The sequence below is a fragment of the Streptomyces olivochromogenes genome (assembly GCF_001514115.1).
Classification (GTDB): Bacteria; Actinomycetota; Actinomycetes; order Streptomycetales; family Streptomycetaceae; genus Streptomyces; species Streptomyces olivochromogenes.
Window position 1 is genome coordinate 59500 of sequence record NZ_KQ948457.1, and the last position, 115343, is coordinate 174842.

Annotated in this window: 86 protein-coding genes, 1 tRNA gene, 2 pseudogenes and 2 riboswitches (2 of these 91 only partly in view); of the genes and pseudogenes, 62 read left to right on the top strand and 27 right to left on the bottom strand. The window is 71.2% G+C overall.

Annotation, left to right across the window (positions count from 1 at the left end; genetic code table 11):
• The 8 genes from AQJ27_RS20340 to trpC all read left to right on the top strand — a co-directional run.
• Positions 1-344 carry the 3' end of a beta-ketoacyl synthase N-terminal-like domain-containing protein gene (locus tag AQJ27_RS20340; protein ID WP_067370787.1) on the top strand. Its footprint begins 763 nt before the window's first position, so only the last 344 of its 1107 coding nucleotides appear in the window; its start codon lies beyond the left edge, outside the window; the stop codon is at positions 342-344.
• Complete coding sequence (gene fabG / locus AQJ27_RS20345; RefSeq protein WP_067370788.1) at positions 341-1099, top strand: 3-oxoacyl-[acyl-carrier-protein] reductase; 759 nt, start codon at positions 341-343, stop codon at positions 1097-1099. Before AQJ27_RS20340 ends, fabG begins: the two co-directional genes overlap by 4 nt.
• Before the next feature lie 55 nt (positions 1100-1154).
• Positions 1155-1859, top strand: a complete 705-nt coding sequence (locus tag AQJ27_RS20350; protein ID WP_067370790.1) for a 2-hydroxychromene-2-carboxylate isomerase — start codon at positions 1155-1157, stop codon at positions 1857-1859.
• A 117-nt stretch (positions 1860-1976) separates the two neighbouring features.
• A complete protein-coding gene (locus tag AQJ27_RS20355) occupies positions 1977-13157 on the top strand; it encodes an amino acid adenylation domain-containing protein (protein ID WP_067370791.1) in 11181 nt (3726 codons plus the stop codon).
• Positions 13154-14011: an ABC transporter permease gene (locus AQJ27_RS20360; RefSeq protein ID WP_079065111.1), complete on the top strand. Its 858-nt coding sequence runs from the start codon at positions 13154-13156 to the stop codon at positions 14009-14011. Before AQJ27_RS20355 ends, AQJ27_RS20360 begins: the two co-directional genes overlap by 4 nt.
• A 52-nt stretch (positions 14012-14063) precedes the next feature.
• Positions 14064-15323 carry a cytochrome P450 gene (locus tag AQJ27_RS20365; RefSeq protein ID WP_067370793.1) on the top strand — a complete coding sequence of 420 codons (1260 nt, stop codon included), beginning with the start codon at positions 14064-14066 and terminating at the stop codon, positions 15321-15323.
• A 1-nt stretch (position 15324) separates the two neighbouring features.
• Positions 15325-16275, top strand: coding sequence for a TauD/TfdA family dioxygenase (locus AQJ27_RS20370; protein ID WP_067370795.1), 951 nt, complete (start codon positions 15325-15327; stop codon positions 16273-16275).
• Between the two features lie 88 nt (positions 16276-16363).
• The gene (gene trpC, locus AQJ27_RS20375; protein ID WP_067370797.1) at positions 16364-17188 is read left to right on the top strand and encodes an indole-3-glycerol phosphate synthase TrpC; all 825 of its coding nucleotides are present in this window, start codon (positions 16364-16366) and stop codon (positions 17186-17188) included.
• An 84-nt stretch (positions 17189-17272) separates the two neighbouring features.
• Here the strand turns inward: trpC and trpD are convergent, their stop codons facing one another.
• Positions 17273-18346, bottom strand: coding sequence for an anthranilate phosphoribosyltransferase (gene trpD / locus AQJ27_RS20380; RefSeq protein ID WP_235613550.1), 1074 nt, complete (start codon positions 18344-18346; stop codon positions 17273-17275).
• A gap of 144 nt (positions 18347-18490) precedes the next feature.
• Between trpD and pdxR the strand changes: the two are divergent.
• Positions 18491-19843: pseudogene (gene pdxR, locus AQJ27_RS20385) on the top strand (MocR-like pyridoxine biosynthesis transcription factor PdxR); the annotation flags it as partial.
• 25 nt (positions 19844-19868) lie between these two features.
• Here the strand turns inward: pdxR and AQJ27_RS58710 are convergent.
• On the bottom strand, positions 19869-20516 hold the full coding sequence (locus AQJ27_RS58710) for an anthranilate synthase component II (RefSeq protein ID WP_079065113.1): 648 nt from the start codon (positions 20514-20516) through the stop codon (positions 19869-19871).
• Positions 20513-22078, bottom strand: a complete 1566-nt coding sequence (locus tag AQJ27_RS20395) for an anthranilate synthase component I family protein (RefSeq protein ID WP_235613549.1) — start codon at positions 22076-22078, stop codon at positions 20513-20515. Before AQJ27_RS20395 ends, AQJ27_RS58710 begins: the two co-directional genes overlap by 4 nt.
• A gap of 186 nt (positions 22079-22264) precedes the next feature.
• Here AQJ27_RS20395 and AQJ27_RS20400 point away from each other — a divergent pair, with 186 nt between their 5' ends.
• Positions 22265-23620 carry a class II 3-deoxy-7-phosphoheptulonate synthase gene (locus AQJ27_RS20400; protein WP_067370803.1) on the top strand — a complete coding sequence of 452 codons (1356 nt, stop codon included), beginning with the start codon at positions 22265-22267 and terminating at the stop codon, positions 23618-23620.
• On the opposite strand, the gene AQJ27_RS20405 is transcribed toward AQJ27_RS20400, so the two are convergent.
• Entirely contained in the window at positions 23547-24338 is a 792-nt protein-coding gene (locus AQJ27_RS20405) for a thioesterase II family protein (protein ID WP_067370805.1), read from the bottom strand. The two genes, AQJ27_RS20400 and AQJ27_RS20405, sit on opposite strands and share 74 nt — an antisense overlap.
• 205 nt (positions 24339-24543) lie before the next feature.
• Between AQJ27_RS20405 and AQJ27_RS20410 the strand changes: the two genes are divergently transcribed.
• The 10 genes from AQJ27_RS20410 (at position 24544) to AQJ27_RS20455 (ending at position 39036) form a co-directional block, all read left to right on the top strand.
• Complete coding sequence (locus AQJ27_RS20410; protein ID WP_079065114.1) at positions 24544-25620, top strand: cysteine synthase family protein; 1077 nt, start codon at positions 24544-24546, stop codon at positions 25618-25620.
• Positions 25617-27080, top strand: coding sequence for an argininosuccinate lyase (gene argH, locus AQJ27_RS20415; protein ID WP_067370807.1), 1464 nt, complete (start codon positions 25617-25619; stop codon positions 27078-27080). The genes AQJ27_RS20410 and argH overlap by 4 nt, the downstream gene beginning before the upstream one ends.
• Entirely contained in the window at positions 27077-28348 is a 1272-nt protein-coding gene (locus AQJ27_RS20420; RefSeq protein WP_067370809.1) for an ATP-grasp domain-containing protein, read from the top strand. The genes argH and AQJ27_RS20420 overlap by 4 nt, the downstream gene beginning before the upstream one ends.
• Positions 28345-31608 carry a non-ribosomal peptide synthetase gene (locus tag AQJ27_RS20425; protein WP_067370812.1) on the top strand — a complete coding sequence of 1088 codons (3264 nt, stop codon included), beginning with the start codon at positions 28345-28347 and terminating at the stop codon, positions 31606-31608. Before AQJ27_RS20420 ends, AQJ27_RS20425 begins: the two co-directional genes overlap by 4 nt.
• Complete coding sequence (locus AQJ27_RS20430) at positions 31605-32543, top strand: GHMP family kinase ATP-binding protein (protein ID WP_235613548.1); 939 nt, start codon at positions 31605-31607, stop codon at positions 32541-32543. The genes AQJ27_RS20425 and AQJ27_RS20430 overlap by 4 nt, the downstream gene beginning before the upstream one ends.
• Positions 32544-32747: 204 nt before the next feature.
• A complete protein-coding gene (locus tag AQJ27_RS20435; RefSeq protein WP_067370814.1) occupies positions 32748-34961 on the top strand; it encodes an MMPL family transporter in 2214 nt (737 codons plus the stop codon).
• A 4-nt stretch (positions 34962-34965) separates the two neighbouring features.
• Positions 34966-36216 (top strand): sensor histidine kinase, encoded by a 1251-nt coding sequence (locus AQJ27_RS20440; protein WP_067370816.1) that lies wholly within the window; start codon positions 34966-34968, stop codon positions 36214-36216.
• Between the two features lies 1 nt (position 36217).
• Positions 36218-36898: a response regulator gene (locus AQJ27_RS20445; RefSeq protein ID WP_067370818.1), complete on the top strand. Its 681-nt coding sequence runs from the start codon at positions 36218-36220 to the stop codon at positions 36896-36898.
• Positions 36899-37048: 150 nt separating this feature from the next.
• Complete coding sequence (locus AQJ27_RS20450; protein ID WP_067370820.1) at positions 37049-38284, top strand: sensor histidine kinase; 1236 nt, start codon at positions 37049-37051, stop codon at positions 38282-38284.
• A 143-nt stretch (positions 38285-38427) separates the two neighbouring features.
• Positions 38428-39036: a response regulator transcription factor gene (locus tag AQJ27_RS20455; RefSeq protein WP_067370822.1), complete on the top strand. Its 609-nt coding sequence runs from the start codon at positions 38428-38430 to the stop codon at positions 39034-39036.
• Positions 39037-39063: 27 nt separating this feature from the next.
• Here AQJ27_RS20455 and AQJ27_RS20460 read toward each other — a convergent pair whose 3' ends face one another.
• Positions 39064-39711: a hypothetical protein gene (locus AQJ27_RS20460; RefSeq protein ID WP_067370825.1), complete on the bottom strand. Its 648-nt coding sequence runs from the start codon at positions 39709-39711 to the stop codon at positions 39064-39066.
• Positions 39712-39763: 52 nt separating this feature from the next.
• Positions 39764-40573, bottom strand: coding sequence for an AfsR/SARP family transcriptional regulator (locus AQJ27_RS20465; protein ID WP_079065115.1), 810 nt, complete (start codon positions 40571-40573; stop codon positions 39764-39766).
• A gap of 1130 nt (positions 40574-41703) precedes the next feature.
• Between AQJ27_RS20465 and AQJ27_RS56415 the strand changes: the two genes are divergently transcribed.
• Positions 41704-41765: transfer RNA gene (locus tag AQJ27_RS56415), tRNA-Ser, on the top strand.
• A 174-nt stretch (positions 41766-41939) separates the two neighbouring features.
• A pseudogene (locus AQJ27_RS20470) lies at positions 41940-42580 on the top strand (IS256 family transposase); the annotation flags it as partial.
• A 109-nt stretch (positions 42581-42689) separates the two neighbouring features.
• On the opposite strand, the gene AQJ27_RS20475 reads toward AQJ27_RS20470, so the two are convergent.
• The 5 genes from AQJ27_RS20475 to AQJ27_RS20495 all read right to left on the bottom strand — a co-directional run bounded on the left by AQJ27_RS20475 (position 42690) and on the right by AQJ27_RS20495 (position 47777).
• A complete protein-coding gene (locus AQJ27_RS20475) occupies positions 42690-42980 on the bottom strand; it encodes a hypothetical protein (RefSeq protein WP_067370827.1) in 291 nt (96 codons plus the stop codon).
• Between the two features lie 741 nt (positions 42981-43721).
• Positions 43722-44030 carry a hypothetical protein gene (locus AQJ27_RS20480; protein ID WP_096239909.1) on the bottom strand — a complete coding sequence of 103 codons (309 nt, stop codon included), beginning with the start codon at positions 44028-44030 and terminating at the stop codon, positions 43722-43724.
• Between the two features lie 649 nt (positions 44031-44679).
• Positions 44680-44952 carry a glutaredoxin domain-containing protein gene (locus AQJ27_RS20485; protein WP_067370829.1) on the bottom strand — a complete coding sequence of 91 codons (273 nt, stop codon included), beginning with the start codon at positions 44950-44952 and terminating at the stop codon, positions 44680-44682.
• A 49-nt stretch (positions 44953-45001) separates the two neighbouring features.
• A complete protein-coding gene (locus tag AQJ27_RS20490) occupies positions 45002-46360 on the bottom strand; it encodes an SMI1/KNR4 family protein (protein WP_067370831.1) in 1359 nt (452 codons plus the stop codon).
• Between the two features lie 106 nt (positions 46361-46466).
• Positions 46467-47777, bottom strand: a complete 1311-nt coding sequence (locus tag AQJ27_RS20495) for a beta propeller repeat protein (protein WP_067370833.1) — start codon at positions 47775-47777, stop codon at positions 46467-46469.
• A 45-nt stretch (positions 47778-47822) separates the two neighbouring features.
• Between AQJ27_RS20495 and AQJ27_RS20500 the strand changes: the two genes are divergently transcribed.
• Positions 47823-48728: a hypothetical protein gene (locus AQJ27_RS20500; RefSeq protein ID WP_067370834.1), complete on the top strand. Its 906-nt coding sequence runs from the start codon at positions 47823-47825 to the stop codon at positions 48726-48728.
• Positions 48729-48864: 136 nt separating this feature from the next.
• Here AQJ27_RS20500 and AQJ27_RS20505 read toward each other — a convergent pair whose 3' ends face one another.
• From AQJ27_RS20505 to gcvT, 4 genes are all read right to left on the bottom strand, one after another.
• Positions 48865-50232, bottom strand: a complete 1368-nt coding sequence (locus AQJ27_RS20505) for an L-serine ammonia-lyase (protein ID WP_067370836.1) — start codon at positions 50230-50232, stop codon at positions 48865-48867.
• 188 nt (positions 50233-50420) lie between these two features.
• Positions 50421-51698 (bottom strand): serine hydroxymethyltransferase, encoded by a 1278-nt coding sequence (gene glyA, locus AQJ27_RS20510; protein ID WP_067370838.1) that lies wholly within the window; start codon positions 51696-51698, stop codon positions 50421-50423.
• Positions 51699-51711: 13 nt separating this feature from the next.
• On the bottom strand, positions 51712-52089 hold the full coding sequence (gene gcvH / locus AQJ27_RS20515; protein WP_067370840.1) for a glycine cleavage system protein GcvH: 378 nt from the start codon (positions 52087-52089) through the stop codon (positions 51712-51714).
• 128 nt (positions 52090-52217) lie between these two features.
• Entirely contained in the window at positions 52218-53336 is a 1119-nt protein-coding gene (gcvT, locus tag AQJ27_RS20520) for a glycine cleavage system aminomethyltransferase GcvT (RefSeq protein WP_067370842.1), read from the bottom strand.
• Between the two features lie 34 nt (positions 53337-53370).
• Positions 53371-53482, bottom strand: a riboswitch (glycine riboswitch).
• Positions 53483-53583: riboswitch (glycine riboswitch) on the bottom strand.
• 168 nt (positions 53584-53751) lie between these two features.
• Between gcvT and AQJ27_RS20525 the strand changes: the two genes are divergently transcribed.
• The 8 genes from AQJ27_RS20525 to AQJ27_RS20560 all read left to right on the top strand — a co-directional run bounded on the left by AQJ27_RS20525 (position 53752) and on the right by AQJ27_RS20560 (position 63200).
• Positions 53752-54432, top strand: a complete 681-nt coding sequence (locus AQJ27_RS20525) for an AAA family ATPase (RefSeq protein WP_067371345.1) — start codon at positions 53752-53754, stop codon at positions 54430-54432.
• A gap of 156 nt (positions 54433-54588) precedes the next feature.
• On the top strand, positions 54589-55392 hold the full coding sequence (locus AQJ27_RS20530) for an enhanced serine sensitivity protein SseB (RefSeq protein WP_067370844.1): 804 nt from the start codon (positions 54589-54591) through the stop codon (positions 55390-55392).
• 198 nt (positions 55393-55590) lie between these two features.
• Positions 55591-56391, top strand: a complete 801-nt coding sequence (locus tag AQJ27_RS20535) for an enhanced serine sensitivity protein SseB C-terminal domain-containing protein (protein ID WP_067371347.1) — start codon at positions 55591-55593, stop codon at positions 56389-56391.
• Positions 56392-56734: 343 nt separating this feature from the next.
• Entirely contained in the window at positions 56735-57742 is a 1008-nt protein-coding gene (locus tag AQJ27_RS20540; protein WP_067370846.1) for an ABC transporter permease, read from the top strand.
• A 69-nt stretch (positions 57743-57811) separates the two neighbouring features.
• On the top strand, positions 57812-59611 hold the full coding sequence (locus tag AQJ27_RS20545; RefSeq protein ID WP_067370848.1) for an ABC transporter substrate-binding protein: 1800 nt from the start codon (positions 57812-57814) through the stop codon (positions 59609-59611).
• A 111-nt stretch (positions 59612-59722) separates the two neighbouring features.
• Entirely contained in the window at positions 59723-60721 is a 999-nt protein-coding gene (locus AQJ27_RS20550) for an ABC transporter permease (protein ID WP_067370850.1), read from the top strand.
• Complete coding sequence (locus tag AQJ27_RS20555; protein ID WP_067370852.1) at positions 60718-61812, top strand: ABC transporter ATP-binding protein; 1095 nt, start codon at positions 60718-60720, stop codon at positions 61810-61812. Before AQJ27_RS20550 ends, AQJ27_RS20555 begins: the two co-directional genes overlap by 4 nt.
• Before the next feature lie 23 nt (positions 61813-61835).
• Entirely contained in the window at positions 61836-63200 is a 1365-nt protein-coding gene (locus tag AQJ27_RS20560; protein WP_162489342.1) for an ABC transporter ATP-binding protein, read from the top strand.
• 94 nt (positions 63201-63294) lie between these two features.
• Here AQJ27_RS20560 and AQJ27_RS20565 read toward each other — a convergent pair whose 3' ends face one another.
• Positions 63295-63816 (bottom strand): hypothetical protein, encoded by a 522-nt coding sequence (locus tag AQJ27_RS20565; RefSeq protein WP_079065117.1) that lies wholly within the window; start codon positions 63814-63816, stop codon positions 63295-63297.
• A gap of 347 nt (positions 63817-64163) precedes the next feature.
• Between AQJ27_RS20565 and AQJ27_RS20570 the strand changes: the two genes are divergently transcribed.
• Together AQJ27_RS20570 and AQJ27_RS20575 are read left to right on the top strand one after the other, a co-directional pair.
• Positions 64164-65555, top strand: coding sequence for a M1 family metallopeptidase (locus tag AQJ27_RS20570; RefSeq protein WP_067370857.1), 1392 nt, complete (start codon positions 64164-64166; stop codon positions 65553-65555).
• A gap of 47 nt (positions 65556-65602) precedes the next feature.
• Positions 65603-66268 (top strand): trimeric intracellular cation channel family protein, encoded by a 666-nt coding sequence (locus tag AQJ27_RS20575; protein WP_060896611.1) that lies wholly within the window; start codon positions 65603-65605, stop codon positions 66266-66268.
• On the opposite strand, the gene AQJ27_RS20580 is transcribed toward AQJ27_RS20575, so the two are convergent.
• Complete coding sequence (locus tag AQJ27_RS20580) at positions 66168-67397, bottom strand: alpha/beta hydrolase (protein ID WP_067370859.1); 1230 nt, start codon at positions 67395-67397, stop codon at positions 66168-66170. The two genes, AQJ27_RS20575 and AQJ27_RS20580, sit on opposite strands and share 101 nt — an antisense overlap.
• A gap of 215 nt (positions 67398-67612) precedes the next feature.
• Here AQJ27_RS20580 and AQJ27_RS20585 point away from each other — a divergent pair, with 215 nt between their 5' ends.
• Positions 67613-68473 (top strand): thioesterase family protein, encoded by an 861-nt coding sequence (locus tag AQJ27_RS20585; protein WP_067370861.1) that lies wholly within the window; start codon positions 67613-67615, stop codon positions 68471-68473.
• Here AQJ27_RS20585 and AQJ27_RS20590 read toward each other — a convergent pair.
• Positions 68466-69047 carry a TIGR03086 family metal-binding protein gene (locus AQJ27_RS20590; protein WP_067370863.1) on the bottom strand — a complete coding sequence of 194 codons (582 nt, stop codon included), beginning with the start codon at positions 69045-69047 and terminating at the stop codon, positions 68466-68468. The two genes, AQJ27_RS20585 and AQJ27_RS20590, sit on opposite strands and share 8 nt — an antisense overlap.
• A 222-nt stretch (positions 69048-69269) precedes the next feature.
• On the opposite strand from AQJ27_RS20590, the gene AQJ27_RS20595 reads away from it, so the two are divergent.
• Together AQJ27_RS20595 and AQJ27_RS52270 are read left to right on the top strand one after the other, a co-directional pair.
• Entirely contained in the window at positions 69270-70253 is a 984-nt protein-coding gene (locus AQJ27_RS20595; RefSeq protein ID WP_067371351.1) for a helix-turn-helix transcriptional regulator, read from the top strand.
• Positions 70254-70378: 125 nt separating this feature from the next.
• Positions 70379-70753, top strand: a complete 375-nt coding sequence (locus tag AQJ27_RS52270) for a hypothetical protein (protein WP_079065118.1) — start codon at positions 70379-70381, stop codon at positions 70751-70753.
• A gap of 47 nt (positions 70754-70800) precedes the next feature.
• On the opposite strand, the gene AQJ27_RS20600 is transcribed toward AQJ27_RS52270, so the two are convergent.
• Positions 70801-71427 (bottom strand): TetR family transcriptional regulator, encoded by a 627-nt coding sequence (locus AQJ27_RS20600; RefSeq protein WP_067370865.1) that lies wholly within the window; start codon positions 71425-71427, stop codon positions 70801-70803.
• A gap of 144 nt (positions 71428-71571) precedes the next feature.
• On the opposite strand from AQJ27_RS20600, the gene AQJ27_RS57370 reads away from it, so the two are divergent.
• From AQJ27_RS57370 to AQJ27_RS20610, 3 genes are all read left to right on the top strand, one after another.
• Positions 71572-71739 carry a hypothetical protein gene (locus AQJ27_RS57370; RefSeq protein ID WP_096239905.1) on the top strand — a complete coding sequence of 56 codons (168 nt, stop codon included), beginning with the start codon at positions 71572-71574 and terminating at the stop codon, positions 71737-71739.
• Between the two features lie 22 nt (positions 71740-71761).
• Positions 71762-72091, top strand: coding sequence for a DUF4190 domain-containing protein (locus AQJ27_RS58715; protein WP_235613547.1), 330 nt, complete (start codon positions 71762-71764; stop codon positions 72089-72091).
• Between the two features lie 109 nt (positions 72092-72200).
• Positions 72201-73370: a cysteine desulfurase family protein gene (locus AQJ27_RS20610; RefSeq protein ID WP_067370867.1), complete on the top strand. Its 1170-nt coding sequence runs from the start codon at positions 72201-72203 to the stop codon at positions 73368-73370.
• 37 nt (positions 73371-73407) lie between these two features.
• Here the strand turns inward: AQJ27_RS20610 and AQJ27_RS20615 are convergent, their stop codons facing one another.
• Both AQJ27_RS20615 and AQJ27_RS20620 read right to left on the bottom strand, forming a co-directional pair.
• Positions 73408-74901, bottom strand: coding sequence for a multicopper oxidase family protein (locus AQJ27_RS20615; RefSeq protein ID WP_079065119.1), 1494 nt, complete (start codon positions 74899-74901; stop codon positions 73408-73410).
• A gap of 261 nt (positions 74902-75162) precedes the next feature.
• A complete protein-coding gene (locus tag AQJ27_RS20620; RefSeq protein ID WP_067371356.1) occupies positions 75163-75861 on the bottom strand; it encodes an N-acetylmuramoyl-L-alanine amidase in 699 nt (232 codons plus the stop codon).
• Between the two features lie 321 nt (positions 75862-76182).
• Between AQJ27_RS20620 and mnmA the strand changes: the two genes are divergently transcribed.
• A complete protein-coding gene (mnmA, locus tag AQJ27_RS20625; protein WP_067370870.1) occupies positions 76183-77310 on the top strand; it encodes a tRNA 2-thiouridine(34) synthase MnmA in 1128 nt (375 codons plus the stop codon).
• Positions 77311-77399: 89 nt separating this feature from the next.
• Here mnmA and AQJ27_RS20630 read toward each other — a convergent pair whose 3' ends face one another.
• Complete coding sequence (locus AQJ27_RS20630) at positions 77400-77723, bottom strand: DUF427 domain-containing protein (protein ID WP_067370872.1); 324 nt, start codon at positions 77721-77723, stop codon at positions 77400-77402.
• A 50-nt stretch (positions 77724-77773) separates the two neighbouring features.
• Between AQJ27_RS20630 and AQJ27_RS20635 the strand changes: the two genes are divergently transcribed.
• From AQJ27_RS20635 to AQJ27_RS20705, 15 genes are all read left to right on the top strand, one after another.
• Complete coding sequence (locus tag AQJ27_RS20635; RefSeq protein WP_067370874.1) at positions 77774-78313, top strand: LOG family protein; 540 nt, start codon at positions 77774-77776, stop codon at positions 78311-78313.
• 7 nt (positions 78314-78320) lie between these two features.
• Entirely contained in the window at positions 78321-79019 is a 699-nt protein-coding gene (locus tag AQJ27_RS20640; protein ID WP_067370876.1) for an SDR family oxidoreductase, read from the top strand.
• Positions 79016-80011 (top strand): methionine synthase, encoded by a 996-nt coding sequence (locus AQJ27_RS20645; protein ID WP_067370878.1) that lies wholly within the window; start codon positions 79016-79018, stop codon positions 80009-80011. Before AQJ27_RS20640 ends, AQJ27_RS20645 begins: the two co-directional genes overlap by 4 nt.
• Before the next feature lie 15 nt (positions 80012-80026).
• Positions 80027-82222, top strand: coding sequence for an NAD-dependent DNA ligase LigA (ligA, locus tag AQJ27_RS20650; RefSeq protein ID WP_067370880.1), 2196 nt, complete (start codon positions 80027-80029; stop codon positions 82220-82222).
• A 260-nt stretch (positions 82223-82482) separates the two neighbouring features.
• A complete protein-coding gene (locus tag AQJ27_RS20655; protein WP_067370882.1) occupies positions 82483-84729 on the top strand; it encodes a putative bifunctional diguanylate cyclase/phosphodiesterase in 2247 nt (748 codons plus the stop codon).
• A 194-nt stretch (positions 84730-84923) separates the two neighbouring features.
• Positions 84924-85220, top strand: coding sequence for an Asp-tRNA(Asn)/Glu-tRNA(Gln) amidotransferase subunit GatC (gatC, locus tag AQJ27_RS20660; protein WP_067370884.1), 297 nt, complete (start codon positions 84924-84926; stop codon positions 85218-85220).
• Between the two features lie 5 nt (positions 85221-85225).
• Positions 85226-86731: an Asp-tRNA(Asn)/Glu-tRNA(Gln) amidotransferase subunit GatA gene (gene gatA, locus AQJ27_RS20665; protein WP_067370885.1), complete on the top strand. Its 1506-nt coding sequence runs from the start codon at positions 85226-85228 to the stop codon at positions 86729-86731.
• Complete coding sequence (locus AQJ27_RS20670; RefSeq protein WP_054234587.1) at positions 86728-86970, top strand: hypothetical protein; 243 nt, start codon at positions 86728-86730, stop codon at positions 86968-86970. Before gatA ends, AQJ27_RS20670 begins: the two co-directional genes overlap by 4 nt.
• Positions 86971-86986: 16 nt before the next feature.
• A complete protein-coding gene (gatB, locus tag AQJ27_RS20675; protein WP_067370887.1) occupies positions 86987-88504 on the top strand; it encodes an Asp-tRNA(Asn)/Glu-tRNA(Gln) amidotransferase subunit GatB in 1518 nt (505 codons plus the stop codon).
• A 245-nt stretch (positions 88505-88749) separates the two neighbouring features.
• On the top strand, positions 88750-91005 hold the full coding sequence (locus AQJ27_RS20680; protein WP_067370889.1) for an MMPL family transporter: 2256 nt from the start codon (positions 88750-88752) through the stop codon (positions 91003-91005).
• The gene (locus AQJ27_RS20685; RefSeq protein WP_067370891.1) at positions 90983-91549 is read left to right on the top strand and encodes a GNAT family N-acetyltransferase; all 567 of its coding nucleotides are present in this window, start codon (positions 90983-90985) and stop codon (positions 91547-91549) included. Before AQJ27_RS20680 ends, AQJ27_RS20685 begins: the two co-directional genes overlap by 23 nt.
• A gap of 64 nt (positions 91550-91613) precedes the next feature.
• A complete protein-coding gene (locus tag AQJ27_RS20690; RefSeq protein ID WP_067370893.1) occupies positions 91614-92219 on the top strand; it encodes a hypothetical protein in 606 nt (201 codons plus the stop codon).
• A 186-nt stretch (positions 92220-92405) separates the two neighbouring features.
• Positions 92406-92603, top strand: a complete 198-nt coding sequence (locus AQJ27_RS20695; protein WP_067370894.1) for a hypothetical protein — start codon at positions 92406-92408, stop codon at positions 92601-92603.
• 104 nt (positions 92604-92707) lie between these two features.
• Positions 92708-95791: a helix-turn-helix transcriptional regulator gene (locus tag AQJ27_RS20700; RefSeq protein WP_067370896.1), complete on the top strand. Its 3084-nt coding sequence runs from the start codon at positions 92708-92710 to the stop codon at positions 95789-95791.
• A gap of 33 nt (positions 95792-95824) precedes the next feature.
• On the top strand, positions 95825-96085 hold the full coding sequence (locus AQJ27_RS20705; protein ID WP_079065150.1) for a type II toxin-antitoxin system RelE family toxin: 261 nt from the start codon (positions 95825-95827) through the stop codon (positions 96083-96085).
• A gap of 10 nt (positions 96086-96095) precedes the next feature.
• Here the strand turns inward: AQJ27_RS20705 and AQJ27_RS20710 are convergent, their stop codons facing one another.
• Together AQJ27_RS20710 and AQJ27_RS20715 are read right to left on the bottom strand one after the other, a co-directional pair.
• On the bottom strand, positions 96096-97247 hold the full coding sequence (locus AQJ27_RS20710) for a PQQ-dependent sugar dehydrogenase (RefSeq protein ID WP_201264317.1): 1152 nt from the start codon (positions 97245-97247) through the stop codon (positions 96096-96098).
• A gap of 117 nt (positions 97248-97364) precedes the next feature.
• Positions 97365-98372 carry an aldo/keto reductase gene (locus AQJ27_RS20715; protein ID WP_067370903.1) on the bottom strand — a complete coding sequence of 336 codons (1008 nt, stop codon included), beginning with the start codon at positions 98370-98372 and terminating at the stop codon, positions 97365-97367.
• 76 nt (positions 98373-98448) lie between these two features.
• Here AQJ27_RS20715 and AQJ27_RS20720 point away from each other — a divergent pair, with 76 nt between their 5' ends.
• The 6 genes from AQJ27_RS20720 to serA all read left to right on the top strand — a co-directional run bounded on the left by AQJ27_RS20720 (position 98449) and on the right by serA (position 108558).
• The gene (locus AQJ27_RS20720; RefSeq protein WP_079065120.1) at positions 98449-99390 is read left to right on the top strand and encodes a 2-hydroxyacid dehydrogenase; all 942 of its coding nucleotides are present in this window, start codon (positions 98449-98451) and stop codon (positions 99388-99390) included.
• Between the two features lie 197 nt (positions 99391-99587).
• A complete protein-coding gene (locus AQJ27_RS20725) occupies positions 99588-102782 on the top strand; it encodes a putative bifunctional diguanylate cyclase/phosphodiesterase (RefSeq protein WP_099054185.1) in 3195 nt (1064 codons plus the stop codon).
• Positions 102783-103008: 226 nt separating this feature from the next.
• A complete protein-coding gene (locus AQJ27_RS20730; protein ID WP_067370907.1) occupies positions 103009-104865 on the top strand; it encodes an acetolactate synthase large subunit in 1857 nt (618 codons plus the stop codon).
• A gap of 27 nt (positions 104866-104892) precedes the next feature.
• The gene (gene ilvN, locus AQJ27_RS20735; RefSeq protein WP_054234575.1) at positions 104893-105423 is read left to right on the top strand and encodes an acetolactate synthase small subunit; all 531 of its coding nucleotides are present in this window, start codon (positions 104893-104895) and stop codon (positions 105421-105423) included.
• A gap of 115 nt (positions 105424-105538) precedes the next feature.
• A complete protein-coding gene (gene ilvC, locus AQJ27_RS20740) occupies positions 105539-106537 on the top strand; it encodes a ketol-acid reductoisomerase (RefSeq protein ID WP_067370909.1) in 999 nt (332 codons plus the stop codon).
• Between the two features lie 431 nt (positions 106538-106968).
• Positions 106969-108558 carry a phosphoglycerate dehydrogenase gene (serA, locus tag AQJ27_RS20745; protein WP_067370911.1) on the top strand — a complete coding sequence of 530 codons (1590 nt, stop codon included), beginning with the start codon at positions 106969-106971 and terminating at the stop codon, positions 108556-108558.
• Between the two features lie 82 nt (positions 108559-108640).
• Here serA and AQJ27_RS20750 read toward each other — a convergent pair whose 3' ends face one another.
• Complete coding sequence (locus tag AQJ27_RS20750) at positions 108641-111607, bottom strand: helix-turn-helix transcriptional regulator (RefSeq protein WP_067371361.1); 2967 nt, start codon at positions 111605-111607, stop codon at positions 108641-108643.
• Between the two features lie 645 nt (positions 111608-112252).
• The gene (locus tag AQJ27_RS20755) at positions 112253-113818 is read right to left on the bottom strand and encodes an MFS transporter (RefSeq protein ID WP_067370913.1); all 1566 of its coding nucleotides are present in this window, start codon (positions 113816-113818) and stop codon (positions 112253-112255) included.
• Between the two features lie 97 nt (positions 113819-113915).
• Here AQJ27_RS20755 and AQJ27_RS20760 point away from each other — a divergent pair, with 97 nt between their 5' ends.
• Positions 113916-114503, top strand: a complete 588-nt coding sequence (locus AQJ27_RS20760; RefSeq protein WP_067370915.1) for a TetR/AcrR family transcriptional regulator — start codon at positions 113916-113918, stop codon at positions 114501-114503.
• A 4-nt stretch (positions 114504-114507) separates the two neighbouring features.
• Here the strand turns inward: AQJ27_RS20760 and AQJ27_RS20765 are convergent, their stop codons facing one another.
• A protein-coding gene (locus AQJ27_RS20765; RefSeq protein ID WP_067370917.1) for an MFS transporter crosses the window boundary here: on the bottom strand, positions 114508-115343 show its 3' portion. Its footprint extends 361 nt past the window's final position; 836 of the gene's 1197 nt are visible here — the last part of the coding sequence; its start codon lies off the right edge, out of view; its stop codon occupies positions 114508-114510.

Below are 115343 nucleotides of genomic sequence, written 5' to 3' on the forward strand. Positions count from 1 at the left end.
CCCGCCGGACCCTCGCCGACTGTGTGCGCGGCGCGCTCGACGCGGCCGGCGTCGGGCCCGAGAACGTCCGCGCCGTGCTGCCCCTGGCCGGCGGCGGCCCCCTCGCCACCCAGGAGGCCGCGGCGGTACGGGACGCACTGGGCGAGGCACGGCCACGCTGGACCCGGCTGCGCGACCTGGTGGGCGACACCTCCGCCGCCGCCACCAGCCTCCAGCTGGCCGCGGCCCTCGCCGAGTCCGGCGACCGGGGCCTGGCCCCCGGAGAGGCGGCCCTGATCACCGGGGTCGACCGGGACGGGATGGTCGGGTGCGCGGTGCTCACCGGGGCAGGAGCACGCCGATGACGCGGCCGGAGCCCGGAACCGGGCGCCCCGTCGCCCTCGTCACCGGCGGTTCCCGGGGCATCGGGCGGCATGTGGTGAGTCGGCTCGCCCGGGACGGCTATGACGTGGCCTTCTGCTACCAGTCCAACAAGGAGGCCGCCGACGCCGTCGCGGGGGAGGCCGCCGACGCCGGCGCCGGGGTGCACACGGCCCGCGTCGACGTGGCCGACCACGATGCGGTACGGGACTTCGTGCGGGCCGCGGAGAAGGAGCTCGGCCCGCTGCGGACGGTGGTGTCCTGCGCCGGGATCGTCCGCGACAACCCGCTGGTGATGATGGCGCCCGGCGACTGGGACGCCGTACTGCGCGTCAACCTCGACGGGACGTACAACGTCTGCAAGGCGGCCGTGTTCGCCATGATGAAGCGCAGGGCCGGTTCCGTGATCACGCTCTCGTCCGTCGCCGGCGTGTACGGCAACGCCACCCAGGCCAACTACTCGGCGACCAAGGCCGGGATCATCGGCTTCACCAAGGCGCTCGCCAAGGAGGCGGGCCGGTACGGCATCCGGGCCAACGCCGTCGCACCGGGGTTCATCGAGACCGACATGCTCTCCGGGCTCGGCGACGACCACGTCCGGAAGATGACGGAGCGGATTCCGCTCGGGCGGTTCGGCCGCCCCGAGGAGGTCGCCGACCTGGTGTCCTTCCTGGCCTCCGAGCGTGCCTCGTACATCACGGGACAGGTGCTCGGGATCGACGGCGGCCTCGTCGTCTGAGCCGCCGGTGCCGGTTCCATTCACAGCTTTTCCGAGAACTGGAAGGGGCGTCAGCATGCCCAAGAACAAGACACCGCGCGTCTATTTCTCCCTTCGCAGCCCCTACTCCTGGCTGGCCTACCGGGAGTTGATGACCCGTCACAGGGATCTGGTCGAGCAGCTCGAATGGCTGCCGTTCTTCGAGCCCGACCCGCTCACCGCCCGCCTGCTGGCCGAACAGGGCGGCAGGTTCCCGTACTCGGAGATGTCGCGGGAGAAGAACCGGTACGTCCTCCAGGACGTCGGCCGGCTCGCCAAGTCCCGTGGGCTCAGGGTGACGTGGCCGGTAGACCGCGACCCGGTGTGGGAGGTCCCGCACCTCGCCTATCTCGTCGCCGCCCGCCAGGGCCGCGGGCACGACTTCATCGACGCGGTGTACCGGGCCCGGTTCGGCCGCGGTCAGGACATCTGCGACCCGCGCACGATCGAGGACATCGGCTGGGAGCTGGGCATCGACCCGGGCGGGCTGTCCCGCGCGAGCGACGTGCCCGAACTGCGCGCGGAGGGCATCCGGATCCTCCACGACGTGTGCCGGGACGGGGTGTTCGGCGTGCCGTTCTTCGTCCACGGCTACAGCCGCTTCTGGGGGCTCGACCGGCTCGACGCCTTCGTGGCGCACCTGCGCGAGCGGCAGGAGCCCGCCGCGTCCGCGCCGAAGGTGCTCAGCGCCGTCGGCCTCGGCACCGCCACCGACGACGGGCACGCCGGCGGCTGCGGCTGACCGGCCCCGCGGCCCGCTCCACCCGGCCCCGCGCTCTGTCAGCGGGTGCTCAGCCCGCCGTCAGCGCGGGCGCCGACGATCGACTGTGACATCTGCGACCTTCGCTAGGGGATTGCCATGACGCAAGAGCAGACGGTCGGCCTCCCGCTGACCGCCGGCCAGAAGGACATCTGGTTCGACGCGAAGCTCTCCGGCGGGGGCGCGACGTACAACACCGCCATCTACTGGGACATCCGCGGTCCGCTGGACCAGGGCGTCTTCCGTGACGCGCTGGCGCGCCTCGCCGAGGAGTCGGAGTGCCTGCGCGCCCGGTTCACCGAACGGGACGGCGAGCCACGGCAGTTCGTCGAACCGCTCACCGCGCTGCCGCTGACCGTCACCGACGTCAGTGGCAGCCCCGACCCCGCCGCGGTCGCGCAGGAGGCGATCCGCGCCGACCTGCGCGTCGCGTTCACCCTCGACGAGGGCCCGTACCGGCCCCTGTTCCGGCTGAGCGTCTTCACCCTCGGCCCGGAGCGGACCTTCTTCTGCCTCCTCAACCACCACCTGGTCTCCGACGGCTTCAGCTACGTCATCTACTGGCAGCGCCTCTCCGAGATCTACGAGGCGATGCTCGCCGGCACCTCCCCCGACGAGGGCCGATTCCTCCCGCTGTCCACCCTGATCGACGCCGAGACGGCGTACACGGCCTCCGCCAAGGCCGAGCGCGACGCCGCCTACTGGCAGGAGCAGTTCGGCGACCGGCCCGAACTGATCAGCCTCTCCACCCGCGACGCGGAGCCCGCACAGGGCTTCCTCCAGGAGCGGACCGTGCTGCCGGAGCCGGTCGCCGAACGGCTGCGGGCCGTCGCCTGGGAGTCCCGGGTGACCTGGCAGACCGCGCTGACCGCCGCCCTCGGCGCGTACACCGCGCGCATGGCGGCCACCGCGGACGTCCTGCTGTCCCTGCCGGTCACCGCACGCGTCGGCGGCAGCACCCAGAAGGTCCCCGGCATGGTGGTCAACTACCTGCCGCTGCGCCTCGCCGTGCACGCCCGCACGACCCGCCGTGAGCTCTTCACCGACACGTACCGGGTGTTCTCCCAGGCGCTCAGGCACCAGCGCCACCGGGTCAGCCGGATCCGCCGCGCGATGGGCCTGGCCAGCGACGACCGGCGGCCCTTCGGCCCGTTCATCAACATGATGCCGCAGGTGGAGAAGCTGACCGTCGGCCCCTGCGAGGCGACCATCCACAGCCCCTCCACGGGCCTGGTCGACGACCTGGAGTTCACGGTGGCCGACAAGGGCGACGCCGGCATCGGCGTCGACCTCAGCGGCAACGAGGCGCGCTACGACCGCGCCGAGGTGCGCGCCCACCTCGACCGGTTCACCGCCTACCTCGACGCCTTCCTCACCCTCGACGGCGACGCCGCCCTGGGCTCCCTCGACCTGCTCGCCCCCGGCGAGCGCACCGCTCTGCGGCGCTCCCTGTTCGGGCCCGTCCGCGAGACGCCCTACCTGGGTGTCGTCGAGCGGATACGGGCACAGGCGGAGCGCACACCGGATGCCCCGGCCGTCACCGACGACGGCGGCACCCTCGCGTACGGGGAACTGGTCGGCCGGGCCAGCGCCACCTCCCGGCTGCTGTCCGGCAGCGGCCCGGTCGCCGTACTGACCGAACCCGGCCGGGACTTCGTCACCGCCGAGCTGGCCGCCCTCGGAGCCGGACGCGCCTTCGTCCCACTCGACCCCGGGGCACCGATCGCCCGTCTCGTCTCGCTGCTGAAGGACAGCGGGGCGGGTTCGGTCCTCACCCACGCCGAGCACGAGCGGCTCGCACGGCAGGCCGCCGCCGAGGCCGGATCCGCGCTGTCCGTCCACCTCCTGGACGGTTCGCGGGACCCCGCGCACGAGCTCGCCCCCGTCCTCGGCGGACCGCTCGACCTCGCGTACGTCATCTACACGTCCGGCTCCACCGGCAAGCCCAAGGGCGCCATGGTGCAGCGCGGCGGCATGGTCAACCATCTCCTCGCCAAGATCGAGGAGTTCGGTCTCGACGACACCGACGCGCTCGTGCACAACGCACCCGTCACCTTCGACGTGACCGTCTGGCAGACCCTGACCACCCTGCTCGTGGGCGGCCGGGTCCGTGCCTTCGCCCGCGCGGACGCCGCCGACCCCGACGCCCTGTTCACCACCATCGGGGACGAACGCCTGACCGTCCTCGAAGTGGTCCCGTCCCTGATGCGGGCGACGCTCGACCTGTGGGACGCGGCCGGCTCGGCCCCCCGGCTGCCCGCCCTGCGCTGGATGATCTCCAACGGCGAGGCGCTCCCGGCCGACCTGTGCACCCGCTGGTTCGCCCGCTTCCCCGGCATCAGGCTGGCCAACCTCTACGGGCCGACCGAGTGCTCGGACGACGTCACCCACGCCTACGCGGACTCACCCGCCGACCTCGACGCGCCCGTCGTACCGATCGGCCGGCCCCTGCGCAACACCCGCCTGTACATCCTCGGCGACGACCTGCGGCCGGTGCCGCGCGGAGTGCGGGGCGAGCTGTACATCGCGGGCGCGGGCGTCGGCCGGGGCTACCTCGCAGAGCCCGGCCGTACCGCGACCACGTTCCTGCCCGACCCGTTCGCGGCCGACGGCTCGCGCCTGTACCGCACCGGTGACCTCGTGGTCCTGCGCGCCGACGGGCAGCTGGCCTTCATCGGGCGCCGCGACCACCAGGTCAAGATCCGCGGCCAGCGCATCGAACTCGGCGAGGTCGAAACGGCCCTGCGCGAGCTGACCGGCGTCGCGGACGCGGTCGCCGCGGCCGTCACCGACCCGGCCGGGCAGAAGCGGCTGGTCGGCTATGTGGTGCCGGAGGGCACGACCGCCCTCGACACCGCCGGCGCGCGGGCCGCGCTCGCCGGTCGGCTGCCCGAGGCGCTGGTGCCCACCGTCCTGGTGGTCCTCGACGCGCTGCCGCTGACCGCGCACGGCAAGGTCGACCGCAAGTCCCTTCCGGTGCCCGATCTCACGGTGCCCACGCTCTCGCGCACGGTCCGCACCGGCGAGGAGGACATCCTGCGCACGGTCGTGGCCGAGGTGCTCGGACTGCCCGAAGTCGGCGTCGACGACGGCTTCTTCGCGCTCGGCGGCGACAGCATCAGCTCCCTCCAGGTGGTCAGCCGCGCCCGCCGGGCCGGTCTGGTCATCACGGCCCGCGACGTGTTCCGGCACCGCACGCCCGCCGCCATCGCCGCGGTGGCCCGGCGCGCCGCCGACGACACGGCCGAGGAGAGCGCCGACGACGAGGGAGTCGGCGAGCTCGAACTCCTCCCCATCGCCCACCAGCTGCGCGAGACGGTCGCGCATCTCCCCCAGGAGGCCCGGGAGTTCAGCCAGTACGTCACCGTGACCGTGCCCACCGGACTCCGCCAGGACCTCCTGGAACGTGCCGTACAGGCCCTCCTCGACCGGCACGACGCGCTGCGCCTCGAGCTCACCTCACCGGTGCCCGGCCTCTGGTCGCTCCGGACCCTGCCACAGGGCGCCGTGCCCGCCGCCGACGTCGTACGCCGCCATACCGCCCCGGCGGACGCCGACCAGGACGCGCTGCTCGCCGAACAGGTGGCCGTTGCCCGGGCGCGGCTGCGCCCCGAGGACGGGCTCATGGTGCAGGCCGTACTGATCGAGGAGGGGGAAGGCGCGGCGACCGCACGGCTGCTCCTCGTCGTCCACCACCTCGCCGTCGACGGAGTCTCCTGGCGCATCCTGCTGCCGGACCTCCGAGCCGCCTGCGAGGGACTGGCCGCGGGCAGCGCCCCCCGGCTCGACCCCGTGCCCGTCTCCTACCGGACCTGGGCCAAGTCCCTGTCGGAGGAGGCCCGTTCGGCCCGCCGGGTGGGCGAGCTGCCCCTGTGGTCCGGGCAGGACGGCCAGACGACCGTGCTCACCGACCGGCCGCTGGACCCGGCCCGGGACACCCACGCCACCGCCGGACACCTGCGCCTCGAACTGCCCGCCGCGGCGACCGCGGCCCTGCTCACCCGGGTGCCCGCGGCCTGCCACGCCGAGATCAACGAGGTGCTGCTCACCGCCCTCGCCCTCGCCGTCACCGGCCATGGCCGCGCCCGGGGCCAGTCGGCCACCGGCGCCCGCATCGAGCTGGAGGGCCACGGCCGCGAACAGATCGCCGGCGGCCTCGATGTCTCCCGCACGGTCGGCTGGTTCACCAGCGTCTACCCCGTGCTCCTCGACACGGGCGAACCCGGCGCGTCCCTCGGCACCGTTCTCGGCCGGGTCAAGGAGACCCTGCGCGCCCTGCCGGACCACGGCATCGGCCACGGCCTGCTGCGGCACCTCAACCCCCAGACGGCCACCGTCCTGGCCCGCGGGACCACGCCCCAGCTCGGCTTCAACTACCTGGGCCGGTTCACCGCGGACGGCGGCGACTGGTCCATGCGGGCCGGCGCGTCCGGCCTCACCGCCGCCCCGGCCACCCCGCTGCGCCAGCCTCTGGACGTCGTCGCCGTCACCGAGGACCGTCCCGACGGCCCCGTCCTGGTCGCCGACTGGACCTGGGCGGGCGAACTCCTCGACGAGACCGACGTACGGCAGCTCGCCGAGCGCTGGTTCCAGGCCCTCGAAGCGCTTGTCGCGCACGCCGACGGTACGGCAGCCGGCAGCCGTATCCCCGCGGAGTTCCCGCTGGTGGCCGTCTCCCAGGGCGAGATCGACGCCTACGAGCGTGAGCTGGACGGCATCACCGACATCCTGCCGCTCTCCCCGCTCCAGCGCGGCCTGCTCTTCCAGGCCGAGTTCGACCGGCAGGGCATGGACGCCTACACCCTCCAGGTCGTGATGGACGTCGACGGCCCCCTGGCCGTGGCCGAACTACGCGCCGCCGCACTCGCTCTTCTCGACCGCAACCCGGCCCTGCGCGCCTGCTTCCGCGAGCGCGACGCCGGAGAGCCGGTGCAGGTGATCCCGGCCGCCGTCGAACTGCCGTGGACCGAGGTCGACCTGACCGGGGCCGGCGACGCCGACGCCGAGGTGGAACGCCGTACCGACGAGGAATGGCTGCACCGCTTCGACGTCACCCGCGGACCGCTCACCCGGTTCACCGTCTTCCGGATCGCCGACGACCGCCACCGCGTCCTGTGGACCACCCACCATCTGCTGGTCGACGGCTGGTCCCTGTCCGCCGTCCTCGCCGAGGAACTGGTCGCGCTCTGGTCCAACGGGGCCGACGTCTCGGCGCTCGCCCGGGTCGCCCCGGCGGCGGCCCATCTGGAGTGGTCGGCCGCCCAGGACAAGGACGCCGCACGCGAGGCCTGGCGCGCCGAGCTGGCCGGAGTCGAGTCCGCGACCCGGCTGGGCCCCGCCGACCGCGGGCGGGTGAACGTGCTCCCCGAGACCCTCACCGTCGAACTCCCGCAACGGCTGACCGCCGCCCTCACCCCGTGGGCCCATGCGCGTGGCCTGACCATGAACACCGTCATGCAGGGCGCCTGGTCCCTCGTCCTGGGTGGCCTCACCGGACGCCAGGACGTCACGTTCGGCGCCGTCGTCTCCGGACGGCCCGGCGAACTGCCCGAGGTGGAAAGGATGGTGGGTTCCTTCCTGCACACCCTGCCGGTACGCGTCCGCCTCGATGCGGCCCTGTCCCTGGAGGCCCTGCTCACCGATCTCCAGGACCGCCAGATCGGTCTGGAGGCCCACCACCACCTGGGTCTCGCCGAGGTTCAGAGCTGCGTCGGCGCGGGGGAGCTGTTCGACACCGTCGTCAGCTTCCACAACTATCCGACGGGCGCCCTCGACCGCATCGGCGAGCACGTTCCCGGCCTGTCCATGCGCGGCTGGAAGGCCCGGGTCGTCGCCGAATACCCGCTGGCGGTGGGCGTGTTCCCGGTCGCGGACGGCGGGCTGCGGGTCGAGGCCCAGTACCGGCCCGACATCTTCGACGAGGAACGGGTCGCCGACTTCGTACGCCGCTTCACCCGCGTACTGGAGAGTCTGACCGCCGATCCGGGCGCTCCGGTGGCCCGCGTCGACACCCTCGGCCCCGAGGAACGCCACATCCTGCTGCACACCTGGTCCGGCGCCGACGCGGCCCGCCCCGTGACGGACGCGCTCGCCACCGAGACCTTCGAGGGCTGGGCGGCCCGCTTCCCCGACAAGCCCGCCGTGGCCCTCGGCACCGCCGAACTGACCTACGCCGAGCTGAACACCCGCGCCAACCGGCTCGCCCGCCTCCTCGTCGAGCGCGGTCTGCGCCCCGAGCAGCCGGTCGCGGTGATGCTGCCGCGCTCCCCGGAACTCGTGGTCGCGGCGCTCGCCGCGATGAAGGCCGGCGCGGTGTTCCTGCCGGTCGACGTCGACTACCCGGTCGAGCGCGTCGGCTACATGAGCGACGACGCCCGTCCCGGCGCCCTCCTCACCGACACCGCGACCGCGCACCGCCCGGCCGGACTCCCCGGCACCCGCGGCCTGCTGGTGCTCGACGACCCGGGAACCGTACGGCAGCTGGAGCGGTTCGCGGACACCGACCTGGTCGACGACGAGCGGAACGGACCCCTGCGGGCCGAGAACACCGCGTACATGATCTACACCTCCGGCTCCACCGGCCGTCCCAAGGGCGTCACCGTGCCGCACACCGGGCTGATGGCGATGGCCGACAGCCTCACCGAGCGGTTCGGGCTCGACGAGGACGTACGGGTGCTCCAGTTCGCCTCGTTCAGCTTCGACGCGTCCGTCTTCGGCATCATGCTGGCCCTCCTCAACGGCGGCACCCTCGTCATCGCCGACGAGGAGGCGCGCACACCCGGGCAGCCGCTCGTCGACCTGATCAACGACGCGCGGATCAACCTTGTCGCCCTGCCGCCCGTCGTCGTGGGCTCACTGCCCCAGGGCAGTGAACTTCCCGCCGATTTGCGCCTGGTGGTGACCGGTGAGGCGGTTCCGGCCGAGGTCGTCGACCGCTGGGCCGGCCGGGTGCGGATGTTCAACGGCTACGGCCCGACCGAGGCCGTCGTCGGCTGCACCGTCAGCGGCCCGCTCACCGGCGGCACCGGCCGGCCCCCGATCGGGCGGCCCACCTCCGCCCACCGCGTCTACGTCCTCGACGACCTGCTGCGGCCCGTACCGGCCGGTGTCGTCGGCGAGCTGTACGTCGGCGGCGGGCTGGCCCGCGGCTACCTCGACCGGCCCGGACTCACCGCACAGCGCTTCGTCGCCGACCCCCACGGACCGGCCGGGGCCCGTATGTATCGCACCGGCGACCTGGTGCGGTGGCTGCCGGACGGGGAGCTCGACTACCTCGACCGGGCCGACGACCAGGTCCAGTTGCGCGGCATCCGCGTCGAACTCGGCGAGATCGCCTCGGCCCTGCAGACCGTACCCGGCGTCGAGCAGGCCGTCGCCGTCGTGCGCGAGGACGCGGCCGGCGAACGCCGGCTGGTCGCCTACGTGGTCGCCGACGGCGCACCGCAGGGCCCCCGGGTGAGCGGCGAACTCCGAGACCGCCTGGTGCGTGAACTGCCCGACTACATGGTCCCGTCGGCCGTGGTGACGCTGGAGGCGCTGCCGCTCACCGTCCACGGCAAGCTCGACCGGGACGCCCTGCCCGACCCCGACCTGGGCGCCGTGTCGAAGGGCCGTGCCCCGCGCACGCCTGTCGAGGGCATCCTGTGCGGGCTGTTCGCCGACATCCTCGGCATCGACCAGGTCTCCGTCGACGACGACTTCTTCGAGATCGGCGGACACTCGCTGCTCGCCACCCGTCTCGTCAGCCGGGTGCGCACCGCGCTCGGTGCCGAACTGCCCATCCGGGCCCTGTTCGAGGCGCGCACGGTGGCGGCCCTCGCCGCGCTCGTCGAGGACGCCGACCGGGCCCGGCCCGCGCTGCGCCCCGCCCCGCTTGGCGCACCCCGGCCGCTCTCCTTCAGCCAGCGGCGGCAGTGGTTCCTCAACCGCCGCGAGGGCAGCGGCGACGGCTCGTACAACACGGTCGTGGCCTACCGGCTCACCGGGAGACTCGACACGGACGCGCTCCGGACGGCCCTGGCCGACGTGACCGGCCGGCACGAGGTGCTGCGTACCGTCCTGCCGGAGGCGGACGGCGAGCCGGTGCTGCGGGTCCTGGACGCGGCCGAGGGCGCGCCGGAGGTGCGGGTGCTCCCGGTAGCGCCGGGCGAGCTGGACGCCGCGCTGGTGGCAGAGGCCGATCGCGGCTTCGACCTGAGCGTGGAAACCCCCTTCCGGGTCCGGGTGCTGTCCGTCGGGGAGGACGAGTGCGTCCTGCTCCTCGTGCTGCACCACATCGCCTTCGACGGCTGGTCCATGGGCTCCCTCCTCGGCGACCTCACCACCGCCTACCGGGCCCGCCGAGAGGGACGCGCACCCCGGTGGGAGCCCCTCGCCGTGCAGTACGCCGACTTCGCCGCCTGGCAGCGCGACCTGCTCGGCGACGACACCGACCCGGACAGCCTCGCCGCCCGCCAGCTCGACTTCTGGCGCGACGCCCTGACCGGCCTGCCCGACGAACTGCCCCTTCCCACCGACTTCCCGCGCCCCGCGACGGGCAGCCGTTCCGGAGACGTCGTCCTCTTCGACATCGACCCCGGACTCCAGGCGTCCGTGGGCGAGTTGGCCCGCTCGACCGGCACCACCGAGTTCATGGTCTTCCAGGCCGCTCTCAGCGCCCTGCTCACCCGGCGCGGCGCGGGCACCGACATCCCGGTCGGTGTGTCCGTGGCCGGCCGCACCGACGACGCGCTCGGCGACGCCGTCGGCATGTTCCTCAACTCCCTCGTCCTGCGCGGCGACACCGGCGGCGACCCGACCTTCCGCGAACTCCTCGACCGGCTGCGGGAGACCGACCTGGCCGCCTACTCGCACCAGGACATCCCCTTCGACCAGGTGGTGGACGCCCTCCGGCCGGTCCGCCGACTCAACCGGCACCCCCTCTTCCAGGTCTCGCTGACCGTCCAGTTCGACGCGGTGCGCGACCTCGACCTCCCCGGGATCACGGCCCGCCCCGAGTTCATCCCCTCGCGGCAGGCCAAGCTCGACCTCGTCGTCGAGCTGATCTCCTGGCCGGGCGCGGAGGGCGGCATGCGAGGCCTGTTCACCTACAGCACCGACCTGTTCACCCGGCCGGGCATGGAGCGGCTCGCCGCCCAGTTCGTCCAGGTACTGCGCGACGCCGTCGTCGACCCCGGGGTGCGGCTGAGCGGACTGCGGCTCCTGGACGACGCCGAACGCGAGCAGGTGCTGCACGGCTGGAACGACACCGCCCGGGACCTGCCCGACTCGACCCTCGTCGAGCTGTTCGCCGGGCAGCCCGCAAGGGACGCCGAACTCGACCGCCGCTCCGACCGTCTGGCGCACCGCCTGCTGCGAGCGGGCGCGGGCCCCGACCGCGTGGTGGCCCTCGCGGTGCCCCGCGCCGCGGACCAGGCCGTCGCCGCCCTCGCGGCCCTGAAGGCGGGCGCCGCCTTCGTGCCGGTGGCCGCCGACGAACCGACGTCCCGGGTAAGGGCGTTGTTCGCGGAGACCGAGCCCGTGTGCGTCCTGACCACGGCCGGGCTCGCCGGACGGCTCAGGTCGGCCGGGGCGCCCGTGGTGGTGCTGGACGACAGCGGGGCGGCCGACGGTCCGGTGACCGACGCGGACCGCGGCGGCGTACTGCGGCCCGGGCACGCCGCCTGGCTCGTCCGCACCGAGGACGCACAGGGACGGCCGCACGGCATCGTCGTGGACCATCGCACGGCCGCCAACCATCTGCGGTGGGCGCTCGACGCGGGGCGGACGGCCGAGGCCGGTCTGCCGGGGGCGCTGCTGTCCGGAGCCGAGATCGCCGCGAGCGGACGACCCGGACCCGAGTGGACGGCCCCGATGCCCGGCCCGGCGGACGACGCGCGCGCGTGGAACATCCGGCGGTACGTCCTCGACGAGTGGCTGCGACCCGTGCCGCCCGGCGTGCCCGGCGAGGTGTATCTCGCCGGGGCCGGGGTGCCGCGTGCCGTGGCGGGCCGGCCGGGGGAGAGCGCCGGGGTGTTCGTCGCCGACCCGTGGGGCGGCGAGGGCGCGCGGATGTGGCGTACCGGCCGACGGGCGAAGTGGGACGCGAACGGCAACCTCGTCGCCCCGCAGGCGAGTCCGGCGGTCGTCACCGAGGCTCCCGCCGCCCCGCGGGCCGACGCGGCGGACGTCGTGACCGAGACCCTTCGCGTGATCGTCGACGAGATCCTCGGCACCGACGGGCTCCCCGTCGAGGACAACTTCTTCGAGGCCGGCATGGACAGCATGAAGTCCCTGCGCCTGGTGAGCCGCGCCCGCGCGGCGGGCCTGGAGGTGACCATCGCGGACGTCTTCGTGCACCAGAACGTGGCAGCGCTGGCGGCGGACGTACGGGGGAAGGCGGAGCCCGTCCGGGAGCCCGAAGCCCCCGCTCCCCGGGACAGCACCAGGATCATGGCCGAGGCGATCGCCGCGACCGAGGAGCTCGACCACGCCGACACGTTCGGCACGATCCTCCGCATCCGGCCGACCGGCGACCGGCCGCCCGTCTTCTGTCTGCACAGCGGCGTCGGGCTGGCCCTGTCCTACCTGCCGCTCGCCCCGTACATCGGAGCCGAACACCCCGTCCACGGCATCCAGTCGCCGAGCGTCGTCGCCGGCGCTCCGCTGCCCGAGAGCATCGAGGAGAACGCCGCCGCCTACATCCGGCTCATGAAGCAGGAGCGGCCGAAGGGCCCGTACCACCTGCTCGGCTGGTCCTTCGGCGGGCTCATCGCCTACGAGATCGCCGTCCAGCTGCGTGCGGCAGGAGAGGAGGTCGGGCTGCTGGCGGTCCTCGACTCCTACCCCCGTACGGACGCGGTCGACGAGCGCGACGAACAGGGCAGCCTGGCCTGGCTCCTGGAGGGCATCGGACACGACCGCTCCGAGTACGGCGGCCGGGACCTCGTCCCCGCCGACGTCATCGACGCCCTGCGCCGCGACAACAGCCCGCTCGCCCGCCTCGGGGAGGAGCGCTTGGCCCGGATGGTCGATCTGATGGCCCGTCATCAGGTTCTCAACACGCGCTACCGGCAAGGAGGTTACGGCGGCCGCATGCAGCTGTTCCTCGCCGAGCGCTCGCCGTGGGGCGAGGTGACGGACAAGGAACGGCTGTGGCGGCCCCGGCACAGCGGCCCCGTCGACGTGCACCGGATCGACTGCGCTCACGACGACATGCTCAGCCCCGGCCCGCTGGCCGAGATCGGCCCGCTCGTCGCCGCCGAACTGAAGCGCCTGCACGACGGGCGGGAACAGCGATGACGACGACACTTCCGGCGGCGCCCCACCACGAGGCGCCGCCCGCCCCGGACCTCCCGAGCGGCGGCACCGTCCGCACGGCGGCCACCGAGGTGCTCGCCGTCATGGGCCGCCGGCTGCGCCGACTGCGCCGCGCCCCCGGCCGGGCCATCGGCGTGGTCCTCAACCCGCTGGTGTCGATGGTGCTCCTCGGCTACCTCTTCCGGGACGCCGTCACGCTGCCCGCGGGCGGCTCGTACGTCGAGTACGTCTTCGCGGGCGGCGCGGTCCAGGTCGGGCTCGCCTGCGTCGGGCCCACCGCGGTGTCGCTGGCCATGGACTTCCAGGGCGGCCTCGTCGACCGGTTCCGGTCCCTGCCGATCAGCAGGGTCGCGGTACCTCTCGGACACACCTGCGCGGACCTCCTGGTGGGACTCGTGGGCCTCGCCGTCACGGCCGGGACGGGGCTGGCCCTCGGCTGGCGCTCGCACACCGGGGTACTGCCCACACTCGCGGGGTTCGCCCTGGTCGCGGCGTTCGTCTACGTCATGCTGTGGCTCGGCGTGCTGCTCGCGCTGACCCTGCGCAGCATCGAGACGATCAGCGTGGTCGCCCCGTTCATCGTCGTCGTCCTGCCCTTCCTGTCCAGCGCCTTCCTGTCGCCCCGGTCCATGCCGGGCGCGATCCGGCCGCTCGCCGAGTGGAACCCGGTCAGCGCCGTCATCGCCGCCTGCCGCGAGCTGTGGGGCAACCCGGCCACCACCAGCCCCGGCTTCGTGGGCGACCACCCGCTGCTCGTGGTCGCCGTGACCCTTTCCGTGCTGCTCACGTCCTGCTGTGCCGTGAGCCTGCGCCGATTCCGTACGGCGGGCCGCTGAGACACCCCTCGGCAGGACCGCCGGCCACCCTCGCCCGGAGGACGAAATCCCCATGCCCGTACAAGAACTGGCGCAGGCGCCGGACGATCTCGCCGCGCTCGACCTCACCGATCCGCAGACCTTCCTCGACACCGACCCGCGCGACCTGTGGCGCCGCTTCCGCACCGAGAGCCCCGTGCACTGGCACCCGGCCCGCGGGCGCACCCCCGGATTCTGGGTGGTGTCCAAGTACGCCGACGCGGTCGACGTCTACCGCGACAACAAACGCTTCACCTCCGAACAGGGCACGGTCCTCGCCACCCTGCTCCAGGGCGGGGACTCGGCCGCCGGGAAGATGCTCGCCGTCACCGACGGCAAGCGGCACCGCGAGATCCGCAACCTGATGCTCAAGTCGTTCTCGCCGCGCGTCCTGGAACCCGTGGTGGCCGGGGTCCACCGCCACACCCGTGAACTCCTCGCCCAGGTCGTGGAGTCGGGCGAGGCCGACTTCGTCTCCGAGGTCGTCGACCACATCCCCATCCACACCATGGGGGAACTGCTCGACATCCCCGTCGCGGACCGCGCGCAGCTCGTGGCCTGGAACACCATGACGCTGTCCCGGCACTCCGGCGAGGACAGCGAGTTCGAGTCCCTGATGGCCCGCAACGAGATCCTGCTCTACATGGCGCAGCTCATGGCCGAGCGGCGCCGCAGTCCCGGTGACGACGTCCTCAGCGTGCTCGCCGCCGCGACGATCGACGGCGAGCGGCTGACCGAGGACGAGATCGTCCTCAACTGTTACAGCCTCATCCTCGGCGGCGACGAGTCCACCCGCATGTCCCTCACCGGCGGCCTCATCGCCCTCGCCGAGAACCCGGAGGAATGGCGCAGACTGAAGGCCGGCGAGGTGACCTCGGACAGCGCGACCGAGGAGATCCTGCGCTGGACCACCCCCGCCATGCACTTCGGACGGCGCGCCCTGGCCGACGTACCGCTGCGGGACCGGGTGATCAGGGCGGGCGACGCCGTCACGCTGTGGAACACCTCCGCCAACTTCGACGAAGAGGTCTTCGCCGACCCGTACCGCTTCGACGTCGGCCGCAGCCCCAACAAGCACGTCGTCTTCGGTCACGGTCCGCACTTCTGCCTGGGTGCCTTCCTGGGCCGGGTCCATGTGAACGCCATGGTCGAGGCCGTGCGCGACACCGTCGCCGACATCACGCTGCGGGGTCCGGCCACCCGCCTCCACTCCAATTTCATCCACGGCTACAGCGGCCTGCCCGTGGCGCTGCGCGCCGAGCGGACCGGGCCGGCCGACGAGGAGATTCGCTGACATGCGCCACGAGACACACACGACCGGCGGCACCACCCTCGCCGTCCTGCACACCGACGGCTCCGTCGAGGACGGGGACGACGCCCGATGGGCGCAGGTGCGGACGAACGCCGAGGAACTGCTCGACGTCCACGGCGCGGTCCTGCTCCGCGGCCTCGGTATCACCGGCGCGGAAGGCTTCCACCGGACCGTCGGCCGCTTCGGCGAACGGCTCATCGACAGCTACCGCGGGGGCAACACCCCGCGTGTGACGGTCTCCGACGGGGTGTTCACCTCCACCGAATACCCGGCCCGCTACGACATCACCCTCCACAACGAGCTGTCGTACGCCCGGAGTTGGCCCGAGCGGCTGTTCTTCTGCTGCCTGACGGCACCGGAGAGCGGGGGAGCGACCCCGGTCTGTGACGGCGAGGCACTGCTCGCCGCCCTGCCCGCCGGGGTGCGGGCCCGCTTCGAGACGGGCGTCGTGTACCACCAGCATCTGCACGGCGGATTCGGCCTCGGCAAGTCCTGGCAGGACACTTTCGAGACCGCGGACCGGGCCGTCGTCGAGGAGTTCCTCACCGCCTCCGCCGCCGAGTTCGAATGGACCGCGGCGGGCGGTCTTCGGGTACGGCAGCACCGGCCAGGCGTCCGCAAGAACCCGCGCACGGGACGCGACACCTGGTTCAACCAGGCCGACCAGTGGCACCCCTCGAACCTGCCCGGCGACGAGTCCGAGCTGCTCCTGTCGGTCACCGGCTCCGTCGAGGACCTCCCGCACTGGGTCACCTACGGCGACGGCACCCCGCTCTCCGACGAGGACCTGGCCCAGGTCCGCCGGGCCCAGGCGGAGCACAAGCACGCGGAGCCCTGGCAGGAGGGCGACGTCATGATCGTCCACAACATGTCGGTGCTGCATGGGCGGGAGGCCTTCACCGGCGAGCGCAAGGTCGTCGTCTCCATGACGTGATGACCACCCACCACACAGGAAGCGGGGCCCGGGGCAGCGCGCCGGGCCCCGCCGACTGCCTCTCACCGAGACCGAAGGAGACACATCGATGAACGCGCTCGACGGCATCCTCGCCGGGGTGCGCGAGGACCTGGCCGACCGCCGGCGCCTCACACCACAGGGTGAGCTGGAGGACCGGGTGGCCGCCCTGGCACCCGGCGGCGACCTCTCCGGGCGGCTGCGCGGCACCGCCGGGGTGCGGGTGATCGCCGAGGTGAAGCGGGCCAGCCCCTCGCGCGGGCCGATCGCCGACATCCCGGACCCGGCGGGCCTCGCGGCGGCGTACCAGGCGGGGGGCGCGGCCGCGGTCAGCGTGCTCACCGAGCGGCGCCGGTTCGGCGGCAGCCTCGCCGATCTGGACGCCGTGCGGGCCCGGGTGGACATCCCGGTACTGCGTAAGGACTTCGTGGTCGACCCCTACCAGATCTGGGAGGCCCGCGCGCACGGCGCGAACCTGGTCCTGCTGATCGTCGCCGCCCTCGCACAGCCCCAGCTGGCCGACCTGCTGGCACAGTCGGCGGAACTGGGTCTGACCCCGCTGGTGGAGGTGCACGACGCGATCGAGGCGAAACGCGCCCTGGACGCGGGAGCCTGGGTGATCGGCGTCAACGCCCGCGACCTGCGCACCCTGACGGTCGACCGGGGCACCTTCGCCCGCGTGGCCCCGGAGATCCCGGAAACCGTGGTCCGCGTCGCGGAGTCGGGAGTACGCGGCCCCCACGACGTCGCGTCCTACGCCGCCCTGGGTGCCGACGCCGTCCTGGCGGGCGAGTCCCTGGTGACCGGCGGCACGGCCGGGGTGGCAGCCCTGGTCGCCGCCGGCCGCCGGCTCAACGGGCGGCGGGCGGCGACTCAGGGGGGCGCTTCGCGGTGACGGCGGACGGGGTTCCGAGACGGCCGACGGGGGTCTCGAGACGGCCCGGTGTTCCGCCCGGCGGCCACCGGCCCGGTGTTCCCTTCAACGGGCGGCAGGTCTCGGCGCGCGGGAGTGTTGTGCCGTGACCGCCGTCCAGTGCTCCAGTACGTCCGCCGCGGCGCCCGAGTCGATGGCTCGCGCCGCCTGATCCACCCCCGCCGCCAGGCGGTTCGCCACCGGCCCCTCGCCGGGGGCGAGTGCCGCCAGGCCGGCCGCGGCCGAGAGAAGGACCGCGTCCCTGACCGGGCCTCGCGCGCCGGCGAGGACCTCGCGGGCCACCCGGGCGTTGTGGGTCCGGTCCCCGCCGCGCAGCGCGTGCGCGGGAGCGAACCCGATGCCGATCTCCCTGGGGTCGAAGGACTCCTCACGCACCTCGGATCCCGCCCCCGCCCCGGAGACCGACCACACCGTGGAGGTAGTCGTGACCGTCAGTTCGTCCATGCCGTCGTCGCCCCGGAACACCAGCGCGCGTACCCCGCGCCGGGCCAGCACCTCGGCCAGCCGCGGGGCGAGCCGGGCGTCCGCCACGCCCACCGCCTGGGCGGTCGGGCGGGCCGGGTTGGCCAGCGGGCCGAGGGCGTTGAACACCGTGCGTACCCCGAGCTCCCGGCGTGGCCCGGCCGCATGGCGCATCGCCGGATGGAACAGCGGGGCGAAGCAGAACGTGATGCCGCACTCCCGCGCCACCTCCGCGACCCGCTCGGGCGGCAGGTCGAGCGCCACCCCCAGCTCCTCGGCCACATCGGCGGATCCGCACGCCGACGAGGCGGACCGGTTGCCGTGCTTGACGACCCGCGCCCCCGCCCCGGCGGCCACGATCGCCGACATCGTGGAGATGTTCACGCTGTTCGAACCGTCACCGCCGGTCCCGACGATGTCCAGGGTCGGGCCGGCGACGTCGAGCGGCACCGCGTGCCTGAGCATGCCGCGCACCAAGCCCTCGATCTCCCCGGCCGTCTCGCCCTTGGCCCGCAGCGCCATCATCAGGGCGCCGAGCCGCGCGGGCCCCGCGGCGCCCGACATCACCTCGTCCATGGCCCAGTCCGCCTCACGCGGTGACAGGTCCGCGCCGCTCAGCAGTGCGTTCAGCAATTCGGGCCAGCTGGTCTCAGCCACGGTAAGACTCCTCAAGTAGCGGGAAGCGCGCCGGAGTTCAGTCTGAGAAACCTTGCGGGCGTTTTCCAGACCAGTGGAACGGACGTCGTACGGACCAATTCCGAAACCCCTCGCCGGAAATCCCGACCGGAAAGGAAGAAATCAGTGGCTCTGCACACCGCGATCAATGTCGTCAGGGAGAACGGTGTTCCGCTGACCGCGCAGATCCAGCGGTTCATCAAGAAGGAGGTCGCGGCCGGTGTCCTGCACCCCGGCACCCGCCTGCCCTCCAGCAGACGCCTCGCCGACGACCTGGGCGTCTCCCGCAGCGTGGTCGTCGAGGCGTACGGCCAACTCGTCGCCGAGGGCTACCTGGAGGCCGTACAGGGCGCCGGCACCCGCGTCGTACGCCATCTGGAGCCCGAGCCGGTCGTGCCCTCGCTCCTCGACGACGGCCGTGTCCCCGCCGTGCGCTGGGACCTGCGCCCGAGCGGCCGCAACTTCCCCGCGTTCCCGCGCCGCGACTGGCTCGTCTGCTACCAGCGGGCCCTGCACGGCGTGGACCTCGCCGACCTCGACTACCCACCGTTGACCGGCGTGCCCGCGCTCCGCCTCGAACTCGCCCGCTATCTGGGCCGGGCCTGCGGGCTGCACAGCGCACCCGAGCGGCTGATGGTGGTCGCGGGCTTCGCGCAGACCCTGGCGCTGCTCTGCGCCGTCCTGCCCGGACTCGGCGTCGACGCGCTCGGGATCGAGAACCCCGGTCATCCCGGCCAGCGCCAGTTCGTGCGCGAGTGCGGAGTGCGGCCCGTGCCGGTCCCCGTCGACGACGAGGGCATCGACGTCGCGGCGCTCGCCGCCTCCGGGGTACGGGCCGTCCTGGTCACCCCCGCCCACCAGTTCCCCACCGGCGTCACCCTCTCCGAGCGCCGCCGCCAGGCGCTCGCCCGGTGGGCCCGCGACACCGGCGGCCTGATCATCGAGGACGACTACGACGGCGGCCTCTGGTACGAGCGCGGCGCCCGCCCCCTGGCCCTGCAACGCCTCGCCCCCGACCACGTCGTCCACGCGGGCACCGCCAGCAAGTCCCTCGCCCCCGGCCTGCGCCTGGGCTGGCTGGCCGCCCCGCCCCCGCTGCTCGACCCGCTGCTGCGCGCCCGCGCACGGCACGACCTCGGCACGGACAGCCTCAGCCAGCTGGCCTTCGCCGAGTTCCTGCGCAGCGGTCTCTACGACCGTCATCTGCGCCGGCTCAACTCCCTGTGCCGGGACCGCAGACGGACTCTGGAGGAGGCGGTGGGCGGCGCCCTGCCCGGCGCCCGGGTCGTGGGCAGCGCCGCTGGACTGCACGCGTACGTACGGCTGCCCCGGCACACCGACGAGGCGGCGCTGGTGGCCGGGGCGCTGCGCCGCTCCGTGCTGGTGCGGGGCGGCGCGGCCTTCCACGCGCGGCCCGGCGAGGGCGGCCCCGCGCTGGTCGTGGGCCACGCCCACCTGCCGCGGACCGGCATCGGTGAGGCCGTGCGGGAGGTGGCGGCGGCCCTCAGCCGGCCGCGCGCGTCGCGGTCCGAGGGGTCGGCGCGGTCTGCCGGGTCCGAGGGGCCCGCGGGGTCGGTGGCGTCATGGCCAGGAAGTTCTCCAGCATCGTCAGGCCACCGGTGGTCATGACGCTCTCGGGGTGGAACTGCACGCCCTCCACCGGCAGCGACCGGTGCCGCAGCCCCATCACATAGCCGTGGTCCGTGGCGACGGCCGTCCGCACCAGCGCCGGTGGCAGCGGGTCGGCCACCAGCAGCGAGTGGTAGCGGGTGGCCTCCAGCGTGTGGCCGAGCCCCTGGAACAGCCCGGTGCCGTCGTGCCGCACGGTGCTGGTCCTGCCGTGCATCACCTGCTCGGCGACCTCGATCCGGCCGCCGTAGGCGAGCCCGATGGCCTGGTGCCCCAGGCAGACCCCGAGGAGCGGAACCCGCCCGGCGAACTCGTGGACCAGCTCCACGTGTCCGGAGTCGGCGGGATGTCCCGGCCCCGGGCCGAGGACCACGGCGTCCGGCTCCCGTGCGGCGAGCCGCTCGGGCGTACGGGTCAGCGACCGTACGACCTCCGTGCGCGCCCCGAGCGTGCGCAGATACTGGTCGATGATGTGGACGAAGCTGTCGTACGCGTCCACCAGAAGCACTCGCTTCCCGGTCATGACTGCAACTCCTCACCGGTGAGCGCCCAGTAGGCCGCCCCCATCTTCGCCAGCGTCTCGCGCCATTCGGCCTCCGGTTCCGACTGGGCGACGAAGCCCGCGGAACTCTGCGTGGAGTAGGTCTGCCCGTCGTATTCGACGGTGCGGATGCACAGCGCGAGCTCGCTCCAGCCGCGCACGTCCACCAGCCCCACCGCGCCCGCGTAGCCGCCCCGGCCCTCCCGTTCCAGGCCGTCGACGATCTCCATGGCCCGCACCTTGGGCGCCCCGGTCATCGTTCCGGCCGGGAACGTCGCCCGCACCGCCTGCCACACGTCCACCCCCTTCTCCAAGCGGCCGGAGACCGTCGACACCAGGTGGAAGACGTGCGAGAACGCCTCCACCTCCATCAGCCGCTCCACGGGCCGGGTGCTGGGGTGGCTGACCCGGCCGATGTCGTTGCGGCACAGGTCGACGAGCATGATGTGCTCGGCCTGCTCCTTGCTGCTCTCCCGCATCTCCTTGATCCGTCGCCGGTTCTCCTCCTCGTCGGGGCCCCGGCGGGTGGTGCCCGCGATCGGGCGCATGACGATCTCGGCGCCCTCCGAACCGTCCTCGACACCGTCCTCGATACGGAAGAACAGCTCGGGGCTCGCGCCGATCAGCGTGCGGTCCGCGCGCGGCATCAGGTACATGTACGGAGAGGGGTTGCGGCCGCGCAGTCTGCGGTAGACGTCGGCGGGCCCGAGCGTGGTCTGTACGTCGATGCGGTGGCCGACCTGGATCTGGTAGAGGTCGCCGACCCGGATGTGCTCCAGGCAGCGGCCGGCCCACTCCAGGAAGGTCTCACGGCTGACGCTGTCCCGCACCGACACGGGCGCGGGCGCCTCGGGGACGGCGCCGGCCGCGGTGACCCGGGCTGCCTCCTGGGCGAGGGCCGCCACGTCCACGCCGGACACGGCCTCCCCGAACAACTGGCTCCCGGCGCGCAGCCGACGCACCGGTCCGCCCCCGGCGTCGTAGCGGACCGTGTCCCGGAACAGGGCGAGGGTGATGTCGGGGCCGCGCGTCTCCTTGGTCCGGGGCGGCAGGGTCTCCATGTGCCAGGCGGACTCGTAGGCGAAGGAGGCGAGGAAACCGAAGGCGTATCCGTCGGCGGGCAGGTCGCCCGTCGGGCGGAACAGGCGCTGTACGGCGCCGAGTGCCGCCCACAGCCGATCGGGCGCCGTGAACCCCAGCCGGTGGACACCGGGCGCGGGCGACGGTTCGGCGGGCAGGCCGGTGGCCCTGGCCAGGGCTGCGGCGAGGGGCGGTTCGCCCTCGACGTCCAGGTGACCGTCGTAGACCCGGATCTCGGCGAGTCTGCCGAAGCCGACGACGGCCGTACCGTGCCGGTCGCCCTCGCCGTCGGCCGACAGGCTCTCCAGGAGGAAGACCTCCCCGTCGGGGAGGCGGTCCCGCAGCCGTGTGAACAGTTCCAGTGGATCGTGCCGTGCGAGTTCGGCGGCCGTGACCCGGACGTCGATCGTGTCGGCCGTGTCGGCCGTGTCGGTCGTTTCCAGGTCCGTCAGGATGTCCGGCAAGGTGAACGCCCCCTTTTTCCCGAGGAATTAGGTTCCTGGCACGAGTGAAGCAATGGCGGCGGGGCGGTGCCAGACCAGTTGTCGGGCTCGGGTGCGGTCCATTGGGGAATTGCTTGACCAGGTGGAGTGCCGGGCTGTGTAGTGAGCGTGCTTTCGGCATTCGGTATTCACCAAGGGAGGGCGGACATGGCAACAGAAGAAGGGAATTCCACGGATTCCTGGCGCGCGTTACCCGCCGCGCAGCAGCCCGAGTGGCCCGACACACGCGAACTGGACCGGGTCACCGCCGCCCTCGCCGCGCGGCCGCCGCTGGTCCTCGGCGGGGAGTGCGACCAGCTGCGTCTGCGGATGGCGGAGGTGGCGCGAGGCGAGGCGATCCTGCTCCAGGGCGGGGACTGCGCGGAGACCTTCGCCGACGTCACCGCCGACGCGGTCCGGCGCAAGCTCAGGACGCTGCTGCAGATGGCGGTCGTGCTGAGCCACGCCACCGCCCTCCCGGTCGTCAAGGTCGGCCGGATGGCGGGGCAGTACGCCAAGCCGCGGTCGAGCCCCGTCGAGGAGCGCGACGGCATGGCCCTGCCGTCCTACCGGGGCGACGCCGTCAACGGACCCGGCTTCGACGAGGCGGCCCGCACACCGGACCCGGAGCGGCTGCGCCGGATGTACGAGGCGTCGGCAGGGACGCTCAACCTGATCCGCTCGCTGACCACCGGGGGCTTCGCCGACCTGCGCCAAGTACACGCGTGGAACCAGGGGTTCGTGGCCGGCTCGGGCGCCGGCGAGCGCTACGAGGAGGTCGCCGACGAGATCGGCCGCAGCCTCGACTTCATGCGGGCCTGCGGCGTCGACACCCGGGACCTCGCCACGGCGGAGTTCCACGTCAGCCACGAGGGACTGCTGCTCGACTACGAGTCGGCCCTGGTGCGCACCGACCCGGAGTCGGGCCGCGCCTACGCCGCCAGCGGCCATCTGCTGTGGATCGGCGAACGCACCCGCCAACTGGACGGCGCGCACGTCGAGTTCTTCTCCCGGATCGCCAACCCGATCGCGGTGAAACTCGGCCCGAACACCGCCAGCGACGACGTACTCGGCCTTCTCGACCGGCTCGACCCCGCCCGCGAGCCCGGCCGGCTGACCTTGGTGGTGCGGGCCGGCGCGGACCGGGTGCGCGACGTGCTGCCCGCCCTGGTGGAGAAGGTCAACGCCGAGGGAGCGCAGGTGTGCTGGGTCAGCGATCCCATGCACGGCAACACCACCACCGCGCCCAGCGGGCACAAGACCCGGCGCTTCGACGACGTCCTCGACGAGGTGCGCGGGTTCGTGGAGGTGCACCGGGCGCTCGGCTCCCACCCGGGCGGCATCCACGTCGAGCTCACCGGGGACGACGTCACGGAGTGCCTGGGCGGCAGCGGTTCACTGCTCGCCGAGGACCTGCCGTACCGCTACGAGACGGCCTGCGACCCCCGGCTCAATCACACGCAGTCCCTCGATCTGGCGTTCCAGCTCGCGGAGTTGTACCGGGACCGGGGCCGGGCGCGGTGAGCGGCCGCAGCGCCTCCTCGACGATCCCGAACGGCGGCTCGTCGGCGAGATAGAAGTGCCCGCCGGGCACCACATGCAGCCGGAACGGCCCCCGGGTGGACTCCTCCCAGGCCGCCGCCTGCGCCCGCGGCACCCGTGGGTCCGTCGCGCCGACGAGCGCGGTGAGCGGGCAGTCCACCTGGCGCCCGGGGCTGCCCGCGTAGGCGGCGAGCATGCGGAAGTCGGCGCCTATGTACGGCATCACCAGCTGCACGAAGGCCTTGTTGCGCAGCAACTCCGGGTCCGTGCCGCCCAGTTCGACCAGCGTCCGGGCGACGGACGCGTCGTCCCAGGTGACGGCGGCGTCCGGGACCATCAGATGCGGGGCGCGGGCACCGGAGACGATCAGCCGGCTCGCCGGGACCCCGGCGTCCGCCAGCGCGCACGCCACCTCGAAGGCGACGGTCGCCCCCATGCTGTGCCCGAACAGGGCCGTGGGCCGGCCGTCCGAGGCGGTGAGGAGCTCCTCGGCGATCCGCCGGGCCACCGCCGTCAGGTCGGTGGCGCACGGCTCCGCGATCCGCTCGGCGCGCCCCGGATAGCACACCGCGTGCACCTCGACCCCGCCCAGTGCCTTCTCCCAGCCCCGGAAGAAGTACGGCGACCCGCCCGCGTGCGGAAAGCAGACCAGCCGCCGCTCGGCGAACGGCTTCGGATCGACGCACTGCGTCCACAGCATGCTGCCCCCAGGGTTCGGTCCCGCGGCAAGTTCCGCGGCGGTCGGTCGGCTGTGCCCGCCGTGATGATCGCAGCCGGCACTGACGGAGCACTGACGCCGCATGTGTCAGTGGTCTGTCAGGCCGGACCAGGAACATGGCCGAGCAGGCATCGGGCCCGGGCTCCGGGCGTCCGCCTCGACCCACACTCGATCCTCAGGAGTCTCCATGCCGGTGACGTCCCCGTACGGCTCGATCACCGAGGCGCAGCTGATGCCTCGCCTGGTCAAGATCGGCCCCCGCCTGTACGGCGCTGTCTTCACGCTGATGAAGCTGCTGCCCGCCCACTACATCCTGCAGCGGGCCGAGGAGCGCGGCGAGCTGGAGCGCGACACGGTGATCGTCGAAACGACCTCGGGCACCTTCGGGCTCGCCCTGGCCATGCAGGCCGCGCTGATGCGGCGCAAGCTGATCCTGGTCAGCGACCCGGCCATCGACATCAACCTGTACCGGCGGCTCACCGACCTCGGCGCCACCGTGGAGATCTGCCGCGAGCCCGCCCCCGTCGGCGGCTACCAGACGGCGCGACTGAACCGCCTGGCCGAGATCCGCGCCGAGCTGCCCGACACCTTCTGCCCGGAGCAGTACGACAACCCCGACAACCCCACGTCGTACGGTGTCGTCGCCGACTTCCTGCACCGCGCGCTCGGCCGGGTGGACTGCCTGGTGGGCCCGGTGGGCTCCGGCGGTTCCATGTGCGGCACCGTGCGCGGCCTGCGTGAGCGCACCCCGCACACCAGGGCCATCGGCGTCGACACCCACCGCAGCGTGCTGTTCGGCCAGCCCGACGGCTCGCGCGAGCTGCGCGGCCTGGGCAACAGCCTGTGGCCGGGCAACCTCGACCACAGCGCCTTCGACGAGATCCACTGGACCTCGGCCGGCGAGGCCTACCTCAGCACCCGCGAACTCCACGCCGAGCACGCCCTGTTCCAGGGCCCGACCAGTGGCGCCGCCTACCTGGTCGCCACATGGTGGGCCGACCGCAACCCCGACCGGACCTGCGTGGTGATGCTCCCGGACGAGGGCTACCGCTACCAGGCCACCGTCTACGACGACGCCTGGCTGCGCGCAGGCGGCCATCTGCCCGGCGACCGCCCCGCCGAGCCCTACCCCGTGCCCGGCCCCGACACGGCCGGCGACCGCTGGGCCCGCTTCGCCTGGGGCCGCCGGGAGTACGGCGACGTACCGGGCGCGGTCCCGCGGTCCCGCACGGCCGCCGCGGCGACGGAAGGAGCCCTGTCATGAGCGGCGCCGCGCGGACGGACGTACGCGACACCGGACGTCTCACCCGCACCCTCGCCCCCCGCACCCGCCGCGTCGTCTACGGCGACCAGGGCCCCGAGGCCGTCCGCCGCGAACTGGAGCGGACCACCACCGTCGACCTCGCGCACATCGTGATGCTCACCGAGACCGGACTGCTGCCGGGGCCGGTCGCCGCGGCCCTCCTCGACCGGGTGCGGCGGCTGCGGGCCGACGGGTTCCGGGAGCTGTACGGACTGGACGCGCCGCGTGGGACGTACCTGATGTACGAGGGTCACCTGACCCGCGAACTCGGCGCCGACGTCGGCGGGAAGCTGCACACCGCCCGCTCCCGCAACGACATCAAGGCCACTGTGACAGCGATGCGGCTGCGCGACGAACTCCTGGACCTGACCAGCCAGTTGCTGCGCCAGCAAGGCATCCTGCTGGCCCGGGCCCGGGCGCACGCCGATGTCGTCATGCCCGTCTACACCCACTTCCAGCCCGCCATGCCGGTCACCTACGGCTACTACCTGGCCGGCGTCGCCGCCGCCCTCGACCGGGACCTGGCCGCCCTGCTGCACTCGCTCGACGAACTGGACCGCTGCCCCCTGGGCGCCGGCGCCGTGGCCGGCACCGACCTGCCCATCAATCCGGAACGCACCGCGCAACTGCTCGGCTTCACCCGGCCGCCGCTGCACGCCCTGGACGCGGTGGCGGCACGGGACAGCGTGCTGCGCGCGGTCGCCTGCGCGGCCTCCGCCGCGGTGACCCTGAGCCGGCTCGCGACCGACCTCCAGCTGTGGAGCACCCAGGAGTTCGGGTTCGTGGTGTTCCCCGAGAGGCTGGTCGGCGGCAGCTCGGCCATGCCGCAGAAGCGCAACGCGTTCCTGCTCGAACACGTCAAGGCGAAGGCAGCCGTGGCCGTCGGGGCGTGGACCGCGGCGGCGGCCGCGATGAAGTCGACGCCGTTCACCAACTCCATCGAGGTCGGCACGGAGGCGGTCGACGCGGCCTGGCCGGCGTTCGACGCCCTGCGCGACGCGGTGTTGCTCGGCCAGGTGCTCGTGTCGGGGGCCCGGCCGGTCGCCGCCCGGATGGAACAGCGGGCGCGGGAGGGCTTCGTGACGGCGACGGTGATCGCCAACCGCATGGTCGCCCAGGGCGTCCCCTTCCGCACCGCGCACCATGTGGTGGGCGCCGCGGTCCGCGCGGCCGTCGAGGCGGGAGAGCCGGAACTCGACGTGGCCGGCACCTCGCCCGCACCGGGTGACGTGGTCGGCGACCTCGACCGGGGCGGCGGCCCGGGGGAGTGCGGCAAGGCCGTCGGCGAACTCCGCTCCCGCCTGACGGAACACGCCGACCAACTCGCCGCCCATCGGCGCCGGTTGCTGGAGGCCGGGGAACTGCTGGCGGCGGAGACGGCGACGGTCCTGGCGCGGCACGGATCGGGAGAACCGGCATGACGGGCAAGGCGGGCGTGACGACGCGGAAGTGGCTCGCCTTCCTGGAGAGCAACACCACCGGCACCGGACGGGAGTTCTGCGCCGCGGCGCGGGCCCGCGGTCTGCGCCCCGTCCTGCTCGCCCGCGACCCCGCCCGCTATCCGTACGCAGCCGCGGACGGCATCGACACCCGCGTCCTGGACACCGGCGACCCCGAGGCCGTCCACGCGGCCTGCGGCCGGCTCGTCGCGGACGGCGGGCTCGCGGGGATCACCTCCAGCTCCGAGTACTTCGTGGCGGCCGCGGCCCGCGCCGCCGCCGGGTACGGACTGCCCGGCCCCGACGGCGAAGCCGTCGCCCGCTGCCGCGCCAAGGACCTGCAACGCGCCGACCACCTCGCCGCCGGAGTGCCCGTACCCCGCTTCGAGACGGCCGGTGACATCGAGGCGGCCGTCCGCGCGGCGGACCTGATCGGCCACCCCGTCGTCCTCAAACCGGTGAGCGGCTCCGGCTCGGTCGGCGTACGGATGTGCCACGACCGGGACGAGACCCGCCGCTGGGCGGCCGAGCTGCTCGCCCGCACCACCGACGAACGCGGCGCGCAGGCCCCGCGCCGCATCCTCGTCGAGGCCGCCGTCGAGGGACCCGAGTACTCCGTGGAGACCCTCGACGGCACGGTCGTCGCCGTCGTCGCCAAACACGTCGGTCCACGGCCGTACTTCGTGGAGACCGGCCATGACGTGCCCGCCCCGGTACCGGACGCCACCGCGGCCGAGCTCGGCCGGACCGCCCTGCACGCGGTGCGCGCCCTGGGCCTCGGCTGGGGCGCCGCCCACACCGAACTGCGCCGGTCCGCGCAGGGGCCCGTGGTCATCGAGGTCAACCCCCGGCTGGCCGGCGGCATGATCCCGGTCGCCGTACGCGCCGCCACCGGCGTCGACCTCGTGGACGCCGTCGTCGCCCGGGCCGCCGGACAGGCACCGGCCGCGCCGGGACCGGCGGCAGGACACGCCGCCGTGCGCTTCGTGACGGCGGGGCGCGAGGGGCGGGTCGCGGCCGTGCGCGGGCTCGCTGCCGCGGCCGCCGCGCCCGGAGTGGTGGCCGCCGTGGCGCACACCGCCGTCGGCCGGCCCGTGAGGATCACCCACTCGTTCCAGGACCGCCTCGGCTGTGTGGTGGCCACCGGCCCCGACGCCCGCGACGCGGCCGAAGGGGCCCGCGCGGCCGTGGAGCTGATCGCCGTGGACGTCGAGGCGGAACCCGTACCGGAGGGAGTGGCGAGCAGATGACCACCGACACCGACTTCAGCAGGATCCCCCGCTGGCACACCGGCGCGGAGGCGATCGGGGTGAGGACCGTCGCGCTGCCGGCCGACCTGACGCGGGACCTGGAGCGCACCGCGCGGGAACGGGGCCTGTCCCTGCCCGACCTGTTGCTCGCGGTGCACGCGCGTGTGCTCGCCCTGATCACCTCCGACCGCGAGGTGCTCATCGGCTGCCCCCCGCTCGCCCTGCGGGCCACGGTGGCCGACGGCTCCTGGGCCGACCTCGTGACGGCGATCGCCCGCACCCCGGTGGCCCACCACCCCGACGCCCGCCCCGAGCTGACCGTGGACCTGTCCGGCCTCACCCCGGCGGGGACCGGCCCGGTGCGCAGAGCCGACGGAACGGTCCTGCACGCCGTCTGGCAGCGGGACGCGGACGGGGGGCTGGAACTGCACTGCTCCTACGACACCGCCCGCGTCGACGACTCGTACGCCGACCGCCTCACCCAGTACCACCTCGCCGCGCTGCGCCTGCTCGTCGCCGACCCGGAGGCCCGGCACGACCGGCAGAGCCTGCTGTCGCCGCAGGAGCGGCAGACCCAGCTGTACGGACTGGCGGGAGCGCGGGCGGAGCTGCCGGAGGCGACCTTCGTCGACCTGTTCCAGGAGCGGGTGCGGCGGGCCCCCGACGCGCCCGCCGCCGCCCACGGGGACCTCACCCGGACCTACCGGGAACTCGACGACCGCGCCAACCGGGTCGCGCACGCGCTGGCCGCCGCGGGCGTCGGCACCGAGGACGCCGTCGCCGTGGTCATGGAACGCTCACTGGACTGGATCGCTGCCGCCCTCGGCGTTCTCAAGGCCGGCGCGGTCTATCTGCCGATGCCGCCCGACCTGCCCGTCGACCGAATGGCGCTCCAACTGGAGGCGGCCGTCTGCGCGGCGGTGCTGACCGACCCGGTCGGCGAGGCGTCCGCCCGCGAGGCGTCCGCCGGGCTCGACCGCGGGCCCGCGATCCTGTCCGTGCCGCGGATCCTGGACGCGGAAGGTCCGGCCCACCCGCCGGCCGTCCTCCTCTCCCCGGAGCAGGGGGCGTACATCTTCTTCACCTCCGGCTCCACCGGCACGCCCAAGGGCGTCCTGTGCGAGCACGCGGGGCTGCTCAACCATCTCCTCGCGAAGATCGACGACATGGGCCTCGGGGAGGGGGCCGGGCAGGTCGTGGCGCAGACCGCCTCCCAGGGCTTCGACATCTCCCTGTGGCAGTTCGCGGCGCCCCTGCTGGCCGGAGCCGCCACCCGCATCGTGGACACCGAGGTGCTGCTCGACCCGGAGGGGTTCCTCGCGGAGATGGACGGCGGCGGCGTCACGGTGGCGCAGACCGTCCCGGCCTACCTCGACGCCCTGTTGCGGCACGTGGAGAGCGGGCCGCGCACACCGGACACCCTGCACACGATGTCGGTCACCGGGGACGTGCTCCCGCCCGAGCTGGTGCGGCGCTGGTTCGCCGCCTTCCCCGGGGTGCGGCTCGTCAACGCGTACGGCGCCACCGAGGTCTGCGACGACACCATGCACCAGGTCATGGAGGCCGTGCCGGACGACGGTGCCGTCCCCCTCGGACGTTCCCTGCGCAACGTCAACACCTACGTCCTGAACGAGAACCTGGAGCTCGTCCCGCTCGGCTCCGTCGGGGAGATCGCGTTCTCGGGAGTGTGCGTGGGCCGCGGCTACATCAACGACGAGGAACGCACCCGCCAGTCCTTCGTCCCCGACCCCTTCCGGGCCGGCACCCGGATGTACCGAACCGGCGACTTCGGGCGCTGGCTGCCCGGCGGACGCCTGGAGTACCTGGGACGCCACGACGAACAGGTCAAGATCCGCGGCTTCCGCATCGAACTCGGTGAGATCGAGCACCGGTTGCTGACCATGCCGGGGGTGCGCGAGGCCGCGGTCGTCATCGACGGAGCCGCGGGCGAACCACGCAACCTCGCCGCCTTCGTCACCGCCGACCCCTCACCCGACCCGGACCCCGACCTGGTCGCGCGCGCCCGGGACTTCCTCGCGGCGCTGCTGCCCGACTACATGCTGCCCGACCGCCTCTACCGCCTGGCCCGGCTCCCCCTCACCGAGAACGGCAAGGTCGACAAGTCGGCCCTGGTCGCGCTCGCGGGCACCCTCGGTCACGGCGGCACCGCGCACACGGCACCGGACGGGCCCGTCGAGCGGCGGCTCGCGATGGCGTGGGCCGAGGTCCTGGGCCTGCCCCTGCAACGCATCGGCAGAGGTGACAGCTTCTTCGCGCTGGGCGGCACCTCGCTCGCCGCCGTACGGCTCGTGGCCCGGCTCGACCGGCAGGTGTCGATCCGGGAACTGGTCGCCCACCCGCGCCTCGCCGATCTGGCGGGCGTCCTGGCCGCCCGGCGGCACGGTGAGCCCCGCCCGGCCGCCCGGCAACGGCTGCTGCACCCCCTGCTGACCGTGCGCAACCCGCACCACACCCTGGTCTGCTTCCCCTACGCCGGTGGCAACGCGGTCAACTTCCGGGCCCTGGCGGCCGAGTTGGAGCAGGAGGGCATCGCCGTGCTCGCCGCCGAGCTGCCCGGCCATGACTTCGCCGCCGAGGACGAGCCGCTCCAGGACGTGCCCGACCTCGCCGCCTGGGCCCGGGACGAGATCCTCGCGCACGTCACGACACCGGTGCTGCTGTGGGGGCACTGCACGGGATCGGCCGCCGCGCTGGCGACCGCGCGGCTCCTTCAGGAGGCGGGCCGGTCCGTCGAGCGGATCTTCGTCGGCGCCCAACTCCTCAAGAGCAGCGCGGAGCTGCGCGCCGAGTCCGAGCGCGTCGCGGCGGCCGACCGGCGGACCCTGCTCGGCCGGATGCGGGCCGACAACGCGTACGTCGAGCTGGACGTGTTCCAGCCGGAGCGTGCCCGCATCGCCGACCGCGCCTACCGCCACGATGTCGACGCGGCCCACCGCGAGTTGATTCGTGCCCGCAGACACCCCCACCGTTACCGGGTGACCGCGCCGGTCGACGTGGTGGTGGCCCACGACGACGCCGGCACCCACGGCGCGCAACGCACGTACGGCGCCTGGCGGGCCCTGTCCGACCGGGTCGCGCTGCACGAACTCGACCAGGGTGGCCACTACTTCGTCAGCACCCGGCCGACTCGGACCGCGGCACTGGTGCGGGCGGCCTGCGCGCCGGCGCACGAGCAGCACGAGTTTCACGAGGTGCACGAGTTTCACGAGGTGCACGAGGAGAGCGGGGAGAACAGGTGATCACGACGACAGCGACGGGCACGGCTACCGCGGGGCCCACCGGTTACCGCCGGGTGGCCGCCACCGGGGTCAGTACCGCCTTCGGCACCTTCGGCGAGCTGCTGCAAGGGGTCCTGCCCCAGGACGAGGTCCCACCGGGGGAGGACGGCAACTTCCTGGTCACCCTGCCGGTCGCCCGCTGGGCCATGGCACGCTTCGAACTCGACTGGGACTCCCATGAGTTGTCCGTCTTCCCACCGCACAAGAAGAAGGCCCTCCGGCTCACCTCCATGATCATGGAAGACGCCGGGGGCGCGGGCGGCGTGCTGCGGATCGAGGGCACCCTCCCCGAAGGCAAGGGCCTCGCCAGCTCCTCCGCGGACCTGGTCGCCACCGCGCGGGCCGTGGCCAACGCCCTCGACGAACCGATGCCGGCCCACCGCATCGAGTCGTATCTCGCCCGGATCGAGCCGACCGACGGCGTGATGTACCCCGCGATCGTCGCGTTCCACCACCGCAGCGTGCGGCTGCGCGCCAGCCTGGGGACGCTGCCGTCGATGACGGTGGTCGCCATCGACGAGGGCGGCTCGGTGGACACCGTCGCCTTCAACGCCATCCCCAAGCCGTTCACCGAACGTGACAGACTCCGGTACGCGCGGCTTCTGGAACGCGTCACCCACGCCATCGCCCGCGCCGACCTCGCCGAGGTCGGCCGGGTCGCGACCGCCAGCGCCCGGATGAACCAGGTCCTGCGCCACAAGCGGCAGTTGGACGCGATGATCCGCATCTGCGAGGACGTGGGCGGCCTCGGCGTGGCCGTCGCCCACAGCGGCACCACCCTCGGCATCCTCCTCGACGGCACGGCCCCCGACCACCCCGCCCGGCTCGCGGCGGCGGCCCAGAGCTGCCAGGAACTGGCCGGAGAGGTGACGGTGTTCCACACACTGACCTTCTGATCCACCTCCCACGCACCGGGGATCCCCCGCCCCGGTGCACCGACGGCCCCCGGCCGAGGCGTGCGGACGCCTCGGCCGGGGGCCGTCCGCACGCCCGCGCACAAGGGGGCCAGAGGGGGCCAGGGGGGTCCACCGACCGGTGGACCCGAAGTTCAACCGGTCGCCGCTGTCGGCCCCATGCCCCCCGCGACCAGCATGGATGGCATGACGAATCTCCCTGTACGCATGGCACGTTGGAGCGCCGGACACCCCTGGCGCGCCATGATCGGATGGCTCGTGTTCGTGGTCCTGTGCCTCGGCGTCGGTATCGCGGCCGGCACCAACCAGGCCACCACGGAGGACTACCGGGTCGGCGAGGCCGGCCGCGCCGAGGCCATCGCCGCCGAGGGCGGACTCCAGCAGCGCCCCGTGGAGCGCGTCCTGATCTCCGCCCCGGCCGGCACCGGCCGCCTCGACCTCGCCGCCGCCGCCGCGAAGGACATCGCCGCGCGGATGGGCAAGCTGCCCGAGGTGCGGTCGGTGGCCGACCCGGTCCGGGCCGCCGACGACAGCGCGGTCCGCGTCGACATCACCATGAACGGCCCCGAGCTGGACGGCAAGAAGCATGTCGACCCGCTGCTCGCGCAGACCGCCGCCGTGCAGAAGGCCAACCCCGGCCTGAGGGTCGAGGAGACCGGATCCCCCTCGATCAGCAAGGGCGTCGAGAAACTCCGCGGTGACGACCTGTCCCGCACCGAGGTCATCGCCCTGCCGGTCACACTGATCACCCTGCTGCTGGTCTTCAGCTCCCTGGTGATGGCCCTCGTACCGCTGCTGCTCGCGCTCACCTCGATCGCCGCCGCCGTCGGCCTGTCGATGGTCGCCTCGCACGTCTTCCCGGACGCCGGCGTCGGCACCAACGTCATCCTGCTGATCGGGCTGGCCGTGGGCGTCGACTACACGCTCTTCTATCTCAAGCGGGAGCGTGAGGAGCGTGCCAAGGCCGGCGGGCGGCTCACCCCGCAGGCGGTCGTGGAACTCGCCGCGGCCACCTCGGGCCGGGCCGTCGTCCTGTCCGGGTTCGCCGTCGCCATCTCCAGCGCCACCCTCTTCCTCGCCGACGACGTCATCTTCTCCTCGATCGCCGTGGGCGCCATCGTCGTCACCCTGGTCGCCGTGATCAGCTCCCTGACCGTGCTGCCCGCGCTGCTCGCCAAGCTGGCCCAGCGGGCGGAGCGCCGGGCCGTCCGCAAGGCGGAACGCGCCGCCGCGCGCGGCAAGTCGGTGAAGCCGAAGAAGCAGCCCAGGACGGGTACGGGCCGGGTCACCGCGGCCGTACTGCGCCCCGTGGCGAAGCACCCCGTCGCCGCGCTGACCGTCACGGTCGTCGCGATGCTCGCCCTCGCCGCCCCGGTGCTCGGCATGAAGCTGACCGACATGGGCCGGGAGACCCACTCGCGCTCCATCACCGCCATGCAGACCTTCGACCGCCTCAACGCGGCCTTCCCGGAGCTGAAGTCGATGCACCAGGTCGTGGTGCGCGCCGACGCCGACCGCTCGCCCGAGGTGACCGCCGCGCTGCGGGACCTCGCCAAGGAGGTCGAGGGCGACCCGCGGATGACCGGCACGCCGCAGCTGTCCGTCTCCCCGGACAAGCGGATCAGCATGCTCCAGATCCAGGTGCCGTACTACGTGCACACCGAGCAGGCGCAGTCCTCGCTCGCCGACATCCGCGACACGTACGTACCCGCCACCGTCGGCAAGGTCGCCGGCGCCGAGACCGCGGTGACCGGTGACGTCGCCCGCTACACCGACTACCCGACCCACCAGGAGGAGAAGCTGCCGCTGATCATCGGGGCGCTGCTGCTGGTGACCTTCGTGATGACGGTCTGGGCGTTCCGCTCCCTGGTCCTGGGTCTGGTCGGCATCCTGCTCAACCTGCTGTCGGCCGCCGCCTCGCTGGGCGTACTGGTCCTCGTCTTCCAGCACACCTGGGCGCAGGGACTGCTCGACTTCACCTCCACCGGCACGATCGGCTCCCGGGTGCCGCTGTTCCTCTTCGTCATCCTCTTCGGCCTGTCGATGGACTACCAGGTGTTCGTGATCAGCCGGGTCCGGGAGGCCGCCCTGAACGGCACGCCGACGCGCAAGGCGGTGCTCGACGGGATCGGCAGCTCCGCCGGGGTGGTCACCAGTGCCGCCGTGGTCATGGTGACCGTGTTCGCGAGCTTCGCGGCCCTGCACCTGATCGAGATGAAGCAGATCGGTTTCAGCCTCGCGGTCGCCGTCCTGCTGGACGCCTTCGTGATCCGGATGCTGATCCTGCCGGCCTTGATGCTGCTGCTCGGAGAGGCCAACTGGTGGCCGTCCAGGGCCGTACGCAGGTCGGCCACACCGGCCGCGGACACCGCCCCCCGTACGCTCGAAAACGTAAACTGAAGCCATGATTCAGCGGCCGCAGCCCAACGACCGTTTCCCCACCCCCCGGTTCCACCTCTGGAACACCGTCTCCTGGGTCCTCCTCGGCCTGTTCCCCACCGTCATCGCCGTCCTGGACGCCCAAGAGGTCAAGAAGTACTGGTCGTTGGGTCTGCTGGCCCTGATCTCCGCCGCCTACGCCGCCGTCTTCAAACTGCCCGGCAACCGGGTCCTGCGCCCCGAGGTGTTCCTCGTCGCGCTGGCGCTCACCCTCGGTGGCATCTCGTATCTGCTGGGCGGATCCGCCGCCCTCTACATCGTGTCCCTCCCGCACTTCTGGGCCTTCACCCGCACCCCCCGCCCGGCGATCGTGCTGAGCGGACTCGGCGCCGCGGCGACCGTCTTCGGCGGCACGCTCCGGCAGGGCTGGAGCCCCCAGTTCCTCACCGGCAACGTGGTGTTCACCGTCATCGGCTACGCCGCCGGGGTCGCCCTCGGCCTCTGGCTGCACCGCTTCGTCGGGCAGAGCGACGAGCGGGCGCAGCGGCTGACCGCCGAACTGGAGGAAGCCCAGCGGAAGTTGGTCGAGGCGTATCAGCGCCAGGGCGCCGCCGCCGAACGCGAGCGGATGGCCCGGGAGATCCACGACACCCTCGCCCAGGGCTTCGCCTCCATCATCGTCCTGGCGGAGGCGGCTCGCACCGGCCTCACCGAGGACCCCGCCAGGTCCGACGAGCAACTCGTGTCCATCGTGCAGACCGCCCGGGAGAACTTCGCCGAGGCCCGGGTCCTGGTCGGCGCCGCCCCGCAGAACGGCGTCACCGCCGGCCCGGTCGCCGCCACCCTGCAGCGCACCCTGGACCGGTTCGTCCAGGACACCGGACTCACGGTCGCCGCGGAACTCGCGGACGTCGAATGCGACCAGACGACCCGGATAGCACTGCTGCGCTGCACCCAGGAGTCCCTCGCCAACGTCCGTAAGCACGCCGGGGCCACCACCGTGGGCGTGGTCCTGACCCGGCAGCCGTACGGCGTCGAACTGGAGATCACCGACGACGGCCGGGGCTTTCTGGTCGAGGAGTCCAAGGGCTTCGGACTCGTCGGCATGCGCAAGCGGCTGGCCGAACTGGACGGAGACCTCACCGTCACCAGCTCCCTCGGCGACGGCACGCGCATCCTCGCCACGATCCCCGACTACACGCCGACCCCCACCACCCCGCCCACTGCCTCTCCGTCTCCATCGCCCTCTTCCACTTCGACGAGCAGTCAGGACTGACATGGCCGACCCGACCACCCCGAGTGTGCCGGCGGACCGGATCCGCGTGATCGTGGTGGACGACCACACCGTGATGCGGGCCGGAGTCGTCGCCCTCCTCGCCTCCGAGCCGTCCATCGACATCGTCGGCGAGGCGGACAACGGCGCCCAGGCCGTCGAACTCGTCGCCGACCTCGCCCCCGACGTCGCCCTTGTCGACCTGCGCATGCCCGTCCTCGACGGGGTCGCCGCGACGGAACGCATCGTCGCGGGACCGGCCCCGACCCGTGTGCTCATCCTCACCACCTACGACACGGACGTGGAGATCGAGCGCGCCGTCGAGGCCGGCGCCATCGGCTACCTCCTCAAGGACACCACCCGCGAGCAACTCGTCGACGCCATCAGGTCCGCGGCCCACGGCGAGACGGTCCTCGCCCCCAAGGTCGCCCAACGCCTCGTCGCCCGGATGCGCCGCCCCGCGCCGGTGGCCCTCACCGGCCGCGAACTCGACGTGCTGAACGCGGTCGCCGACGGCCTGTCCAACGCCGACATCGGCAAGCGGCTCGTCATCGGCGAGGCGACGGTGAAGACCCATCTGCTGCGCGTCTTCAGCAAGCTCGACGTGAACGACCGTACCCACGCGGTGGTCGTCGCCATGGAACGCGGCCTGCTCGTACGACCGGACCGGGACGCCTCCGCCTGAGTCCCGGCTCCCCACCCCAACACCCCGGCAAACAGCCAGAGTTGACGGCCATCTGCAAGGTGTCACCGTGCGTGTAACACCTTAGCGCCACACAGATGACTCGCTTATGCTCCCGGGGGTACGCGCGTAGCTGCGACAGAGGGGTAGGGGATGGTGCGCTCTGGCAGGTCATCGCAAGCGGCGGGGGAACAGGAGGAGGCCGAGCCGACGTCCGGCGCCGGCGGCCTTCTGCCCGCTCCCCGGCTGGGCCGCGTGATCCTGCTCGCCGCACTGCTGTGCTACGTCAGCGTCACCATGCTCAACATCCTGAGCTCCCACGTCTCCCGCGTCGAGGAAGGCGCGGCGCTGCTGGGCCTGTTCGCCATCTTCGGCCTGCAACTCCACCACTCCCGGCCCGGGGCGAACGCCGCCTCGCCCCGCAGCAAATGCCTCACCCTCGGCGCGCAGGCGCTGTTGACCTACCTGCCCCTGATCCTCTTCCGGTCCCAGTGGGGCTCCATGGCCGGCTTCCTGGCAGGATCCCTCTTGCTCCTGCTGTCCCCGCGCTCGGCCTGGATCATGTACGGCGCGGTGGGTCTGAGCATGCTCGCCCCGCCGCTGCTCACCGAACGGCCCATGGTCGACACTTTCTACTTCGTCCAGTCGACCCTGCTCACCGGACTGGTCGTCTACGGTCTGACACGCCTCGTCGACCTGATCCGGGTGCTGCACGAGACACGCGGCGAGCTGACCCGGGTCGCCGTGACGAGGGAGCGGCTGCGTTTCGCCCGCGATCTGCACGACCTCCTCGGCTACAGCCTCTCCGCGATCACGCTGAAGGGTGAGCTGATCCACCGGCTGCTCCCGGCCCACCCGGCGCGGGCGAAGACCGAGGTCGAGGACGTCCTGGCGATGTCCCGGCAGTCGCTCGCCGACGTGCGCAGTGTCGCCAGCGGCTACCGCGACATGTCCTTGCAGGAGGAGATCAGTTCGGCGGAGTCGGTGCTGAACGCCGCCGACGTCCGGGTGACCTCGCGCATCCGGATCGGGACGGTGGGCCAGACCCTGGACACCGTGTTCGCGACGGTGCTGCGCGAGGCGGTCACCAACGTGCTGCGGCACAGCCGCGCCACCCACTGCGAGATCGTCGCCGAGCAGGACGGGGAGCGGATGAGCCTCTCGGTGAGCAACGACGGTGTGACGCCGGGCTATCGCGACCCGTCCCCGCACAGCGGCACCGGCCTCGGCAATCTGGAGCTGCGGCTGAGCGCGGTCAACGGCACCCTGACCGTGGAGCGGGAGGGCGACGGCACGTTCCGGCTGACCGCGACGGCTCCGCTGGCCGGGGTCGACGACTCGGAGTCCCTGTGGGAGGGACCGACGGCGGGAAACCGCGCCGCGGCGTGAATCGCGACGCTCGACCGGGACCGTCGGCCGGGATCGTCGGCCGAGGCGGCTGACCGCAACCGCTTTCTGCCCGCGACGTCCAATATTCAAGCCACTTGCTATGCTGCGATTGATCGATCACGTTCGCCTGGGGGGTTGCAGCGATGATCCGGATACTGCTGGCCGAAGACATGAACATGGTGCGCGGGGCACTCGTGGCCCTGCTGAACCTGGAGAGCGACTTAGAGGTCGTGGCCGAGCTGGAGCGGGGGGACGAGATCCTCGAAACCGCACTGGCTGTCAAACCGGACATCGCCGTCATCGACATCGACCTGCCGGGCCTCGACGGTCTCGGCGCCGCCGTGCAGCTGCATGAACACCTGCCCCAGTGCCGGACGTTGATGCTCACCAGCATCGGCCGCCCCGGCACCCTGCGCCGCGCGCTGGCCGCGGAGGTGTCGGGCTACCTCCTCAAGGACGAGTCGCCGGCCGAGCTGGCCCACGCGATCCGCCGTGTCGTCGCAGGTCACCGGGTCATCGACTCCAAGCTGGCGCTTGCTTCCTGGAACGGCATGGAGAGCCCGCTGACGGAGCGTGAGGCGGAGGTGCTGCGGCTCGCCGCGGAAGGTTCCGAGGCACGGGAGATCGCCTCGCAGCTGCACCTTTCGACGGGCACGGTACGCAACTACCTCACGACGGTGGTGACAAAGCTCAACGCCCGCAACCGAGTTGACGCGATCCGGATCGCGAGGGACGCGGGCTGGCTCCTGTGACCCGGGCCGGCTCCCCCAGGGGCGGGTTCAGCGGCCGGTGGCCCCGGCTTCCGCGGAGTCGTCGTCGGCGGCGACGGCCATCCCCGCGGCGGCGAGATAGCGCAGTACGCTTTCGGTCACCTGGGGTGGCAGCGGCAGGGACGCCGCGGCGGCCTCGTGGGTGACGGGCCAGGCCAGCAGCGCGACCACCATCGCGGCCTCGGGCCGGTGCAGCACCACGCGGTGCGGGCAGCCGGCGGCCTCCAGTGAGAACCCGGACGGAACGGACGTGAGGACGGCGGTGCCGGGGAGCCGGACCGGCTGGACGCCGGACAGCCGGAGGGTGAAGGGCGCGTCGGGGACGAGCGGGAACACCGAGAGCAGCGGGCCCCGCAGATCGTCCACACCGAGCGTGCGGACCACGAGATGGGACAGCCGGGTCAGCGTGGGAAGCATGAACGCACGGACATCGACGGGCTGTTCGGCGTGCTGCCGGCCGGAAGCGGCGGCGTTGCCCAGCAGGACGGGACCCAGTTCCATGCGCCGGAGGGTCTCGTAGACGAGGGGGTCGGGTCGTTCCAGGCGGTCCACGCCCCAACGGCTGGTGAGGACCAACTGTTCACCGCGAGCGGTGCGGTGCAGTACCACGTCCTCGGACAACGACCAGAGGTGGACGATGACGACGTCTGGGGACATACGTCGCATGGCGTGCCTTTCGATCTGAAGAGGCGCCCTGGGCAGCCATTCCTTAAAACGTGGCGAGGCTGGGCACAGGCGCGTCCAGGAGCGGGTCGCAGGTCAGTACCCAGCGTTGGAGTTCCTGCAGTCGGCGCGAGGGCTCGATGCCCAGTTCCCGTACGGTCGTGTCACGCAGCCGCCGGAAGACCTCCAGCGCCTGCGAGGTGCGGCCGCTGCGGTAGAGGGCGAGTATGAGTTGCGCGTGCAGGTTCTCCTGCAACGGGTGCCGGCAGGTGAGCGCGGTCAGTTCGCTGATGAGGTGAGTGTGCCGCCCGAGCCGCAGGTCCGCCGCGATCCTGGCCTCCAGGGCGGCCAGCCGCATCTCGTCGAGCCGCAGCGCCTCCGCACGCAACGCCCCGCTCTCGCGCGCCTCGTCCAGCGCCGGCCCGCGCCACATGCCGAGCGCGTCGGCGAGCAGCCGTGCGCCCTCCTCGTCCTCACCGCGGGCGAGGATGTGCATGGCACGCAGTACGGTCGTCTCGAAGTCCCGCGCGTCGACACGGAGGTCGGACGTGCCGAGCCGGTAGCCGGTGTTGCCCCGTCCGAGCACCTCTTTGGGATCGAGCCCCGGTGTGCGCGACGAGGCCACCGCGATGCGCTGGCGCAGCTGCTTGACGTACGTCTGCACGGCCGCGGACGGTCCGGCGGGAGGCCGTCCGGCCCACAGCTCCTCCGCGATGGCGGACATCCCGACCTCGCGTCCGGCGCCGACGGCCAGCAGGGCGAGCAGTCTCCGCTGCTTGGCAGCGCTCGGCACGACCGACACGCCGCCGACGGTGACCACCAGGGGACCCAGCAACCCGATCTCCAGACGTGTCATGTCAATTCCTTCCGTTGCGAACGGACTTGAGCGTCGCACGCGGAAGAGCCTGGACGACAGTGACGGCTCCACGACTGAGGCGTGAATGCGGGAACGCCCGGACCATGAGAAGTTCACATACCCGCGGAAGGCCTTCGTAGATCGTCCTTGGCCGAATACCCCGGACGCGCCATGGCCGGTCAGGCGGGGAGTTTCACCACGTGGGATTCACGCGGTGCGCGAAGAGACAGCCACCCGGAACCCGTCTCCGTTGGCGGTGCCGCTCGTCTTCGGACGTCCTGTTCGCGCGACGGGGTGATGACGAGCCTGCCTTCCGACGTGCCGCGGCTGACGGTCAGGGCGGATCGGAAGTGGCCGAGGATGCCACGAACCCCGGAGGGAACGCCCTGACAGCGCGGAAAGAAACGGACGCGCCGGCCAGGGCCTATTTCCTCAGCACTCGATGATGTTGACCGCGAGCCCGCCCCGCGCCGTCTCCTTGTACTTGACGGACATGTGGGCCGCTTTTGATCACGGCTCTGACCTGGTGTTTTGGTGCGGCAGACGCGGCTCGCGCGGCACCGGGGATTTTTCGGGGACTTCTTGCGGACGCTTACCTACAAGGTATCCGGCGGCGCTCGGTATCCGTTGTGCAGGTCCGGATCAAGAGCGGGTGTTGACGTCCGGGCATGCGCCCGAGCCGACGAACCGGCGCACTCGTAATGCGTAGGTCTCGGGTTCGAATCCCGAAGGCGGCTCCAGTTGTTACCCCAGGTCAGGCCTTTGACCTGGGGATTCTTGTTGTTCGTGCTGTCTCGTCCGAGTGGTGGTGTGGGTGGTGACCTACGTATCGTGATGCGTAGGTCAGAGGTTTGGTGGCGAGGGTGGCTCATGGGGTTGGGCACGTGGGTGCGCCCCTGACCTGTAGCTTGTGTCAATTGGCTGATGCCATGTCAGTTCCGACTGTTATTGGGATGCGCGAGGGGAGCGCATCGGTGCACCAGGTGTGCGGCAGACGGCGCGGACGGCGGGTGGTCGAACGAGGTGCGCCGACCGTGCTCAGGCTGTCGATGGCGGACAGCTTGAGATGGAGCTGACGTTCGATTGACGCGGCAACCTGAGATGGGTGCGGTGATGGCACCGTGATCGCCGCCGAAGAGGGAGAGCTGTCTTTGCATGGCGGATGTCAGGGGTTCGACTCCCCTAGGCTCCACAACATCAGACTCTCCTGACCTGTGGAAACGTAGCCAGCGGGGTCTTTTTGTCCCGATTTTTTGTGCTGACGTGGCAGCACGGTAGTGCTGACGAGCTGTGGTCGGAGGCCCGAGATTCCGGGGAATCTCGGGGTTTGCTGCTCGCCGCTCGAGCGAAGTCGAGAGTGGGGGAGGTCGGTGACAGCGAGACCGAGGCGTTCTGGAGCGAGTTCCTGCGCTCCTTGCGCGAACGTGGCCTGGGCGGGGTCCGGCTGGTGATCTCCGACAGTCACAGCGGCCTGGTGGCCGCGATCCGCAAGGTCATGCTCGGCGCCGCCTGGCAGCGCTGTCGTGTTCACTTCCTGCGGAACGTGTTCTCCGTGATCCCCAAGGGATCCGGGGAATTGGTCGCGGCGACCATCCGCACCATCTTCATCCAGCCCACCGCCAAAGCCGTCCACCACCAGCTCGATGCGGTGGCCGACATGCTCGGACAGCAGTTCCCCAAGGTCAGGCAGATGCTCCTGGACGCCAAGGAGGACCTGACCGCCTTCGCTGCCTTCCCCATCTCCCACTGGAAGAAGATCCAGTCCTCAAATCCCCTGGAACGGATCAACCGCGAGATCAAGCGCCGCACCGACGTCGTGCAGGTCTTCCCCAACCCGGCCGCCCTCGAACGGCTGGTCACCGCCGTGCTCAGCGAGATGCACGACGAATGGATCGCCTTCCCCGCCGCTACCTGTCCGAAGGCAGCATGACGGCCATCTACGCCGCCGAACACGCCGACCACACCACCCAAGCACTCCCCAACACCCCAAACGCTACGAACGATTGATCGCCTACACCATCACAGGGGACGTGACCGGCCGCTGGGCCCGGTGCTGGCCGCCTTCTACCTGTTGTGGACGGCCGCAGCGTTCCTCTTCTGACCAGGAGCGCGCCAGTCAGCGGTTCCGGTGGTCGTGGGTACCGGCATCGCCGTGTTTGGCTTGAGCTCGACGAACCCTGTCCAGGTGCATCGCCTGCCGCCGGGTGAGCAGCTCGTCGACGGGCACGAGCACGCGGTCCCACGCCGGTTCGGCGTCCGCCGAGTCGATGGGGATACGCGCATAGTCCTGAGCCGCGGTGATGGCCCTGTCGTAGAGGACCTGTTCTTCTGGAAGCGCGGCCGAACGCTCGCGCCGGAGCCACTGGATCAGCCAGGGGATGTCTCGGGGCCAGTTCGGGTTCGCCAAGGAACGCACCCTCAGATATCCCAGTTGATCCCACCATCGACGACTGTGCCACTTCCGGGAGTTCGCCGGCGGCAGGCCACGGGGCAGGGCTTTCACCTATTCATTGTGGCCGGTGAGTGCACTGTCGGGCTACGGAGTATCCCGCTGACCTCGGCCGGCTGCCCCTGGGTCCGGGCTCTTGACCACGCTCAGCAGGACGGGCTGGACGATCTTCTCCTCGGCCCGTGCCCGACCAGGCCTGCACGGAATTCCCACAGCACCGGGATGTCCGGCACGGGGCCATCCAGCTCCACGCGCGAGTGCATACGTGAAGTCCGCTGAGCGTTGCCGAGTCAGCCGTCCAGACCTTTTTCCGCTGGACGGCCAGCGCCGCTGCGACGGGCTCGCGGCCGTCGGGTGCGTCGCGGGCGGGTTCGAACCGCTGCGTAAGCGCGGTGATTTTGACCCGGTGAGCACTCGCAGCGCCCTCACCGGCCTCGACTACTTCGCCGGGAAGGTGCAGTCGTAGTAGAACGGCCCCCACCGGGGTTGGCTTCCTCATCGACGCCTTCCCGCCGTGCGTGGAGGGCACGATGAACCGCGCCTTCGCCCAGACGGACGCCTTGGCCAGCTATCCCGCCCTCCCGGCTGCGACCCACCCATCGGCGGCCACTGACCTCAGCCGTCCACGGCGGCCACCTTCTGACCGTGGCGCTCACCTGCAGCTTCTCGCTCATTTGCGGTGGGTGACACGTTCGTTGACTAGCGGTAGTCGTCCGGGTACGACTGCATCCAAGTGTTGATCTTGTCGCGGGTCGTGACCAGCAGGCTCTGGTGCTTGTGGAGGTTGTCGAACGTGAAGTCACCGTCCAGCGCGGTCTGCATCTGCCCGATCCAGGCAAGCGGCTGCCTGAAGTGTGCTGTGCCCTTCGGGCTGGCCTTCATGGAGTTGCCGAGATCGTCGAGGTTGGTCAGGAGGCGGTTGAGGAAGTACTGGCAGTTTCCGGGGGTCCCACAGCTGTCGTTGTACGTTGCTTGCAGTACTGCGAAGGCGTCTCGTACCTGCGGCACGGCCGCGCCCGGAGCAGCCGGGGTGGTCGGGTAGCCATTCGATGCGGCGGTGCTCGGCGTTGACGAACTCCCGATCATTTTTGCCGCAGTGCTCCCGGGCGTCGGCGTCGCCGTGACCGAGGAATCCGAGGGCCCGGACCCGGCCTCGGCGCTGTGTCCACCAGAGCAGCCGGTCGCGAGAGCGGCTGCGAGTAGCACGACGGCCACTCCGGGTATGAGCTGGGTTTGACGCACGGCTTGTCCTCGAGTTCCGGGATGATGAACAGGGCGATACGCGTGCATACCCTGTGCTGGTGTCCGCTGTCCATCTGGCGCAGGTGGAGGGGATCCGCGAGGGTGCGGACCCGGTAGGAAGTCAGGCGAGCTATTTATGACGCCGTCGCCGTCCCTGTAGTGGCAGGTCTGCGTGATCGACTGCCTCTGCACGACGGGGCGCGCGGCGCAGGCCGATACCGCGGAGTGGGTGTTGCGGCTGGAAATGGCTTCCCTCCCGCTCGACCGTCGTGTTCCGGGTTCTACGACGGCATGGTCCAGGTGCTGTGCGAGGCGAAACAGAGCGGGCTCGCGTTGGAGTGGCGTCAGACGGCCCTCGACGGCGACCAGGCCGACCACAGGCCGTCGGCTCCGGCCCTCTGCTCTCAGCGCCAGGTCAGGACGAGAGTAGGTGCGGCGCGTACTCGCGGACCGCATCCAGCAGTTGCCGCTTCGACGGGTTGACCATGGCGTGCCCGGCGACGGTGACGGTGGGCACCGTCTCGTTTCCGTCCGCGACGGAGCGGACGAACGCCGCTGCGTCCTTGTCCCGCCAGATGTTCCGCTTGGTGTAACGCAGGCGCGTGAAGAGCAGGCTCAGCCGCAGGTTCATGCAGAACACGCAGCCGGGCCGCCAGTACATCACGACGCCGTCGCTTTCCTCGGTCATGCACTTCCCCCGTACGGTGTTGCTGTCCCTGGCGGCCGGAACTTCCAGCCTATGGGACACCGGGGCCCGTACCTCGGGGCGTGGCCAGGATCCCGCGGCCGCGGTCCGAGGTGATCAGCTGAGCCAGGACCGGGTCGGCGAACAGGGATATCGGGGCAATATGGTCCTCGCACACCGGGTGCCACAGGCGTAGCGCTGCACGGAGTTCGGGCCAGGCTTCGTCGCACAGGCCCGCGCGGGCCGTGCGGACCTTGGCGGGGTCGGACATTGGGTCGGGTTCGGGCCGCGGGCCGCCGCCCGCGTACAGGGTGACGACGATCGGCCCCGTACGGATCGGCGGTTCGTCGGGAGCCTGAAAGGCCGGCTGCCCGGCGAGGCGGTCGGCGACGGCGTGCACGGCCGCGTCGAACTCGGGTCCGCCGAAGGTGAGCCGGAAGCCCGGCTCGGCCGCCCGGGCCTCGTAGTCGGCGACGAGCGCCCGCACAGGTGCGGGCGCGTGCTCCTTGAGCCGCGGCAGGGGCCGCAGGTCGTGGGGGTGCGCGAGTTGGTCCTGCCGGACCAGGAGCGGCAGGAGTTCCGCGGCGAAGAGCGGGCTGAGCAGGAGGTCGTCGTTCCCCGGGCGGTACCACATCAGGCTCGCGATGTGGCCGCGCCAGTCGCCGAGCATCGCCTTCATCTGCATGCTCAGCACGTCTGCTCGCTCCCGCCCGTACTCGTGCGCCTGGGCGAACACCGACAGCGGTCCGTCGACCGCCCCGGCCAGCGCCTCGCATCGGGCCCGCTCGACCTCCGCGTCCCAGTGGTCCCGGGTGGCGCCCGGCGGCTTGCGCAGGGCGTGGAAGGACACCCACTGTCGGTGCATGAGGTCGTGGAAGGAGCCGTACCGCTCCGGTCCCTCGCCGGACCAGGAGGCGAGCCAGTACGCCGCCCACTCGCCGTCTACGTCCATGTCGTCGGGGTCGAGCAGCATGACCGCCGCGTCACCCTCAAGGGACAGGCGCAGGCAGCGCGCTAGGACCTTTGCCTCCTGAACGCCGAACGCCTCCTCACCGTCCTCGTCCTCTTCGACGTCGTCCTCCGCGAGGTCTTCCCAGACCTCGATCCAGGTGCGGTCGTCGGTGTCCCGCAGCCATTCCAGCTCCGCGGCGCCCGCCAGCCGGTAGATGAAGTTGCCCGCGTCCCGCCACCCGTTGGTGACCAGCAGGAACTCCCGCAGCGAAGGCGGCAGCCGGCGCCCCAGCCGGGCCTCGGCCGCAGCGACCTCGGCCTCACTGGCCGGCGCGAACCCGAGCCAGGCGTCCCGCACGACCTCCTGCGCGAGCGGTGCGTCCTTGTCCGGGTCGTGCCCCGCGATCCACTCCGCGCTCCACTGCTCCAGAAACGGCCGCCACGTCGTACGCTCACCCATCGTCCCCTCCGCCTCTCGCTCTCCGTCGTCCGACTTCACCTCACCACAGGGGTACGACAACGGGTTGCGGCCCGACTCGGCTACGCCCGCCTTCCGCGGGAAGAGATCAAGACCCGTGACCGCGCCCCGGCCCCGGGCTTCGAGAGAGCCAGAGGTCCCGGTTGCCCGCGATCAGCACGCGCCCGTCCGCGAGGGTGACCGCCGTTCTCGGGGGGTCCTCGCTGCAGCCGAGGCCGCCGCGTTTCCAGCCCGTGGTCGTCCCGTTGCCGACCCAGACGGAACTGCACAGCACCGTGCGGGTGTTCGGCTTGGACTTGGGCCGGGGGGCCGAGCCGACCAGGACCGGGTGGCCCGCGGAGTCGACGGTCGCGGCAGTGATCTCGCCGGTGCCCATTGCCGAAGTGTCCATCCGGGTCCAGTGGGTGCCGTCCTTGCTGGTGAGAACCAGAGGGAGGGAGTCGTAGAAGGCGCCGGCCCTGGCATAGCCGCCCATGGCGAACCAGTGGTCCGACGCGTACAGGATGCTGTGCACCTGTGTGCCCGGTGGCATCCCGGTGATTTCGCCGGACGTCCAGTGCGCGCCGCCGTCCGCGCTGCGCCAGAACGGGATCGTGCCCGAGGAGTGGAAGTCGAAGGCGTTGGTCGCTGCCGCGCCGAAGGCGACGACCTCCTTGCCGTTGACGCCGAAGTCGCCCACGGGTGTGGACGGTTGCCGACCGTCGATCGGCGGCAGCGGCACGCGACGCACGGTCTTGCCCGCGTCGTCGGACGCGAACACGTACGGAGACTCCACCTGGTCGACGCTCTGGCCGCCGCCGATCAGCAGGAGTGAGCCGACCCTGACCGCGGTGTTCACCGAGGCGTCGTCCGCGGTCTCCTGCTCGGGGCGGGTGTTGAACGTCAGTGGCAGCGTGGCGAGCCGGAACTGCTCGCCGTTCGGTGCCCGGCGGGTCAACGTGGCGCCGACACCGATCAGCGAACCGTCGTCCCACGGCACCACCACGTCGCCCGGCAGGCCGCCACCGGGCCAGCCGCTGCGCATGGAGTACGGCACGTCGGTTTCGTCGTCGGCGCCCGGCTTCGGGGTGATCGAGAGCTTCGTACAGCCGTCGGAACCAGTCCAGTTGACGTTCACATAGCGGTACCCGTTGGCGAATGTCCCCTCGCCCAGGGCGCAGTCACCCAGCGGCACCAGCTGGCGCAGACCCTCGCGGGGCGCCACGTACCCCTTGTTGTGCGGGCCGGTCACCGACGGGTAGTCCACCGCGCCCGCATACTCCTTGAACCCGAGCTCTGCCGCGCTCGTGTCCCCCGTGCCGGTGTCCCCTGCGTTGATCCTGCCGCAGCCGCCCAGTACCAGGGCCGCACTGGCTGCCAGGCTCGCGACGGCGGCGAGCCTCCCCCCACGTGTTCTCATCCCTCCACGCTACTGAACTCGAACACGTGAATGCCGGGCGCTGCCATGGGGGGTGCTGCATACGGCAGCCTCGGCTACGACGGATTCCACGACTGGCCCCTGCTCCAGGACCGCTACACGCTCGCCGTCCTGTTCGAATACGCTGCCACCCTCGGCCTCATCGGCATCGAGTACGTTCCGCCCGTCGGCGCCCGCGAGGACTACCGCGACAACTGGGGCGGCGACGACCTCGACCAACTCTCCTGCTATGACGGCCCGCTCGCCCTGTGCCTGAACCCACTCGGCGCGTACGCCACCGGCCGCGCCCCCGCCTGCATCCCCGCGCCAGACCCCGTCGACACAGACTGCCCCGGCATCAAGGGCCTGCCGAATTTCGGCATCGTCGCCCTCCATGGACTGCGTCCCGCCGATGCCCTGCTCTTGGACACCTTCGCCGACAAGACCTCCGACCGGGTGTGGACCCCGAGCGCCGTGGACACCAAGCGCACCCTGAAGGAACTCCGCTGTTGCCTCGCGCAGGCGTCCTCGCAGCCGCTGCCGCGAACCGTCACCACCTACATCCGCGACACCGAAACCCACATGGCACCGCCGTGGGTGCGCCTTCAGACCGCGCACGCCGCTGCCGGACTGCTCGCCGACACCGCACCCGGCCGTGCCGCCGACCTGATGGAGACAGCTGTCCGGCTGCTGCCGCAGGTGGCGCCGCGCCGGCTCGGCCGTGCCGACCGGCAGCAGGCACTGCGCGGTCTCACCAGCCTGCCCCATGACGCCGCCGCCCTCGCCGTCCCCGAGCCCGAGCGGGCGATGCGGGCCCTGCGCCTGCTGGAGGCAGGCCGGGCAGTGCCGCTCAGCCAGGCCCTGGAGACTCGCGACGACCTCAGCGACCTACGCCGTTCCCACCCATCAAGAGCGCCGCGTCGGTCGTGGAGTAGGCCCGTTGCCCACCCGTAAACAGCGACGTGCCCTGGGGAGTTTTCGGGGACTTTCACGTCTGTCCCGGGGAGTTTCGGGGGACTTTCCGCCGCGTAAGCAGGGAAGGCCCTGACAGCGCTGAAAGATAAGAACGCGCTGGTCAGGGCCCACTTGCTCAGCACTCGATGATGTTCACCGCGAGCCCGCCCCGCGCCGTCTCCTTGTACTTGACGCTCATGTCCGCGCCCGTCTCCTTCATGGTCTTGATGACCTTGTCGAGGGAGACCTTGTGGGAGCCGTCGCCGCGCATGGCCATGCGGGCGGCGGTGACCGCCTTGACCGCTGCCATGCCGTTGCGCTCGATGCAGGGGATCTGGACGAGGCCACCGACCGGGTCGCAGGTGAGGCCGAGGTTGTGTTCCATGCCGATCTCGGCGGCGTTCTCGACCTGTTCGGGGCTGCCGCCGAGGACCTCGGCGAGGGCGCCCGCGGCCATCGAGCAGGCCGAGCCGACCTCGCCCTGGCAGCCGACCTCGGCGCCTGAGATGGAGGCGTTCTCCTTGAAGAGCATCCCGATGGCGCCGGCGGCGAGCAGGAAGCGCACGACGCCGTCCTCGTCCGCGCCCGGGATGAAGTTGATGTAGTAGTGGAGGACCGCCGGGATGATGCCCGCGGCGCCGTTCGTGGGGGCCGTGACCACCCGGCCGCCCGCCGCGTTCTCCTCGTTCACCGCCATGGCGTAGAGCGTGATCCACTCCATCGCGTGGGCCAACGCGTCGCCCTCCGCCCGCAGCTGGCGGGCCGAGACGGCGGCGCGGCGGCGGACCTTGAGCCCGCCCGGCAGGATGCCCTCGCGGGACATGCCCCGGGAGACGCACGCCTGCATCACGCGCCAGATCGCGAGCAGGCCCTCGCGGATCTCCTCCTCGGTGCGCCAGGCCCGCTCGTTCTCCAGCATCAGGGCGGAGATCGACAGGCCGGTCTCCTTCGTGAGCCGCAGCAGCTCGTCGCCCGTGCGGAACGGGTACTTGAGCACCGTGTCGTCGAGCTTGATGCGGTCCTCGCCCACCGCGTCCTCGTCGACCACGAAGCCGCCGCCGACCGAGTAGTACGTCTTCTCCAGGACGAGTGCGCCGGAGGCGTCGTACGCGAAGACCGTCATGCCGTTGGCGTGGTACGGCAGGGCCTTGCGGCGGTGCAGGACCAGGTCGTCGGCGAAGGAGAAGGCGATCTCGTGCGTGCCGAGGAGCGAGAGGCGGCCCGACGACTTGATCTGCTCCACGCGGTCGTCGGCGCCCTCCACGTCCACGGTGCGCGGCGAGGCCCCCTCCAGGCCCAGCAGCACCGCCTTGGGGGTGCCGTGGCCATGGCCGGTGGCGCCCAGGGAGCCGTAGAGCTCCGCCCGGACGGAGGCCACGGAGTCCAGCAGCTCCTCGTTGCGCAGCCGGCGGGCGAACATGCGCGCCGCACGCATCGGGCCCACCGTGTGGGAACTCGACGGGCCTATGCCGATCGAGAACAGGTCGAAGACCGAGATGGCCACGGGGACTCCTCACAACAGGGGTGGTGCAGGTGGGCGGGCGCCGCGCACACCTCACGGTTCCAGTGTGCGCGGCATCCTGGTGAATCGTACGTTCCGTGCGAATTTCTGTACGAAAGTGAACTTTCGCAGGAACTGGTTCTGTACTGCTTCAGGCGGTACTACTTCAGGCGGTACTACTTCAGGCGGTACTACTTCAGGCCGGGGTACAGCGGGTGCTTGTCGGCCAGGGCGGAGACCCGGGACTTGAGGGACTCCGCGTCGGCCGCCCCGAAGGGAGAGGGCGCCTTCAGCGCCTCGGCGATGATGTCCGCGACCTCGGTGAAGTCCTCGGCCTGGAAGCCGCGGGTGGCGAGGGCGGGCGTGCCGATGCGCAGGCCCGAGGTCACCATCGGGGGCCGCGGGTCATTCGGGATCGCGTTCCGGTTGACCGTGATGCCGACCTCGTGGAGACGGTCCTCGGCCTGCTGACCGTCCAGCTCGGAGTTGCGCAGGTCGACCAGGACCAGGTGCACGTCCGTGCCGCCGGACAGGACGTCCACGCCGACGGCCTTGACGTCGTCCTGGACCAGGCGCTCGGCCAGGATCCGCGCGCCGTCCAGCGTGCGCTGCTGGCGCTCCTTGAAGTCGTCGGAGGCGGCGACCTTGAAGGAGACGGCCTTCGCGGCGATCACGTGCTCCAGCGGACCACCCTGCTGGCCGGGGAAGACCGCGGAGTTGATCTTCTTGGCCAGCTCGGCGGTGGACAGGATCACGCCACCGCGCGGGCCGCCCAGCGTCTTGTGGGTCGTGGTCGTGACCACGTGGGCGTGCGGCACCGGGTTCGGGTGCAGGCCCGCGGCCACGAGGCCCGCGAAGTGCGCCATGTCGACCATCAGGTACGCGCCGACCTCGTCCGCGATCCGGCGGAACGCGGCGAAGTCCAGCTGACGCGGGTAGGCCGACCAGCCCGCCACGATCAGCTGCGGCCTGGACTCCTTGGCGAGGCGCTCGACCTCGTCCATGTCGACCTGACCGGTCTCTTCGTTCACGTGGTACGCGACCACGTTGTACAGCTTGCCGGAGAAGTTGATCTTCATGCCGTGGGTGAGGTGCCCGCCGTGCGCGAGGTTCAGACCCATGATCGTGTCGCCCGGCTTCAGCAGCGCGAACATCGCCGCCGCGTTGGCCTGGGCGCCCGAGTGGGGCTGCACGTTCGCGTGCTCGGCGCCGAAGAGCGCCTTGACGCGGTCGATGGCGATCTGCTCGACCACGTCGACGTGCTCGCAGCCGCCGTAGTAGCGGCGGCCCGGGTAGCCCTCGGCGTACTTGTTGGTCAGGACCGAGCCCTGGGCCTCCATGACCGCGACCGGAGCGAAGTTCTCCGAGGCGATCATCTCCAGGGTGGACTGCTGGCGGTGCAGCTCGGCGTCGACGGCGGCGGCGACGTCCGGGTCCAGCTCGTGCAGGGGCGTGTTCAGAAGCGACATCAGTCAGAAGTCCTTAGGAGCCGGAGAACTCGGTGTACTCGTCGGCGGAGAGCAGGTCGGCCGGCTCGTCCGTGACGCGTACCTTGAACAGCCAGCCGCCCTCGAAGGGGGCGGAGTTCACCAGCGACGGGTCGTCGACCACGTCCTGGTTGGCCTCCACGACCTCGCCGGTGACCGGCGCGTACAGGTCGCTGACCGACTTGGTCGACTCCAGCTCGCCGCAGGTCTCGCCCGCGGTCACCGTGTCACCGACCGCGGGAAGCTGGGCGTAGACGACATCGCCGAGCGCGTTGGCCGCGAACTCGGTGATGCCGACCGTCGAGACGCCGTCCTCGGCGACCGACAGCCACTCGTGCTCCTTGCTGTAGCGAAGCTGCTGGGGGTTGCTCATGGCCTGAATTCTCCTGTATGCGGGGGAGTGCGGATGAACGGGATGACCGGGTGGTCCTGGGATACGAGACGTGACACAGCGGCGTGCGTCACGTGGGCGCGCTGGACGCGGCCCTTTCGGCCCCGAAGCTACTTCTGGCGCTTGTAGAACGGCAGCGCCACGACCTCGTACGGCTCATGGCTGCCCCGGATGTCCACGCCGACCCCGGCCGTGCCCGGCGCGGCGTGCGCGGCGTCGACGTACGCCATCGCGATCGGCTTGCCCAGGGTCGGGGAGGGCGCGCCGGAGGTGACCTCGCCGATCACCTTGCCGTCGGCGACGACCGAGAAACCGGCGCGCGGCACGCGACGACCCTCGGCGACGAGCCCGACGAGCACCCGCGGGGGGTTCTCCTCGGCGCGGGAGGCGGCCTCCTGGAGCGCGGCACGCCCCACGAAGTCCCCCTCCTTCTCGAACTTCACGACCCGCCCGAGCCCCGCGTCGAAGGGGGTGAGCGAGGTGGTCAGCTCGTGCCCGTACAGCGGCATGCCCGCCTCCAGGCGCAGCGTGTCGCGGCAGGACAGGCCGCAGGGGACGAGCCCGACGGGCGTGCCCGCGTCCGTCAGCGCCTGCCACAGCTTCTCGGCGTCGGACGGGGCCACGAACAGCTCGAAGCCGTCCTCGCCCGTGTAGCCCGTGCGGGCGATCAGCGCCGGGACGCCCGCGACGGTGCCCGGCAGGCCCGCGTAGTACTTCAGCCCGTCCAGGTCGGCGTCGGTCAGCGACTTGAGGATGCCGGGGGACTCGGGGCCCTGCACGGCGATCAGCGCGTACGCGTCCCGGTCGTCGCGCACGAGGGCGTCGAAGCCGGCGGCACGCTCGGTCAGCGCGTCCAGCACCACCTGGGCGTTGGAGGCGTTCGCGACGACCATGTACTCGTTTTCGGCCAGCCGGTAGACGATCAGGTCGTCCAGGATGCCGCCGTCCTCCCGGCAGATCATCGTGTAGCGGGCGCGGCCGACGCCGACGGAGGCGATGTTGCCGACCAGCGCGTGGTTGAGCAGGGCGGCGGCCTCCGGTCCGGTGACCGTGATCTCGCCCATGTGCGACAGGTCGAAGAGGCCGGCCCGAGTGCGCACGGCGAGGTGCTCGTCGCGCTCGGAGCCGTAGCGCAGGGGCATGTCCCAGCCCGCGAAGTCGGTCATCGTCGCGCCGAGCGAGCGATGCAGGGCATCGAGCGCGGTGAGACGGGGTGCGTTACTGCTCATCGGTGGGGCTCCCAAGGCATGACGGCGAGGTCGTTCCTCCCCATCTGTCATCGGAACCTGAGAGGTTCATCACGACCCCGCGAGCGGAGGTCCTGACTTGCACCTTGGGTGGAGCCACTGGACAGCGGCCCGCTTTTCAGATGTGCCTCGCCCGCGCGGTAACGGGGCCTGAGAGATTCAAGGGAGGGACTTGCTCCTTCGGCGCCCGGGTACCCGAAGGGTCCCGGAACTCTCCCGCGCGGATTCAAGCGGCCGGTATGCAGTTGGCGGGCACATCATCGCACGCGCCGTCCGATCACGGCAGTCCGCATCTGTAACCGGCCTGTGGCAGTCCGCGTACGGAAACGATAGACACCGCGCATTACCTTCTCTTTACACTCGACGGGGATGGGACTCCAGACCCAAGGGGAGGACGATCACGGTGAACAGGACCACGGCGTACGCCACGACCTCGGGCCTCGCGCTGCCCGATCAGCCCGGTGCCCCGGCGGGGACCCGGGAGACGTGCGGAGCGCTGCCGACGGCCGTCGTCCGCGACCTCAGAGAGCGCGCCGGGCACTCTCCGCACGGTCTGCACTTCGCGGCGGCCGACGTCGTCGTGGTCACCGGGTTGCCGGGCAGCGGCAAGTCGACCCTGATGCGCCGCGCCGTCGAGGGCCCACGCGTCGACTCCCAGGACACCCGGGACCGCTGGGACGAGCGGACGGCCGGCCGGCTGCCGTACGCCGTCTACCGGCCCCTCGTCCGCCTCGCGCACTACGCGGGCCTGCGTCGGGCCCTGCGCTCCGGCGCCGGACTCGTCGTGCACGACTGCGGTACGCAGGCCTGGGTGCGCCGCTGGCTCGCCCGCGAGGCCCAGCGCCGCGGCGGCACCGTCCACCTGCTGCTGCTCGACGTCACGCCCGGCACGGCGCTGGAAGGCCAGCGCGAGCGCGGCCGGGGCGTGTCGCGGTACGCGTTCGCCCGTCACCGGGGCGCGGTCGCCCGGCTGCTGCGCTCCGTCGAGCGGGGCGATCTGCCGGAGGGCTGCGGCTCGGCGGTGCTCCTCGACCGGGACGCGGCGGACGTGCTGCGACGGATCGCCTTCGGCGACTGAGGAACGGCAGGGACTTCGGTGACCGAGAAACGGCAGGGAGTGGCCGAGAGCAGTCGAGAGCGGTCGGGAGCGGTCGGGAAGTCGTACGGGCCCACTAACCTTTCCAGCCAGAACACCAGAACAGTGGTTCACCGCAGGCGGTAGACAGGTAGACAGATGGACATCCCCGACTTCCCGGACTTCTCGGTACCGGCGTATCCGCAACCCGGCCCGCACCCCCACTCGCACGGCGGCTGGCCGGGCAACGAACTGGAGGAGGTGCTCTCCGCGTCCCTCGGAGTGCCCTCGGCCGGTGGCCGCATCGTCGAGGTCCTCGGCCGCAGCTACGTCTGGGTGCCGCTGCCCAACGGCGGCGGACCGCACGCGGGATCCCTCGACCTGCCCACCCTGGAGATCGAGGGCCAGGCGTACGTGCCGGTCTTCAGCTCCGAGGAGCAGTTCCGCCAGGTCGCCGGCAGCCATCTGTCGTACACGATCGCGCCCGCGGTCGAGTTCGCCCGCGGACTGCCTCCGCAGGTCGGCATCGCGATCAACCCGGACGGGACGGTCGGCGTGCCGCTGCCGCCCCTCGCGGTCGCCGAGCTGTGCCGGACCGGGCGCACCCCGCTGGACGGGCCCACGAGCGGTGGCCGGGTGAAACTCTACGAGCCCGACTGGCAGGACGACCCGGTGGACTTCCTCGCCGCCGCCTCGGCCGAGTTCGCGGCGACGGGAGTCGTCCTGACCGCCCGCCGCTGTCTGGCCAGCATCGAGGGCGACGACCCGGTCATGTTCGTCGGGGTCGAACTCTCCGTGTGGGAGGGAGACCTCCGGACACTCCCCATGGACGCCCTCTCCCGAGCCCTCGCCCACGTCGCGGTCCAGTGGCCGGTGAACCTGGTCCTCCTCGACGTCGCCCAGGACCCGGTGGCCGACTGGATGCGAGCCCAGGTGCGGCCCTTCTACCAGCAGGGCCAGTAACAGCGCCCCGTAAGGGGCGCGGGGAACTGCGCGGGCAACCCCAACGGACCTGCAGCGACCCGAACACAGCAAGCACCGAGCTCTCAACGGCTCCCCCAGCGGAGCGCATTCGCCGCTTAAGCTGGTTTCATGGCTCGGCCGGGGTTCGGCCGAGGTGTTGGTCGACGTCATGATTTCTTCACGAAGGGGCGGTTGAAGGTGAGCGCGTCGGGCACGGCCGCGGCCGGTCAGGTCGAGCACATGCTGCGCCAGGTGACGCCCGGGCGTTACGACGCCTACGAGGCGCTCCTTCGCGCGCTCGCGACCCCGTCGTCCGGCCAGGTGTGGATGTTGCTCTGGCACGGCCAGGCCGGCTCCCCGGACGCCCAGTACGGGAACATGGAGGTGGACGGCTTCGGTTACGCGCCGTGCGTCACCTCCGCCCAGGAACTCTCGGCCAGCGGCTGGAACCGGTCGTACGAGGTCGTCGACGGTCTCGACGTGGCCCGCACCCTCTACCCCGACCACTTCGGGCTCTGGCTCAATCCGCACGCCCCGGGCGGCGGGGTCGGCATCCCGTGGCTCGATCTGCGCAGAATCGCGGCGGGTCTGGAGCGCCAGCCCGCCGGTCCGCTACGACTGTCCGAACCCGGCATCGAGATCCCGCAGTTCTACGCATTGCTCACGCAGAACGCGCATCGCACCACCGCCGTGCGCTCGCTGCGCCGTGCCTGGGTGCAGCCGGCGCTCGGGGCGCCGTATCTGGCCATCGGGCTGGACGTCTACGACACTTCGCCGCCCGTCGTCGACTCGGTGCGGGCGATGATGCAGCAGTCCATCGGCGCGGTTCCGGACGGGCTGCCCGTGTCGACCGTCGCGATGTCGGACGAGTACGACCCGGTGGCGATGTGGCTGCGCGCCAACGCGCGGCCGTTCTACGACCGCGAGGCCCACGCGGCCCCCGCGCAGGCTCCGATGGCGGGTGGGTACGGCTATCCACCGGCACCCGGTGGATACTGATCCGCAGTCCGGCGCACCGTGAAGGATCGGCACGGGTCCTTCACCGCGGCTCTGCATTTCTTCGCGCGTAGATGACAAGGGAACGTCCGGGTAGTGCCCGTATTAACCTCCGGTGTCCCAACTGCCCCGTGTCCGACCCCCGTTACCCGCCGTCCGGATAACGGAACACCCCTGACAGCATCACGTTTACGCATCCATTCACCGTCAAGTCTGGCTACAGATCGCCGAGGCGTTGAAGACTCCCGCTCCAGGGGGTTTAGCCCCTGTGTACGACGGACTGATCACGCCGCTACAAGCGGCACGTGTGGGCCGGCTACCGCCGGTTGAGAGGGGTCCCTGCCAGATGACGGCACCATTGCACGAGCCGACCGCGGAAGCGGCCCCGAGTGCGGCCGAAGAAGCGGCGGCTGCCGCCGCCGGCGAGAAGGTCGTGCAGGGACGTTCCCTGGGCCGGATCGCCTGGGAGCGCCTGAAGAGGGACAAGCTCGCACTGACCGGCGGCATCGTCGTGCTCGTCCTCATCGTGATCGCCCTGCTGGCGCCAGTGATCACCCACCTGCTCGGTCAGGACCCGGACACCTTCAACGAGAAGCTGATCGACCCTCTGTTCGGCACCCCCACGGGGTCATTGGGCGGCATCAGCGGTGACCACCTGCTGGGCGTCGAGCCCGTCAACGGCCGCGACATCCTCGCCCGCATCCTCTACGGTGCCCGCGTCTCGCTCCTGGTGGGCTTCCTCTCCGCCGTCGTCGCGGTCGTCCTCGGCACCGTGCTCGGCATCCTGGCGGGCTTCTTCGGAGGCTGGGTGGACTCGCTCATCAGCCGCGTGATGGACGGCCTGCTGGCCTTCCCGCAACTCCTGTTCACGATCGCCCTGGTCTCGGTGATGCCGAACGACATGCTGGGCCTGTCCGGCTCCAACGTGCGTGTGTTCGTGATGATCCTGGTCATCGGCTTCTTCGGCTGGCCCTACATCGGACGCGTGGTGCGCGGCCAGACGCTCTCGATGCGTGAGCGCGAGTACGTCGAGGCCGCGCGATCGCTGGGCGCCGGGCGCTTCTACATCCTGTTCAAGGAGCTGCTGCCCAACCTGGTCGCACCGATCATCGTCTACACGACGATGATGATCCCCACGAACATCCTCACCGAGGCGGCACTCAGCTTCCTGGGTGTGGGCGTCAAGCCGCCCACCTCGTCCTGGGGACAGATGCTGTCGAGCGCGATCGACTACTACGAGTCCGACCCCATGTACATGGTGGTCCCTGGTGTGGCGATCTTCATCACCGTCCTTGCCTTCAACCTTTTCGGCGACGGCGTGCGGGACGCGCTGGACCCGAAGGCCTCCCGCTGAACTGCGTCACCCCAAGCGTCCCGTGGCATCGACACGGGGTCTCTCATCAAATCCGGAGGATCCGAGATCGTGACTACCCAACGCACCTCAGGGCGGCGTAAGCAGGCGTTTGCCGCCGCTGCTGCGGTCGCCGCACTGCTGACCACGGCGGCGTGCGGCGGTGGAGGCAGCGACGACAACAACGGTTCGAAGACCGGCGCCGCCGGCTTCGACGCCGCCAACAACAAGGTCGCCCAGGCCTCCCTGGTCAAGAAGGGCGGCACGCTGCGGTTCGGCGGTGCCCAGGACGCGGACTCGTGGGACACCACGCGTGGCTACTACGGCTTCATGTGGGACTTCGCGCGCTACTACAGCCGCCAGCTGGTCACGGGCAAGGCGGAGCCGGGCAAGGCCGGCGCCGAGCTGACCCCGGACCTCGCCACCGGTCTCGCCAAGGTCACCGACGACGGCAAGACCTACACGTACACCCTGCGTGACGGCATCACGTGGGAGGACGGCAAGGCGATCACGTCCAAGGACGTGAAGTACGGCATCGAGCGCGTGTGGGCGCAGGACGTGCTGTCCGGCGGTCCGACGTACCTCAAGGACTTCCTGGACCCCAAGGGCGAGTACAAGGGTCCCTACAAGGACACGTCCAAGGACAAGCTGGGCCTGAAGGCCATCACCACGCCGGACGACAAGACGATCGTCTTCCACCTCCCCAAGGCCAACTCGGACTTCCAGGAGGTGCTGGGTCTGGTCTCGGCCTCCCCGGTCCGCCAGGACATGGACACCAAGTCCAAGTACAGCCTGAAGCCGTTCTCCTCCGGCCCGTACAAGTTCGAGTCGTACAGCCCGGGCAAGAGCCTGACGCTGGTGCGCAACACGAACTGGAAGCAGTCCTCGGACCCGGTCCGCAAGGCGTACCCGGACAAGATCACCGTCCAGTTCTTCTCGGACGCCAACCAGCTGGACCAGCGCCTGCTCAACGGTGACCTGGACCTGGACATCAACCAGACCGGCATGTCCCCGCAGGGCCGCACCACCGCCCTGAAGGAGCACAAGGCCAACCTGGACAACCCGATCTCGGGTTACATCCGTTACGCGGCCTTCCCGCAGAGCGTGAAGCCGTTCGACAACGTCGAGTGCCGCAAGGCCGTGATCCTCGGCGCGGACCACGTCTCGCTGCAGACCGCGCGCGGTGGCCCGGTCGCCGGTGGTGACATCGGCACCAACATGCTCCCGCCGTCCGTCCCGGGCGCCGAGGGCCAGAAGTACGACCCGTACAACATCGCCGGCGCCGACAAGAACGGCAACGTCGAGAAGGCCAAGGCGGCGCTGAAGGCGTGCGGCAAGCCGAACGGCTTCTCCACCACCATCGCGGTGCGCAACAACAAGCCGGTCGAGGTGGCCACGGCCCAGTCGCTGCAGGCGTCGCTGAAGAAGGTCGGCATCACCGCGCAGATCGACCAGTTCGACGGTTCGCAGACCACCGGCATCATCGGCAGCCCCGAGAACGTGAAGAAGAAGGGCTACGGCATCATCATCATGGGCTGGGGTCCGGACTTCCCGACCGTCCAGGGCTTCGGTCTGCCGCTGTGGGACAGCAAGTACATCGCGCCGAGCGGTAACAACAACTTCGCCCTGATCAACGACAAGACCATCGACGGTCTGTTCGACCAGTACGTCACCACGCTGGACGACGCGGGCAAGACGAAGCTCTCGACCGAGATCAACCACAAGGTCATGGAGGGCGCGTACTACCTGCCCTTCACCTTCGAGAAGTTCATCAACTGGCGCGGCGACAACCTCGCGAACGTCTACACGACGGACAACTACAGCGGTACGTACGACTTCGTCAACCTCGGTCTGAAGAACCCGAAGAAGTAAACCGGCACACCCGCCGTACAGGCACGAAAGGCAGGTGAAGGCCGGCGCGGCGTGGTCGCGGGCCATCGGATGACCTCCGGTGGCCCGCGGCCCCGCAGCGGGCCGTAAGCTGTGCTCGCTTACCTCATCAGGCGGCTGTTCGCCGCCGCAGTGATGCTCGTGGTCATCGTCATGGTGGTCTTCGGCATCTTCTTCCTCGTCCCCAAGTGGGCGGGCGTGGACATCGCCTCGAGCTTCGTGGGCAAGCAGGCCGACCCGGCCGCTGTCGAGGCCGTACGGCAGAAGCTGGGCCTGAGCGACCCGATCTACTCCCAGGTCTGGGAGTTCTTCAAGGGCATCTTCGCCGGCCGCACCTACTCGGGCGGTGGCGACGTCACGCACTGTGCCGCGCCCTGCTTCGGTTACTCCTTCCGCAGCGAGCAGGCCGTCTGGCCGGTGCTCACCGACCGCTTCCCGGTGACCCTGGGACTCGCGCTCGGTGCCGCCGTGCTGTGGCTGGTCTTCGGTGTCGCGGCCGGTGTGCTCTCCGCGCTCAAGCGGGGCACCATCTGGGACCGCGGTGCGATGGTCGTCGCCCTCTCCGGTGTCTCCCTCCCCATCTACTTCACCGGCATGCTCAGCCTGGCGATCTTCACCTTCGGACTGCATTGGATCAACGCGCAGTACGTGCCGCTCGACCAGAGCGTCAGCGGCTGGTTCGGCGGCATGATCATGCCCTGGATCACCCTCGCCTTCCTGTACGCGGCGATGTACGCCCGGATCACCCGCGCCACCATGCTGGAGATCCTCGGCGAGGACTACATCCGCACGGCACGTGCCAAGGGCCTCAAGGAGCAGGTCGTCATCGGCAAGCACGCCATGCGCTCCACGATGACCCCCATCCTCACCATGCTGGGCATGGACCTCGGCGCCCTCATCGGCGGCGCCATCCTGACGGAGTCGACGTTCAACCTGCCCGGCCTCGGCCGCGCGGTGCTCGACGCCATCAAGAACCAGGACCTGCCCATCATCCTGGGCGTCACCCTGATCACTTCTCTCGCGGTGCTGATCGCCAACCTCGTGGTGGACGTCCTGTACGCCGTGATCGACCCCCGAGTGAGGCTCTCATGACCGAACTCAGCAAGAGCGGAGCGGTGGCCGAGCCCGTCAAGGACTCGCCCGCACCCTCCGCCTTCCTCGAAGTACGCGACCTCAAGGTGCACTTCCCGACCGACGACGGTCTGGTCAAGTCCGTCGACGGGCTCAGCTTCCAGCTGGAGAAGGGCAAGACCCTCGGGATCGTGGGCGAGTCCGGCTCCGGCAAGTCGGTGACCTCGCTCGGCATCATGGGCCTGCACACGGCCGGCCAGTACGGCAAGCGCAAGGCGCAGATCTCCGGCGAGATCTGGCTGAACGGCACCGAACTGCTGTCCGCCGACCCGGACTACGTACGCAAGCTGCGTGGCCGCGAGATGGCGATGATCTTCCAGGATCCGCTGTCCGCGCTGCACCCGTACTACACGATCGGTCAGCAGATCGTGGAGGCGTACCGCATCCACCACAACGTGGACAAGAAGACGGCGAAGCGCCGCGCGGTCGAGATGCTCGACCGGGTGGGCATCCCGCAGCCGGACAAGCGCGTCGACAGCTACCCGCACGAGTTCTCCGGCGGTATGCGTCAGCGCGCGATGATCGCGATGTCGCTGGTCAACAACCCCGAGCTGCTCATCGCGGACGAGCCGACGACCGCCCTGGACGTGACCGTCCAGGCGCAGATCCTCGACCTGATGCGGGACCTGCAGAAGGAGTTCGGCTCCGCGGTCATCATCATCACCCACGACCTGGGCGTCGTCGCGGAGCTCGCCGACGACATCCTGGTGATGTACGGCGGCCGTTGCATCGAGCGCGGTCCGGCCGAGAAGGTGTTCTACGAGCCCCGGCACCCCTACACCTGGGGGCTGCTCGGCTCGATGCCGCGCCTGGACCGTGAGCAGACCGAACGCCTCATCCCCGTCAAGGGCTCCCCGCCCTCGCTGATCAACCTCCCGTCCGGCTGCGCCTTCAACCCGCGCTGCCCGTACGCGGACGTTCCCAAGGACAACGTGACCCGCACGGTCCGCCCCGAGCTGACCGAGGTCGGCGGACGGCACTGGGCCGCCTGCCACATGACCCAGGAGCAGCGGGAACGCATCTGGATCGAAGAGATTGCGCCGAAGCTGTGAGCGAGAAAGCCAAGGACGCGGAAGTGACCATTCCCGCACAGGCACAGGACGAAGGCGGCGCCACCCTCACCAAGGACGCCGCTCCCGGTGACGTCCTGCTGAAGGTGACCGGACTGCAGAAGCACTTCCCCATCCGGAAGGGCCTGCTGCAGCGACAGGTCGGTGCCGTGCGCGCCGTCGACGGCCTCGACTTCGAGGTGCGCTCCGGGGAGACCCTGGGCGTCGTGGGCGAGTCCGGCTGCGGCAAGTCCACGATGGGCCGGCTCATCACGCGGCTGCTCGAACCGACCGCGGGCAAGGTCGAGTTCCAGGGCAAGGACATCACGCACCTCGGTGTGGGCGGTATGCGTCCGATGCGCCGTGACGTCCAGATGATCTTCCAGGACCCGTACTCGTCACTCAACCCCCGCCACACGGTCGGCACGATCATCAGTGCCCCGTTCAAGCTGCAGGGCGTGACCCCCGAGGGCGGTGTCAAGAAGGAGGTCCAGCGACTGCTGTCGGTCGTCGGCCTCAACCCCGAGCACTACAACCGCTATCCGCACGAGTTCTCCGGCGGCCAGCGCCAGCGCATCGGCATCGCCCGCGCGCTCGCGCTCAACCCGAAGCTGGTCGTCGCGGACGAGCCGGTGTCGGCGCTGGACGTGTCCATCCAGGCGCAGGTCGTCAACCTTCTCGACGACCTGCAGCAGGAGCTCGGCCTCACGTACGTGATCATCGCGCACGACCTGTCGGTGGTCCGGCACGTCTCGGACCGGATCGCGGTGATGTACCTCGGCAAGATCGTGGAGCTCGCCGACCGCGACTCGCTCTACAAGGCGCCGATGCACCCGTACACCAAGGCGCTGATGTCCGCGGTGCCGATCCCGGACCCCAAGCGCCGGAACGTGAAGAGCGAGCGCATCCTGCTCAAGGGCGATGTGCCCTCGCCGATCGCGCCGCCGAGCGGCTGCCGCTTCCACACGCGGTGCTGGAAGGCCACGGAGATCTGCAAGACGACCGAGCCGCCGCTCGTGGAGCTGAAGCCCGGCCAGCAGGTCGCCTGCCACCACCCGGAGAACTTCGAGGACCAGGCACCGCAGGACACGGTGCTGCTGTCCGTGGCGAAGGAGGCCGCGGCGCTCGTGGCCGACGAGGTGCTGGCGGAGTCGGCGGAGACGTCGGCGGCGGTGGCCGCGGAACTGGAAACCACGGAGGAGACTCCGGAGCCCGCCGCGGAGACGACCACCGAGCCCGCCGAGGAGGCCGCCCCCGAGGAGGCTGCCCCCGAGGAAGCTGCCCCCGAGGAGGCCGCCCCCGAAGAGGCCGCTGCCGAAGAGGCTTCCGAAACGGTCGCCGTCGACGAGTCCGACTCGTCGGAGGAGTCGGGATCCGACAGCAAGAAGTGAACAGGTCGAAGTGAACAGCTCGGTGTGAATTCACCGAAACGTATGCCCCGGTAACCAGAGAAATGGTTACCGGGGCATTTGTTTTGAAGAATTATCAGGAACTGGTTTCCCAGTAGTGCCAGCCGACCGAAGTCGCCGGAAGCTTGGCCGTACCCCTCGCGAGCGTCGTCACCGAACAGTTCGGGTTCGTGCGGTTCGACTCCCATCCGACCTTGAAGCCGTTGGAGCCGTACTGCAGGTTCCCGTACTTGTTGGAGCGGATGTTGTGCGAGTACGTGTGGCCGGTCGTGATCGCCACGGACTTGGTGATGCTGCCGCTCACCGACGCCTTGGCCGAGGCGAAGAGGTAGCTCGCGCTCACCTCCAGGGAGGCGGAGACGCTGTACGTGATGGTGGACGCCCTGGTGACGGAGGCGGTGATGGTGCCGCCCGGACCATCCTTGAAGTAGGCCCCCGAGGCGGGAATCCGATAGGCCGAGTGCGAGGTGATCAGGACCCCGTAATCGACCGGGCACGACCTTTTCGGAGTGACGGCCGCCGAGGCCGGCGCCGCACCCGCGACGAGCGGCATTACTCCGGCGACGACGAGTGTGGCCAGCTTGGTTCTCTTACGCATGAATTTCCCCCATGCAAGTGGTCCGGCCTCCGTTTTGGCGGAGCCCGTCAAGCTGGAATGAGCGTATGAAGTTGACCGAGGCCGGTCAATCACATCCCGTGGAGTTGAGCAACAATTGAGCCTGCCGCTTTGTGCGGTAAAAACTCGGGAACGGCCGGGTCTTCGTGCGGTCAAATGGAGGACTGTTTCCGCCCGTTCGGGGAGACCGGGAGGCGATCGTCAGGAGTCAACCGGCGGGTAGGCCATGACGATTGGGTAAAGTCATGAACATGCCCGAATGAAAGAGTGCAGAGTCTCGCGTGTCCAACTGATCGGGAACGATCGGAACACGTACGAAAGGGACGCTCATGGCACTCTCCCGTTCGGCGCGTTTAGGGGCCCTCGCGACCGCGGCGGCCTCTTTCCTCGTCATCGCCGCCTCCTCCGCCCCGACCCCGGGCGCCGACGGCATCGGCGACTCCTACTTCCCCCAGCTCGGCAACGGCGGCTTCGACGCCCGCCACTACGACCTGAACGTGGCGTACAACCCGGACACCGACCGTCTGGACGGCCGTACGACCCTCACGGCCCGCGCCACCCAGTCCCTCTCCTCCTTCGACCTCGACCTCCAGAAACTGGAGGTCACCCGCGTCGAAGTGGACGGCAGACGCGCCGACTTCACCCGCGACGGCGACGAGATCCACATCACCCCGCACGGGGCGATCCGCAAGGGCAGGACCTTCACCGTCACCGTCACCTACGGCGGCGTCCCCGAAGCCCTCAACGGTCCCATCGTCTTCGGCTCCGACTACGGGTGGATGAAGACCGCCGACGGAGTCTTCGTGGCCTGTGAGCCCAACGCCGCCTCCACCTGGTTCCCCTCCAGCGACCACCCCTCCGACAAGGCCACCTACGACATCCGGATCAAGGCGCCCAAGGGCCTGACGGGCGTCTCCAACGGGCGGCTGATATCGACGTACGACAAGGGCGGCAGCACGGTCGCGCACTGGCGCGAGAGCAGGCCGATGGCGACCTACCTCGCGACCGCGACCATCGGGAAGTTCGACGTGAAGACGGGGACGACCCCGGCCGGGACACCGATCTACGTGGCCATCGACCCGGTGCTCGCGGGCAGCAACAGCGTCGACGTGTACGCCGTGACGGCCGAGGCCACCGACTACTGGTCGCAGGTCTTCGGGCCCTACCCCTTCGAGGAGACCGGCGCGATCGTCGACGACATGCCGGAGGCGGGGTTCTCGCTGGAGGTGCAGTCGAAGCCCGCGTACTCCGCCGTGCGCTCGGAGTCGACCATCGTGCACGAGCTGGCCCACCAGTGGTTCGGCGACTCCGTGTCGGTGGCACGCTGGAAGGACATCTGGCTGAACGAGGGCTTCGCGACCTACGCCCAGTGGCTGTGGTCCGAGCACAAGGGGATCCGCTCGGCGCACGACTCCTTCCTCGCCGGCTACAACTCGCGCCCCGGGGACTCGGCCTTCTGGGGGACCGTCGTCGCCGACCCGCAGCGCGACACCATGTTCGCCTCGGCGGTCTACCAGCGCGGCGCGATGACCTTGCAGATGCTGCGCGAGCGCATCGGCGACACCGCGTTCTTCAAACTGCTGCCCGCCTGGACGAAGCTCCACAAGTACGGCAACGCCGACACCGCCGACTTCATCCGCCTCGCCGAGAGGATCTCAGGGCAACAGCTCGACGACCTTTTCCAGACCTGGCTGTTCACCACAGGGAAACCAGCCCTGTAAGCCTTTCTTTGTAAGGTGCAACCCCCGCGACAGGTGAGAATGTCCGGGTGCTTCAGGAACTGTTCACCCCCTCCGTCCAGCATGTGCTCGACCTCGTGGGGATCTTCGTCTTCGCGATCTCCGGCGCCCTGCTGGCCGTCCGCAAGAACTTCGACGTCTTCGGCATCGCCGTCCTCGCCGAGGTCACCGCACTGGGCGGAGGGCTGTTCCGCGACATGGTCATCGGGGCCGTGCCCCCGGCCGCGTTCACCGACCTCGGCTACTTCAGCACCCCGCTGCTCGCCGCGCTGCTGGTGTTCTTCCTCCACCCGGAGGTGGAGCGCATCCAGGTCGCGGTCAACGTCTTCGACGCGGCCGGACTCGGCCTGTTCTGCGTCGCGGGCACCACGAAGGCGTACGAGTACGGCCTCGGCCTGACCTCGTCCGCCGCCCTGGGTCTTGCCACCGCGGTCGGCGGCGGTGTGCTGCGCGACGTCCTCGCCAACGAGGTGCCCTCACTGCTGCGCTGGGACCGCGATCTGTACGCGGTCCCAGCGATCGTCGGCGCCACGATGGTGGTCCTGTGCATCCGCTACGACGCGCTGTCCCCGTTCACCAGCGGGCTCGCGGCCGTCACCGCTTTCGTCCTGCGGCTGCTTGCGATGCGGTACCACTGGCGAGCGCCTCGTGCTTGGCACCGCCGGTCGACGGCGACGGAGTCGGAGACTCCTTAGCGTGCGCCCCCGGCCCGATCTGCAGGGTCAGCCAACGGAAGGTCTCCGGGATCTGCGGTCGCCACAGGGCCATGTTGTGGCCGCCCGCGCTCCGCGGCAGCAGCACGACCTGCACGCTCGTCGGTGCCTTCGCGATCGACTGGAGCGCCGCGCCGGCCTCGTAGCCGTCGTGCGTCTCGCCGGAGAGGTAGAGGGAGATGCGGGGCGGCGTGCGGTAGGACTTGAGCAGCAGGTAGGGATTGTTCTCCCGGCGCAGCGTCAGGCTCCGCGCCGTGAGCGAATTGCGTTCGCCGATCGGGTCGTTGTACCCGGACATGCTCACCGCGGCCCGGAAGCGGTCGGGGTGGGCGACGGCGAGCTTGGCCGCGCAGTGCGCCCCGGCCGAGTAGCCGGCCACGCCCCAGCCGTCCGGCGCGGACTTCGCCCGGAAGTTGTCCACCACCATCTTCGGCACGTCGATGCTGAGCCAGGTGTCGGCGTTCACCTTGCCGGGCACGTTCGCGCAACCGGTGTCGGTCTTGGCCAGCAGATTCGTGCGCGGCGCCACCAGGATGAACGGCGCGACCTGTCCGTCGCGCATCAGGGGCAGCAACTGCTCATGCACCTTCAGCGAACCGAACCACGCCTTCGCCGAGCCCGGATAGCCGGGCAGCAGCTCCACGACGGGGAACTTCCGGTTGCGGTAGGCGGGCTCGTTGTACTGCGGCGGCAGCCAGACGTAGACCTCCGCGTCCACACCCGACACCTGGCCGTGCAGCTGGGTGACCTTCACCCCGCCCGCCTTGGACATACCGGGGCCGTCGGCCGCCGAGAACGTCTGGCGGACCTTGGGGAGCTTGCGCAGCGAGATACCGCCGGTGCCGTCACGGCCGAGGTTGGCGGCCGCCCGCACGTGGTTGCCCGTGCCGAGCAGGTCGGCCCAGTTGTCGTACAGGCTGTTGGCGTTGTTCACGAGCACGAAGACGAGGGTGATCGCGGTGCCCTGGGCGAACAGCAGCATCACCATCCGGGCCACGCTGCGCAGCACCTTGGGGCCGGGAATGCGCGACCACAGCACGAGAGGAAGGATCAGGGCGACCGCGACCAGGACGATGGCGGTGAGGAGGAACGGCGTTCCGGTGAGGCTCACGGTGTGTGCGGCTCTTCCTGTGACGGGCTGGATCAACGGTCTGCAGCTGCATCGGGTTCTATGTCCTTGGAGAGGGGGATCCGATGCCGTTGGTTCACGGAAGAGTTCGGACACTTACCAAGAAATTGCCGAAACCTCACTCCCGGGTGACGGGGTTCACATGCCCGAAACAGTAAAAGCTACCGCTTAGTAATTACCTGTTGTACCGTTCAGGCATGTCAGAAGCAGCTACCGCACAGGCCGCGCGCGCCGCGATCGGTGACAGCGAGTTCGACCGCGACACCGCGGTCACCCTGCGCGAACCCGGCGTCTACGACATCGACCTGTCCGCCGGATGGACCATCATCAGCGCCGTCAACGGCGGCTATCTGCTCGCCGTCCTGGGCCGCGCCCTCTCCGACGCCCTGCCGCACAGCGACCCGTTCACCGTCTCCGCGCACTATCTGACCGCGTCGCAACCCGGCCCGGCTGTGGTCCGAACGGACGTCGTCCGGACGGGGCGGACCCTGTCGACCGGGCAGGCCTCGCTCTTCCAGTACGACGACGAGGGCCGCGAGGTCGAACGGATCCGCGTACTCGCCTCGTACGGCGACCTCGACGCCCTGCCCGACGACGTCCGCACCACGGCGGCACCTCCCGTGATCCCGCCCATGGAGCACTGCTTCGGGCCGGAGGACGGACCGGCGCCCGTCGAGGGCAGCTCCGCCATCACCGAGCGGCTGATGCTCAAGCTCGACCCCGCGACTCTCGGTTGGGCCCTGGGGGCGCCGTCCGGGAAGGGCGAGATGCGCTCCTGGTTCGGGCTCGCCGACGGCCGTGACCCCGACCCTCTCTCGCTGCTCCTCGCGGTGGACGCGCTGCCGCCCACCGCCTTCGAGCTCGGTATCTCCGGCTGGGTGCCGACGGTCGAACTGACGGTCCATGTGCGCTGCCGTCCGGCGCCGGGCCCGCTGCGGGTGTCGATCACCACCCGCAACCTCGCCGGCGGCTTCCTGGAGGAGGACGCCGAGGTGTGGGACAGCGCGGACCGGCTGGTCGCGCAGTCCCGACAGCTCGCCCGGGTCCGGCTCAGCTGAGCGGTCGCCGGCCCAGGTAGGCCGCGAGCCGTCCATAGGCGTCGGCCCCTTCGGGGGCCGGCACCGCCGAGTCGAACGGCAGCTCCTCGTCGTCGCGCCGCTCGTCCGGCAGTACGCGCCGGGCGATCCCGAGCGCGAACTCGGCCAGCTCCGGATCGAGTGCGAGCGGCCGTCCGAGGGACTCGGAGAGATCCCACGTGTGGGTCACGGCCTCCATCACATAGCCCGACAGGGCGATACGTCCGGGGGCCTCGCCCCACGGCACGGTGACGAGCGCGTCCAGGCGCGCGTCGTCCGCCCAGGACTTCCGGGCCTCCGTCCTGACCTCGTCGTACGCCGCGCTCCAGCGGTCGTCCTCGACGCCGTCGAGGAACGGTCGTACGGCCATTCCGTCGCCGCCCGCACCGACCACGGCGATCCGGCGGGTACCGCCCGCGATGTGCGACAGCAGGGTCCGTACGTCGAACTCGGCGCACGGGGTGGGACCGGCGAGCTGTTCCGGGCGAACCGTCTCGACCAGAGCGGCGATCTGGTCGCCGGCGCGGGTGTAGAGGGGGCGGGGGTCGATGTTCATGGCGAACCTCTGTCGGCGTAGGTGTGACGGCGTAGATGTGTCGGTGTCGGTGTCGGTGTCGGTGTCGGTGGCGTGTGTCGGGTGTCGGCGTTGCGTTGTCGTGCCGTTGCGCCTCAGGTTCGCCGGATAACCTGACAGTTTCCGTCAGCATTTACGGCGAGCTTCGGACGAGCGTCCGCGGGCATCGGCGGACGTGATCCGCGGTGCGCGATCCTGGTGCGCGTGAAGTCCGACCGCCTGCTCTCGATCCTTCTGCTGCTGCAGACCCGCGGCCGCGTCCCCGCGCACGAACTCGCCGACCGGCTCGAGGTGTCGGTGCGCACCATCTACCGCGACATCGAGGCCCTTTCGGCCTCCGGCGTCCCGGTGTACGCCGAGCGCGGGCGGCACGGCGGCATCGAACTGCTCGCCGGATTCCGTACGGACGTCACGGGACTGACCGCCGACGAGTCCCGCGCGCTGTTCATCCTGGCCGCGCAGGGCGCGCACGCCGCGCTCGGCCTGGACGCGGCGCTCGGTTCCGCGCTGCGCAAGGTGATGGCGGCGCTGCCGGCGCCGCACCGTCCGGCCGCCGAGGTGACCAGCCGCCGGATCCTCGTCGACGCGACGCGCTGGAAGGGCGGCCCCCAGCGGGCCGTGGACCTGGAGGTGCTCCAGGACGCGGTCTTCGCCGACCGCAGGCTGCGGCTCAGCTACCGGCACGGCGGGCACACCGAGCCCAGCACCTACACCGTCGACCCGTACGGACTCGTGTCCAAGGCGGGCGTCTGGTACCTCGTGGCCGACCGGCGCGGCCGGCCACAGCTGTTCCGGGCCGACCGGGTGCGTTCGGCGACGCTCCTGGGCGATCCCGTGAAGCGGCGCCCGGGCGTCGAACTCGGCAACGTCTGGGAGGTGTTGCGGCGCCAGGTCGAGGAGCGGCCGGGCGGTCTCGATGTCACAGTTCGGGTACGGCGTTCCCGCCTCGACATGTTCCTCAGGCTCAACGCGGCCTCCCTCACGGCGCTTCCGGAGGACGACGGCGAGAGCGAGTGGGTCCTCGCGCACCTGTCGTACGGCGTCGTCCGCGAGGCCCGCACGCTGCTGGCCTTCGTGGACACGGTGGAGGTGCTGTCGCCGCCAGAGGCGCGGGCGGAACTGGCCGGGGCGGCGGCCGCGATCGGTGCGGTGTACGGCGGGGATCGCGCCCCGCGCGAGGGAAGTTGACCCACAGGTAGCCACAGGTTCGGCACAGCGCGGCCCTACGTGGATCTGGTCCTCTGTCCACCGCTCGTCCCGCACTCATCCGGCCTTCATCAACCGGTCCACGTGACTTGACTGGGAGTTACCTCATGAACCGTCGTGCCCGCCTCGTCCCCGCCGTCGCCCTGCTGGCGCTCTCGCCGTTGCTGGCGGCCTGCGGCTCGGGCGACTCGTCGTCCTCGAACAGTGGCAACTCGAGCCAGAACTGTCAGCGGCCCTCCGGAATGCCGAGCGGAGGCGCGTCGGGCAGGCCGGGCGGCGGGGGCTCCGGGATGCCCACGGGCTCGCCCTCCGGGACACCGTCGAACATGCCCACCGGCAAGATGCCCTCCGGCGGTCCCTCGGGCATGCCGTCCGGCGGTCCGGGTGGTGGCCAGGGCGGCGGTCAGGGCGGCTGCGGTGGCGGCCCGGGCGGCGGGGGGCAGCCGAGCGGTCAGCCCAGCGGGCAGCCGGCACAGGGCTGAGCCCGTCCCGGTTCTCTCAGGGGTGGCGTACTCGATACTCGGGTGCGTCACCCCAGCCAGTTGCGGCGGCCGATGGCGATCAGCCGCATCTGGCGGGTCGCGACACGGGTCACCCGCTCCCGCTCCTCCTCGGACGCCTCCAGTGCCTCCAGACAGAGCGAGGCCGTCATCAGCATCTGGTCGACGTACAGCCCCGCGAGCATCAACAGGTCGTCGTCGCTCCACCCCTTCGACTCGGGGTGCTTGGCCAGCTCGACCTTCACCTCCTCGGCGAACCGCTCCAGTTGCTCCCTGATCGCCCGCCGCACCCGCTGGACGCCGCCGTGCCGCTCGCGCGCGATGAAACGGACGTGCGCGGGATGGGATTCGACATGGTGGGCGATCAGGTCGACCGCGCGCTCGATGCGTCCGGCGCTGTCACCGGCCGCGGAGACCGTGTCCCCGATCATCGGGTGCAGACTGCCGAGCGCCTCCTCGACCAGCGCCACGCCGAGGTCCTCCGTCGAGCGGAAGTGCCGGTAGAAGGCGGTCGGCGCGACTCCGACGGCGCGGGTGACCTCGCGCAGACCCAGGCTGCTCAGGCTCTGCTCCTCCAGCAGTTCCAACGCCGCGTCCAGGAGCGCCTGACGGGTCTTCTGCTTCTGGGCCTGCCGGATGCCGAGAGTGTGACTCATACCATGCAGTTAACAACTGTTCTCTGTAATTGAAAAGCCGGGCGACGCGCTAGACTCTGGAGTCAGTGAACAAGTGTTACTACAACCGTTCACTGAGTCGTCAAGTCCCCGAAACAATCGGGGTTCACTGTCGAGAGGCACCTCATGTTGTTCCTCGTCGCCGCCCTCCTGCTGCTGGGTGTCGTGATGGGCTCCATAGCCCACGCCCCGCTGCCCGTCACCCTCGTCGCCGCGGCCGTCATCGGCGTCTGGCTGGCCGTCTTCGCGGTCCGCGAGCGCAATGCCCGCCGGCGCCACACCTCCACCAGCTGATCGTTGGGAGCTGACTCACGTCATGGAACTCACCGAGCGAACCCACCTCGCCACCGCGACCAAGCCCACCGCGGCCAAGCCCACCGCGGCCGTGCCCGGCGCGCCCACCCGCGGGACCGGCACCAAGGACGCCGACGGCATGGCCGTCGCCTCCTTCATCCTCGGCCTCCTGGGCCTGCTGGTCCTGAACGTCTTCCTGGGCCCGATCGCCATCGCCCTGGCCTCCGTCGCCCTCTGGCGCGGCACCGCCCGCCGCGGCCGCGCCTTCCTCGGCCTCGGCCTCGGCATCGCCGATCTGCTGGTGCTGGTGGCGTTCATGCAGTTCGACAGCACGGTGTCCTGGAACTTCTGAGCCGCCGCCCAGCGAAGCGTTCGATCCACGGCGGAACGAGGGGCGGACGGGCGGCTACCCGGACGGGGGCCGAGACCGCGGACGGACGGCCCGTAGAATCGGGCCCATCATGGCTTACCTCGACCACGCCGCGACCACACCGATGCTCCCCGAGGCGGTAGAGGCGCTGACCGCCCAGCTGAGCGTCACGGGCAACGCCTCCTCCCTCCACGCCGCCGGCCGCCGCGCCCGGCGGACGGTCGAGGAAGCCCGGGAAACCCTGGCGGAGGCCCTCGGCGCCCGCCCCAGCGAGGTCGTCTTCACCTCCGGCGGCACCGAGGCCGACAACCTCGCCGTGAAGGGCCTGTACTGGGCACGCCGCGACGCCGACCCGGCCCGCACCCGGGTCCTCGCGAGCCCGGTCGAACACCACGCCGTCCTCGACGCCGTCCACTGGCTCGGCGAACACGAGGGCGCCACGGTCGAGTACCTGCCCGTCGACTCCTACGGCCGCGTCCACCCGGACGTCCTGCGCGAGGCCATCGCCCGAAACCCCGACGACGTCGCCCTCGCCACCGTCATGTGGGCCAACAACGAGATCGGTACGGTGATGGCGGTCCGCGAACTGGCCGACGTCACGGCCGAGTTCGGGATCCCGCTGCACGCCGACGCGGTCCAGGCCTTCGGTCAGGTGCCCGTCGACTTCACCGCCTCCGGCCTCGCCGCGATGACCGTCTCCGGCCACAAGATCGGCGGCCCGTACGGCATCGGGGCCCTGTTGCTGGGCCGCGAGTACACGCCCGTACCCGTGCTGCACGGCGGCGGCCAGGAGCGGCATGTGCGCTCCGGCACCCTCGACGTACCCGCCATCGCCTCGTTCGCGGTCGCCGGGCGGCTCGCCGCCGAGCAGCGCGAGTGGTTCGCCCGCGAGATCGGCGCCCTGCGCGACGACCTGGTCGACGCCGTACGCGCCGCCGTGCCCGACGCGATCCTCGGCGGTGACCCCGCGACCGGGGGCCGGCTGCCCGCCAACGCGCACTTCACGTTCCCGGGCTGCGAGGGCGACTCCCTGCTGCTTCTGCTGGACGCCCAGGGCATCGAGTGCTCCACGGGCTCCGCGTGCACGGCGGGCGTCGCCCAGCCCAGCCACGTCCTGCTGGCCACCGGCGCCGACCCCGACCTGGCCCGCGGCACCCTGCGCTTCTCCCTCGGCCACACCTCCACGGAGGCGGACGTCGAGGCGGTGGCCAAGGCGATCGGTCCGGCGGTGGAGCGGGCACGGACGGCAGGCCTGACCTGACACCACCGCACTCGCTCACCGCGTACCGGCCGTTGCCCTAGCTGTCCGTGACCATGAGGGAGGCCATCATGCCCTCGTCCTCGTGTTGCAGCAGATGGCAATGGAGCATGTACATATAGGTGTCGTCCGAGAAGTCGGTGAACTTCATCGCGATCTCGATGGAGCCGCCGCCGACCACCTCGAACGTGTCGTACCAGCCCAGTTGGACGCCCGTCGGATCCTCCCCGTTGATGGAGATCAGCTGGAACGGCACGTCATGCAGATGGAACGAGTGTTCAAGCTGCGTGCTGTTCTTGACCGTCCACACCTCCTCGGCACCCAGGGTGGTGCTGATCATCGCCATCGAGGACATGCTCGTCCCGGCGGAGCCGTTGATCGTCATCGTTGTGCCGCTCTGGCCGAGCGTGATCGTCCGTGCGGTGAAGTCACTGGTGTCGTAGCGGGTGATGGTGTTCAGGGTCGGCAGGGTCTCCGGAGTGTCCGAGGTGTCGGGGGTGACGGTCAGGAACTCGTACGTCCCGCTGCCGCCGCGCACCCAGCCCGTCGTCACCACGGCCTCCAACGTCACCGCGTCGCTGAGCTCCATGACGAACTCGGCCCGCGCGCCCGCCACCAGCCGGATCGATGCCACCTCGGTGGCCTCGGTCAGATAGCCCTGGTCGGTGGCGATCTGGGTGAGCGTCGCGCCGTCGCTGCGCTGGATGGTGATGATGTCGGACGGCGAGGCGTTGAGCAGCCGGAAGCGGGTGCGCTTCTTGGTGGCGGTGAAGGAGAGCGTGGTGTCGTCGACGTTCGTGCCGTTGCACAGCAGCGGGAAGCTCAGGCCGTTGCTGAGGTAGCCGGTCAGGTTGTACTTGATGTCTCCGGCGCTGTCGGTGGCCAGGCACTGCAGGATGATCGGGATGTCGTCGGTGCCGTAGGTGCTGGGCAGGGCCGCGGACGCGTCCGAGTCGTCCTCGACGATGATCATGCCCGCGAGGCCGTGGGTGGCCTGCTCCGCGGTGGTGCCCAGGGCGTGCGGGTGATACCAGAGCGTCTTCGCCTCGTCCTTGACCGTGAAGGTGGGCGACCAGGTCTTCCCCGCGGCGAAGGAGTTCTGCGGGCCGCCGTCCATGCTGGGCGGGACGTGCGCGCCGTGGAAGTGGACGGTGGTGTCCTCGGTGAGGCTGTTGGTGATGTTCAGCAGGACGGTGTCGCCCGAGGTCCACTTCATGGTGGGGCCGAGGAACGACTGGTTGTAGCCCGCGGTCGTGCTGGTCACTCCGCTGAGCACCTCGCTGGTGCCGGCCTTCGCCTCCAGGGTGAACGTCGTCGTGCCGTCCGTGGTGGTCCCCTCCAGGAGGTCGGGGATGGTCAGCGTGGTGCCCGCGGCGTGCGCCTTGTTCTGTGTCGCGTTCGTCAGTAAGGCGATGGCCGTGCCGCCCGCGGTCACCGCCGCGATGCCCGCTCCGGCCATCCCGCCGAGGAACTTGCGGCGGTGCATGCCCTTGCCCGTGGACTTGCCCGGGGTCTTGCCCGTGGTGTGAGTCATAGCGGTGGACTCTCGGCCCAAGGGCTATGTGAAGACTGGGCCGGAGTTAGGAGAACGCCGTCGTCGCTGTGAAATCCGATGACTTAAAGTCAGGATGAACTCCCCGGGAAACAGCGAGAGTTGACGTGTCGCTGGTCACATCGGCCTCAGGGGACGCAAGGGACAGGCGCGTACCGTCGCCGCCTCACAGCATCACGATTAGGTGACTTGAGCCCTGCGCTCCGCTGTCTGTGAGCGCCCACCGAAAGCGCTCTCTGGTGGCTACGCCCCCGCTGTGCGCGTCGGCTCCGCCGCGGTGCGGGCCTGCCGTACCAGCCGTATGTACCGGTCCCAGTCCCAGTACCGCCCGGGGTCCGTGTGGTCCGTGCCCGGCACCTCGACGTGTCCGATGATGTGCGCACGGTCCACGGGAATGCCGTACCGCCCGCAGATCCCGGCCGTCAGCCGCGCCGAGGCCGCGTACATGGCGTCCGTGAACGACGAGGCGCGCTCCACGAAGCCCTCGTGCTCGATGCCGACGCTCCGCTCGTTGTACCCCCGGTTGCCCGCGTGGAAGGCCACGTCCAGCTCGCGGATCATCTGCGTGATGTGTCCGTCCTTGCGCACGATGTAGTGCGCGGCCGCGCCGTGTGCCGGGTCCTGGAAGACCTTCACGGCGCTTCGGTAGCTGCCCTGGGTGACGTGGATGACGACCCGGTCTATCCCGTAGTCGTCGGGCCGGTCCGCCCGCCGCCAGTTCGCCGACGAGGCGGCCACCCACTGCGCACCCCGGAAGTCGACGGCTCCCGCCACCCGGGGCTTTTCGACGCCGGGCAGCCGCCACCACAGGTGGCCGAGCTCACCGCGTGCGAGCACCGCCGTGCCCACGGCGGCCGCGGCGCCGCCGATCAGCAGCGCCCGCCGTCCGATCCGCCGGTCGCGGTCCCGGCGGGAACCCCCCTCGTTCTTGTTCGCGCCCACGCCGCCCCCGCCGCTCCCGATGGATTCTCCGGCTCCGGTGATCCCCGCGGTGCCCACAGCCCTCGTGGTTCCCGTGGTTTCCGTGGTCCCTGTGCCGACCGCGGCCCCCTTGGTTCCCACGGCCCCTGCGGCCTCGGTGGTCCCCGTGGTGCCGGTGTTGCCTGTGGTGCCCGTCTTCTCCGCGGCCTCACTCATCGCGTCCGCCCCGTCCTTCGTGCCCGCCCGTCCTTCGTGCCCGCCCGTCCTCCGGCGGTCCCCGTTGCGGTCATCAACGGATACCCGCGGGCTTCGGTTCCCGCGGCCCCGTACTCTGGAGGGGCTATGACTGAGACCTCGCAGCGCCCCCGCCCCCTCCGCGTCCTCGCCGCCATGTCCGGCGGCGTGGACTCCGCCGTCGCCGCCGCCCGCGCGGCGGAAGCCGGTCACGACGTGACGGGCGTGCACCTCGCGCTCTCCGCCAACCCGCAATCGTTCCGCACGGGCGCGCGAGGCTGTTGCACCATCGAGGACTCGCGCGACGCCCGCCGCGCCGCGGACGTCATCGGCATCCCGTTCTACGTGTGGGACCTCGCCGAGCGCTTCCGCGAGGACGTGGTCGAGGACTTCATCGCCGAGTACGAGGCCGGGCGCACCCCCAACCCGTGTCTGCGCTGCAACGAGAAGATCAAGTTCGCCGCCCTGCTCGACAAGGCGCTCGCGCTCGGCTTCGACGCGGTCTGCACGGGCCACTACGCCCAGGTGATCGTGAACGAGGACGGCACGCGCGAGCTGCACCGGGCCTCGGACATGGCCAAGGACCAGTCGTACGTCCTCGGTGTCCTCGACGACCGCCAGCTCGCCCACGCGCTGTTCCCGCTGGGTGACACGGTGACGACGAAGGACGAGATCCGTGCGGAGGCGGAGCTCCGGGGCCTGGCCGTCGCCAAGAAGCCCGACTCGCACGACATCTGCTTCATCGCCGACGGCGACACCCAGGGCTTCCTGGCGAACCGCCTGGGCAAGGCGGAGGGCGACATCGTCGACGAGTCCGGGTCGGTCATCGGCTCCCACGAGGGCGCCTTCGGCTTCACGATCGGGCAGCGCAAGGGACTGCGCATCGGCACCCCGGCCGCGGACGGCAAGCCGCGCTACGTCCTGGACATCTCGCCGGTGAACAACACGGTCACGGTGGGGCCGGCGGCATCCCTCGATGTCAGCGGGCTGACCGCCATCAAGCCCCGCTGGTGCGGCGCCGCCCCCACCGGCCCCGGCACCTACACCGCCCAACTCCGCGCCCACGGAGGCGAGACGCAGGTCGCGGCCGAGCTGGTCGACGGCGAACTCGAGGTCACGTTCACCGAGCCGGTCCGCGGCGTCGCCCCCGGCCAGGCGATCGTCCTGTACGACGGCACACGCGTGGTCGGCTCGGCGACGATCGCGACGACCACCCGCGCTACGGCGAGCGTCTAGGGCCTTTCCGGGCCCTCCCTGGACGGTGACGCCGCTGACCACCGAAGCGGCCCGGGAACACCCGGGCCGTCGGCGTGGCGCCGGTGTGGTTACGCCGCTTCGACTTCGTAGAAGCAGAAGTGGTCCTTGATCCGGGCGACGTCCGGCTTGGGGTCGGGGTAGGACCAGACGAGGTCGGGGGCGTCGGGCAGGGACCAGTAGGACGCGTCGCCCTTGAAGGGGCAGTGCGTGTGGGTGTCGGAGGTCGTCAGCAGGTCGAGGCGGACGTCCTCGGCCGGTAGGTAGTAGCGCACGGGACAGCCGGTCTCGCGCAGCACCAGGGGCCGGTCGCTCTGAGCCAGCACCTGGTCGCCGTGCACAACGCGTACCCGCTCCGTGCCCTGTTCGATGGTGATCGTGTGTCCATTGGCCATACCCGTACAGCGCGCGTGGGACCCGGGTTCTTCCCTCGTACCGTAGGCACATGAATATCTGTGTCTTCCTCTCCGCCGCCGACCTCGACGACCGCTACACCCGTCCCGCCCGGGAGTTCGCCGAACTCCTCGGCAAGGGCGGCCACTCGCTGGTGTGGGGCGGCTCCGACGTCGGGCTGATGAAAGTGGTCGCCGACGGGGTGCAGGAGACGGGCGGACGGCTGCTGGGCGTCTCCGTGGACTTCCTGGCGGCCACGGCGCGGGCGGGGGCCGACGAGATGGTGATCGCCCGGGACCTCGCCGAGCGCAAGGCGCTGCTCCTGGCCAAGGCCGACGCCGTCGTGATCATGGTGGGCGGCACCGGGACCCTCGACGAGGCGACCGAGATCCTGGAGCTGAAGAAGCACGGGAAGACCGAGAAGCCGGTCGTCCTGCTCAACACGGCGGGCTTCTACGACGGCCTGAAGGAGCAGTTCCACCGCATGGAGGCCGAGGGCTTCCTGCCGTGCCCGCTCACCGACCTGGTGTTCTTCGCCGAGGAGCCGGTGGGCGCGCTGGCCTACCTGGAGGAGAGCGTGGGCACCCGGTGATGCGAGCATGGCGTCCATGGCTACACATGTGATCACCGGGGCGGGCTCCGGCATCGGCGCGGCCGTCGCCCGCCGTCTGCACGCGCGCGGGGACGACCTCGTGCTCCACGCGCGCGACGCGGGCCGCGCGAAGGAACTGGCGGCCGAGTTCCCCGGAGCCCGGACCCTGGTCGGCGACCTGGCGGACCCGGACAAGCTCTCCTGGGCGTTCTCGCACCAGTCCCTGCCCGAGCGCGTCGACTCGCTCCTGCACATCGCGGGCGTGGTCGACCTCGGCCCCGTCGGGGAGCTGACCCCCAAGTCCTGGCGTCACCAGCTCAACGTCAACCTGATCGCCCCCGCCGAGCTGACCCGCCACTTCCTGCCGCAACTCCGCGTCGCCCAGGGCCACGTCGTGTTCGTGAACTCCGGCGCCGGCCTCGCCGCACACGCCGACTGGTCCGCGTACGCCGCCTCCAAGCACGGCCTGAAGGCCCTCGCGGACTCCCTGCGCCACGAGGAGCACGCGAACGGCGTCCGGGTGACCTCCGTCTACCCGGGCCGGACGGCGAGCCCCATGCAGGCGAAGGTCCACCAGCAGGAGGGCAAGGAGTACGACGCCTCGAAGTGGATCGACCCGGAGTCCGTCGCGACGACGATCCTGATGGCCGTCGACCTGCCGCGCGACGCGGAGGTCAACGACCTGACCGTGCGGCCGGGACGATGAGCTTCACCTGGGGCCCCGCCACCGGGGTCGGATCCATGCCAGGCGACGACGCCCGCGAGGCCGCCAAGACCGTGACCGGGTCCTTCGAGAACTTCCCGTTCCTGCCCGAACTGCCCGCGCGGGGACCCGGCGCGGACATGATCGGACGGACCGCCGGGATGCTGGTCGAGCTCTACGCGCGCGTGGAGCCCAGCGGCTGGCGGATCGGGGACCGGCCGGGGCGCGACACCAAGCGGGCCAGGTCCTGGCTCGGCGAAGACCTCGACGCGCTGGAGGAGTTCACCCAGGGCTACGAGGGGCCGCTCAAGGTACAGGCCGTGGGCCCCTGGACACTGGCCGCCGCGCTGGAGCTGCGGGGCGGCGAGGCGGCGCTCTCCGACCTCGGCGCCTGCCGGGACCTCGCCGGATCGCTCGCCGAGGGGCTGCGCACGCACCTCGACGAGGTACGGCGCCGGGTGCCCGGCGCCCAGATCGTGCTGCAGCTCGACGAGCCCTCGCTCATCGCGGTGCTGCGCGGCCAGGTGAAGTCCGCCAGCGGCTACCGCACCCACCGCGCCGTCGACCGGCAACGGGTGGAGGCGACACTGCGGGACGTCGTCGGGGTGCACACCGACGGCCCGGTCGTGGTGCACTCGTGCGCACCCGACGTACCGTTCGCGCTGCTGCGCAGGGCGGGGGCCGCGGCCATCTCCTTCGACTTCTCGCTGCTCACCGAGCGTGACGACGATGCCATCGGTGAGGCGGTGGAGGGCGGCACCCGGCTGTTCGCCGGTGTCGTGCCGGGCACGGACGGACCATTGTCAGACCCTGCCGGTAGCGTCATGGGTGTCAGGACGCTGTGGCGCAGGCTGGGGCTGCATCCAGGTCTTCTCGCGGAGGCGGTCACGGTCACCCCGTCGTGCGGACTCGCGGGCGCTTCCCCGGAGTACGCGCGCCGGGCACTCGCCCACTGCGCCCGGGCGGCGAGATCCCTCGCGGACAACCCAGAGTAACGGGAGGACAACACGGTGGCCGGCGACAAGGACGCACAGCCCAATTCCCTGCCCGCCGAGGCACGGGAGCAGCACGCGCAGCTCGCTGAGCAGATCGAGGAGCACCGCTTCCGGTACTACGTGAAGGACCAGCCGGTCGTCAGCGACGCGGAGTTCGACCAGTTGCTGCGCTCGCTGGAGGCCCTGGAGGAGCGGTATCCCGAGCTGCGCACCCCCGACTCCCCGACCCAGAAGGTCGCGGGCGCGTACGCGACCGAGTTCACCTCCGTACAGCACCGCTCGCGCATGCTCTCGCTGGACAACGCCTTCAGCGACCTGGAGCTGGCGGCCTGGGCCGAGCGCGTCGCCAAGGACGTGGGCACCTCGGACCACCACTTCCTTTGCGAGCTGAAGGTCGACGGCCTCGCGGTCAACCTGACCTACGAGCACGGCCGCCTCACCCGCGCCGCGACCCGCGGCGACGGCCGCACGGGCGAGGACATCACGCCCAATGTGCGCACGATCGCGGAGATCCCGGACCGTCTCAAGGGCGACCATGTCCCGGACCTGGTGGAGATCCGCGGCGAGGTCTTCTTCCCGATGGAGAAGTTCGAGGAGCTCAACGCCCGCCTGGTGGAGGCCGGCGACAAGCCCTTCTCCAACGCGCGCAACGCGGCGGCGGGTTCGCTGCGCCAGAAGGACCCCCGCGTCACCGCGAGCCGCCCGCTGCACATGGTGGTCCACGGAATCGGCGCCCTGGAGGGCTTCGAGGGCCTCTCCCGCCTCTCGGAGGCGTATGTGCTGCTGCACTCCTGGGGCCTGCCGACCACGCGGTACGCGAAGGTGGTCGACGACCTCGACGGCGTACGGGAGTTCATCGCGTACTACGGCGAGAACCGGCACTCCGTCGAGCACGAGATCGACGGAGTCGTCGTCAAGCTCGACGAGATCCCGCTGCAGGGCCGCCTCGGCTCGACCTCGCGCGCGCCGCGCTGGGCCATCGCCTGGAAGTACGCGCCCGAGGAGGTCAACACCAAGCTCGTCAACATCCGGGTCGGCGTCGGCCGCACGGGCCGCGTCACGCCGTACGCGCAGGTCGAGCCGGTCACGGTGGCCGGCTCGGAGGTCGAGTTCGCCACCCTGCACAACCAGGACGTGGTGAAGGCCAAGGGCGTCCTCATCGGGGACACGGTGGTGCTGCGCAAGGCCGGTGACGTCATCCCCGAGATCCTCGGCCCGGTCGTCGACCTGCGGGACGGCAGCGAGCGCGAGTTCGTGATGCCCGCCGAGTGCCCCGAGTGCGGTACGCCGCTGCGGCCGATGAAGGAGGGCGACGTCGACCTGCGCTGCCCGAACGCGCGCTCGTGCCCGGCCCAGTTGCGTGAGCGGCTCTTCTACCTCGCGGGCCGCAAGGCACTCGACATCGAGCACTTCGGGTACGTGGCGGCGGCGGCCCTCACCAAGCCGCTGGAGCCGGCCGAACCGCCGCTGGCCGACGAGGGCGACCTCTTCGACCTCACCATCGAGCGGCTGCTGCCGATCAAGGCGTACGTCCTCGACCAGGACAGCGGCCTGCCCAAGCGCGACCCGAAGACGGGCGAGGAGAAGATCGCCACGGTCTTCGCCAACCAGCAGGGCGAGCCCAAGAAGAACGCGATCGGGATGCTGGACAACATCGCGGCCGCCAAGGAGCGCCCGCTCGCCCGGATCCTGACCGGCCTGTCGATCCGTCATGTCGGGCCGGTCGCGGCGGAGGCGCTGGCGCGCGAGTTCCGCTCCATCGACCGCATCGAGCAGGCCACCGAGGTGGAGCTCGCCACCACCGAGGGAGTCGGCCCGATCATCGCCGCCTCGCTCAAGGAGTGGTTCGCGGAGGACTGGCACCGCGAGATCCTCCGCAAGTGGCGGGCGGCGGGCGTCCGTATGGAGGACGAGCGGTCCGGCGAGGACGAGGGCCCCCGGCCGCTCGAAGGACTCACCGTCGTCGTCACCGGCACGCTCGAACACCACACGCGGGACGGCGCGAAGGAGGCCCTGCAGAGCCGGGGAGCGAAGGTGACCGGTTCGGTCTCGAAGAAGACGTCTTTCGTGGTGGTGGGCGACAATCCAGGGTCCAAGTACGACAAGGCGATGCAGCTCAAAGTGCCGGTTCTGAACGAGGAGGGTTTCGCCGTCCTGCTCGAACAGGGACCGGAGGCCGCAGCGGAAGTCGCCCTCCCGACCGAGGAGTAGCGGTTGAAGGCCACCCGTTCGGCGCATATCAGATGCATACGGGTGGCCGGGTCGCATTCGGGCAACCGTCGTCGACCGCTGCCCGTAGAAGCCTTCTGCGGCCTACTGTTGACGTGTGCGCCCGCCGTGCCCAGCTGCGGTTGGGGCATCCCCTGCTCCGCAAGAGTCTGGGGAAGGGTTTTCAGACGCGGTGCCGTTGGCAGTTGTCGCCGGCAACGGGCCGCGTGGCGTGGGCACCGCCGGCTGTGAGAGGGACGGGAATGGAACCGACCGAGAGCGCCGCTCCGGACTCACGGCTGCGCCTGCGCCGGATGACCGGCGCGTGGATGGCCGGCCTCCGGACGGGGCGTCCGTCGGAGCGCCCCGGCACGGGCGGGCAGGGCTCCGCACCACCCCTCACCGTAACCGCCCCCGCCCCGGGTGCGGGCAGGCTCGCCGCAGGGCGCGGCGGAGGCATGTCCGGTCACGAACCCGAACGGCACCTCTCCTGGCCCACGCTGCCCGCCGCGGTCGTCGGGGCGGCCGCGTTCGTCCTCGGCGGCGGCTTCTACCGGGCGTTCGGCGGCCACCACGCCCTCTTCCCGTCCGGCGCGGTCGGCTGGTCGCTCGCGGTACTGACCGGCATCATCGTCGGCCATCTGGTCGCCCTCGGCCACGCCCGCTGGTGGGGCGGCACGGGCTCCGGCGCCGCGCTCACCCTCGCGGTCCTGCTGCTGTACGGCTGGGTGGCCGCCGGGATGGTCAGCCTGACCGTCGTCGTGCTGGTCGGCGCCGCGCGCCGAGGCCGCTGGCGCCAGGGGGTGTTGCACGGCGCGGTCGACATCCTCGGCATCGGCGCCGGAGCGCTGGTCCTCGCCATGTTCGGGCGCGTGCCGTCCGTGGAGGCGCCCTGGAACCCGGAGAGCTGGAACTTCTACGCCGCACCCGAGGTGGTGCTGGTCGCGACCGCCTACCTCGCGGTCACCCGCGTCCTGCTCTGGTACCTGCACGCGCCGGGCACCGGCGGACTGCCGACCGCCACCCGCACGGCGCTGGTCAGGCAGGGCCTGGTCGCCGTCGCGCTGCTCGGTATCGCGCCGCTGATCTGCGTGGTCGCGATCGCCCAGCCGATGCTGCTGCCGCTGTTCTCGATCCCCCTCATCGCACTCGACTCCACCCTGTGGATCGCCCGCGTCCGGGCCGAGGAGCAACTGCGCGACCCGCTGACCGGGCTGCCCAACCGCCAGTGGCTGCTCGAACGGACCTGGACGGCTCTGGACGATGCCGAGCGCATCGGCGCGCGTTCCGCCTTGATGCTGATCGACCTCGACCGCTTTCGTTCCGTGAACGACACGTTGGGGCACCTCGCCGGTGACCGGCTGCTCCTTCAGATAGCCGACCGGCTGCGGCTGGCGCTGCCGCGCGGGGCGGAGGCCGCGCGGCTCGGCGGGGACGAGTTCGCCGTGTTACTCCCCGTCGCCGACTCCACCACGTCGGCCACGCGGGTCGCCCGCAATCTCGTCGCCGCCCTCGGCTCGCCGCTCGACCTCGACGGACTCACCCTGGTCCTGGAGGCCAGCGCCGGGCTCGCCGTCTTCCCCGACCACGCGCTGGACGCGGAGGGGCTGCTGCGGCGGGCGGACGTGGCGATGTACCAGGCCAAGCGGGACCGTACGGGGGTGGAGGTCTACGAGTCCAAGCGGGATTCGAACACACCGGACCGGCTCGGTCTGCTGGGGGATCTGCGCCGGGCGCTGGACGCCGGTGACGTCGAACTGCACTACCAGCCCAAGGTCCGCTTCGACGGACAGGTGGCCGGACTCGAGGCGCTGGTCCGCTGGGTGCATCCCGAGCGGGGGAAGGTGCCGCCGGACGAGTTCATCGCGATCGCCGAGTCGTCCGGACTGATGCCGCACCTCACCGAGTACGTGCTGGAGACGGCGCTCGCGCAGGTCGCCCGGTGGCGGGCGCAGGGACTGTACGTACCGGTCGCGGTGAACGTGTCCCCGCGGGACGTCCACACCGCCGGTTTCGCGGGCTCGGTCGCCGCGCGGCTCGCCCGGCACGGGGTCCCCGCGGGGGCGTTGCAGCTGGAGATAACGGAGCATGTGCTCCTCGAGGACCCGCAGCGGGCCGCGGACACGCTGGCCGCGCTGACCGGGCACGGCGTGAAGATGTCGCTGGACGACTTCGGTACGGGGTACTCCTCGCTGGTGCATCTGCGCCGGCTGCCGGTGAGCGAGCTGAAGATCGACCGGTCCTTCGTCGCGCGGCTCGCCGTGGACAACGAGGACGCGGAGATCGTGCGCTGCACCGTCGATCTCGCGCATTCGCTGGGGCTGCTCGTCGTGGCGGAGGGCGTCGAGGACGACGAGACGTGGGAGCGGTTGCGGGATCTCGGGTGTGACGCGGTGCAGGGATGGCTGGTCGCGGCGGCGATGCCTCCGGAGGAGGCGACGGCGTGGCTGCTGGCGCGGGGGTCGCGCGGCTGGCAGCGGCCGCGCGCCGCGCTGCCGGCCGCCGAATAGTTCCGACGGTTCGTGGGGCGTCGTCGCCGTCGGCGTCTGTGTCCGTCCGTTGTGTCTGGTCGCGCGTTCCCCGCGCCCCTGACGGGGCGCCGCGGTCCCGTCCGCCACGGGCAGAGGTAAACCCGGGCGCGGGCATCGGCCCCGGACCCATAGGATTGGGCCAAACCACACACTCTCACCCAGAGGATCGCTGCATGCCTGGCATCACGCGCGAGGAGGTCGCCCACCTCGCACGGCTGGCGCGTCTGGAGCTGCAGGCCGAAGAACTCGACCACTTCGCCGGCCAGCTCGACGACATCATCGGCGCGGTCGCCCGCGTCAGCGAGGTCGCCGACCAAGACGTACCGCCGACCTCTCACCCGCTGCCGCTGACGAACGTCATGCGCGCGGACGAGGTCCGTCCGTCGCTCACCCCCGAGCAGGCGCTCTCCGGCGCCCCGGCCCAGGAGCAGCAGCGTTTCAAGGTGCCGCAGATCCTGGGGGAGGACTAATCACCATGACGGACACCAACGTCAACATCATCAAGCTGACCGCGGCCGAGATCGCCGCGAAGATCGCCGCGGGCGAGCTCACGGCCGTCGCGGTCACCGAGGCCCACCTCGCCCGGATCGAGGCCGTCGACGAGAAGGTGCACGCCTTCCTGCACGTGGACCGCGAGGGTGCCCTCGCGCAGGCTCGCGCCGTCGACGCCAAGCGGGAGCGGGGCGAGAAGCTCGGCCCCCTCGCCGGTGTGCCGCTCGCGCTCAAGGACATCTTCACCACCGAGGGCATCCCGACGACCGTCGGTTCGAAGATCCTCGAAGGCTGGATCCCGCCGTACGACGCGACCCTCACCAAGAGGCTGAAGGCCGCCGACGTCGTCATCCTCGGCAAGACCAACATGGACGAGTTCGCCATGGGGTCCTCCACCGAGAACAGCGCGTACGGCCCCACGGGCAACCCCTGGGACCTCACCCGTATCCCCGGCGGCTCCGGCGGCGGGTCGAGCGCCGCGCTCGCCTCGTTCGAGGCGCCCCTCGCCATCGGCACGGACACGGGCGGCTCCATCCGCCAGCCCGCCGCCGTCACCGGCACGGTCGGCGTCAAGCCGACGTACGGCGGGGTGTCGCGGTACGGCATGGTCGCGTTCTCGTCCTCCCTCGACCAGGGCGGTCCCTGCGCCCGTACGGTCCTGGACGCCGCGCTGCTGCACGAGGTCATCGCGGGCCACGACCCGCTCGACTCCACCTCCATCGACGCCCCGGTCCCGCCGGTCGTCGAGGCGGCCCGCAACGGCTCCGTCGCCGGCATGCGCGTCGGTGTGGTCAAGCAGTTCCGCGGCGAGGGCTACCAGGCCGGTGTCGTGCAGCGCTTCGACGAGGCCGTCGTCCTGCTCAAGGAGCTCGGCGCCGAGATCGTCGAGCTGGACTGCCCGTCCTTCGACCTGGCGCTCGCCGCGTACTACCTGATCGCCCCGTCCGAGTGTTCGAGCAACCTCGCCCGCTTCGACGCCATGCGCTACGGCCTCAGGGTCGGCGACGACGGCACGAAGTCGGCCGAGGAGGTCACCTCCCTCACCCGTGAGGCGGGCTTCGGCCCCGAGGTCAAGCGCCGCATCATGCTCGGCACGTACGCGCTCAGCTCCGGCTACTACGACGCGTACTACGGCAGCGCCCAGAAGGTCCGTACGCTCATCACGCGCGACTTCGAGAAGTCGTTCGAGAAGGTCGACGTCATCGTCTCGCCGACGACGCCCACCACCGCCTTCCCGATCGGCGAGCGCGCCGACGACCCGATGGCGATGTACCTCGCGGACCTGTGCACCATCCCGACCAACCTGGCGGGCAACGCCGCCATGTCGCTGCCCTGCGGTCTCGCCCCGGAGGACAACCTTCCGGTCGGTCTGCAGATCATCGCCCCCGCGATGAAGGACGACCGGCTGTACAAGGTCGGCGCCGCCGTCGAGGCCGCCTTCGTGGAAAAGTGGGGCCACCCGCTGCTCGAGGAGGCTCCGTCGTTGTGAGCAAGGCTCTGACCAAGGCCAAGGGCTTCAAGAAGTCCAAGTCCGGCACGTACCTGTCCATCGCGAGCACCGCGTTCGGTGCGATCGGCGTCGCCAAGCAGGCCAAGAAGGCCCGTACGGAGCACGACACGCTGCGCCTCATCGACGCGGCCGTGTCCGCCGCCGCCATCGTCACCGGCCTCGCCATCCTCTACCGGGAGCTCAGGCGCCTGGGCGACGACGACGTCCTGCTGGGCTGAGAGGGAAGTTTTCACCGTGACCACCACGACCGACGAGCTGGTGTCGTACGAGGACGCTCTCGCGACGTACGACCCCGTCATGGGCCTCGAAGTCCATGTCGAGCTCGGTACCAAGACCAAGATGTTCTGCGGGTGTTCCACCGAGCTGGGCGCCGCGCCCAACTCGCAGACCTGCCCGACCTGCCTCGGCATGCCCGGCTCGCTGCCCGTCGTCAACGCGACCGGCGTCGAGTCCGCCATCAAGATCGGCCTCGCGCTGCACTGCGAGATCGCCGAGTGGTGCCGCTTCGCCCGGAAGAACTACTTCTATCCGGACATGCCGAAGAACTTCCAGACCTCCCAGTACGACGAGCCGATCGCCTTCAACGGCTACCTCGACGTACAGCTGGAGGACGGCGAGGTCTTCCGCGTGGAGATCGAGCGCGCCCACATGGAGGAGGACACCGGCAAGTCGCTGCACGTCGGCGGCGCCACCGGCCGGATCCACGGCGCCTCGCACTCCCTGCTCGACTACAACCGCGCGGGCATCCCCCTCATCGAGATCGTCACCAAGCCGATCGAGGGTGCGGGCGAGCGCGCTCCCGAGGTCGCCAAGGCGTACGTCGCCGAGCTGCGCGAGCTCATCAAGGCGCTCGGCGTCTCCGAGGCCCGCATGGAGCAGGGCCAGATGCGCTGCGACGTGAACCTGTCGCTGCGCCCGCACGGCCGCGAGAAGTTCGGCACGCGCTCCGAGACGAAGAACGTCAACTCGCTGCGCTCCGTGGAGCGTGCGGCCCGCTTCGAGATCCAGCGGCACGCCGCGGTTCTCAACGGCGGCGGCACGATCATCCAGGAGACCCGCCACTTCCACGAGGACACCGGGTCCACGACCTCGGGCCGCGTGAAGGAGGAGGCCGAGGACTACCGGTACTTCCCGGAGCCCGACCTCGTCCCCGTCGCCCCGTCCCGCGAGTGGGTCGAGGAGCTGCGCGCGGGCCTGCCCGAGCAGCCGCTCGCGCGTCGCAACCGCCTCCGTGAGGAGTGGGGTGTCTCGGCGCACGACATGCAGTCGATCCTGAACGCCGGTGCCATCGACCCGATCGTCGCCACGATCGAGGCCGGGGCGGACGCCGCGTCCGCGCGTAAGTGGTGGATGGGTGAACTGGCGCGCAGCGCCAACGAGTCGGGCAAGGCCCTGGAGGACCTGCCCATCACCGCGGCGCAGGTCGCCCGGGTGGCGCAGCTCGTCGCCTCCGGAGATCTGAACGACAAGCTCGCCCGCCAGGTCATCGAGGGCGTGCTCGCGGGCGAGGGCACCCCGGACGAGGTCGTCGACAAGCGCGGTCTGAAGGTCGTCTCGGACGAGGGCGCGCTGACCGCCGCCGTCGACGAGGCCATCGCCGGCAACCCGGGCGTCGCGGACAAGATCCGCGGCGGCAAGGTGGCCGCGGTCGGCGCCCTGGTCGGCGCGGTCATGAAGGCCACCCGTGGCCAGGCCGACGCGGCCCGCGTCAAGGAACTCATCCTGGAGAAGCTGGGCGTCAGCGAAGGCTGAGGCCCCGTCAAGTACCCACCTGGGGGGATGCATCGGCTCCGATGCATCCCCCCAGGCGTGTCCGGGGTCCCTTGGTGCGACAGAGTTCATCGGATTGTCGTGTGAACTGTCTCGCACTCGAGTGAGCAGACCCATGAATGAGATAAACGATCACTTCTGGCTGCAAGAGTGATGACGCATTCGTCATGCGTTCTTTGCGGGCAACTCCCGGTAAAGATCCATATAACACTCAGGGAGCTTGTCCGTTGGCAGCCCTTGCACGCTGGTGTGTACGGCACCGCCTCGTCACCGTTCTGCTGTGGCTCCTCGCCCTCGGCGGGGTGAGCGCCGCCGCGGCCGTCACGGGCTCCGCGTACTCGAACAACTACGAGGCCCCCGGCACCGAATCGAGCCGCGCCGACCGGCTTCTGCAGCAGGGCTTTCCCGGTCTCGGCGGCGACAGCGACACCGTCGTCTGGCGCACCGGGCCCGCCACCGTCCGCTCCGCCGCCGTCGAACAGACCATGACCCGCGCCCTCGACGAGATCGCCGCGCTGCCCGGCGTGGCCTCCGTCGTCAGCCCCTACGAAGGGCAGGGCACGGGCCGGATCAGCGGCGACGGACGTACGGCGTACGCCACCGTCACCTTCGACGACCAGGCCGACAACCTCTCCAAGAGTGAGGCACAAGCCGTCGTCGACGCCGCCAGGGCCGCCGAGACCGAGGGGCTCCAGGTGGAGTTGGGCGGGAGCGCCATCGGACTCACGGAGTCCTCCGGCGGCCACCTCGCCGAGGTCGTCGGCGTGGCCGTGGCCGCCGTGGTGCTCTTCCTCGCCTTCGGCTCGCTCGCCGCCTCCCTGCTGCCCATCGCCACCGCCCTGGTCGGCGTCGGGACGGCGTACGCCTCGATCGTGCTCCTGGGGCACGCGATGACGGTCGCCGACTTCGCGCCCATGCTCGGCATGCTGATCGGCCTCGGCGTCGGCATCGACTACGCGCTGTTCATCGTGACCCGGCACCGGCGCGGGCTGAAACGCGGGCTTTCGGTGGGCGAGGCGGCCCGCAACGCCGTCGCCACCACCGGCCGCGCGGTCGTCTTCGCGGGCGCCACCGTCTGCATCGCCCTGCTCGGCATGCTGATCCTGCGGCTCAGCTTCCTGGGCGGTGTCGCGATCGCGGCCTCCTTGACCGTGGTCCTCACCGTCGCGGCCTCCGTGACCCTGCTGCCCGCCCTCCTGTCCTTCATCGGCCCGCGCGCCCTCAGCCGGCGCGAGCGGCGCGGGCTGTACGAGCACGGGCCCCAGCCGGAGCTCCCCACCGGACTCGCCGCCCGCTGGTCGGTGTTCGTGGAGCGCCACCCCAAGCTGCTCGGCGCGGTCGCCGTGGTCGTCATGGCGCTGCTCGCGCTGCCCACGCTCTCCCTCCGCCTCGGCACCTCCGACCAGGGCAACAACCCGAGGTCGGCGACGACCCGGCAGGCGTACGACCTCCTCGCCGAAGGCTTCGGGCCGGGCGTGAACGGGCCGCTGACCCTGGTCACCCATGTAGGCGGCGCCGAGGACAGGCTCGCCCTCGACAGCCTGGACAGCACGCTCCGGGTGACCGCCGGGGTCGCCTCGGCGACCCCGGTGACGTACGGCGCCGGGGGCGCCACCGCGTACCTCACCGTCGTCCCGGACTCCGCGCCGCAGTCCCAGAGGACCAGCGACCTCGTGGACCGGCTGCGCACCGAGGTGCTGCCGCGCGTCGAGGCGGGCAGCGGGCTCGACGTGCGCGTCGGCGGGGTGACGGCGAGCTACGACGACTTCGCCGCCGTCATCGTCGGCAGGCTGCCCCTCTTCGTGGGCGTCGTGATCGGCCTCGGCTGTGCCCTGCTCCTGCTCGCCTTCCGCTCGCTCGGCATCCCGCTGAAGGCCGCAGTGATGAACATCGCCGCCGTGGCCGCCGCCTTCGGGGTGGTCGTCGCGATCTTCCAGTGGGGCTGGGGAAGCGAGCTGCTGGGCCTCGGCCGCGCGGGTCCGATCGAGCCCTTCCTTCCCGTGATCATGGTGTCGGTCCTCTTCGGGCTCTCCATGGACTACCAGGTCTTTCTGGTCAGCCGGATGTACGAGGAGTGGCTGGAAACCGGCGACAACCGGCGTGCCGTCCGGGTCGGGCTCGCCGAGACCAGCCGGGTGATCAACTCCGCCGCCGTCATCATGATCTCGGTCTTCCTCGCCTTCGTGCTCAGCGGCGACCGCGTCATCGCGATGTTCGGCATCGCCCTCGCCTCCGCCGTCGCCCTCGACGCCTTCGTCCTGCGCACCCTGCTCGTGCCCGCCCTCATGCACCTGCTCGGCGGCGCCAACTGGTGGCTGCCCCGCCGGCTCGACCGGTGGCTGCCGCGCATCAGCGTCGAGCCGCCCGAGTGCCGCGCCGCCCATGAGAGGCTGGCGGCTGCGACGGACGCCGAGGTGGCGGACGTACTGGAGGACGAGCTGGAAAAGGAGCGGCAGCAGGATGTACGCGATATCCCTGGGTGACGACGGCGCGGAACTGCGGCCCCTGGAGCCCTGGCAGGCGGAGGAGTTCCTCGCGCACCTGGACCGGGGGAGGGAGTTCATCGGGCAGTACATCCCCTTCGGGTCCAAGGCCACGGACGTGCCCTCCGCGCGGGAGACACTCCAGCGGTACGCCGACATGCGCGCCGCCGACACCGGGTCCCTGCACGGCCTGTGGCTGGAGGGGAAGCTCGTCGGCGGGGTGCTCTTCCTGAACTTCGACGCCGAGCACGGCAACTGCGAGGTCGGCTGCTGGCTGGAACCGGCCGGCACCGGACGCGGTCTGGTCACCCGGGCGATGCGGATCCTCATCGACTGGGCGGTCGAGGAGCGCGGGATCCACCGTGTGGAGTGGATCGCCGCCTCCGCGAACGTGCCGAGCGTGAACGGCGCCCGGCGGCTCGGGATGACCCGGGACGCGGTGCTGCGGGAGAGCTACCCCCACCGGGGCGTACGCCTCGACATGGAGGTCTGGTCGGTGCTCGCGCCCGAGTGGCGGGCGGCACGCGCGCGTGAGCAACGATGATCTTGGTCGTCGCTCGCAACGATCATTAAGAGACTTCTCAGACTCCGTCCGTACGGTGCGGGTCATGGGAACCAAGACAGTTGACGAAGCCGTGGACGCGAACGGCACCGAGGCAAAGAGCGACGAGGAGACCGTGAACGCCACCAAGACCGACGAGGCGCCGGACGCCGAGGTCGAGGAGACCGGCAACGCCGAAGCCGAGGACGCCGAGGACCAGGACGACCTCGACGCCGAGGCCCTGGAGGGCGAGGACACCCCCGAGGCCGGGAAGGGCACCCCCGGCGTCGGCCAGGGCGCCGCCGCCGTCGTCTCCGCCGGGCTTGGCATCGTGTCCCTCACCGGCAGCTGGGTCGCCACCGTGGCCGCCGCCCGCGAGACCCTCGTCGGCCAGCTGGGGACCTCCTCGACCGCGAGCGTCGCCAAGCAGGTCAAGGAGGTCTACGGCGATGCCTGGGCGACCACCGCGCTGGTCGGCGGCCTCTTCGCGCTGGCCGCGTTGATCGTCGGCGTCGTGGTCCTGGTCCGGCCCGCCTTCGGGGCCCCCGGCAAGCCGCAGGCCGCCTGGATCAAGTCGGTCGCCTGGGCGGGCGTCTCGCTCGGCGTCATCGGCCTGGTCCTCGCCGTCGCCAAATACTCGGACATCATTCTCGGACTGCCGTCCACCAGCTGAAACCGCGGCTGGATCTCCGTACCTCTGAGGGGCCTTAGGGCCGCCGTAAGTCACTTACGGCCGTCCTAAGGCCCTTCGCGTGCGCAAGATGCGGAACTCTCCCGATGTGACGCACCCCCCTGGGAGACGAAGGTTGAGACATCGCAGAAAGCGATGACGAAACCGACTCCTCACGAGGGACACGACATGTTCGAGTACGAGATCCAGCAGATGCGATCCAACGAGCTGATCCGCGAGGCACAGAACCACCGCCAGGCGCGGGAAGCCCTCCGTGGCCGTCGCGCCGCCCGCCGCGCCGCCGCGCGCGAGTCCGGACAGAACGACCCGGAGGGGCAGGCACATAGCCCGCGTCCCCGCCGGCACCGGTTCGCCCGCGCCGCATGAGCGCGGGGGCGGGGGGCGGCCGTACGGGGGTCGGCCGCCTCCCAGCGAGCGGGGCGGCCGTCGCCCGCTCGATAACCAGTGCCGCACTGTCAGACCCCTGTGCGATGCTCGGGCCTGTGGAAACCAGGTCCGTCAGCCCGGTGTTCGTCGGTCGCGCCGACGAACTCGGCGTCCTGCACGACGCGCTCGCCCGCAGCGCCACCGGGGGTACCTCCCAGACGTTCAGCACCGGGGGAGAGCCGCAGGCGTTGCTGCTGGGCGGTGAGGCCGGGGTCGGCAAGACCCGCCTGCTCGAGGAGTTCGCCACCGCGGCCGTCCGCGAGGGCGCCGTCTTCGTGAGCGGCGGCTGCGTGGAGATCGGCGCCGACGGACTGCCCTTCGCCCCGTTCTCCACCGCCCTGCGCGCCCTGCGCCGACTGCTCCCCGACGAGCTCGCCGCCGCGGCCGCCGGACAGGAGGACGAGCTGGCCCGGCTGCTGCCCGAGCTGGGCGAGACCGGCCGCGGCGGCCGGCCCGACGAGGAGGGCATGGCCCGCCTCTTCGAGCTCACCGCCCGCCTCCTGGAACGCGTCGCCGCCGACCGCACCGTCGTCGTCGCGCTCGAAGACCTGCACTGGGCCGACGCCTCCACCCGCCACCTGCTCGCCTATCTCTTCCGCACCCTGCGCAGCGGCCGCCTCGTCGTCATCGCCACCTACCGCGCCGACGACATCCACCGCCGCCACCCCCTGCGCCCCCTGCTGGCCGAACTCGACCGCCTCCGTACGGTCCGCCGCATCGAACTCGGCCGCTTCAGCCGCGCCGAGGTCGGCCGTCAGATCGCCGGCATCCTCGCCCACGAACCAGACCCCGCCCAGGTCGACGACATCTTCGAACGCTCCGACGGCAACGCGTTCTTCGTCGAGGAGCTCGCCGTCGCCGCCCACCAGGGCTGCCGCACCGGGCTCACCGACTCCCTGCGCGACCTGCTCCTCGTCCGTGTCGAAGGACTCCCCGAGAGTGCCCAGCGCATCGCCCGGATCGTCGCCGAGGGCGGCTCCACCGTCGAGTACCCGCTGCTCGCCGCCGTCGCCCGGCTCGCCGAGGACGACCTCATCGAGGCGCTGCGCGTCGCCGTCGGCGCCAACATCCTGCACGCCTCACCCGGCGGCGACGGCTACCGCTTCCGCCACTCCCTGGTCCGCGAGGCCGTCAGCGACGACCTGCTCCCCGGTGAGCGCTCCCGTTTCAACCGCCGCTACGCCGAAGCCCTGGAGGCCGAACCCACGCTCGTCCCGGCCGACGAGCGCGCCACCCGCCTGGCCAGTTACTGGTACCACGCGCACGACGCGGCCAAGGCCCTCCCCGCCGTCCTCGACGCCTCCGTCGAGGCCCGCCGCCGGCACGCCCACTCCGAGCAACTCAGGCTCCTGGAGCGCGCGATGGAGCTGTGGGAGGCCACCCCCGAAGCCGTACGGGACGAGCTGCGCCCCATCGACTACGTGGAGGTCTTCCCACCCTGTGGCTGCGACCCGGCCACCACCCCCCTGCGCTACCTCGACCTGATGGCCGAGGCCGCCGTCGCGGGCCGGCTGTGCGGGGAGCGCGAGCGCGCCCTGAAGATCACCAAGCGGGCGCTGCGCGTCCTGGAGGACGAGGACGACCCCCTCCGTGCCGCCTGGTTCTGGATCCAGCGCTCCCGCCTGGTGCAGGCACAGGCCCGCGGGGACGGCTGGACGGAGCTCGCCACCGCCCGGGACCTGGTGCGCGGCCTGCCGCCGTCGGAGGTGCACGCCGAGGTGCTCTCCATGGTCGCCGCCTGGTGCATGCTGCACGAACCGGGTCCCGGCGCCCTCTCGGCCGCCGAGCGCGCCGTGGAGTACGCGCGCATGGTGGGTGCCCGGGACATCGAGCTGAACGCCCGGCTCACGCTCGGCGGTCTCATGGTCGACGCGGGCGACGTGGAGACGGGCATCGCGGAGATGTACGAGGTCAAGGAACGGGTGCTCCGGCACGCCCCCTCCATGGTCACGGGCCGCGTCCACATCAACCTGCCCTCCCACCTGGAGTCCGTCGGCCGCTCCCGGGAAGCGGTCACTGTCCTGCGCGAGGGCATCGAACTCGCCCGCAAATCCGGGCTGTTGGACACCGAGGCCTGGGTGTGGGGCAACCTCTCGGAGTCGCTCTACGCGCTCGGCCAGTGGGACGAGGCCGTCGAGGCCGCGCGCAACGCGCTGGGCGTCGGGCTCAGCGGCAAACCGTCCGGCAGCGGTGCCATGCGCCTCGCGGACCTCGCGCTCGCCCGCGGCGACCTCGCCGAAGCGGCACGGCAACTCGCCTCCGCCCGCGCCCACTTCGGGACCCACGACCCCATGCCGCAGCACTCGCTGCCCCTGGTCCGCACCGCGATCGGCTTCGCCGCCGGAGAGGGACGCCTCCTCGACGCCCGCGCCGCCCTGGAGGACGTCCTGGACGCGGGCTTCCCGCCCGGCACCCAGCGCTACGGCTGGCCGCTGCTGCTCGCCGCCGCCACCGCGGAGGCCGACGCCCGCGGACTGCCCGTCGCCGAGGCGGGCCGCGCCGCAACCCTGGAGCGGCTGCGCAAGGCCGCCAAGTCCCTGGCCACCGGAGCACCCGTCTGGCTCGCCCACGAACAGTGGGTACGCGCCGAGCTCCGCCGCGCCGAGGGCACGGCCGACCCGCACGAGTGGTCCGAGGCGGTCACCGCCTTCGAACCGCTGGAGCGCCCCTACGACCTCGCCCGTGTCCGGCACCGTCTCGCCGAGTCCCTGCTGATCGCGGGAGCCGACGAGGACGACCGGGCCCGCGCCACGGAGCTTCTGCGGCTGGCCGGGGCGGCGGCCGGCCACCTCGGCGCCCGCCCGCTCGCCGACACCGTCGCGCTCCTCGCCCAGCGGGCCCGCCTCGCCCTGGGCCGTGCCCCCGAGCCGTCGGCCCCGGCCCCCGCCGACCCGGCCGAGGCCCTCGGTCTCACCAGCCGCGAGCGCGACGTCCTGCGCCTGGTCGCCGCCGGCCGCAGCAACCGCCAGATCGCCGAGGAACTCTTCATCTCCCCGAAGACCGCCAGCGTCCACGTCTCGAACATCCTGGCCAAGCTGGACGTCTCGGGCCGGGGGGAGGCGGCGGCGCTGGCACACCGGCTGCGGCTGTTCCCGCCGGGGGCCGGTGAGCGTGTCGCTGCGGGATAATGTAGGCAGGCCACGAGTCCCGGAGGAGCTGTGTTGTACCAGATCGAGTACACCGAGCATGCCGCTCGGCAGCGGGACGCGCTTCCGGAGAACAGGCGCAAGCTCCTTGAGCGCGGGTTGCACAAGCTCGCCGAGGACCCCTTCACGCCGATCTCCCAGGCTGTCAGCGGTGAGGACATCCGTGTCGTGTCCGTCGCCCCGGGGCTGACGGTCGACTACATGATCCACCGGGCGTTCTTGATTCTCGTCTCGGTGGCAATCCTCGACCAGTCGCTGATCGAGGACGACGAGTAGCCGGGCCGGCCTACTTCACCTCCAGCTCCAGAATCCTGTCGTCGCCCTTGCCGGGGCTGCCGCGGCCGTCCGTCTCGCTCGTCACGAGCCAGAGCTTGTCGCCGCCCGCCGGGACCACCGTGCGCAGCCGGCCGTACTCGCCCTTCAGGAAGGCCTGCGGAGCGGCGGCGGCCTCCGTGCCCTTCAACGGGACGCGCCACAGCCGTTGGCCGCGCAGCCCCGCCATCCAGATGGAGCCCTCGGCGTAGGCGATACCGCTCGGGGAGGCCTGGTCGGTGTGCCACTGGGCGACCGGGTTGTGGTACTTCGGGTCGTCGTTCCTGCCCTCGACCACCGGCCAGCCGTAGTTGTCGCCCGGCTTGATCTGGTTCAGCTCGTCCCAGGTGTCCTGGCCGAACTCGGACGCCCACAGCCGCTGCTTGTCGTCCCAGGCGAGGCCCTGCACATTGCGATGCCCGTACGAGTAGACCACCGAGTTGTCGAAGGGGTTGCCGGGCGCCGGGTCGCCGTCCGGCGTCATCCGCAGGATCTTGCCGCCGAGCGCCTTCGTGTCCTGGGCCTGCCCCCGGTCACCCGTCTCGCCCGCCCCCGCGTACAGCATCCGGTCGGGACCGAAGGCGATCCGCCCACCGTTGTGGATCATCCCCTTGGGGATGCCCTTGAAGATCGTGTCCGGCGCCCCGAGCTGCTCCCCGGACGGCTTCTTCTCGTCGTACAGCATGCGGACGATGCGGTTGTCCGAAGCCGTCGTGAAGTACGCGTAGATCATGTGGTCGGAGGCGTACGCGGGGGAGAGCGCGATACCGAGGAGGCCGCCCTCGCCGGCGGCGGCCACCCCGGGCACCTGGCCCAGTTCGGTCTTCCTGCCGGTCTTCTCGTCGACCCGCGTGATCGTCCCTTCGTCCCGCGAGGACACCAGCAGGCCGCCCTCCGGCAGCGGCGCCAGGCCCCAGGGCGACTTGAGGTCCTCGGTGACGGTACGCACGACCTTCACCGAGCCCTTGGCGGGCGCGGCCGTCTCGGTGGCCCGCGGGGCGGACGACGCCCCCGTCCCCGTACCGCTCGACGACGGGATCGGGCCGCCGATCGGCGCCCCTCCTCCGCCACCGGAGGAACAGCCGGCCGTCACCAACAGCGCTGCCGCGGCCAACACGGCCTTCATCACTCGACGTTGCACGATCAGAGGTCCCTTCGACGCGGCGGTCCTACTGTTCATACACCGCGCGAGTCCCAGGGGTTCCCGAACCGGAACACCCGGTCCCTCCGGAGCGGGGCAGCCTCAGTCCCAGGACCCTTGTGCCCCCGGCAGCGCCGCCACCTCCGCCAGGTCCTCCGCCGTCAGTCGCAGCCCCGCCGCCCCGGCGTTCTCCGTGACCCACCGCTCCCGCTTGGCTCCCGGCACCGGGACCACGTGCCGACCCTGGGCCAGTACCCAGGCCAGCGCCACCTGGGCCGGCGTGACCGTGTTCCCGAGCAGGCCGTGACGCCGGGCGACGCGCCGCAGCCCGACGACGATGGACTGGTTCGCGGCCATCATCTCGGCCGTGAAGCGGGGGTGGCGGGCGCGCAGGTCATCGGGTTCGAACCCCTCGCCGGGGGTGAGCGTGCCGGTCAGGAAGCCGTTGCCCAGGGGCATCGCCGCCAGGAAGCCCACCCCGCGCGCCGCGCACCACGGCAGCAGCGCGTCCAGCGCCTCCGTCGACCACACCGACAGCTCCGCCTCCACCGCGCTCACCGGGAAGACCTGCTGCACCCGCTCCAGTTGCCGGATCGTTCCGTCGTGCAGCCGCGCCCCCGAACGACGGGCGGACCTGGCGCCCACCGCGCACAGCCCGAGCGAGCGCACCTTTCCGGCCGACACCAGGTCGGCCATCGCGCCCCACGTCTCCTCGACCGGAACCTCCGGGTCCGCGCGGTGCAGCTGGTACAGGTCGATCACATCGGTCTGGAGGCGGCGCAGCGAAGCGTCGCACGCCCGCCTCACATAGCCGGGGCGCCCGTTGGCCACGATGTGCTGCTCGCCCACCAGCAGCCCCACCTTCGTCGACACGAAGGCCTCGGAGCGCCGCTCCTTCAGCACCCGCCCCACCAGCAGCTCGTTGGTGAAGGGCCCGTACATGTCGGCCGTGTCGAGCAGCGTCGACCCCCGGTCGAGCGCCGCGTGCACCGCGCGCAGCGACTCCTCACCGCGCTGGCGCGAACCGGTGTACGCCCAGTTCATCGGCATGCACCCGAGCCCGATCGCCCCCACATCGAGCGTTGCCGCGCCGATCGTCCTGCGCTCCACCTGGCCCTGACCCTCCTTCTTCCGGCACCCCAACCTAACCTCTGCGCGACCGGGCCCCTGGCATAGCCTCCAGCCCATGACTTCCGATGTGTGGCTTCCCTTTCACGCCGACGAGATCGAGGGCCTCCCCGAGGGCCTGAGCTACCGCTTCTGGGACGGCGACCAGGAGTTTCCCGCGGATCCCGCGGACTGCGAGTTCTTCGTCGTCCCCTATATGAAGGCGCCCGGCGTCGGGCAGCGGCCGCTGCCCGAAATGACCTCCCTGCGGGTCGTGCAGACGCTCTCCGCCGGGGTCGACCACGTCCTGCCGAGCGTGCGGTCCCTGCACCCGGGCGTGCAGCTGTGCAACGCACGCGGAGTGCACGAGGCGAGCACCGCCGAGCTCGCGCTCACGCTGATCCTCGCCTCGCTGCGGGGCGTCCCCGACTTCGTAAGGGCGCAGGACAAGGGGGAGTGGCACTCCGGATTCCATCCGGCGCTGGCCGACAAGTCCGTGCTGATCGTGGGCTACGGCTCGATCGGGTCCGCGATCGAGGACCGGCTCACGCCCTTCGAAGTAGCGCGGGTGGCGCGCGTCGCGCGCTCCGAGCGCACCACGGCGCGCGGTCCGGTGCACCCACTCACGGAACTGCCCGCACTGCTCCCCGAGGCCGACGTCGTGGTGCTCGCCACGCCCCTCACCGACAGCACACGGGGCCTGGTGAACGCCGAGTTCCTGGCCCGGATGAAGGACGGCGCACTGCTGGTGAACGTCGCCCGCGGGCCCGTCGTCGACACCAAGGCGCTGCTCGCCGAGCTGGACAGCGGGCGCCTCACCGCGGCCCTCGACGTCACCGATCCGGAGCCGCTGCCCCAGGGACATCCCTTGTGGCAGACGCCCGGCGTGCTCATCAGCCCCCATGTCGGCGGCCCCACCTCGGCGTTCCTGCCGCGCGCCAAGCGGCTTCTGACCGCGCAGTTGAATCGTTTCGTGAACCGGGAACCCCTGGGCAACGTGGTCCTTACGACGGGCGGGTAGCCGGCCTCGGGCACCCTCCGCAGTCCGGCGAATGCGGGCGGTGTCCGCGCCGCCGCTGATCGTCACGGAGCGTAGAGGCACTATGTCCCTGAGTGACGAGACTGGTGTATCGTCCCGACAGGGGCTGCGCCGCGCACCGTTCGGCGCCGGGGATGCACATTCGGACTGCGAGGGGGGCGACGGGCGATGCACGGCCTATGGACCAACGATCCGACGCGGCGGGGCCGCCGACGACCCTGGCGCGCGGCCACGCGCAGACGCGGCCACGGCGGCCATGGTGGTCACGGCGGCCATCACCACCGCAGGCACAGCGGCCGCAGAAGGCATGCGCACCCAGCGCACACGGGCCTGCGGGACCCCGCGCGGACCGGGTGGGCCCGGTGAGCTCCCCCGGGGCGCTGCTGTCCCGGCGGCCGTTGTGCGGCGGTGGGGCGGGCCTGATTCCGCAACTCGTGCTGGCCCTGGTGTGCGCGGGCTACGCCTTCGGTTCCGCGCTCGGCTGGGGCTCCGCGAGCCTCGCGCTGTTCATGGGCGACTTCGGGCTGAGCGCCGCCGCGGGCGCCGCCGCGGTCTCCTGCTTCCTCTACGCCCGCAACGGCCGCAGCCGCTTTCGACCCGCCTGGCTGCTGTTCGCGCTCTCCTCCACCATGGCCTCGCTGGGCAACGGAGTCTGGGGGTGGTACGAGGTCGTCCTCGACCGCCAGGTCCCGAGTCCCAGCTACGCCGATCTCTTCTTCCTCTGTTTCGCTCCGCCCGCCATCGTAGGACTGCTCGTGCTAGCCAAGAGGCCCGTGACCAAGGCAGGTTGGGTCTGCCTGGCGCTCGACTCCTGGCTGATCGGCGGTTCCCTGCTCACGCTGTCCTGGAGCCTCGCGCTCGCCCAGGCGGCCAAGTTCGACGGGCCGAGCGTCGCGCACACCGCGCTCTCACTGGCGTACCCGCTGCTGGACATCGCCCTGGTCAGCATGGTGCTCGCGCTGCACTTCAGGCGCTCGTCGGTGAACCGCTCGGCGGTGAACACCGCGATCGGCGCGCTCGCCCTGACCGTGATGTGCGACGCCCTGTTCACCTCGCCCCTCCTGCACAACAACTACCACTCCGGGCAGCTCCTCGACGCGGGCTGGTTCGCCGGGTCACTGCTCCTCGCGTACGCCCCGTGGGTCGGTCCCCGGCTCGGGCAGCCGACCGCCGAGGGTCACGGCACGGAGGAGCCCCGTAGGGACGGGCACGCGCGCGTGGTGCACGAGCACATCCCGGGAGGCCGCCAGGGCGGACCGGGGATCACCCAGGGATCTCAGGGGCCTCAGGGATCTCAGGGGGCTCAGGAACCTCAGGACGGTGGCCACAACCGGTACCCGACCACCCGTCCGATCGCCGGATCACTGGCCGCACTCACGCCCTACCTGGCCGCCGCCGTGTGCACGCTGGGCATTCTCTACAACGTCCTGAACGGCCGCAGCGTCGACCGCGTCGTGCTCATCACGGCCGGCCTCGTCGTACTCGCCCTCGTGGTGCGCCAGGGCATCATGCTGCTCGACAACATCACCCTCACCCAGGAGCTGGCCCAGCAGGAGAACCACTTCCGCTCCCTGGTGCAGGGCTCCAGCGACGTCATCATGATCGCCGCACCGAACGGCATCCTGCGGTACGTCAGCCCGGCCGCCGCCGGCGTCTACGGCCGCAACGCCGAGGAGCTCGTCGGCTCCGAGCTCGCCTCCCTCATCCACCCCGAGGACCTCGGCTGCGTGGTGCACGAGGTGCGCCGCTTCCTGGCCGCCAGCCATCTGGAGGAGCCCACCACCCGCATCGAGTGCCGCTTCAAGTCCGGCGACGGCGGTTGGCTCAATGTGGAGTCCACCGTCAACCGACACCACGGCGGCCTCATCTTCAACAGCCGTGACGTGACCGAGCGGGTCCGGCTCCAGGCGCAGCTCCAGCACAACGCCGAACACGATCCGCTCACCGACCTGCCCAACCGCGCGCTGTTCACCCGGCGCGTCCAGCAGGCCCTGTCCGGCCGCCGCTCCACCGACCGCGGCGCCGCGCTGCGCGGCACGGCCGTCCTCTTCATCGACCTCGACGGCTTCAAGGCCGTGAACGACACGATCGGGCACCAGGCCGGCGACGAGCTCCTCGTCCAGGCCGCCCGCAGACTCCAGGACTCGGTGCGCCAGGGCGACACCGCCGCCCGCCTAGGCGGCGACGAGTTCGCGGCGCTCATCGTCGGCGACGGCAGCCGCGACCTGGGCGCGCGCGAACAGCAGATCCTGGAGCTCGCCGACCGGCTGCGGATCAAGCTCTCCCAGCCGTACGCCATCGGCGGCAACGATGTCCGCGTCGCCGCGTCCATCGGCGTCGGCTTCGCCGAACCGGGCCTGGGGGCGGGCGAGCTGCTGCGCAACGCCGACCTCGCGATGTACCGGGCCAAGGCGGCCGGAAAGGGCCGCGTCGAGCTGTACGCGCCCCATATGCAGCAGGACGTCGTGCGGAAGGCGGAGCTGGCCACCCGGCTGCGCTCCGCCCTCCAGGACGGCGAGTTCGCACTGCTCCACCAGCCCGTGGTCTGCCTCGGGAACGGCCGGATCGCGACGGTCACCGCCCAGGCCCGCTGGCGTTCCTCGCAAGGGGTGCTCTTCACGCCGGCGGAGTTCCTGCGCGTCGCCGAGGACAGTGACAAGACCGCCGAGCTGGGCCGATGGATGCTCGAGGAGGCGGTCGAGCAGGCCGCCGAGCGGGCCGCCGCGGGTGTCGCGGTGCCCGTCGCCGTGCGGATGAGCGCCCGGCGTCTGCTGGACCGCTCGATGCCTCTCGGCTCCGTGGAGGCCCTGCTGACCCGCCACGGGCTCGCCTCCGGCTCCCTGATCGTCGAGCTGGCCGACACCGACCCCCGGGTCTCCCTGGAGGAGCTGGAGCGGCGACTGAACGCGCTGCGGCGGCTCGGCATCCGGATCGCCCTGGACGGATTCGGCAGTGGCTACGCGGCCATCACGACCCTCAGAAGGCTGCCCGTCGACGTACTGAAGCTCGACCGGGGCCTCGTCGAGGGTGTCGTCGAGTCCGCCCGGCTTCACAAGATCACCAGCGGGCTGCTGCGGATCGCCACCGACCTCGGGCTGCAGTCCGTGGCCGACGGTGTGGACCTGCCCGAGCAGGTCGTCGCCCTGCGCGCGATGGGCTGCACGCACGGACAGGGCATGGCCTTCTCCGGGCCGCTCGACGAGTACCGGCTGCGCAGAGCGCTGTCCTGCGGCCACTACCCGGTGCCGCACGGCCCGGCCGAGCCCGCGTTCGCGGGCGGCGGCGCGGGGGTGTATACGAGTGGTGTGCCCGCAGTTTTCGGGGGCGGTACGGCCCTCCGCTCACATAATGAGACTCCCGTCCCACCCACTTGACAGTCAGTGCGTGCCGGGGGGAGGGTCAATGCCATGCGCACCCGAATTCTCGTACTTGGAAAGCGCGTCGGCTGAAGCTGGTGGCCACCGGACGGACCCGGAACACCCAGCGACCGCACCCGGCGCGCTCCCCTCGCTTGCCTCACGGCACGAGGGGTTTTTTGTTGCACAGGCACCAGTCGTACACCGCACAAAACTCGCAAAAACCCTCAGCATCGAGAAGAGAATGCCGATGACCGAGCAGGCCACCGGGGCCCATCACCCGCAGCCGCGGCCCCGTTCCGGAGGACAGCAGTCCGCCCCCGAGCACGTCACGGGAGCGCAGTCCCTCATCCGCTCGCTTGAGGAGGTCGGGGCCGAGACGGTATTCGGCATTCCCGGCGGCGCGATCCTTCCGGCGTACGACCCGCTGATGGACTCCACGCGTGTGCGGCACGTGCTCGTGCGGCACGAGCAGGGCGCGGGTCACGCGGCCACCGGTTACGCGCAGGCCACCGGCAAGGTCGGCGTCTGCATGGCGACCAGCGGCCCGGGTGCCACCAACCTGGTGACGCCGATCGCGGACGCGCACATGGACTCGGTGCCGCTCGTGGCGATCACCGGGCAGGTCGCGTCCAAGGCGATCGGCACGGACGCCTTCCAGGAGGCGGACATCGTCGGCATCACCATGCCGATCACCAAGCACAACTTCCTGGTGACCAAGGCCGAGGACATCCCGAGGACGATCGCGGAGGCCTTCCACATCGCCTCCACCGGCCGCCCGGGCCCCGTCCTCGTCGACATCGCCAAGGACGCCCTCCAGGCGCAGACCGTCTTCCAGTGGCCGCCCACCCAGGACCTGCCCGGCTACCGCCCGGTGACCAAGCCGCACGCCAAGCAGATCCGCGAGGCCGCCAAGCTGATCACTCAGGCCAAGCGGCCCGTCCTCTACGTCGGCGGCGGCGTCCTCAAGGCCAAGGCCACCGCCGAGCTGAAGGTCCTCGCAGAACTCACCGGAGCGCCCGTCACCACCACCCTGATGGCGCTCGGCGCATTCCCCGACAGCCACCCGCTGCACGTGGGAATGCCGGGCATGCACGGTGCGGTCACCGCCGTCACCGCGCTGCAGAAGGCCGACCTGATCGTCGCCCTCGGAGCCCGCTTCGACGACCGCGTCACCGGCAAGCTGGACAGCTTCGCCCCGTACGCCAAGATCGTCCACGCCGACATCGACCCGGCCGAGATCGGCAAGAACCGCGCCGCGGACGTGCCGATCGTCGGTGACGCCCGCGAGGTCATCGCCGACCTGGTCCAGGCCGTGCAGAAGGAGCACAGCGAGGGCCACACCGGCGACTACACCGCCTGGTGGAAGGACCTCAACCGCTGGCGCGAGACCTACCCGCTGGGCTACGAGCAGCCGGACAACGGCTCCCTGTCGCCGCAGCAGGTCATCGAGCGCATCGGACAGCTCGCCCCCGAGGGCACGATCTTCGCGGCGGGCGTCGGCCAGCACCAGATGTGGGCCGCGCACTACGTCCAGTACGAGCAGCCCGCGACCTGGCTGAACTCCGGCGGCGCCGGAACGATGGGCTACGCGGTCCCGGCCGCGATGGGAGCCAAGGCCGGTCAGCCGGGCAGGACGGTCTGGGCGATCGACGGTGACGGCTGCTTCCAGATGACCAATCAGGAGCTCACCACCTGCGCCCTGAACAACATCCCGATCAAGGTCGCCATCATCAACAACGGCGCCCTCGGGATGGTCCGCCAGTGGCAGACCCTCTTCTACAACCAGCGCTACTCCAACACCGTGCTGCACTCCGGCCCGGACGCGGACGGCAAGCAGCCGAGCGCCGGCACCCGCGTCCCCGACTTCGTCAAGCTGTCGGAGGCCATGGGCTGCTACGCGATCCGCTGTGAGTCCCCCGAGGACCTCGACAAGGTCATCGCGGAGGCGAACTCGATCAACGACCGCCCCGTCGTGGTCGACTTCATCGTGCACGAGGACGCCATGGTGTGGCCGATGGTCGCCGCCGGCACCTCGAACGACGAGATCATGGCCGCCCGGGACGTCCGCCCCGACTTCGGCGACAACGAAGACGACTGAGACCGAGAGAGAGCCGAGTCCACCACCATGAGCACCAAGCACACCCTCTCCGTCCTCGTCGAGAACAAGCCGGGTGTCCTCGCCCGGATCACCGCCCTGTTCTCCCGCCGCGGCTTCAACATCGACTCGCTCGCCGTCGGTGTCACCGAGCACCCCGACATCTCGCGCATCACCATCGTGGTGAACGTGATCGAGGCGCTGCCGCTCGAACAGGTCACCAAGCAGCTCAACAAGCTCGTCAACGTGCTGAAGATCGTCGAACTGGAACCCGGCTCGGCGGTGCAGCGCGAACTCGTTCTGGTGAAGGTGCGCGCCGACAACGAGACGCGCTCCCAGATCGTCGAGATCGTCCAGCTGTTCCGCGCCAAGACCGTGGACGTCTCTCCGGAGGCCGTCACCATCGAGGCCACCGGCGGTAGCGACAAGCTGGAGGCCATGCTCAAGATGCTGGAGCCGTTCGGCATCAAGGAGCTCGTCCAGTCCGGCACGATCGCGATCGGACGCGGGGCGCGTTCGATCACGGACCGCTCGCTGCGCGCGCTCGACCGATCAGCCTGATCCTTGGTAGGGGCGGTCGGCGATCACCGACCGCCCGTATACCGAGACCCGAAAACTTCCCTTCCCCCGCCCGCCGTACGGTGGGACGCAACACCGCACACCAAGGAGAACCCCAGTGGCCGAGCTGTTCTACGACGACGACGCCGACCTGTCCATCATCCAGGGCCGCAAGGTCGCGGTCATCGGCTACGGCAGCCAGGGCCACGCCCACGCGCTGTCGCTGCGCGACTCGGGTGTCGACGTCCGCGTCGGTCTGCACGAGGGCTCCAAGTCCAAGGCCAAGGCCGAGGAGCAGGGCCTGCGCGTGGTGACGCCGTCGGAGGCCGCGGCCGAGGCCGACGTCATCATGATCCTGGTGCCGGACCCGATCCAGGCCCAGGTCTACGAGGAGTCCATCAAGGACAACCTGAAGGACGGCGACGCGCTGTTCTTCGGCCACGGTCTGAACATCCGCTTCGGCTTCATCAAGCCCCCGGCCGGTGTCGACGTCGCCATGGTCGCCCCCAAGGGTCCGGGCCACCTGGTGCGCCGCCAGTACGAGGAGGGTCGCGGCGTTCCCTGCATCGCGGCCGTCGAGCAGGACTCCACGGGCAGCGCCTTCCCGCTCGCCCTGTCCTACGCCAAGGGCATCGGCGGCACCCGCGCGGGCGTCATCAAGACGACCTTCACGGAGGAGACCGAGACCGACCTGTTCGGTGAGCAGGCCGTTCTCTGCGGTGGCACCGCGGCGCTGGTCAAGGCGGGCTTCGAGACGCTGACCGAGGCCGGATACCAGCCGGAGATCGCGTACTTCGAGTGCCTCCACGAGCTGAAGCTCATCGTCGACCTCATGTACGAGGGCGGCCTGGAGAAGATGCGCTGGTCGGTCTCCGAGACCGCCGAGTGGGGCGACTACGTCACCGGCCCGCGGATCATCACGGACGCCACCAAGGCCGAGATGAAGAAGGTCCTCGCGGAGATCCAGGACGGCACCTTCGCCAAGAACTGGATGGAGGAGTACCACTCCGGCCTGAAGAAGTACAACGAGTACAAGACGCAGGACGAGAACAGCCTCCTGGAGACCACCGGCAAGGAGCTCCGCAAGCTCATGTCGTGGGTCAACGACGAGGCGTAAGCCGTACGGCCGAAGGGGCCGGAGCATCCGCTCCGGCCCCTTCGGCCAACCCTGGGTAACGCCCGTGAGCGCGACGTTGTCCACCCCGTCCAGCCACGGACGGGTGATCCTTCCGCGGAGGCGCAAGACGGCCCCCGTAGCGGCACTACACTGCTGCACAACATACGCGTCAGGCCCACAGCGTCGTGCGTCTTCCACGCGGCTCGAGCGACCCCGAAGAAATGTAGGCACGCCCCCACGCCGCCCGGCACGCACTCTCGCCGCACCGGCCAAAGGCCCAAGTAGCTCCGCTGCGAGGACCTTCGTCCGGCACGCCGACAGCACGCACCGAACGACGCGGGAACGCACCTACACTTCCCCGGGGCCGCTACAACCCTCCACCGCATGCGGCCGTCGGGACGGCCGTCCGCATTGGACCTGTGAGGACTCACGTGAGCTCGAAACCTGTCGTACTCATCGCTGAAGAGCTGTCGCCCGCGACCGTCGACGCCCTGGGCCCGGACTTCGAGATCCGGCACGCGAACGGCGCGGACCGCGCCGAGCTGCTGCCCGCGATCGCCGACGTCGACGCGATCCTGATCCGTTCGGCCACCAAGGTCGACGCGGAGGCCGTGGCCGCCGCGAAGAAGCTCAAGGTCGTCGCACGAGCCGGCGTCGGCCTGGACAACGTCGACGTCTCCGCCGCCACCAAGGCCGGCGTGATGGTCGTCAACGCCCCCACCTCGAACATCGTGACCGCGGCCGAGCTGGCCTGCGGCCTCCTGCTCGCCACCGCGCGCCACATCCCCCAGGCCAACTCCGCGCTGAAGAACGGCGAGTGGAAGCGCTCGAAGTACACCGGAGTCGAGCTCGCCGAGAAGACCCTCGGCGTCGTCGGCCTCGGCCGCATCGGCGCGCTGGTCGCCCAGCGCATGTCCGCGTTCGGCATGAAGGTCGTCGCCTACGACCCCTACGTCCAGCCTGCCCGGGCCGCGCAGATGGGCGTCAAGGTCCTCTCCCTCGACGAGCTGCTCGAGGTCTCGGACTTCATCACGGTGCACCTGCCCAAGACCCCCGAGACGGTCGGTCTCATCGGTGACGAGGCGCTGCACAAGGTCAAGCCGTCGGTGCGGATCGTCAACGCCGCGCGCGGCGGGATCGTCGACGAGGAGGCGCTGTTCTCGGCGCTCAAGGAGGGCCGCGTCGCCGGCGCCGGCCTCGACGTGTACGCGAAGGAGCCCTGCACGGACTCCCCGCTCTTCGAGCTCGACCAGGTCGTCTGCACCCCGCACCTCGGCGCCTCCACGGACGAGGCGCAGGAGAAGGCCGGTGTCTCCGTCGCCCGCTCGGTGCGCCTCGCCCTCGCCGGTGAGCTCGTCCCGGACGCGGTGAACGTGCAGGGCGGTGTCATCGCCGAGGACGTCAAGCCCGGTCTGCCGCTCGCCGAGAAGCTCGGCCGCATCTTCACCGCCCTCGCGGGCGAGGTCGCGGTCCGCCTCGACGTCGAGGTGTACGGCGAGATCACCCAGCACGACGTCAAGGTGCTCGAACTCTCCGCGCTCAAGGGCGTGTTCGAGGACGTCGTCGACGAGACGGTGTCCTACGTCAACGCCCCGCTGTTCGCGCAGGAGCGCGGCGTCGAGGTCCGTCTGACCACGAGCTCGGAGTCCCCCGACCACCGCAACGTGGTCACGGTGCGCGGCACGCTCGGCGACGGCCAGGAGATCTCGGTCTCCGGCACGCTGGCCGGCCCCAAGCACCTGCAGAAGATCGTCGCCGTCGGCGACTACGACGTGGACCTCGCGCTCGCCGCCCACATGGTCGTGCTGAGCTACGAGGACCGTCCCGGTGTCGTCGGCACCGTCGGCCGCATCCTCGGCGAGGCGGGCATCAACATCGCCGGCATGCAGGTCGCGCGTGCCGCCGCGGGCGGCGAGGCCCTCGCGGTCCTCACCGTCGACGACACGGTCCCGCAGAACGTGCTGAGCGACGTGGCCGAGGAGATCGGCGCCACCTCGGCGCGCTCGGTGAACCTCGTCTGACCTTCGCGGTACGCGGGCGCAGTACACGGGCCGGGGCCCGGTCACCTCAGGTGACCGGGCCCCGGTCGTGCGCGGGGGTCGGTCACGCGCGGGAGTCCCGGGGCGGCTCGACCAGCCCCTCCCGGTAGGCGATGGCCACGGCCTCGGTACGGCCCGAGGCGCCCAGCTTGGCGAGGATGTTGGAGACGTGCACGCTCGCCGTCTTCCCCGTGATGAACAGCTCCTCGCCGATCTGACGGTTGGTGCGGCCGCGCGCCAGCAGCCTCAGGACATCGCTCTCGCGGGCGGTCAGCGCCGGGACACGGTCCGCGGCGGACGGCGAGTCGGCGAGCCGACCGCGCCGGATCAGGGTGTCCAGCTCCTCGCGCAGCGGTACGGCGCCGAGCCGGACGGCGGTGTCGCGCGCCGCACGGGCCCGCTCGGCGGCCTCCTCCCGACGGTCCGCCACGAGCAGCGCCTCGGCCAACCGCCTTTCGCAGCGGGCCAGTTCATAGGGATCGCCGTAGTCGAACGCGGCGACCGCCTTCTCCCAGGCGGCCACCTCGGGACCCGAGTGCGCGCGCAGCCACTCCGCCTCGGCGCGGGCGAGCCAGGCCAGCCCCTCCGGTCCCTGCCGCGAGCCGTCCTCCCCCTTCGCGGCCGTACTCCGGGCCACCTCCACCAGCTCGGTCGCGAGGTCCGCCCAGCGCAGGGCGCCCGCGTTGTCGCCGGTCAGGCGCAGCTCGACGGCGGCGTCCGCGACCGCCGACAGAGCCAGCGCCGCGAGCCGCACACCGATGTCGGGCCGCTCGACGCCGGAGCTGTCGCTGAGCGATGCGAGCGTCGAACGTACGGAGGCGACGGCGCCCTCGGGGTCGCCGCGCAGGGCGGCGGCGTCGGTCAGCACGATGCCCGCGACGAGCGTGGCCATCCAGTCGAACGGTCCGTCGAGCAGCGCGCGGGCCCGCTCGGCGGCCCCTTCCTCGCCGCGCGCCAGGGTGACGTACAACGCGGGCCCGACGGCGAAGCGGCCCGCCGGTGGCAGCCGTTCGGCGTCGACGGCGGCCGCCCGCGCGCACTCGTCCCAGCGGCCCAGGGTGTAGAGGATCAGGGACTGGAGGTAGCGCAGCTCCAGTGCGTACGGGGAGGAGACGAGGCCGGAGCGGTTCGCCCACTGGAGTCCCTCGGCGAGCCAGGTCAGGCACTCGTCCAGGGCCCCGGACTCGTACGCCCCGATGGCGAGGTTGAAGAGGGCGCGCATCTCGATGGAGACATTGCCGGCGCGCCGGGCCAGGTCACGGGCCTGCCGAAGCCGCTCCCGGCCCTCGGCCGTACGCCGGTTGTGGTCCTCCAGACCGACCAGGGAGATGATCAAGTCGGCCTGGGCGTCGGCGAGTCGGAGCTCCTCGGCGGTGCGCAGCGCCTGCCGGGCGACGCGCTCGGCGTCCTCGTCGTGGCCCATGTACCGCGCGGCCATGACATGGGTGGCCGCCGCCCACACCCAGGTGTGCGACGGGGGCTCGGCCGGGATCATGGCCAGCGCCTCGCTGCTGTAGGTGAAGGCGGCCTTCAGACTGTCGACGCGCATCAGATTGCCCGCGAGGGTGTAGCGGACGCGGGCGGCGAGCTCCGAGTCCGCGTCCGACCCCGCCCTGGCGAGTGCGGCGCGGGTGAGGGAGACCGCCCGGTGGGTCTCCCCGGCGTGCGCGGCGGCGGCGGAGGCGCGCAGGGTGAGCGCGACCGGGTCGCCGTTGCGGGGGCGGGCGCCGGGGTCCACCGCGGGCCACAGTTCGAGAGCGGCCTCCACGTGGTGCAGCTCCTCGGCGGGCGCGCCGACCCGCTGGGCGTGGTCGGCGGCTTCCAGCGAGGCGGTCAGCGCGTCCGCGAGATCGTGGCTCTCCCGCGAGTGGTGGGCGCGCTCGGCCGCGCTCTCCGCCGTGTGACCGCGACCGGCGAGGAGCTTGGCGAAGGCGCCGTGCAGCCGGACCCGCTCGCCGGGCAGCAGATCGGCGTAGACGGCCTCACGGGCGAGGGCGTGCCGGAAGGAGTACGTGGCGTCGTCGCCGGGGGCCAGCAGCTGCCGTCCTACGGCCTCCCGCAACGCCGACTCCAGCTCGTCCTCGGGCAGTTGTACGGCGTCACGCAGCAGGTCGTGCTCGACGCGCCGCCCGGCTACCGCGGCCGTGCGCAGCACCTGCTGGGCGGTGTCGGAGAGTTGCTCGATCCGGATGAGGAGGAGGTCGGCGAGGCCGCTCGGCATGGCGGGCGCCGCCGGGTCGAGGTCGCCCGGCAGCGCGGCGAGCAGCTCCTCCGCGTAGAAGGCGTTGCCCTCGGCGCGGTCGACGATGCGGCGGACGGTGGTGTCGGAGAGGGCGTCCGTCCGCAGGGCGCGCACCAGGCGGGCCACTTCGGCGTCGGCCATGGGGCGCAGTTCGAGCCGGTCCACGGAGGGGAGCCGGGCCAGCTCGGCGAGCAGGGGGCGCAGGGGGTGGCGGCGGTGCAGGTCGTCCGAGCGGTACGAGGCGAAGAGGGCGAGGCGGTGGGTGGGGGAGCCGGGGGTCGGATTCTGCAGGACGCCTCGGCTGAGGAGGAAGCGCAGGAGGTCCCTCGATGACTGGTCCGCCCAGTGGAGGTCTTCGAGGACAAGGAGGAGGGGGGTGATGTCGGCGGCGTCCGCCAGCAGGCCGGCCACGCCCTCGAAGAGTCGCAGCCGGTTGCCGGTGTCCGTGTCCGTCCCGCTGCCGGAGCCCAGGAGGCGGTCGACCGCCGGGTGTGCCGCGAGGGCGGCGGCGAACCGCTCGTCTCCGCCGAGCACGCCGAGGATCTCCGTGAACGGCAGATAGGGCAGGCCCACGTCGCCGAGGTCCACGCAGTGGCCGGTGAGCACCGTCATGCCGGTGCGCGTGGCGTGTGCGGCGGCCTCCGTCAGGACGCGGGTCTTGCCGACGCCGGCGTCTCCGGAGAGGACGACGGCGCGGGGGGTGCCGGCGCGGGCGCGGTCCAGCACGCCGGTGAGCCGGGCGAGTTCGTCGTCCCGGCCGATGAACGGTGTACCGGATGTCTGTGCCACGCCGCCCATCCTGACACGCCCCACCGACACGGCCCCGCCCCTTTTCCCTCGCCCCCGCCGCCCCTACCCGTCCCGTCCCCAGGGGCTCCGCCCCTTCGACCCCGCCAGGGGCGCTGCGCCCCCTGGACCCCCGCATCGGCCTGAACGGCCTCGTCCTCAAACGCCGGACGGGCTGGGTGGTGTGGGTCCGGGGTGCGTGGGTGGACGTGGGGTGGGTGGGGCATCGGCCTCCGGCCTGGCCCTCTGGCGCCGGACGGGTTGGATGGCGGGGGCCGGGCCGGGGCTTTTGGGGGCGCGGGGAACTGCGCGATCAGCCCCCACGGGCCCGCAGGCAAGGTACTTCGGGTGGGTGGGGTTTCGGGGCGTAGCCCCGCTCGAGGGGCGCGGGGAACTGCGCGATCAGCCCCCACGGACCCGCAGGCAAGCTACTTCGGGTGGGTGGGGTTTCGGGGCGCAGCCCCGCCTGAGGGGCGCGGGGAACTGCGCGATCAGCCCCCACCGGTCCGCGGGTAAAGCACCTCGGGAGGGCGGGGCCCGGGGCGCAGCCCGGCCCGAGGGGCGCGGGGAACTGCGCGACCGGACCCCGCCCCCCGTAGTCGGAGCGCACAGCCGGGGTTCCAAGGGCGTAGCCCTGGTGAAGGGGCGTCAGGCGGGAGCCTGTTCGGGGTGCGGGGCCTCGGCCCCGACTTCACGCACCCGCACGCGCCGCAACGTCGCAGCCGCCACCCCCGCCGCCCCCAGCAACAGCACCGCCCCCGCGATCGCCGCCGCCTGCATCCCACTGGTGAACGCCTCCCGCGCGGCCCGCGCCAGCGCATCGCCCGCGCCGCCCGGCAACCGGTGGGCGACCGCCAGCGCGCCGCCGAGGGTCTCCTGGGCCGGCGCCGGGGCGCCGGACGGAATCTCGTGGCGGTAGACGGCCGTACCGATGGACCCGAGGACCGCCATACCGAGCGCCCCGCCGAACTCGGCACCCGTCTCCAGCAGCGAGGACGCGGCGCCCGCGTTGCCCACGGGGACGGTGCCCAGCGCCAGATCCATCATCTGGGACATCACGGTGACGATCCCCGAGGCGAGGACACCGGCCCCGGCGAGGACCAGCCACATCGAGTCGGTCCCGGTGAAGGCCAGCAGCCCGTAGCCGCACGCGCCGAGGACGAAGCCGCCGGAGACGACGTGGGCGCGGTGGACGCCCTTCTGCACCAGCTGCGCGGCGACCGGCGCGGCGACCCCGACCAGGACCGTCGGCAGCAGTGACCACAGGGCGGCCTCCATGGAGCTCTTGCCGAGGACCGACTGCAGGTACTGCGTGGTGAAGTACGCCGAGCCCATCATCCCGAACGCGGAGACCAGGTTGAGCGCGACGGCGGGCGCGAAGCCCCGGCCCCGGAACAACTCGGGGGAGATCAGCGGGGACTTGGCGGTGCGCTGCCGCTGGACGAAGAGCGCGGCGAAGACGAGACCGACGACGATCGAGGCGCCGTACTCGAACTTCCAGCCCTCGGACGGGATTTCCTTCACGCCGTAGATGACGGGCAGCACGGCGGCCATCGACAGCGGCACGCTGAGCAGGTCGAAACGGCCCGGTTCCGGGTTCTTGGACTCGGGGAGCAGGATCGGGCCGAGGACCAGCAGCAGCACCATCGCGGGCAGGTTGACGAGGAAGACCGAGCCCCACCAGAAGTACTCGACGAGGACCCCGCTCATCACCGAACCGAGCGCGATACCGCCGGTCATGACGCCGGACCACAGACCGATCGCCTTCGCGCGCTGTCCGGGGTCGGTGAACATCGTGCGGATGATCGCCATCGTCGACGGCATGAGGGTGGCGCCACCGATGCCGAGGACCGCGCGGGCCGCGATCAGCATCTCGGCGCTGTCGGCGTAGGCGGCCATGACCGAGGCCGTGCCGAAGGCGGCGGCGCCGAAGAGGAGGAGCTTGCGGCGGCCTATGCGGTCGCCGAGCGAGCCCATCGTCATCAGCAGTCCGGCGAGCACGAACGCGTAGATGTCGAAGATCCACAGCTGCTGGGTGCCGCTCGGCTCCAGGTCCGAGCTGATCGCGGGGATCGCGAAGTAGAGGACCGAGACGTCCATCGAGACCAGGAGCAGAGGAAGCATCAGGACGCCGAGGGCGGTCCATTCGCGGCGGCCGGCGCGGCCTGAGCCGGGTGCGGGGGTGGTGCTCGTCGAGTGCTTCGAGTTCGTCATGACAGGGACTGTACGGACGTCTTAAACGCTTGTCTAGTACGTTTGTGTAAGACGAGCGTGTGGGACGGTTGTCTGTATCGGGAGTACGCTGATCGGCATGGGACACCGTGAGGATCTGCTCGAAGGCGCCAAGCGCTGCCTGCTGGAGAAGGGGTTCGTGCGCACCACGGCGCGCGACATCGTGAAGGAGTCCGGGACGAACCTGGCGTCCATCGGCTACCACTACGGGTCGAAGGACGCGCTGCTGACGCAGGCCTTCGTGGAGCTGGTGCAGGAGTGGGGCGAGAAGTTCGCCCCACACCAGGAGCGCGAGGGCGCGCCCGGGGGTTCCGTGGAGCGGTTCCACAGCGTGTGGGCGCGGATGCTGGAGTCCTTCGAGGAGTTCAGGCCCGTCTGGGCGGCCAGCATGGAGATCGTGACGCAGGGGGAGCGGGTGCCGCAGCTGCGGGACCTCATCGCGAAGGCGCAGATCGAGGGACGGGCCGGGCTCGTCGCGATGTTCACGGGTCTGGACGAGGAGACGCTCGACGAGCGCACCGTCCAGTCCCTCGGCGGCTTCTACCAGGCGCTGCTCAACGGCCTGATGGTGCAGTGGCTCTTCGACCCGGCGAGCGCCTCCACGGCGGACGACCTCACGGAGGGGCTGCGACGGGTGATCGAGGGGGCGACCGGGCCCCGGGACTGAGGCGTCACCCGGCCACGACTCCGGTCGGCGAGGTGCCGGACCCGCGATCGGCTCGCGCATCGCGGTACGCCGGGATCAGCGCCGCCAGCATCAGCACGGCGGTGACGGCGAGCGCCGACGGATACCCCGTCACCCCGGCCAGCACGCCGAAACCCGCCGCGCCGACGCCCATGCCACCGTCGTACGCGACGTTCCACAGCGCGGTGACGGTGCCGTACCCGGAGGCCGGGACCCGCGCGTACATCAAGGTCAGCGTGGCGTTCTGGGCGATGCCGAAGCCGGTGCCGAAGACCGCGACCCCGACGAGGACCGCGACGGGACTGCCGGTCACCGCCGTGATCGACAGGCCCCCGGCCGAGAGGACCAGGCCGGGCACGACGAGACGCGCGGACCCGTGCCGGTCGCCGTACCGCCCCGCCGCCCAACGGGCCGCGGTCGACGCGGCCGGCTGCACGAAGAGGGCCACGGCGACGACCGTGCCGTACGCGGCCGGGACGGCCAGCGGCAGGAACGTGACGACGATCCCGGCGGCGAGAGCGGTGGTCGCGAAGACGGCCCCGGGCCGCATCAGACCACCGGTGCGCAGCCCGGCCAGCACCCCCACCGTTTTCCCGGACGCCGGCTCCCGGTCCGGCAGGCCCGGTACGGCGAGGATCGCGGCCAGCGCCGCCACGCCCGCGGCCACGGCGACCGGCCCGTACCCGGCGTGCGCGGCGAGCCACACGCCGAGCGGCAGCGCGATCAGCGACGGCACTCCGGAGACCACGCCCACCAGCGCGAGGCCCTCCCCGCGCCGCTCGGCCGGAATGAGCGACGCGGTGAGCGCGCCGCCCGCGACGA

What these genes read in the sequence shown, in the direction of transcription:
- fabG (WP_067370788.1), top strand. Translation starts at nt 341, where the DNA reads ATGACGCGGCCGGAGCCCGGAACCGGGCGCCCCGTCGCCCTCGTCACC.
- AQJ27_RS20350 (WP_067370790.1), top strand. Translation starts at nt 1,155, where the DNA reads ATGCCCAAGAACAAGACACCGCGCGTCTATTTCTCCCTTCGCAGCCCC.
- AQJ27_RS20355 (WP_067370791.1), top strand. Translation starts at nt 1,977, where the DNA reads ATGACGCAAGAGCAGACGGTCGGCCTCCCGCTGACCGCCGGCCAGAAG.
- AQJ27_RS20360 (WP_079065111.1), top strand. Translation starts at nt 13,154, where the DNA reads ATGACGACGACACTTCCGGCGGCGCCCCACCACGAGGCGCCGCCCGCC.
- AQJ27_RS20365 (WP_067370793.1), top strand. Translation starts at nt 14,064, where the DNA reads ATGCCCGTACAAGAACTGGCGCAGGCGCCGGACGATCTCGCCGCGCTC.
- AQJ27_RS20370 (WP_067370795.1), top strand. Translation starts at nt 15,325, where the DNA reads ATGCGCCACGAGACACACACGACCGGCGGCACCACCCTCGCCGTCCTG.
- trpC (WP_067370797.1), top strand. Translation starts at nt 16,364, where the DNA reads ATGAACGCGCTCGACGGCATCCTCGCCGGGGTGCGCGAGGACCTGGCC.
- AQJ27_RS58710 (WP_079065113.1), bottom strand. Translation starts at nt 20,516, where the DNA reads ATGACCGGGAAGCGAGTGCTTCTGGTGGACGCGTACGACAGCTTCGTC.
- AQJ27_RS20400 (WP_067370803.1), top strand. Translation starts at nt 22,265, where the DNA reads ATGGCAACAGAAGAAGGGAATTCCACGGATTCCTGGCGCGCGTTACCC.
- AQJ27_RS20405 (WP_067370805.1), bottom strand. Translation starts at nt 24,338, where the DNA reads ATGCTGTGGACGCAGTGCGTCGATCCGAAGCCGTTCGCCGAGCGGCGG.
- AQJ27_RS20410 (WP_079065114.1), top strand. Translation starts at nt 24,544, where the DNA reads ATGCCGGTGACGTCCCCGTACGGCTCGATCACCGAGGCGCAGCTGATG.
- argH (WP_067370807.1), top strand. Translation starts at nt 25,617, where the DNA reads ATGAGCGGCGCCGCGCGGACGGACGTACGCGACACCGGACGTCTCACC.
- AQJ27_RS20420 (WP_067370809.1), top strand. Translation starts at nt 27,077, where the DNA reads ATGACGGGCAAGGCGGGCGTGACGACGCGGAAGTGGCTCGCCTTCCTG.
- AQJ27_RS20425 (WP_067370812.1), top strand. Translation starts at nt 28,345, where the DNA reads ATGACCACCGACACCGACTTCAGCAGGATCCCCCGCTGGCACACCGGC.
- AQJ27_RS20435 (WP_067370814.1), top strand. Translation starts at nt 32,748, where the DNA reads ATGACGAATCTCCCTGTACGCATGGCACGTTGGAGCGCCGGACACCCC.
- AQJ27_RS20440 (WP_067370816.1), top strand. Translation starts at nt 34,966, where the DNA reads ATGATTCAGCGGCCGCAGCCCAACGACCGTTTCCCCACCCCCCGGTTC.
- AQJ27_RS20445 (WP_067370818.1), top strand. Translation starts at nt 36,218, where the DNA reads ATGGCCGACCCGACCACCCCGAGTGTGCCGGCGGACCGGATCCGCGTG.
- AQJ27_RS20450 (WP_067370820.1), top strand. Translation starts at nt 37,049, where the DNA reads ATGGTGCGCTCTGGCAGGTCATCGCAAGCGGCGGGGGAACAGGAGGAG.
- AQJ27_RS20455 (WP_067370822.1), top strand. Translation starts at nt 38,428, where the DNA reads ATGATCCGGATACTGCTGGCCGAAGACATGAACATGGTGCGCGGGGCA.
- AQJ27_RS20460 (WP_067370825.1), bottom strand. Translation starts at nt 39,711, where the DNA reads ATGTCCCCAGACGTCGTCATCGTCCACCTCTGGTCGTTGTCCGAGGAC.
- AQJ27_RS20465 (WP_079065115.1), bottom strand. Translation starts at nt 40,573, where the DNA reads ATGACACGTCTGGAGATCGGGTTGCTGGGTCCCCTGGTGGTCACCGTC.
- AQJ27_RS20485 (WP_067370829.1), bottom strand. Translation starts at nt 44,952, where the DNA reads ATGACCGAGGAAAGCGACGGCGTCGTGATGTACTGGCGGCCCGGCTGC.
- AQJ27_RS20490 (WP_067370831.1), bottom strand. Translation starts at nt 46,360, where the DNA reads ATGGGTGAGCGTACGACGTGGCGGCCGTTTCTGGAGCAGTGGAGCGCG.
- AQJ27_RS20495 (WP_067370833.1), bottom strand. Translation starts at nt 47,777, where the DNA reads ATGAGAACACGTGGGGGGAGGCTCGCCGCCGTCGCGAGCCTGGCAGCC.
- AQJ27_RS20500 (WP_067370834.1), top strand. Translation starts at nt 47,823, where the DNA reads ATGGGGGGTGCTGCATACGGCAGCCTCGGCTACGACGGATTCCACGAC.
- glyA (WP_067370838.1), bottom strand. Translation starts at nt 51,698, where the DNA reads ATGTCGCTTCTGAACACGCCCCTGCACGAGCTGGACCCGGACGTCGCC.
- gcvH (WP_067370840.1), bottom strand. Translation starts at nt 52,089, where the DNA reads ATGAGCAACCCCCAGCAGCTTCGCTACAGCAAGGAGCACGAGTGGCTG.
- gcvT (WP_067370842.1), bottom strand. Translation starts at nt 53,336, where the DNA reads ATGAGCAGTAACGCACCCCGTCTCACCGCGCTCGATGCCCTGCATCGC.
- AQJ27_RS20530 (WP_067370844.1), top strand. Translation starts at nt 54,589, where the DNA reads ATGGACATCCCCGACTTCCCGGACTTCTCGGTACCGGCGTATCCGCAA.
- AQJ27_RS20540 (WP_067370846.1), top strand. Translation starts at nt 56,735, where the DNA reads ATGACGGCACCATTGCACGAGCCGACCGCGGAAGCGGCCCCGAGTGCG.
- AQJ27_RS20555 (WP_067370852.1), top strand. Translation starts at nt 60,718, where the DNA reads ATGACCGAACTCAGCAAGAGCGGAGCGGTGGCCGAGCCCGTCAAGGAC.
- AQJ27_RS20565 (WP_079065117.1), bottom strand. Translation starts at nt 63,816, where the DNA reads ATGCGTAAGAGAACCAAGCTGGCCACACTCGTCGTCGCCGGAGTAATG.
- AQJ27_RS20570 (WP_067370857.1), top strand. Translation starts at nt 64,164, where the DNA reads ATGGCACTCTCCCGTTCGGCGCGTTTAGGGGCCCTCGCGACCGCGGCG.
- AQJ27_RS20585 (WP_067370861.1), top strand. Translation starts at nt 67,613, where the DNA reads ATGTCAGAAGCAGCTACCGCACAGGCCGCGCGCGCCGCGATCGGTGAC.
- AQJ27_RS20590 (WP_067370863.1), bottom strand. Translation starts at nt 69,047, where the DNA reads ATGAACATCGACCCCCGCCCCCTCTACACCCGCGCCGGCGACCAGATC.
- AQJ27_RS52270 (WP_079065118.1), top strand. Translation starts at nt 70,379, where the DNA reads ATGAACCGTCGTGCCCGCCTCGTCCCCGCCGTCGCCCTGCTGGCGCTC.
- AQJ27_RS20600 (WP_067370865.1), bottom strand. Translation starts at nt 71,427, where the DNA reads ATGAGTCACACTCTCGGCATCCGGCAGGCCCAGAAGCAGAAGACCCGT.
- AQJ27_RS57370 (WP_096239905.1), top strand. Translation starts at nt 71,572, where the DNA reads ATGTTGTTCCTCGTCGCCGCCCTCCTGCTGCTGGGTGTCGTGATGGGC.
- AQJ27_RS58715 (WP_235613547.1), top strand. Translation starts at nt 71,762, where the DNA reads ATGGAACTCACCGAGCGAACCCACCTCGCCACCGCGACCAAGCCCACC.
- AQJ27_RS20610 (WP_067370867.1), top strand. Translation starts at nt 72,201, where the DNA reads ATGGCTTACCTCGACCACGCCGCGACCACACCGATGCTCCCCGAGGCG.
- AQJ27_RS20615 (WP_079065119.1), bottom strand. Translation starts at nt 74,901, where the DNA reads ATGACTCACACCACGGGCAAGACCCCGGGCAAGTCCACGGGCAAGGGC.
- mnmA (WP_067370870.1), top strand. Translation starts at nt 76,183, where the DNA reads ATGACTGAGACCTCGCAGCGCCCCCGCCCCCTCCGCGTCCTCGCCGCC.
- AQJ27_RS20630 (WP_067370872.1), bottom strand. Translation starts at nt 77,723, where the DNA reads ATGGCCAATGGACACACGATCACCATCGAACAGGGCACGGAGCGGGTA.
- AQJ27_RS20635 (WP_067370874.1), top strand. Translation starts at nt 77,774, where the DNA reads ATGAATATCTGTGTCTTCCTCTCCGCCGCCGACCTCGACGACCGCTAC.
- AQJ27_RS20640 (WP_067370876.1), top strand. Translation starts at nt 78,321, where the DNA reads ATGGCGTCCATGGCTACACATGTGATCACCGGGGCGGGCTCCGGCATC.
- AQJ27_RS20645 (WP_067370878.1), top strand. Translation starts at nt 79,016, where the DNA reads ATGAGCTTCACCTGGGGCCCCGCCACCGGGGTCGGATCCATGCCAGGC.
- AQJ27_RS20655 (WP_067370882.1), top strand. Translation starts at nt 82,483, where the DNA reads ATGGAACCGACCGAGAGCGCCGCTCCGGACTCACGGCTGCGCCTGCGC.
- gatC (WP_067370884.1), top strand. Translation starts at nt 84,924, where the DNA reads ATGCCTGGCATCACGCGCGAGGAGGTCGCCCACCTCGCACGGCTGGCG.
- gatA (WP_067370885.1), top strand. Translation starts at nt 85,226, where the DNA reads ATGACGGACACCAACGTCAACATCATCAAGCTGACCGCGGCCGAGATC.
- AQJ27_RS20685 (WP_067370891.1), top strand. Translation starts at nt 90,983, where the DNA reads ATGTACGCGATATCCCTGGGTGACGACGGCGCGGAACTGCGGCCCCTG.
- AQJ27_RS20690 (WP_067370893.1), top strand. Translation starts at nt 91,614, where the DNA reads ATGGGAACCAAGACAGTTGACGAAGCCGTGGACGCGAACGGCACCGAG.
- AQJ27_RS20695 (WP_067370894.1), top strand. Translation starts at nt 92,406, where the DNA reads ATGTTCGAGTACGAGATCCAGCAGATGCGATCCAACGAGCTGATCCGC.
- AQJ27_RS20700 (WP_067370896.1), top strand. Translation starts at nt 92,708, where the DNA reads ATGCTCGGGCCTGTGGAAACCAGGTCCGTCAGCCCGGTGTTCGTCGGT.
- AQJ27_RS20710 (WP_201264317.1), bottom strand. Translation starts at nt 97,247, where the DNA reads ATGAAGGCCGTGTTGGCCGCGGCAGCGCTGTTGGTGACGGCCGGCTGT.
- AQJ27_RS20720 (WP_079065120.1), top strand. Translation starts at nt 98,449, where the DNA reads ATGACTTCCGATGTGTGGCTTCCCTTTCACGCCGACGAGATCGAGGGC.
- AQJ27_RS20725 (WP_099054185.1), top strand. Translation starts at nt 99,588, where the DNA reads ATGGACCAACGATCCGACGCGGCGGGGCCGCCGACGACCCTGGCGCGC.
- AQJ27_RS20730 (WP_067370907.1), top strand. Translation starts at nt 103,009, where the DNA reads ATGCCGATGACCGAGCAGGCCACCGGGGCCCATCACCCGCAGCCGCGG.
- ilvN (WP_054234575.1), top strand. Translation starts at nt 104,893, where the DNA reads ATGAGCACCAAGCACACCCTCTCCGTCCTCGTCGAGAACAAGCCGGGT.
- AQJ27_RS20755 (WP_067370913.1), bottom strand. Translation starts at nt 113,818, where the DNA reads ATGACGAACTCGAAGCACTCGACGAGCACCACCCCCGCACCCGGCTCA.
- AQJ27_RS20760 (WP_067370915.1), top strand. Translation starts at nt 113,916, where the DNA reads ATGGGACACCGTGAGGATCTGCTCGAAGGCGCCAAGCGCTGCCTGCTG.